The 113,514-nt window shown below is 67.6% G+C and carries 101 protein-coding genes and 1 tRNA gene (2 of these 102 only partly in view); 45 read left to right on the forward strand and 57 right to left on the reverse strand.

Going from position 1 to position 113,514, the window contains the following annotated elements; genetic code table 11:
• Both GQ674_RS16550 and GQ674_RS16555 read right to left on the reverse strand, forming a co-directional pair.
• Positions 1-1,944, reverse strand: partial view of a prolyl oligopeptidase family serine peptidase gene (locus GQ674_RS16550; RefSeq protein ID WP_159497944.1) — the 5' portion only. It extends 150 nt beyond the left edge of the window; the window shows 1,944 of its 2,094 coding nt (coding positions 1-1,944); the start codon lies at positions 1,942-1,944; its stop codon lies beyond the left edge, outside the window.
• A gap of 34 nt (positions 1,945-1,978) precedes the next feature.
• Positions 1,979-2,329, reverse strand: a complete 351-nt coding sequence (locus GQ674_RS16555; protein WP_159499516.1) for a hypothetical protein — start codon at positions 2,327-2,329, stop codon at positions 1,979-1,981.
• A 167-nt stretch (positions 2,330-2,496) separates the two neighbouring features.
• On the opposite strand from GQ674_RS16555, the gene GQ674_RS16560 reads away from it, so the two are divergent.
• Positions 2,497-3,102: a lipocalin family protein gene (locus tag GQ674_RS16560; RefSeq protein WP_159497945.1), complete on the forward strand. Its 606-nt coding sequence runs from the start codon at positions 2,497-2,499 to the stop codon at positions 3,100-3,102.
• 35 nt (positions 3,103-3,137) lie between these two features.
• On the opposite strand, the gene GQ674_RS16565 is transcribed toward GQ674_RS16560, so the two are convergent.
• The 3 genes from GQ674_RS16565 to GQ674_RS16575 form a co-directional block, all read right to left on the reverse strand.
• On the reverse strand, positions 3,138-3,827 hold the full coding sequence (locus GQ674_RS16565; RefSeq protein ID WP_128097937.1) for a methionine ABC transporter permease: 690 nt from the start codon (positions 3,825-3,827) through the stop codon (positions 3,138-3,140).
• The gene (locus GQ674_RS16570) at positions 3,824-4,831 is read right to left on the reverse strand and encodes a methionine ABC transporter ATP-binding protein (RefSeq protein WP_128097936.1); all 1,008 of its coding nucleotides are present in this window, start codon (positions 4,829-4,831) and stop codon (positions 3,824-3,826) included. The genes GQ674_RS16565 and GQ674_RS16570 overlap by 4 nt, the downstream gene beginning before the upstream one ends.
• A 139-nt stretch (positions 4,832-4,970) precedes the next feature.
• Positions 4,971-5,867 carry a DMT family transporter gene (locus GQ674_RS16575; protein WP_128097935.1) on the reverse strand — a complete coding sequence of 299 codons (897 nt, stop codon included), beginning with the start codon at positions 5,865-5,867 and terminating at the stop codon, positions 4,971-4,973.
• Between the two features lie 79 nt (positions 5,868-5,946).
• Between GQ674_RS16575 and GQ674_RS16580 the strand changes: the two genes are divergently transcribed.
• Positions 5,947-6,429, forward strand: a complete 483-nt coding sequence (locus GQ674_RS16580) for a YajQ family cyclic di-GMP-binding protein (RefSeq protein ID WP_038686143.1) — start codon at positions 5,947-5,949, stop codon at positions 6,427-6,429.
• 115 nt (positions 6,430-6,544) lie between these two features.
• On the opposite strand, the gene GQ674_RS16585 is transcribed toward GQ674_RS16580, so the two are convergent.
• The 3 genes from GQ674_RS16585 to GQ674_RS16595 all read right to left on the reverse strand — a co-directional run bounded on the left by GQ674_RS16585 (position 6,545) and on the right by GQ674_RS16595 (position 10,431).
• Positions 6,545-7,645: a helix-turn-helix domain-containing protein gene (locus GQ674_RS16585; RefSeq protein ID WP_159497946.1), complete on the reverse strand. Its 1,101-nt coding sequence runs from the start codon at positions 7,643-7,645 to the stop codon at positions 6,545-6,547.
• 180 nt (positions 7,646-7,825) lie between these two features.
• Positions 7,826-8,950 carry an NAD(P)-dependent alcohol dehydrogenase gene (locus GQ674_RS16590; RefSeq protein WP_159497947.1) on the reverse strand — a complete coding sequence of 375 codons (1,125 nt, stop codon included), beginning with the start codon at positions 8,948-8,950 and terminating at the stop codon, positions 7,826-7,828.
• A gap of 14 nt (positions 8,951-8,964) precedes the next feature.
• The gene (locus GQ674_RS16595; protein WP_159497948.1) at positions 8,965-10,431 is read right to left on the reverse strand and encodes a benzaldehyde dehydrogenase; all 1,467 of its coding nucleotides are present in this window, start codon (positions 10,429-10,431) and stop codon (positions 8,965-8,967) included.
• A 254-nt stretch (positions 10,432-10,685) separates the two neighbouring features.
• Between GQ674_RS16595 and GQ674_RS16600 the strand changes: the two genes are divergently transcribed.
• The gene (locus GQ674_RS16600) at positions 10,686-11,279 is read left to right on the forward strand and encodes a DUF1415 domain-containing protein (RefSeq protein WP_159497949.1); all 594 of its coding nucleotides are present in this window, start codon (positions 10,686-10,688) and stop codon (positions 11,277-11,279) included.
• Positions 11,270-12,070: an SDR family oxidoreductase gene (locus GQ674_RS16605; RefSeq protein ID WP_159497950.1), complete on the forward strand. Its 801-nt coding sequence runs from the start codon at positions 11,270-11,272 to the stop codon at positions 12,068-12,070. The genes GQ674_RS16600 and GQ674_RS16605 overlap by 10 nt, the downstream gene beginning before the upstream one ends.
• A 229-nt stretch (positions 12,071-12,299) precedes the next feature.
• Here the strand turns inward: GQ674_RS16605 and GQ674_RS16610 are convergent, their stop codons facing one another.
• On the reverse strand, positions 12,300-14,333 hold the full coding sequence (locus GQ674_RS16610) for a M3 family metallopeptidase (RefSeq protein ID WP_159497951.1): 2,034 nt from the start codon (positions 14,331-14,333) through the stop codon (positions 12,300-12,302).
• A gap of 157 nt (positions 14,334-14,490) precedes the next feature.
• Here GQ674_RS16610 and GQ674_RS16615 point away from each other — a divergent pair, with 157 nt between their 5' ends.
• Positions 14,491-14,886 carry a hypothetical protein gene (locus GQ674_RS16615; protein WP_159497952.1) on the forward strand — a complete coding sequence of 132 codons (396 nt, stop codon included), beginning with the start codon at positions 14,491-14,493 and terminating at the stop codon, positions 14,884-14,886.
• 278 nt (positions 14,887-15,164) lie between these two features.
• On the opposite strand, the gene GQ674_RS16620 is transcribed toward GQ674_RS16615, so the two are convergent.
• A complete protein-coding gene (locus tag GQ674_RS16620; RefSeq protein ID WP_159497953.1) occupies positions 15,165-16,277 on the reverse strand; it encodes a PLP-dependent cysteine synthase family protein in 1,113 nt (370 codons plus the stop codon).
• Between the two features lie 112 nt (positions 16,278-16,389).
• Here GQ674_RS16620 and gloA point away from each other — a divergent pair, with 112 nt between their 5' ends.
• A complete protein-coding gene (gloA, locus tag GQ674_RS16625) occupies positions 16,390-16,917 on the forward strand; it encodes a lactoylglutathione lyase (protein ID WP_128097929.1) in 528 nt (175 codons plus the stop codon).
• A gap of 151 nt (positions 16,918-17,068) precedes the next feature.
• Positions 17,069-17,503, forward strand: a complete 435-nt coding sequence (locus GQ674_RS16630; protein WP_159497954.1) for a VOC family protein — start codon at positions 17,069-17,071, stop codon at positions 17,501-17,503.
• Between the two features lie 72 nt (positions 17,504-17,575).
• On the opposite strand, the gene GQ674_RS16635 is transcribed toward GQ674_RS16630, so the two are convergent.
• The gene (locus tag GQ674_RS16635) at positions 17,576-18,037 is read right to left on the reverse strand and encodes a DUF2846 domain-containing protein (RefSeq protein WP_236546108.1); all 462 of its coding nucleotides are present in this window, start codon (positions 18,035-18,037) and stop codon (positions 17,576-17,578) included.
• Positions 18,038-18,332: 295 nt separating this feature from the next.
• Here GQ674_RS16635 and GQ674_RS16640 point away from each other — a divergent pair, with 295 nt between their 5' ends.
• Positions 18,333-19,604, forward strand: coding sequence for a putative DNA modification/repair radical SAM protein (locus GQ674_RS16640; protein WP_159497955.1), 1,272 nt, complete (start codon positions 18,333-18,335; stop codon positions 19,602-19,604).
• A gap of 20 nt (positions 19,605-19,624) precedes the next feature.
• Positions 19,625-21,115: a UdgX family uracil-DNA binding protein gene (locus GQ674_RS16645; RefSeq protein ID WP_201290283.1), complete on the forward strand. Its 1,491-nt coding sequence runs from the start codon at positions 19,625-19,627 to the stop codon at positions 21,113-21,115.
• Here GQ674_RS16645 and GQ674_RS16650 read toward each other — a convergent pair.
• The 3 genes from GQ674_RS16650 to glmS form a co-directional block, all read right to left on the reverse strand.
• Positions 21,105-23,066 (reverse strand): hypothetical protein, encoded by a 1,962-nt coding sequence (locus GQ674_RS16650; RefSeq protein ID WP_159497956.1) that lies wholly within the window; start codon positions 23,064-23,066, stop codon positions 21,105-21,107. The genes GQ674_RS16645 and GQ674_RS16650 overlap by 11 nt on opposite strands.
• A 196-nt stretch (positions 23,067-23,262) precedes the next feature.
• Positions 23,263-23,694, reverse strand: coding sequence for a CBS domain-containing protein (locus GQ674_RS16655; protein WP_038686119.1), 432 nt, complete (start codon positions 23,692-23,694; stop codon positions 23,263-23,265).
• Between the two features lie 394 nt (positions 23,695-24,088).
• Complete coding sequence (gene glmS, locus GQ674_RS16660; RefSeq protein WP_159497957.1) at positions 24,089-25,930, reverse strand: glutamine--fructose-6-phosphate transaminase (isomerizing); 1,842 nt, start codon at positions 25,928-25,930, stop codon at positions 24,089-24,091.
• A gap of 204 nt (positions 25,931-26,134) precedes the next feature.
• On the opposite strand from glmS, the gene GQ674_RS16665 reads away from it, so the two are divergent.
• The 7 genes from GQ674_RS16665 to GQ674_RS16695 all read left to right on the forward strand — a co-directional run bounded on the left by GQ674_RS16665 (position 26,135) and on the right by GQ674_RS16695 (position 33,886).
• The gene (locus GQ674_RS16665) at positions 26,135-27,403 is read left to right on the forward strand and encodes an efflux RND transporter periplasmic adaptor subunit (RefSeq protein WP_128097924.1); all 1,269 of its coding nucleotides are present in this window, start codon (positions 26,135-26,137) and stop codon (positions 27,401-27,403) included.
• A gap of 42 nt (positions 27,404-27,445) precedes the next feature.
• A complete protein-coding gene (locus GQ674_RS16670) occupies positions 27,446-28,165 on the forward strand; it encodes an ABC transporter ATP-binding protein (RefSeq protein ID WP_159497958.1) in 720 nt (239 codons plus the stop codon).
• A gap of 8 nt (positions 28,166-28,173) precedes the next feature.
• Complete coding sequence (locus tag GQ674_RS16675; RefSeq protein ID WP_159497959.1) at positions 28,174-29,475, forward strand: ABC transporter permease; 1,302 nt, start codon at positions 28,174-28,176, stop codon at positions 29,473-29,475.
• Positions 29,476-29,491: 16 nt separating this feature from the next.
• Complete coding sequence (locus GQ674_RS16680) at positions 29,492-30,712, forward strand: FtsX-like permease family protein (protein WP_128097921.1); 1,221 nt, start codon at positions 29,492-29,494, stop codon at positions 30,710-30,712.
• Between the two features lie 3 nt (positions 30,713-30,715).
• Entirely contained in the window at positions 30,716-31,123 is a 408-nt protein-coding gene (locus tag GQ674_RS16685; RefSeq protein WP_159497960.1) for a PDZ domain-containing protein, read from the forward strand.
• Positions 31,124-31,202: 79 nt separating this feature from the next.
• Positions 31,203-32,546 (forward strand): sigma-54 dependent transcriptional regulator, encoded by a 1,344-nt coding sequence (locus tag GQ674_RS16690; RefSeq protein ID WP_159497961.1) that lies wholly within the window; start codon positions 31,203-31,205, stop codon positions 32,544-32,546.
• Positions 32,543-33,886, forward strand: coding sequence for an ATP-binding protein (locus GQ674_RS16695; protein ID WP_159497962.1), 1,344 nt, complete (start codon positions 32,543-32,545; stop codon positions 33,884-33,886). Before GQ674_RS16690 ends, GQ674_RS16695 begins: the two co-directional genes overlap by 4 nt.
• Positions 33,887-33,994: 108 nt before the next feature.
• Here the strand turns inward: GQ674_RS16695 and glmU are convergent, their stop codons facing one another.
• The gene (gene glmU / locus GQ674_RS16700; protein WP_159497963.1) at positions 33,995-35,359 is read right to left on the reverse strand and encodes a bifunctional UDP-N-acetylglucosamine diphosphorylase/glucosamine-1-phosphate N-acetyltransferase GlmU; all 1,365 of its coding nucleotides are present in this window, start codon (positions 35,357-35,359) and stop codon (positions 33,995-33,997) included.
• Between the two features lie 86 nt (positions 35,360-35,445).
• Here glmU and GQ674_RS16705 point away from each other — a divergent pair, with 86 nt between their 5' ends.
• Positions 35,446-35,829 carry a GtrA family protein gene (locus tag GQ674_RS16705; RefSeq protein WP_159497964.1) on the forward strand — a complete coding sequence of 128 codons (384 nt, stop codon included), beginning with the start codon at positions 35,446-35,448 and terminating at the stop codon, positions 35,827-35,829.
• 50 nt (positions 35,830-35,879) lie between these two features.
• On the opposite strand, the gene GQ674_RS16710 is transcribed toward GQ674_RS16705, so the two are convergent.
• The 11 genes from GQ674_RS16710 to GQ674_RS16760 all read right to left on the reverse strand — a co-directional run bounded on the left by GQ674_RS16710 (position 35,880) and on the right by GQ674_RS16760 (position 44,309).
• On the reverse strand, positions 35,880-36,239 hold the full coding sequence (locus GQ674_RS16710; protein WP_159497965.1) for a DUF5339 family protein: 360 nt from the start codon (positions 36,237-36,239) through the stop codon (positions 35,880-35,882).
• A 99-nt stretch (positions 36,240-36,338) separates the two neighbouring features.
• Positions 36,339-36,956 (reverse strand): gamma subclass chorismate mutase AroQ, encoded by a 618-nt coding sequence (gene aroQ / locus GQ674_RS16715; protein ID WP_159497966.1) that lies wholly within the window; start codon positions 36,954-36,956, stop codon positions 36,339-36,341.
• 157 nt (positions 36,957-37,113) lie between these two features.
• A complete protein-coding gene (locus GQ674_RS16720; RefSeq protein ID WP_038686101.1) occupies positions 37,114-37,536 on the reverse strand; it encodes a F0F1 ATP synthase subunit epsilon in 423 nt (140 codons plus the stop codon).
• Positions 37,537-37,648: 112 nt separating this feature from the next.
• Positions 37,649-39,055, reverse strand: coding sequence for a F0F1 ATP synthase subunit beta (gene atpD / locus GQ674_RS16725; RefSeq protein WP_159497967.1), 1,407 nt, complete (start codon positions 39,053-39,055; stop codon positions 37,649-37,651).
• A gap of 37 nt (positions 39,056-39,092) precedes the next feature.
• Positions 39,093-39,956 carry a F0F1 ATP synthase subunit gamma gene (gene atpG, locus GQ674_RS16730; RefSeq protein ID WP_038686099.1) on the reverse strand — a complete coding sequence of 288 codons (864 nt, stop codon included), beginning with the start codon at positions 39,954-39,956 and terminating at the stop codon, positions 39,093-39,095.
• 82 nt (positions 39,957-40,038) lie between these two features.
• Positions 40,039-41,586 carry a F0F1 ATP synthase subunit alpha gene (gene atpA, locus GQ674_RS16735; RefSeq protein ID WP_038686097.1) on the reverse strand — a complete coding sequence of 516 codons (1,548 nt, stop codon included), beginning with the start codon at positions 41,584-41,586 and terminating at the stop codon, positions 40,039-40,041.
• A gap of 44 nt (positions 41,587-41,630) precedes the next feature.
• A complete protein-coding gene (locus GQ674_RS16740) occupies positions 41,631-42,158 on the reverse strand; it encodes a F0F1 ATP synthase subunit delta (RefSeq protein WP_128097914.1) in 528 nt (175 codons plus the stop codon).
• A gap of 3 nt (positions 42,159-42,161) precedes the next feature.
• On the reverse strand, positions 42,162-42,632 hold the full coding sequence (locus GQ674_RS16745) for a F0F1 ATP synthase subunit B (protein ID WP_128097913.1): 471 nt from the start codon (positions 42,630-42,632) through the stop codon (positions 42,162-42,164).
• A gap of 112 nt (positions 42,633-42,744) precedes the next feature.
• Positions 42,745-43,047, reverse strand: a complete 303-nt coding sequence (gene atpE / locus GQ674_RS16750) for a F0F1 ATP synthase subunit C (RefSeq protein WP_038686092.1) — start codon at positions 43,045-43,047, stop codon at positions 42,745-42,747.
• Between the two features lie 67 nt (positions 43,048-43,114).
• Positions 43,115-43,909 (reverse strand): F0F1 ATP synthase subunit A, encoded by a 795-nt coding sequence (gene atpB / locus GQ674_RS16755; RefSeq protein WP_128097912.1) that lies wholly within the window; start codon positions 43,907-43,909, stop codon positions 43,115-43,117.
• 31 nt (positions 43,910-43,940) lie between these two features.
• Positions 43,941-44,309 (reverse strand): hypothetical protein, encoded by a 369-nt coding sequence (locus GQ674_RS16760; RefSeq protein WP_181394075.1) that lies wholly within the window; start codon positions 44,307-44,309, stop codon positions 43,941-43,943.
• A 543-nt stretch (positions 44,310-44,852) separates the two neighbouring features.
• On the opposite strand from GQ674_RS16760, the gene GQ674_RS16765 reads away from it, so the two are divergent.
• Positions 44,853-45,671 carry a hypothetical protein gene (locus GQ674_RS16765; RefSeq protein ID WP_159497968.1) on the forward strand — a complete coding sequence of 273 codons (819 nt, stop codon included), beginning with the start codon at positions 44,853-44,855 and terminating at the stop codon, positions 45,669-45,671.
• Positions 45,672-45,935: 264 nt separating this feature from the next.
• On the opposite strand, the gene lpdA is transcribed toward GQ674_RS16765, so the two are convergent.
• The 4 genes from lpdA to GQ674_RS16785 all read right to left on the reverse strand — a co-directional run bounded on the left by lpdA (position 45,936) and on the right by GQ674_RS16785 (position 50,585).
• Complete coding sequence (gene lpdA, locus GQ674_RS16770) at positions 45,936-47,750, reverse strand: dihydrolipoyl dehydrogenase (RefSeq protein WP_159497969.1); 1,815 nt, start codon at positions 47,748-47,750, stop codon at positions 45,936-45,938.
• A gap of 17 nt (positions 47,751-47,767) precedes the next feature.
• Positions 47,768-48,424 (reverse strand): hypothetical protein, encoded by a 657-nt coding sequence (locus GQ674_RS16775; RefSeq protein ID WP_201290170.1) that lies wholly within the window; start codon positions 48,422-48,424, stop codon positions 47,768-47,770.
• A 35-nt stretch (positions 48,425-48,459) separates the two neighbouring features.
• Positions 48,460-49,863 (reverse strand): dihydrolipoyllysine-residue acetyltransferase, encoded by a 1,404-nt coding sequence (gene aceF / locus GQ674_RS16780; RefSeq protein ID WP_159497970.1) that lies wholly within the window; start codon positions 49,861-49,863, stop codon positions 48,460-48,462.
• A gap of 200 nt (positions 49,864-50,063) precedes the next feature.
• Positions 50,064-50,585, reverse strand: coding sequence for a DNA-deoxyinosine glycosylase (locus GQ674_RS16785; RefSeq protein WP_159497971.1), 522 nt, complete (start codon positions 50,583-50,585; stop codon positions 50,064-50,066).
• 194 nt (positions 50,586-50,779) lie between these two features.
• On the opposite strand from GQ674_RS16785, the gene GQ674_RS16790 reads away from it, so the two are divergent.
• From GQ674_RS16790 to glpK, 3 genes are all read left to right on the forward strand, one after another.
• On the forward strand, positions 50,780-51,418 hold the full coding sequence (locus GQ674_RS16790; protein WP_038686081.1) for an OmpW family outer membrane protein: 639 nt from the start codon (positions 50,780-50,782) through the stop codon (positions 51,416-51,418).
• 136 nt (positions 51,419-51,554) lie between these two features.
• Positions 51,555-53,069: a glycerol-3-phosphate dehydrogenase gene (glpD, locus tag GQ674_RS16795; protein ID WP_159497972.1), complete on the forward strand. Its 1,515-nt coding sequence runs from the start codon at positions 51,555-51,557 to the stop codon at positions 53,067-53,069.
• Positions 53,070-53,134: 65 nt separating this feature from the next.
• Positions 53,135-54,634, forward strand: coding sequence for a glycerol kinase GlpK (glpK, locus tag GQ674_RS16800; RefSeq protein WP_159497973.1), 1,500 nt, complete (start codon positions 53,135-53,137; stop codon positions 54,632-54,634).
• A 92-nt stretch (positions 54,635-54,726) separates the two neighbouring features.
• On the opposite strand, the gene GQ674_RS16805 is transcribed toward glpK, so the two are convergent.
• Both GQ674_RS16805 and GQ674_RS16810 read right to left on the reverse strand, forming a co-directional pair.
• Positions 54,727-55,521 (reverse strand): MetQ/NlpA family ABC transporter substrate-binding protein, encoded by a 795-nt coding sequence (locus GQ674_RS16805; protein WP_128097141.1) that lies wholly within the window; start codon positions 55,519-55,521, stop codon positions 54,727-54,729.
• A 94-nt stretch (positions 55,522-55,615) separates the two neighbouring features.
• Positions 55,616-56,581, reverse strand: coding sequence for a YafY family protein (locus GQ674_RS16810; protein WP_038686074.1), 966 nt, complete (start codon positions 56,579-56,581; stop codon positions 55,616-55,618).
• A 91-nt stretch (positions 56,582-56,672) separates the two neighbouring features.
• Between GQ674_RS16810 and GQ674_RS16815 the strand changes: the two genes are divergently transcribed.
• Entirely contained in the window at positions 56,673-57,290 is a 618-nt protein-coding gene (locus GQ674_RS16815; RefSeq protein WP_159497974.1) for a hypothetical protein, read from the forward strand.
• Positions 57,291-57,409: 119 nt separating this feature from the next.
• A complete protein-coding gene (locus tag GQ674_RS16820; RefSeq protein ID WP_159497975.1) occupies positions 57,410-58,186 on the forward strand; it encodes a DUF481 domain-containing protein in 777 nt (258 codons plus the stop codon).
• Positions 58,187-58,259: 73 nt separating this feature from the next.
• On the opposite strand, the gene hemC is transcribed toward GQ674_RS16820, so the two are convergent.
• The 5 genes from hemC to mdoH all read right to left on the reverse strand — a co-directional run bounded on the left by hemC (position 58,260) and on the right by mdoH (position 63,658).
• The gene (hemC, locus tag GQ674_RS16825) at positions 58,260-59,171 is read right to left on the reverse strand and encodes a hydroxymethylbilane synthase (RefSeq protein ID WP_159497976.1); all 912 of its coding nucleotides are present in this window, start codon (positions 59,169-59,171) and stop codon (positions 58,260-58,262) included.
• Between the two features lie 88 nt (positions 59,172-59,259).
• Positions 59,260-60,024 (reverse strand): LytTR family DNA-binding domain-containing protein, encoded by a 765-nt coding sequence (locus tag GQ674_RS16830; protein WP_201290171.1) that lies wholly within the window; start codon positions 60,022-60,024, stop codon positions 59,260-59,262.
• Entirely contained in the window at positions 59,993-61,039 is a 1,047-nt protein-coding gene (locus GQ674_RS16835) for a histidine kinase (protein WP_159497977.1), read from the reverse strand. Before GQ674_RS16835 ends, GQ674_RS16830 begins: the two co-directional genes overlap by 32 nt.
• Before the next feature lie 3 nt (positions 61,040-61,042).
• Complete coding sequence (locus GQ674_RS16840) at positions 61,043-61,708, reverse strand: alpha/beta hydrolase (RefSeq protein WP_038686066.1); 666 nt, start codon at positions 61,706-61,708, stop codon at positions 61,043-61,045.
• A 42-nt stretch (positions 61,709-61,750) separates the two neighbouring features.
• A complete protein-coding gene (gene mdoH / locus GQ674_RS16845) occupies positions 61,751-63,658 on the reverse strand; it encodes a glucans biosynthesis glucosyltransferase MdoH (RefSeq protein ID WP_159497978.1) in 1,908 nt (635 codons plus the stop codon).
• Between the two features lie 505 nt (positions 63,659-64,163).
• Here mdoH and GQ674_RS16850 point away from each other — a divergent pair.
• Complete coding sequence (locus GQ674_RS16850) at positions 64,164-66,215, forward strand: TonB-dependent receptor (RefSeq protein WP_159497979.1); 2,052 nt, start codon at positions 64,164-64,166, stop codon at positions 66,213-66,215.
• A gap of 43 nt (positions 66,216-66,258) precedes the next feature.
• Here GQ674_RS16850 and GQ674_RS16855 read toward each other — a convergent pair whose 3' ends face one another.
• Entirely contained in the window at positions 66,259-66,444 is a 186-nt protein-coding gene (locus tag GQ674_RS16855) for a hypothetical protein (RefSeq protein WP_128096964.1), read from the reverse strand.
• Between the two features lie 185 nt (positions 66,445-66,629).
• Between GQ674_RS16855 and GQ674_RS16860 the strand changes: the two genes are divergently transcribed.
• The gene (locus GQ674_RS16860; RefSeq protein ID WP_159497980.1) at positions 66,630-67,025 is read left to right on the forward strand and encodes a DUF2628 domain-containing protein; all 396 of its coding nucleotides are present in this window, start codon (positions 66,630-66,632) and stop codon (positions 67,023-67,025) included.
• Positions 67,026-67,119: 94 nt separating this feature from the next.
• Here the strand turns inward: GQ674_RS16860 and arcD are convergent, their stop codons facing one another.
• The 3 genes from arcD to GQ674_RS16875 form a co-directional block, all read right to left on the reverse strand.
• Positions 67,120-68,544 carry an arginine-ornithine antiporter gene (gene arcD, locus GQ674_RS16865; protein WP_159497981.1) on the reverse strand — a complete coding sequence of 475 codons (1,425 nt, stop codon included), beginning with the start codon at positions 68,542-68,544 and terminating at the stop codon, positions 67,120-67,122.
• Between the two features lie 166 nt (positions 68,545-68,710).
• The gene (locus GQ674_RS21775; RefSeq protein WP_159497982.1) at positions 68,711-71,320 is read right to left on the reverse strand and encodes a methyl-accepting chemotaxis protein; all 2,610 of its coding nucleotides are present in this window, start codon (positions 71,318-71,320) and stop codon (positions 68,711-68,713) included.
• A gap of 192 nt (positions 71,321-71,512) precedes the next feature.
• Positions 71,513-72,991, reverse strand: a complete 1,479-nt coding sequence (locus tag GQ674_RS16875) for a SulP family inorganic anion transporter (protein WP_159497983.1) — start codon at positions 72,989-72,991, stop codon at positions 71,513-71,515.
• Positions 72,992-73,259: 268 nt separating this feature from the next.
• On the opposite strand from GQ674_RS16875, the gene GQ674_RS16880 reads away from it, so the two are divergent.
• Entirely contained in the window at positions 73,260-73,529 is a 270-nt protein-coding gene (locus GQ674_RS16880; RefSeq protein ID WP_236546109.1) for a putative quinol monooxygenase, read from the forward strand.
• A gap of 21 nt (positions 73,530-73,550) precedes the next feature.
• Here GQ674_RS16880 and GQ674_RS16885 read toward each other — a convergent pair whose 3' ends face one another.
• Entirely contained in the window at positions 73,551-74,414 is an 864-nt protein-coding gene (locus GQ674_RS16885; RefSeq protein WP_159497985.1) for a DMT family transporter, read from the reverse strand.
• A gap of 117 nt (positions 74,415-74,531) precedes the next feature.
• Here GQ674_RS16885 and GQ674_RS16890 point away from each other — a divergent pair, with 117 nt between their 5' ends.
• The 3 genes from GQ674_RS16890 (at position 74,532) to GQ674_RS16900 (ending at position 78,232) form a co-directional block, all read left to right on the forward strand.
• Positions 74,532-75,914: a PLP-dependent aminotransferase family protein gene (locus GQ674_RS16890; protein ID WP_159497986.1), complete on the forward strand. Its 1,383-nt coding sequence runs from the start codon at positions 74,532-74,534 to the stop codon at positions 75,912-75,914.
• Between the two features lie 109 nt (positions 75,915-76,023).
• The gene (locus tag GQ674_RS16895) at positions 76,024-77,811 is read left to right on the forward strand and encodes a sensor domain-containing phosphodiesterase (RefSeq protein ID WP_236546110.1); all 1,788 of its coding nucleotides are present in this window, start codon (positions 76,024-76,026) and stop codon (positions 77,809-77,811) included.
• A 91-nt stretch (positions 77,812-77,902) separates the two neighbouring features.
• Positions 77,903-78,232 (forward strand): hypothetical protein, encoded by a 330-nt coding sequence (locus tag GQ674_RS16900; protein WP_159497987.1) that lies wholly within the window; start codon positions 77,903-77,905, stop codon positions 78,230-78,232.
• A 59-nt stretch (positions 78,233-78,291) separates the two neighbouring features.
• Here the strand turns inward: GQ674_RS16900 and GQ674_RS16905 are convergent, their stop codons facing one another.
• The 7 genes from GQ674_RS16905 to dtd form a co-directional block, all read right to left on the reverse strand.
• Positions 78,292-79,536, reverse strand: a complete 1,245-nt coding sequence (locus GQ674_RS16905) for a PAS domain-containing sensor histidine kinase (protein ID WP_159497988.1) — start codon at positions 79,534-79,536, stop codon at positions 78,292-78,294.
• A gap of 576 nt (positions 79,537-80,112) precedes the next feature.
• The gene (locus GQ674_RS16910; RefSeq protein WP_236546111.1) at positions 80,113-81,183 is read right to left on the reverse strand and encodes a hypothetical protein; all 1,071 of its coding nucleotides are present in this window, start codon (positions 81,181-81,183) and stop codon (positions 80,113-80,115) included.
• 877 nt (positions 81,184-82,060) lie between these two features.
• A tRNA-Ile gene (locus GQ674_RS16915) sits at positions 82,061-82,136 on the reverse strand.
• A 57-nt stretch (positions 82,137-82,193) separates the two neighbouring features.
• Positions 82,194-83,594 carry a type II toxin-antitoxin system HipA family toxin YjjJ gene (gene yjjJ / locus GQ674_RS16920; RefSeq protein WP_159497989.1) on the reverse strand — a complete coding sequence of 467 codons (1,401 nt, stop codon included), beginning with the start codon at positions 83,592-83,594 and terminating at the stop codon, positions 82,194-82,196.
• 168 nt (positions 83,595-83,762) lie between these two features.
• On the reverse strand, positions 83,763-84,476 hold the full coding sequence (locus GQ674_RS16925; RefSeq protein WP_159497990.1) for a hypothetical protein: 714 nt from the start codon (positions 84,474-84,476) through the stop codon (positions 83,763-83,765).
• 114 nt (positions 84,477-84,590) lie between these two features.
• On the reverse strand, positions 84,591-86,438 hold the full coding sequence (gene rpoD, locus GQ674_RS16930) for an RNA polymerase sigma factor RpoD (protein ID WP_159497991.1): 1,848 nt from the start codon (positions 86,436-86,438) through the stop codon (positions 84,591-84,593).
• An 87-nt stretch (positions 86,439-86,525) separates the two neighbouring features.
• Entirely contained in the window at positions 86,526-86,966 is a 441-nt protein-coding gene (gene dtd, locus GQ674_RS16935; RefSeq protein ID WP_159497992.1) for a D-aminoacyl-tRNA deacylase, read from the reverse strand.
• A gap of 86 nt (positions 86,967-87,052) precedes the next feature.
• Here dtd and GQ674_RS16940 point away from each other — a divergent pair, with 86 nt between their 5' ends.
• The 4 genes from GQ674_RS16940 (at position 87,053) to GQ674_RS16955 (ending at position 91,348) form a co-directional block, all read left to right on the forward strand.
• Positions 87,053-87,970: a lauroyl acyltransferase gene (locus GQ674_RS16940; RefSeq protein ID WP_159497993.1), complete on the forward strand. Its 918-nt coding sequence runs from the start codon at positions 87,053-87,055 to the stop codon at positions 87,968-87,970.
• Between the two features lie 68 nt (positions 87,971-88,038).
• On the forward strand, positions 88,039-89,175 hold the full coding sequence (ribA, locus tag GQ674_RS16945; protein ID WP_159497994.1) for a GTP cyclohydrolase II RibA: 1,137 nt from the start codon (positions 88,039-88,041) through the stop codon (positions 89,173-89,175).
• Between the two features lie 83 nt (positions 89,176-89,258).
• Positions 89,259-89,792, forward strand: a complete 534-nt coding sequence (locus GQ674_RS16950; protein ID WP_159497995.1) for a PH domain-containing protein — start codon at positions 89,259-89,261, stop codon at positions 89,790-89,792.
• A complete protein-coding gene (locus tag GQ674_RS16955; RefSeq protein ID WP_236546112.1) occupies positions 89,789-91,348 on the forward strand; it encodes a PH domain-containing protein in 1,560 nt (519 codons plus the stop codon). The genes GQ674_RS16950 and GQ674_RS16955 overlap by 4 nt, the downstream gene beginning before the upstream one ends.
• A gap of 26 nt (positions 91,349-91,374) precedes the next feature.
• Here the strand turns inward: GQ674_RS16955 and GQ674_RS16960 are convergent, their stop codons facing one another.
• The gene (locus tag GQ674_RS16960) at positions 91,375-92,433 is read right to left on the reverse strand and encodes a CDP-glycerol glycerophosphotransferase family protein (RefSeq protein WP_159499530.1); all 1,059 of its coding nucleotides are present in this window, start codon (positions 92,431-92,433) and stop codon (positions 91,375-91,377) included.
• Here GQ674_RS16960 and GQ674_RS16965 point away from each other — a divergent pair.
• Both GQ674_RS16965 and GQ674_RS16970 read left to right on the forward strand, forming a co-directional pair.
• Positions 92,432-93,250: a glycosyltransferase family 2 protein gene (locus GQ674_RS16965; protein ID WP_159497996.1), complete on the forward strand. Its 819-nt coding sequence runs from the start codon at positions 92,432-92,434 to the stop codon at positions 93,248-93,250. The two genes, GQ674_RS16960 and GQ674_RS16965, sit on opposite strands and share 2 nt — an antisense overlap.
• Before the next feature lie 44 nt (positions 93,251-93,294).
• Positions 93,295-94,416 carry a glycosyltransferase gene (locus tag GQ674_RS16970; RefSeq protein WP_159497997.1) on the forward strand — a complete coding sequence of 374 codons (1,122 nt, stop codon included), beginning with the start codon at positions 93,295-93,297 and terminating at the stop codon, positions 94,414-94,416.
• 7 nt (positions 94,417-94,423) lie between these two features.
• Here GQ674_RS16970 and GQ674_RS16975 read toward each other — a convergent pair whose 3' ends face one another.
• The 5 genes from GQ674_RS16975 to def all read right to left on the reverse strand — a co-directional run bounded on the left by GQ674_RS16975 (position 94,424) and on the right by def (position 100,450).
• The gene (locus GQ674_RS16975) at positions 94,424-95,698 is read right to left on the reverse strand and encodes an O-antigen ligase family protein (RefSeq protein WP_159497998.1); all 1,275 of its coding nucleotides are present in this window, start codon (positions 95,696-95,698) and stop codon (positions 94,424-94,426) included.
• Positions 95,699-95,822: 124 nt separating this feature from the next.
• Positions 95,823-97,547 carry a glycosyltransferase family 39 protein gene (locus GQ674_RS16980; protein WP_159497999.1) on the reverse strand — a complete coding sequence of 575 codons (1,725 nt, stop codon included), beginning with the start codon at positions 97,545-97,547 and terminating at the stop codon, positions 95,823-95,825.
• 25 nt (positions 97,548-97,572) lie between these two features.
• Positions 97,573-98,913: a 16S rRNA (cytosine(967)-C(5))-methyltransferase RsmB gene (gene rsmB, locus GQ674_RS16985; protein ID WP_159498000.1), complete on the reverse strand. Its 1,341-nt coding sequence runs from the start codon at positions 98,911-98,913 to the stop codon at positions 97,573-97,575.
• Position 98,914: 1 nt separating this feature from the next.
• Positions 98,915-99,838, reverse strand: coding sequence for a methionyl-tRNA formyltransferase (gene fmt, locus GQ674_RS16990; RefSeq protein ID WP_128095808.1), 924 nt, complete (start codon positions 99,836-99,838; stop codon positions 98,915-98,917).
• A 99-nt stretch (positions 99,839-99,937) separates the two neighbouring features.
• Complete coding sequence (gene def / locus GQ674_RS16995; protein WP_159498001.1) at positions 99,938-100,450, reverse strand: peptide deformylase; 513 nt, start codon at positions 100,448-100,450, stop codon at positions 99,938-99,940.
• 124 nt (positions 100,451-100,574) lie between these two features.
• On the opposite strand from def, the gene GQ674_RS17000 reads away from it, so the two are divergent.
• The 9 genes from GQ674_RS17000 (at position 100,575) to GQ674_RS17040 (ending at position 110,268) form a co-directional block, all read left to right on the forward strand.
• Complete coding sequence (locus GQ674_RS17000; RefSeq protein WP_128095810.1) at positions 100,575-101,705, forward strand: LysM peptidoglycan-binding domain-containing protein; 1,131 nt, start codon at positions 100,575-100,577, stop codon at positions 101,703-101,705.
• Between the two features lie 71 nt (positions 101,706-101,776).
• Positions 101,777-102,919: a DNA-processing protein DprA gene (gene dprA, locus GQ674_RS17005; protein ID WP_159498002.1), complete on the forward strand. Its 1,143-nt coding sequence runs from the start codon at positions 101,777-101,779 to the stop codon at positions 102,917-102,919.
• Positions 102,920-102,961: 42 nt separating this feature from the next.
• Entirely contained in the window at positions 102,962-103,435 is a 474-nt protein-coding gene (locus tag GQ674_RS17010; protein ID WP_038685975.1) for a DUF494 family protein, read from the forward strand.
• A 37-nt stretch (positions 103,436-103,472) separates the two neighbouring features.
• The gene (locus tag GQ674_RS17015) at positions 103,473-104,261 is read left to right on the forward strand and encodes a GYF domain-containing protein (RefSeq protein ID WP_159498003.1); all 789 of its coding nucleotides are present in this window, start codon (positions 103,473-103,475) and stop codon (positions 104,259-104,261) included.
• 44 nt (positions 104,262-104,305) lie between these two features.
• Complete coding sequence (locus GQ674_RS17020; RefSeq protein ID WP_159498004.1) at positions 104,306-105,217, forward strand: RDD family protein; 912 nt, start codon at positions 104,306-104,308, stop codon at positions 105,215-105,217.
• 191 nt (positions 105,218-105,408) lie between these two features.
• Positions 105,409-107,910 (forward strand): DNA topoisomerase I, encoded by a 2,502-nt coding sequence (locus GQ674_RS17025; RefSeq protein ID WP_128096327.1) that lies wholly within the window; start codon positions 105,409-105,411, stop codon positions 107,908-107,910.
• Between the two features lie 113 nt (positions 107,911-108,023).
• Complete coding sequence (locus GQ674_RS17030; RefSeq protein WP_159498005.1) at positions 108,024-108,584, forward strand: Sua5/YciO/YrdC/YwlC family protein; 561 nt, start codon at positions 108,024-108,026, stop codon at positions 108,582-108,584.
• Positions 108,585-108,640: 56 nt separating this feature from the next.
• Positions 108,641-109,447: a DUF4124 domain-containing protein gene (locus GQ674_RS17035; RefSeq protein WP_236546113.1), complete on the forward strand. Its 807-nt coding sequence runs from the start codon at positions 108,641-108,643 to the stop codon at positions 109,445-109,447.
• 53 nt (positions 109,448-109,500) lie between these two features.
• Positions 109,501-110,268, forward strand: a complete 768-nt coding sequence (locus tag GQ674_RS17040) for a hypothetical protein (RefSeq protein WP_328803807.1) — start codon at positions 109,501-109,503, stop codon at positions 110,266-110,268.
• 153 nt (positions 110,269-110,421) lie between these two features.
• On the opposite strand, the gene GQ674_RS17045 is transcribed toward GQ674_RS17040, so the two are convergent.
• Entirely contained in the window at positions 110,422-111,198 is a 777-nt protein-coding gene (locus GQ674_RS17045) for an SDR family oxidoreductase (protein WP_038691757.1), read from the reverse strand.
• A 159-nt stretch (positions 111,199-111,357) separates the two neighbouring features.
• On the opposite strand from GQ674_RS17045, the gene GQ674_RS17050 reads away from it, so the two are divergent.
• Positions 111,358-111,573 (forward strand): hypothetical protein, encoded by a 216-nt coding sequence (locus GQ674_RS17050; RefSeq protein ID WP_236546114.1) that lies wholly within the window; start codon positions 111,358-111,360, stop codon positions 111,571-111,573.
• 60 nt (positions 111,574-111,633) lie between these two features.
• Here the strand turns inward: GQ674_RS17050 and sppA are convergent, their stop codons facing one another.
• Positions 111,634-113,514, reverse strand: partial view of a signal peptide peptidase SppA gene (gene sppA / locus GQ674_RS17055; protein ID WP_159498006.1) — the 3' portion only. 24 nt of this gene lie beyond the right edge of the window; 1,881 of the gene's 1,905 nt are visible here — the last part of the coding sequence; its start codon lies off the right edge, out of view — the gene reads right to left on this strand; its stop codon occupies positions 111,634-111,636.

A 113,514-nucleotide genomic window follows, 5' to 3' on the forward strand; every position in this document is an offset into this window, starting at 1 on the left:
AGCATGGCCCGGATGCACCCGATCGTCACGCGTGGATGTCGTGAACAGCACCGGCGGGTAGGTCTTCTTCGCATCAAACAGGTGGTACGGCGAGAAGGTCTTGATGAACTCCCAATCGGCCGTGTCCGGGTTGCCGTATTCGGCCATCCAGGATGCGCCGGCCAACAGGTGGCTGTAGCGCTTCATGTCCAGCAGCGGCACCTGCACCACCACCGCCCCGAACAGCTCCGGGTACTGGGTGAGCATGTTGCCGGTGAGCAGGCCACCGTTGCTGCCGCCCTGCACGCCCAGGTGCTTGGCCGAGGTGATCTTGCGGCTGACCAGATCGCGGGCCACCGCCGCCATATCCTCATAGGCCTTGTGGCGGTTCTGCTTCAGCGCCGCCTGGTGCCAGCGCGGGCCGTACTCGCCACCGCCACGGATGTTGGCGACCACGTACACGCCGCCCTTCTCCAGCCAGGCGCGGCCCATGCCACCGGAGTAGCTCGGGGTCAGCGAGATCTCGAAGCCACCGTAGCCGTACAGCAGGGTCGGGTTGGAACCATCCCGCTTCATGTCCTTGGCATGCACCACGAAGTACGGCACGCGGGTGCCGTCCTTGCTGGTGGCGAAGTGCTGCTCGATCACCTTGCCCTCGGCATCGAAGAAGGCCGGCATGGTCTTGAGCACTTCCGGCTGCTTGCCGATCTCGGCAATGGCCAGCGTGGTCGGGGTGAGGTAATCGGTGACGGTCATCCACACCGCGTCGCTGTCATCGGCATCCACCGCACCTACGGCCACGGTGCCGAACGACGGCGCGCCGGTGAAGTCGCTCTTCTTCCAGCCGCTGTCGGTCGGGGTGAGTACGCTCAGGCGGCTCTTCACGTCGTCCAGCACGTTGAGCACCAGGTGGTTCTTCGTCCAGCTGCTGCCGGCCAGCGAGGTGGTCGCGGTGGGCGCGAACAGTACCTCGAAGTCACGCTTGCCGGCCAGGTAGTCGTCCAGCTTGGTGACCAGCAGCGAACCGGCGGTGTAGGTCTTGCCGCCCACCGTCCACGCATCGCGCAGCTCCAGGGTCAGCCACTGCTTGCGCAGACCCTTCTCGGCCGAGTTCGGCGCGTCGATCTTGGTCAGCGTGCCATCGTCGGCGCGCAGGTAGACCTCGTTGTTGTAGAAGGCCAACGTGCGGCTGACCAGGTTGCGCTCGTAGCCGGGTGTGTCGTCGTGCATGGCCGCGATGTACATGTCTTCGGGCTTGCCTTCGTACACCACGCTGGCACTCGCCATCGGCGTGCCGCGCTTCCACAGTTTGGCCACGCGCGGGTAGCCCGAGGTGGTCATCGTGCCGGTGCCGAAATCGGTGTAGACAAACACCGTGTCGCGGTCGATCCAGTTCAGCCCGCCCTTGGATTCGGGGCGGAAGAAACCGTCCTTGATCCATGTCTTGTTGGCCAGGTCGAATTCACGGGTGACATCGGCGTCGGCGCCGCCGCGCGACAGCGCGATCAGGCAACGCGAATAATCCGGGCGCAGGCAGTCAGCGCCGTGCCAGACCCAGTTCTCACCCTCGGCCTTGTTCAGGGCATCCAGGTCGAGCACGGTTTCCCAGGTCGGCGAGGCCTTGCGGTACTCGGCCAGCGTGGTGCGGCGCCACAGGCCGCGCTCGTGCTGCTTGTCCTTCCAGAAGTTGTAGTAGTAGTCACCGATCTTCTGCACGCCGGGAATCTTGGCGTCCGAATCGAGCACCTCGCGGATGCTGGCTTCCATCTGCTTGAAGGCCGGGGTCTGGGCCAGGCGGCCTTCCGACTTGGCGTTCTGCTGCTTGACCCAGTCCAGCGACTTCTCGCCGGTCACATCTTCGAGCCACGCGTACGGGTCGGCGGGGGTTTCAGCAGCCATGGCAGTACCTACCGCACCGGCGGTGATCAGGCCTGCCATCAGGCAGGCGGAAGCGATTTTGGACATTGCAGCTCCAGGCGGACATAAGCTCCGGACGCTATCACACCGCCCGGCCGGGGCTCCCGTGTCGAAGGTCAGGGCGCGCGACCCGGGCCGGAACGCGGGTGCGGCGGCGGGCCTGCGGGCCACGGCGACGGCCACTGCGGCGGCGCAGCAGTGCCTTCGGCAGGCGGAACCGGTACAGGCTCCACCAGGCCAGCCACGGCATGCCCACCAGCCACAGGGGCAGCCAGCCCAGCCATTCGCTGCTGCCGCGGGCCGCCGGCCACACCAGCACCAAGGCCAGCCCGGCCAGGGCGGCCTGCCGGACTCCGCGCAGTACCTGCGGATCGGGCGCGCTGGCCGGGGGCGCGGACGCCTGTGAACGCGGGGAATGACGCGACGACGACAAGGGCATGACATGACTCCGTGCGAAAGTGATGCGTCACCTTGCCGTGCCACCATCTCACCGGCTGCGACCTGTTGCCGCAACCGGCACGGCAAGCGTGAACGCCACCATTGACGTTCTCCGCCGTCCCACCCACCATGCCCGTGCCAGCCACTGGAGCCTTCTGCCGCATGTCTCTGAACCGCCCGCTTCGCGCTGTCCTGTTGCTGTCGACGCTGTCGCTGCTGTCCGCCTGCGCCTTCCGCCACGAGGCCAAGCCGAGCCCGGCACCGCTGGCCACCGAAGTGACGGGCGCGCCCATCGACCTGCAGAAGTTCATGGGCACCTGGTATGTCATAGGCCGGGTGCCCAACCCGATCGAACGCGGCCATGTGGCCAGCGTCAACGAGTTCAGCCTGCGCGGCGACCAGAAGGTGTCCATCACCTATCGATACCGCAACGGGTTCTCCGAACCGCTCCAGCAGCTGACCGTGCGCGCCTCGGTGGACGAGGAGAGCGGCAACCACAACTGGCGCACCTGGTTCTACAAGATCGTGCCGACGCACACCCGCGTGCTGGAAGTAGCGCCGGACTATTCGTGGGCGATGCTGGGCTATCCCGGCCGCGAGATGGCCTGGATCTTCGCGCGCCAGCCGGACATGGACAAAGAGCTCTACAAGGAACTGGCCACTCGCCTGCGCGACGAGTACGGGGTCAACACCGACAAGCTCAAGCGCGTGCCGCAGCATCCCGAGCAGGTGGACCGGCTGGGGTATGAGGTGCCGAACGTGCGGTAAGCGTGGTGTACCGACCAACGGTCGGTACCTACCGGTCATTTCCGGCTGTAGTGCGAGACCAGCCAGTCGCCCAGCATCTGCAGGATCTGCACCAGCACCAGCAGCAGCACCACGGTGACCAGGGCCACGTCGGTGTGCGAGCGCTGGTAGCCGTCGCGGAAGGCCAAATCGCCCAGGCCGCCGGAACCGATGGCACCGCCCATCGCGGTGAAGCCGATCAGCGCAATCACCGTGACCGTGGCACCGGCGATCAGACCCGGCCGCGCTTCGGGCAGCAACACCCGGGTGACCAGCTGCCAGGTGGTGGCACCCATCGACTGGCTGGCTTCGATCACACCCCGGTCCACTTCGCGCAGCGCGGTTTCCACCAGCCGCGCGTAGAACGGCGCCGCGCCGATCACCAGCGGCACGATCGCACCCCGCACGCCCAGGGAGGTGCCCATCATCCACAAGGTGAGCGGGATCAGCACGATCATCAGGATGATGAAAGGCACCGACCGCAGCAGGTTCACCAGCACCGCCAGCGCGCCGTACAGCACCGGCTTGCGGTGCAGCTGCGGCGAGCCGGTCAGGAACAGCAGCACGCCCAGCGGCAGGCCGATCAGCAGGGTCAGCGGCAGCGAGCCACCGAGCATCAACAGGGTATCCAGCGTGGCCTGGCCGATGTCGGCCCACTTGCCCGCGTCGAGGTGGCGGAAGAAACCGCCTGCGGTAGCCAGGATCATCGACGCAGCTCCTCAAGGTGGACACCGGCGGCCACGAAGCCGGCCTGCGCGGCCTGCACGTCGCCGCCCACCAGCGAGACCGTCAGCTGGCCGTAGGGGGTGTCCTTGATCCGGTCGATACGGCCGGACAGAATGTTGTAGTCCACGCCGGTTTCGCGCGCGATGCGGCCCAGCAGCGGTTCGTAGGTGTCGGCGCCGAGGAAGGTCAGGCGCACGATGCGCCCGGCGACCGCCTCGAAATCCTTGTGCAGTTCGCCCTCGTCCACCTGCTCCGATTCGCTCACGAAGCGGCGCGTGGTCGGGTGCTGCGGGTGCAGGAACACCTCGGTGACCGGGCCGGTTTCCACCAGGTGGCCGGCATCGAGCACGGCCACGCGGTCGCAGACCCGGCGGATCACGTCCATCTCGTGGGTGATCAGCACGATGGTCAGGCCAAGTTCGCGGTTGATCCTGCCCAGCAGCTTCAATACCGAGGCGGTGGTCTGCGGGTCCAGCGCGCTGGTGGCCTCGTCGCACAGCAGGATCTGCGGGCGGGTGGCCAGGGCGCGGGCGATACCGACGCGCTGCTTCTGGCCACCGGACAGCTGCGCCGGGTACTTGGTCGCGTGTGCTTCCAGGCCCACGGTATGCAGCAGTTCGTCCACGCGCGCGTCGATCTCGGCGCGCGGGGTGCCGGCCAGCTCCAGCGGGAAGGCGACGTTGGCCGCCACCGTGCGCGAGGACAGCAGGTTGAAGTGCTGGAAGATCATGCCAATCTTCCGGCGCAGCGCGCGCAGGCCGTCGGCATCGAGCGCGGTCACGTCTTCGCCGCCGATCAGCAGGCGGCCGCCGGTGGGCTCCTCGAGCCGGTTGATCAGGCGGATCAGGGTCGACTTGCCTGCCCCGGAGTGGCCGATGATGCCGAATACCTCGCCGGCCTCGATGGTCAGGTCCAGCGGCTGCAGCGCGGCGATCGCGCGGCCGCCGACGGCATAGGATTTGTGCAGGCGCTGGAACTCGATCACTTCGCGGTCAACCGGGCATCGACGGGAGGGGGCGTGCAGCCTACCAGCGCAGGGCGGCCCTGGCCCGCATGGCTGTGCGGAATGATATTCCGTTTGGTTCTAAGCCGGCGTGATCGGGCCCGCGACGGCCCTGCCCGGCTCAGGGATGGTCCAGCGGCGCGGGCGCCTGAACCTGGCGGACCCGCTCCCGGTGCAGCAGGTACAGGCCGGAGGCGACAATGATCGCCGCGCCCAGCCAGGTGAAACGGTCCGGCAGCGCGCCCCAGAACAGCAGGTCCCAGCCGATCACCCAGACCAGCCCGGTGTACTCCAGTGGCGCGATCAGCGAGGCCTCGCCCAGCTGGAACGCGCGGGTCAGGGCCACCTGCCCCCCGGCCCCGGCCAGGCCCATGCCGGCGATCAGCGCGGCGTGGCCCAGCTGCAGCGGCTGCCAGTCGGGGAGGGCCAGCAGGCCCGCGCCCACCGCCATGATCACCAGGAACCAGACCACCATCGACTGCGGGGTATCGGTGCGGGTGAGCATGCTGACCGTGATGGCGGCCACGGCATAGGCGGTGGCGGCCAACAGCACCATCAGGCCCGGCACCGAGATGAAGCCGCCCACACCGGGCCGCAACACCACCAGCACCCCGATCAGGCCGATGCCGATGGCGATCCAGCGGCGCGGGCCGACGTGTTCGCCCAGCAGCGGCACCGACAACGCGGCGATCAGCAGCGGGGCCACGAAGTAGATGGTGTAGGCGGTGGACAGCGGCAGGCTGCGCAGGGCATAGACGAAGCAGCCGATCATCGCCATGCCCAGCGCCCCGCGCAGCAGGTGCAGGGCCCAGCGTTTGGGCACCAGCGAGCGCGGGCCGGCGGTGGCCAGCACCCAGACCAGCACGAACGGCAGCGAGGCCGCGCCGCGCAGGAAGGTCACCTGCAGGGTGGGATAGCTGCTGGCGAGCTGCTTCATGCCGGCGTCCATCAGCGAGAAGCAGGCCACGGCCATCAGCATCCAGGCGACGGCGCGGGAGGGGGATTTCTGGGTGATCATGGCCCATTATCGCCGCGATGGGCGGGCCGTCCATGCCGGGGTGGTTAGAATGACGGCATTCACCCGTTGGAGTTTCCCCATGCCTTCCTTTGACGTCGTTTCCGAAGTCAACACCCACGAACTGACCAACGCGGTCGACCAGGCCAACCGCGAGCTGTCCACCCGCTTCGACTTCAAGGGCGTGGAGGCCAAGTTCGTGCTGGAAGACAGCGTGATCAGCCAGTCCGCGCCGAGCGATTTCCAGCTGCAGCAGATGACCGACATCCTGCGTGCGCGCCTGATCGCGCGCGGCATCGATGTGCGCTGCCTGGAGTTTGGCGACGTCGAGACCAACCTGGCCGGTGCACGCCAGAAGGTGACGGTCAAGCAGGGCATTGAACAGAAGGTCGCCAAGCAGATCGCGGCGAAGTTGAAGGAAGGCAAGTTGAAGGTGGACAGCCAGATCAACGGCGACAAGCTGCGCGTCAACGGCAAGAAGCGCGACGACCTGCAGGACGCGATCGCGCTGTTGAAGAAGGAGACCTTCGAGGTCCCGTTGCAGTTCGACAACTTCCGCGATTGATCGCACGCCGGTCGCCCACGTAACGCCGGACGGTACTGCCGGCCGCTGGCCGGCAACCACGCAAACCCCGAACGCGCACGGATACTGCCGGCCGCTGGCCGGCAACACCGCGTCCTTACCCGCGTAGGTGCCGGTACAACGTCGTCCGCGAAATCCCCAGCTGCCGCGCCGCCGCCGCAATATTGCCGTGGTGCGCGGCCACCGCCTCGCGCACGCCCTGCGCGTTGAGCGCACGCAGCGACGGCGCCCCCGCCTGGCCCGCCGCAGCCTCACTCCGCACGCCTGCGCGCGCCGCCAACGGCCCACGCAGGTACTGCACATACACCGCCGTGTCTTCGCCGATACGTACCCGGTGCGCAGGCCCGGTCTGCAGCAACCGTCGCCGCTGGTGCACGCTGGCGCCGGCGAACAGGCCCTCCAGTGCAATCAGCGGCAACGGCCCGCGCCGGGGCAGGCCGAACAAGCGGCGTGCCACCCGGTTGGCCGCACGTACCCGGCCGTCTTCCTCGACCGCCAGCAACCCCTGCAACGGCGACTGCAGCCAGCGCGCATCGTGCTGCACGGCCAGCAAGTGGCAGGGCCGGTGTTCGACCATCAGCCGGTTTTCGGTCGACAGCGCCGCCTGGCGGAAATACCCGTGCAGCAGTTCGGCATCGCGATCGCCGGTGCCGGTGATGTCCAGCGCGCCCAGCACTTCGCCATCGAGCCCATGCAGCGGCACGCTCAGGCAGAACACCGCGGCGAAACGGTCCAGATAGTGCTCGTTGCCGCGTACCAGCGCGGGCGCGTCGTCGGCCAGGCTGCAGGCCGGCGCGGTGGTGCCGATGTCGATCTCGCGCAGCCGCCGGCCCACCTGGATCGGTCGCAACACCGGCACATCGGCCAGACCATGCTCGCGCTGGGCCACGATCATGCCCTCGGCATTGACGCAGAACAGCGTCCACTGGCGGCCACCGAAGGCGGCCCAGAGATGGTCGAGGTCATCGCGCACGCAGCGCGCCAGCCGGCGGTCGGCCGGGTCGTCCAGGCGTGGCCCGGAGGCGGCCAACGGGGCGTAATGCGGTTCCTGGCGCGGCTGCACGCCGGCCAGCCGCGAGCGCTCCCAGGAGCGCTGCACGGATGGGGCCAGCAACGACTCGGCCAGCGCCCCGCCGTCGGCGAAACGCTGGCGCGCCGCTGCCAATGCCTGTTGCTGCTCCAGCTGCATGCCGCCCATGGGATCCTCCAAACCGGATCTGGAGCGTACACCCGCGAAGCTGACTGACTGCACTGTCGCAGGCCACACGACCTGCGACGGTGTGTTTCAGCGTGCTGCCGGCCAGCGGCCGGCACTACCACAGGGTCATCAACGGCCTTCGACGGTGCGTTTCATCGTGCTGCCGGCCAGCGGCCGGCACTACCCGATGGTCAGGATCGGCTTGAGCGTGATGCCGCGGGTGCTGTCTTCGGCGGCCTGGTTGATCTGGTCCAGCGGGTAGAACTTCACCAGCTTGTCGAACGGGAAGCGGCCCTGCTGGTACAGCTGCACCAGCTGCGGGATGAACACCTTGGGCACGCTGTCGCCTTCGACGATGCCGCGGATGCTACGCCCGCCCAGCAGCAGGTTGTTGACGTCAAACTCGGCCTTGGTGCCCAGCTTCGGCGCGCCCACCACGCCGATCACGCCACGCCCGCCCAGCGCCTCGATGCCCTGCGCGAGCACCTCGGGGCGGCCGGTGGATTCCAGTGCGAAGGTGGCCCCTCCCCCGGTGATCTCCCGCACCGCTTCGACCACATCAACGTCACGGCTGTTGATGACATGGGTGGCGCCCAGCTCCTTGGCCAGTTCCAGGCGCGACGGCACCACATCGATGGCAATGATGGTGGTGGCACCCGCCACACGCGCGGCCATCACCGCGCTCAGGCCCACCGCGCCCGCGCCGAAGCTGGCAAAGCTGCTGCCGGCAGTGACCTTGAGCGAGTTGATCACCGCACCGGCACCGGTCTGGATACCGCAGCCCAACGGACCCAGCAGTTCGATCGGGGCGTCGTCGGGCACCTTGATCGCGTTGTTCTCGCGGCTCAACGCATACGTGGCGAACGAAGACTGCGCGAAGAAATGATCGTGCAGCGGGTTGCCGTCCGGGTCCTGGATGGCGGTGCTGCCGTCCAGCGCACCGCCACCGAAGTTCAGGCCGAAGAAATCCTTGCAGTAGGCGCCATGCCCGCCGCTGCACGGATTGCAGTGGCCGCAGGCGCCGTAGGTGAGCACCACGTGGTCGCCCACCTTGAGGTCTTTCACGCCCGGGCCGAGCGCTTCGACAATGCCGGCACCCTCATGCCCGAGCACCGCCGGCAGCGGCACCGGATAGTACTGGTCACGCACGATCAGGTCGGTATGGCACAGGCCGGTGGCGATCACGCGCACCAGCACTTCGTCATCCTGCGGGGCGCGGATGCGCGCCGGTTCGATGGTGAAAGGCTGTTCTTTTTCGCGCACCACGGCCACGGTGATGTCGCGCAGTTCTGCTGTAGCGGTCATGCTCGTTTCCTTGTTCAGATCGGATAGGCGGGCGCTTCGCCCTTGACGGTCAGCCACTGCCACTGGGTGAACTCGTCGATGTTGGACGGCCCCCCGATACTGGTGCCGTTGCCGGACGCGCCCACCCCGCCGAACGGGTTGATCACTTCATCGTTCACGGTCTGGTCGTTGATGTGCAGCAGGCCGGTACGCAGGCGTTCGCCCAGCTTCAGCGCGCGGCCCACGTTGCTGGACACGATCGCCATCGACAGGCCGTACTCGCTGTCGTTGGCCAGCTCCACGGCCTCGTCGTCGGTGTCGAACGGCACCACCACCGCGACCGGCGCGAAGATTTCTTCGTGGAAGGCCGGGTTGTCGCGGCCCACGTCACTGAGCACGGTCGGCTCGAAGAACAGGTCCTGGTAGCTGCCGCCTGTGGCCAGCGTGGCACCGGCCGCCTGCGCATCGGCCACGATCTTCGCGGCATGGTCGCGCTGCTGGGCATTGATCAGCGGGCCGATCGCCACATCGCCGGTGGCCGGGTTGCCGACCTTCAGCGACTTCGCCTTGGCCACCAGCTTTTCCAGGAAGCGCGGGTAGAGGCTGCGCTGGACCAGCACGCGGCCGGTGGCCATGCAGATCTGGCCCTGGTGCAGGTACACGCCCCACGCGGTATTGGCGATGGCCAGGTCGATGTCGGCGTCGTCCAGGATGATCAGCGAGTTCTTGCCGCCCAGCTCCAGCGACACCTTCTTGAGGTGCTTGCCGGCCGCTTCACCCACCTTGCGCCCAGCACCGGTGGACCCGGTGAACTGGATCATCGCGATGTTGGGGTCGCTGGTCAGCGCGGCACCGGCCGCACCGTCACCGGGCAGCACGTGCAACAGACCGGCCGGCAACCCGGCCAGTTCGAACAGCCGTGCAATCACGAAGCCACCGCACACCGCAGTGCGCGGGTCGGGCTTGAGTACCACCGCGTTGCCCAGGGCCAGCGCCGGAGCGACCGCACGCATGGCCAGGTACAGCGGGAAATTGAAGGGGGCGATCACGCCGACAACGCCCAGCGGGCGACGGCGGGCCAGGTTCAGGCGGCCGGGCTCGGACGGCAGCACGTCGCCGATGCTGCGCGACGGCAGCGCCGCGGCTTCATGCAGCGCCTTGGTGTTCACCTTGGCCTCGAAGCCGGCCTTGAGCCGGGTTGAGCCGCTCTCGCGGACCAGCCATTCCACGATCTCATCGTTGTACTGCTCGGCCAACTGCGCAGCGCGGCGCAGCACCTGGGCGCGGGTTTCGTAGGGCGCGGCGGCCCAGTCGCGCTGAGCGGTGGCGGCGGTACTGGCACCGGCGGCGATGCCGGCCGGGTCGGTCATCGCGATCTGGCCCAGCGCGGTGCCGGTGGCCGGTTCGATCACATCCTGCGCGCTGGCGCCGGTCTGCCACTGGCCGTCGAACAGCTTGCCGGACCACAGCGCGGTGGGGAGAAATTCCGAGGTTGCATGCATCTGTTGGCTCCTTTGGACGAAGCGCGGCCGCGTGGCCGTCTTCTGCACATGGTTCACCCTGGCATTGGATACCTGCCGCGTCGCACTGCCTATTGGCCGTGCGCGGGAAACGCGCAAGCCCCTGCCGGTAAAGGGATTTCAAGCATGCCCGGTGTCCAGTTAATGGACAGTGGTGTGCATGACAACGCCGCCACCACGCGTGCGTGCGGCCATGCGCCGTACAATCGCCTGCCCAGCCCGCGATACCGCCCGCCATGAATGAGCACGCCTTCACCGACGACAGCGCCCCGGACGGCACCGACTTCATCGCCGAAACCCGGACTTGGCTGGAGCAGATCGTGATCGGGCTGAACCTGTGCCCGTTCGCCAAGGCGGTCTACGTGAAAAACCAGGTACGTTTCGTGCTCAGCGACGCGACCACGCCCGAAGCGCTGGTGGAAGAGCTGGCCGAGGAGTTGCTGCGACTGCGCGACACCTCGGCGGAGGAGACCGATACCACGCTGATCGTGCACCCGTACGTGCTGACCGACTTCCTGGACTACAACGATTTCCTCGACAACGCCGACGCGGCGATCGAGGCCCTGGACCTGCAGGGCATCCTGCAGGTGGCCAGCTTCCACCCGCACTACCAGTTCGAGGGCGTGGCGCCGGACGATGTAAGCAACTACACCAACCGCTCGCCCTACCCCACCCTGCACCTGCTGCGCGAAGACAGCGTGGAACGTGCGGTGGCGGCGTTCCCGGACCCGGACGTGATCGTGGAGCGCAACATCGAGACGCTGGACAAGCTGGGCGTGGAAGGCTGGACCCGGCTGCTGGGGCGCAAGGACAACGCACGATGCCACTGACGCCGCCGATCACCGACTGGGCCACGCAGCCGCTGCGCGACCGCGTGGTGATCGTCACCGGCGGCGCGCAGGGCGTGGGCCGCGGCATCGCGCAGGCGGTGCTGGGCGCCGGCGGCAGCGTGGTGATTGCCGACCTGGATACCGATGCCGGCAAGGCCTGCCTGAAAGAATGGGCGCTGCCCGAACGGGCGGCCTTCCAGCGCGCGGACGTAGCCAGCGAGCGCAGTGTGCAGGCGCTGGTGAACGCCGCGCTGAAGCGTTTCGGGCGCATCGACGGGCTGGTCAACAATGCCGGCATTGCCGCGGCGCATGGCACCCCGCTGGCGCAGATGCCATTGGCCGAATGGCAGCGCCGGTTGTCGAGCCTGCACGGGGCCTTCCTGTGCAGCAAGCACGCGCTGCCGGCCCTGCGCGAGCACGGCGGGGCCATACTGAACATCGCCTCCACCCGCGCCGGTCAGTCCGAAGCGGACAGCGAAGCCTATGCGGCGGCCAAGGGCGGGCTGGTGGCCTTCACCCATGCGCTGGCGATCAGCGAAGGCCCGGCCGTGCGGGTGAACTGCATCAGCCCCGGCTGGATCACCACCGACGCCTGGCAGGCCCCGGCGCGGCGACGCACACCGAAGCTGTCGCGCCGCGACCACGCCCAGCACCCGGTGGGCCGCGTGGGCCAGCCGGAGGACATCGGCGCGTTGGCGGTGTTCCTGCTGTCGGACCTGTCCGGCTTCATCACCGGCCAGGACCATGTGGTGGACGGCGGCATGACCCGGAAGATGATCTACGCCGAATGACGGCGGGGGGGCGAATCGACCAACGGTCGATTCCTGCCCCGGTAAGTACTGACCGTCGATCGGTACGCGTGCACGACACAGGACCACGACGCCCGGTGGTGCCGGCCGCTGGCCGGCTTTGAACCATGCCGCCGGCACACGGCGTCATGCATTCCGGGGAGCCGACCAGCAGCCGGCACTACCGGGATCGCGCCAGATGCAGTGCGATGACGACGGCCACCGGGCCCGATCACGCCATGCCGTTATGGCGCAGCAGCGCGTCCACGTTCGGTGCACGGCCGCGGAACGCGGCGAAGTTTTCCGCGGCACTGCGGCTGCCACCACGCGACAGTACTTCGTCGCGGAAGCGCCTGCCGGTGTCAGCCACCTGGTCCGGGGCCTCTTCAAACGCGGCGTAGGCGTCGGCACTGAGCACTTCGGCCCATTTGTAACTGTAGTAACCGGCAGCATACCCACTGGCGAAGATATGGCTGAACTGATGCGGGAAGCGGTTCCAGGCCGGCGGCCGGTTCACCGCTACTTCGTCGCGCACGCGTTCCAGCAGCTGCAGCACGGTGTCCTGCACCGGGTCGAAGCTGCTGTGCAGCTGCATGTCGAACAACGCGAACTCCAGCTGGCGCACGGTGAACATGCCGCTCTGGAAGTTGCGCGCGGCCAGCATGCGGTCGAACAACGCGCGCGGCAGCGGCTCGCCGCTGTCGACGTGCGCGGTCATCGCCTGCACGCGCGCCCATTCCCAGCAGAAGTTCTCCATGAACTGGCTGGGCAGCTCCACCGCGTCCCATTCCACGCCATTGATGCCGGCCACGCCGAGCTCGCCGATGCGGGTGAGCAGCTGGTGCAGGCCATGGCCCATTTCATGGAACAGGGTGGTCACATCGCTGTGGCTGAAGGTGGCGGGCGCGCCGTCAGCGCCCTTGCCGAAGTTGCACACCAGGTACACCAGCGGCGTCTGCACGCCGTGCGCGGTATCACGCCGGTTGCGGCAGTCATCCATCCACGCGCCGCCACGCTTGCCCTCGCGCGCGTACAGGTCCAGGTAGAACTGGCCGACCAGCGCGCCCAGGGCATCAACCAAGCGGAAGAAACGCACATCCGGGTGCCACACCGGCGCGCTGTCGGGCTGCACCTGCAGGCCGTACAGGCTTTCGATCACGCCGAACAGGCCGGCCAGCACCTTCGGTTCGGTGAAGTACTGCTTCACCTCCTGCTCGGAATAGCTGTACCGGGCCTGCTTGAGCTTCTCGCTGGCAAAGCCGAGGTCCCACGCTTCCAGCGCGGGCAGGCCGAGTTCGTCGCGGGCGAAGGCGTCCAGTTCGGCGCGGTCGCGCTGCGCATGCGGCTTGGCGCGCGCGGCCAGGTCGCGCAGGAAGCCGAGCACCTGGTTGGCGTCCTCGGCCATTTTGGTGGCGATGGAATACGCGGCGTAGTTGGCAAAGCCGAGCAGCGCGGCCAGTTCCGCGCGCAGGGCCAGCACGCGATCGATGTTGGCGCTGTTGTCCAGTGCGGCATCGCCGAATTCGGACGCACGCAGCGCGTTGGCGCGGTACAGCGTTTCGCGCAGCGGGCGATACGTGGCATAGGTCAGCACCGGCAGGTAGCACGGCATCTGCAGGGTCAGCTTCCAGCCGGGCAGACCGTCCTTTTCGGCCGCCGCGCGTGCGGATGCGATCACGTCCTCGGGCAGGCCGTCCAACTCGGCGCGGTCTTCAACGTGCAGCGACCACGCGTCGGTGGCGTCCAGCACGTTCTGCGAAAACTTCGCCGACAGCGCCGACAGTTCTTCCTTGATCGCACTGAAGCGTGCCTTGGCGTCGTCGTCCAGCTCGGCACCGCCCAGGCGGAAATCGCGCAGCGCGTTGTCCAGCACCTTGCGCTGGGCTTCATCGAAACCGGCCGCCTCGGGGGCCGCCGCGAGGCGCCGGTACTGTTCGAACAGCGCCAGGTTCTGGCCCAGCGCACTGCCGAACCGGGTCACCTTGGGCAGGGTGGCGTTGTAGGCCTCGCGCAGTGCCGGCGTGTTGACCACGGCCTGCAGGTGGCCCACCTGGCCCCAGGCGCGCCAGAGGCGTTCGGTGGCATCGTCCAGCGGCACCACGAAGCTGGCCCAGGTGACCGGGCTGACGGTTTCGGCGGCCTTCACCGCGGCCTCGGCGTCGGCCAGCAACGCGTCGATGGCCGGGCCGATGTGCTCGGGCAGGATCGCGTCGAAACGCGGCAGGCCGGAAAAGTCGAGCAGGGGGTTGGTGGGGGTCACAGGCATCTCCAGACAACGGGGCCGCACAGCGGCATTCGCCCACGATATGGCATCGCCCCCACCCCGGCACAAGCCCTGCGCCGGTGCGGCAGGCCGATGTTCACGCGCGGCTGACGGCACCGGACCGAGGCTGGAAGCCCCACCGTGGCGGTCCGGAGCGATCATGGATGATGTCACCCACACCCTGCCGGCGTTCGCGCTGATCGGCACCGCCAGCCACGCCGAACTGGACTGGATTGCCGCGCTGGGCCACCCCGACGAACAGGCGCGCCACCGCACGGCGCTGCAGCAGGTGGTGGGACCGCAGCAGGGCCGGCTGCACGAGGACCAGCTCTGGTATCCCTACGAAGTGATCGAACGCGGCGCCGCGCGGTATGCGCCGGGCCATGAGCGCGAATTCGTCCTGTGCACGCTGCTGGTCATCCTGGCCGTGCAGGCCGGCCAGCGTCTGGACGTGGACCTGGCCCTGCAGTTCGACGACCTGGCGGCAACGTATGAAACGCTGCCACCGGTCCTGCGCGACACCGTCCTGGACGCCTACCAGCGCGTGCAGGCGTAGAGCCGACCGTTGGTCGGCTGACGTCCCGCGCGCACAGGGGGTAGAGCCGACCGTTGGTCGGCTGCCTTCCGGCACGTACAAGCGTAGAGCCGACCGTTGGTCGGCTGACGTCCCGCGCGCACAGAGGTAGAGCCGACCGTTGGTCGGCTGATTTCCGGCGTCACGGCCAGAGCAGCCGACCAACGGTCGGCTCTACCTGCGGAAAGCCAGAGCAGCCGACCAACGGTCGGCTCTACCTGGTGAAGGCTGGAGCAGACGGGCCGAGCCCGGCTCTACCTTCAGTACAACCCTTCCAGCGACGCACACGGCAGTACCGGCAAGCCCTGCCCCGCAACCGCCGTGGCAATCAGCGCGTCGGCCTGCTCCACGTCGATGCCCTGGCGCGGGTACCAGTCCGGGTTGTAGTAGCTGTGCGCGTAGCGCTCGCCGCTGTCGCACAGGATGGTCACGATCGAGCCGCTGCGGCCGGCCTTGCGCATCATCTCCGCCGCCTGCAGCACGCCGATGAAGTTGGTGCCGGTGGAGCCCCCCACGCGGCGGCCCAGCTGCCGGCTCACATGCCGCATCGCGGCCAGGCTCAGGGCATCGGGCACTTTCACCATCGCATCGACGCTGGTCGGTATGAAGCTGGATTCCACCCGCGGCCGGCCGATGCCTTCCACGCGGGAACCGCCGCTGCAGGTCAGCTCGCGCCACGGCTCCCCAGCCAAAGCCGCGCAGTAACCGTCGTAGAACACCGACACTTCCGGGTCGGCGCACAGGATGCGGGTGTCGTGCCGGCGGTAGCTGACGTAACGGCCCAGCGTGGCCGCGGTACCGCCGGTGCCTGGGCTGCACACGATCCATTCCGGCACCGGGTGCGGCTCTTCGGCCATCTGCTTGAAGATGGACTCGGCAATGTTGTTGTTGGCGCGCCAGTCGGTGGCCCGCTCGGCGTAGGTGAACTGGTCCATGAAGTGGCCACCGGTTTCGCGGGCCAGTCGCTCCGAATCGCCATTGAGATCGCAGGCGCGCTCGACCAGGTGGCAACGGCCGCCATGGAACTCGATCGCGGCGATCTTCTCCGGTGAGGTGGTGGCCGGCATCACTGCGATGAACGGCAGACCCAGCAGCCGTGCGAAGTACGCCTCGGACACCGCCGTGGAGCCGCTGGAGGCCTCGATCACCGGGCGTCCCTCACGCAGCCAGCCGTTGGTCAGCGCATACAGGAACAGCGAGCGCGCCAGGCGATGCTTGAGGCTGCCGGTGGGGTGGCTGGACTCGTCCTTGAAGTACAGGTCGATGCCGGCATGCCCGGGCAGATCCATCGGGATCAGGTGGGTATCGGCCGAACGGTTGAAATCGGCTTCGATCTTGCGGATGGCGGCAGCCACCCATTCACGCTGCGACATGGCCAGGACTGTGCAAGGAGACGCAGCATTCTACGTCGCCTTGCACTCCCCCCGCTAAAATGGGCGCCATGGCCGTGAACCCACGGCCCCCCGCTGCCACAGGATTTCCCCAATGAGCGTTGCTTCCCTGCAGTCCCAGCCCGGCGTTGCCGCCCAGCCGCCGGCCGAAACCACCGGTTTCGTGTTCAACCACACCATGCTGCGCGTGAAGGACATCGCCGCCTCGCTGGATTTCTACACCCGCGTGCTCGGCTTCCGCCTGATCGACCAGCGCGACTTCGCCGAAGCCCAGTTCAGCCTGTACTTCCTGGCCCTGCTGCCGGCCGGCACCCAGATCCCCGAGGGCGACGACGCGCGCCGGGTGTGGATGGCCGGCATTCCCGGCGTGCTGGAGCTGACCCACAACCACGGCACCGAAACCCAGGACGGCCCGGTCTACCACGACGGCAACAGCGACCCGCGCGGCTTCGGCCACATCTGCGTATCGGTGCCGGACATCCAGGCCGCCTGCAAGCGTTTCGACGACCTGCAGGTGCCCTACCAGAAGCGCCTGGAAGACGGCCGCATGAAGCACCTGGCCTTCATCAAGGACCCCGACGGCTACTGGGTGGAGATCATCTCCAACACCCCGATCGCCTGAGAGCGCTGCATCCCGTGGGTGCCGACCGTTGGTCGGCACACCGCCGCCGCGTCGGCACCCCACCACGGGATCAGCAAACTGCATGCGGCGGACATGCCGCCGCAGCGCACCGGTGGTATACCTGCGCACCTGCCCAAGCCGAGGAGTGCGCATGGAAACCATGGAACTGTACCGGGGTCGCCTGATCGACCATCTGCAACTGGTGGTCAAGGACCTGGCCGCCAGCCGCCGTTTCTACCAGGCCGTGTTCGACAGCATCGGCATCCCCATCGCCGGTGAAGGCGACACCTATTTCTGGGCCGACGAGCTGTTTATTTCCACCGCCAGCAGCGAAGCCGCCGCCGGCCAGCTCACCGGCCGCCACCACCTGGCCTTCCAGGCCCGCGACCGCGCCACCGTCGAGGCATTCCACCGCGCCGCGTTGGGCGCAGGTGGCAAGGACAACGGCGCCCCCGGCGAACGCCCATACCATCCGGGCTACTACGCCGCGTTCGCGATCGATCCGGACGGCAACAATATCGAAGTGGTCTACCACGGCCCGGCCGACTACAGCGCCGATGCGGTGAAGGTGAGCTTCTCGCAGTAGACGGGCGCGCCCGCAGCTCCGTCCCGGGGCGGGCACGCCATGCGCGCCCGCCCGGTCAGCATCATGCGCCGATCAGCGCGAACACGTGCCCTTGCGGGCCATCTTCAACCCGGCCACCTGGCGGCGACCGTCGGCCTCGGGCACCACGTCCAGCTTGGCACCGCCCACGAACACGCCCATCCGGATCGACTGCTGGATGAAGTAGTTGCGGCCCGATTCGGTCTGCACCTTCAGGTCGTTCGGCGAGAACTCCGACTCGGTCGAGAAGGTGTGCTCACGGTCGCCCGGCACGGTGGTGTAGAAGAACACCTTGTCGGCGCTTTCGCCCAAGCATTCGCCGTCGATCCAGATGTCCTTCTTCAGCGCCTTGCCGACGAAGCTGTTGCGGAACACATACACCCCGGCGGTGCCCGCTTCGGGCGTCGGGAAGGTCTTGGCAATCTCCACCATGCCCTTGTCGGACATCGGCACGCTTGCACAGCCGGACAACAGGGCAATGGCCGCAGCCATCCCCAACAACGAAACCTTGTTCACGTACTGCCCCCTGATGATTGGATGAGAGGCGACGCGGTTCCGGCGGAAGGCTGCTGGCGATTCAGCCGCGCAACGCCGCACACGAGAGCGTGCTCCCGATGCCGTGCCCGCCCTGGCCAACCTGCGTCCCTGCCGGTGCCGACGGCACCGGGGCGAAGTCTAGCCGGGAATGTGAAGATCGTGAATGGGCGCGCGGCGCAGGCCGACAGACCGGTGCAAGGCGGTGGCATGAACGCTTCAGGGAGCACCGTAGCCAGTCTCACTGGATGAGATCGTCCCTGCTTAGGGTGCCCGCATGGACACCCTGCGCAAGCTCGCCATCCTCGCCGATGCCGCCAAATACGATGCCTCCTGCGCCTCCAGCGGCGCGGGAAAGCGGAACTCGGTCAAATCCGGCGGCATCGGCAGCACCGAGGGCGCGGGTATCTGCCACAGCTACACCCCGGATGGGCGGTGCGTATCGTTGCTGAAGATCCTGCTGACCAACTTCTGCATCTACGACTGCGCCTACTGCGTGAACCGGGTTTCAAGCAACGTGCAGCGGGCGCGCTTCAGCGTGGACGAGGTGGTCGCGCTGACCATGGATTTCTACAAGCGCAATTACATCGAGGGCCTGTTCCTTTCCAGCGGCATCATCCGCAACGCCGACTACACGATGGAACGCATGGTGGACGTGGCGAGGATGCTGCGCCAGGAACATCGGTTCGCCGGCTACATCCATCTGAAGACCATTCCCGAAGCCTCGCCGGAACTGCTGGCTGCCGCCGGGCGTTATGCCGATCGGCTGTCGATCAACATCGAACTGCCCACTGAAGACGGACTGGCCAGTTACGCCCCGGAAAAGTCGATGCCCTCCATCCGGGGCGCGATGGGCGAGCTCAGCTGGCGGATCGAAGAGGCCAAGGAGGCGCGCAAGGCGACTGCTACCCTGCCGCTGGCCGATCCGGCCCCGCGCACCAGGAAACCGCGAGCGCCGCGCTTTGCACCGGCCGGACAAAGCACACAGATGATCGTCGGTGCCGACGGCGCGAGCGACCTGCAGATCCTGGGCGCGGCGGACAATCTGTATGGCAATTACCACATGCGCCGGGTCTATTATTCCGCGTTCAGCCCGATCCCCGATGCCAGCAAAGCGCTGCCGCTGCAGGCGCCGCCCCTGGCGCGTGAGCACCGGCTGTATCAGGCCGACTGGCTGCTGCGCTTTTACGGCTACGGGGTGGAAGAGATTACCGACACCACCCAGGGCGGCATGCTCGACCTGGACATCGATCCGAAAATGGCGTGGGCGATCCGACACCCCGAGCGTTTTCCGGTGGACGTCAATACGGCGCCGAAGGAATTGCTGTTGCGCATTCCCGGCTTGGGCGTGCGCAACGTCAAGCGCGTGTTGATGGCGCGCCGGCATGGCCGCCTGCGGGTGGCCGACGTGGCCCGGCTGCGCGCGCCGATGAGCAAACTGTTGCCATTCGTACAACTGGCCGACCACCATCCCCGCAAGCAGCTGGATGATCCTGTCACCCTGCGCGCGCGGTTGGCGCCGCCACCGAAGCAGGGCGCATTGTTTTGACCCGTCCGGCACACACGGACCTGCAGCGCTGGAGCGCGCGGGTGGACCCGGCGTGGTCGCTGGAGGCATGGCGCGCGGTGGCGCGGGCCGCGTTGCAGCGACAGGTCACGCCGCCCCAGCTGGACTGGCTCGATGCCGGCGACGGCTCGCTGCTGGATGCGCCGTCGGTACTGGATGCGCCCCTACCGGTGGCGCCCACGCCGACGCAGGCAGCGGTACCCCGTGATTTTCTCGAACTGGCCGCCACCTGCCTGTGCCACCGCGAACCGCAGCGGCTGGCGCTGCTGTACCGCATGCTGTGGCGGATCACCCACGGCGAGCGACGCCTGCTGACCAACCCGGCCGACCCCGATGTGGTGCGCGCCATGACTCTGGCGCAGGCAGTGCGCCGCGATGCGCACAAAATGAAGGCGTTCGTGCGCTTCCGCGAAGTACCCGGCGAGCAAGAGGCATTCATTGCCTGGTTCGAGCCAGACCACCAGATCGTGGACCGGGTGGCGCCCTTCTTCGCGCGTCGCTTCGCCGGCATGCGGTGGGCGATCCTGACCCCGACGCGCAGCGCGCGATGGGATGGCAGCACGTTGTCATTCGGCCCCGGCGGCAGCCAGGAGCAGGCACCGCGCGAGGACGCGCGCGAAGAATTGTGGCGCACCTACTACGCCAATATCTTCAACCCGGCCCGGCTCAACACGCGCATGATGCGGCAGGAAATGCCCGCCAGATACTGGAAACACCTGCCTGAAGCAACGCTGCTGCCGATGCTGGTGCGTGACGCCGGCGACCGCGTACAGGAGATGCATGACCGCGACGTGCAGGCACCGCAGCGCCGCATTCCCGACCGCCGGATTACCCCGCGTGCGCCGGCCACCGCCAACGGGGACGACCTGGATACGCTGCGCACGGCGGCCATGGGCTGTCGCCGCTGTCCACTATGGGAACCGGCCACCCAGACGGTGTTCGGTGAAGGGCCTCAGAACGCCAAGGTGATGCTGGTGGGCGAGCAGCCTGGCGACAGCGAAGACCTGAGCGGGCACCCGTTCGTGGGGCCGGCCGGGCAGCTGTTGAACCGCGCGTTGTCCGAACTGGATATCGACCGCAGCACGCTGTACATGACCAATGCGGTGAAGCACTTCCGGTTTGAGCGGCGCGGCAAACGGCGCATCCACAGCAAGCCGCAGATGACCCACGTCACGGCGTGCAAACCGTGGCTGATGGCCGAAATAGAGAACGTGCGCCCACAGGTGATCGTGTGCCTGGGAGCCACTGCGGCTACTGCCGTGTTCGGTGCGGGCTTCAACCTGATGGAGAAGCGCGGCCGCTGGCACGCGCTGGACGACGGCACCCGCGCATTCGCCACGGTGCACCCGGCGTGGGTACTGCGTCAGGGCGAGGGCGAGGCGCGGGAGGCGGCGTATCGGGGGCTGGTGGAGGATCTGCGGCGTTTGGTGGAGGAAGGCGATCCAATGCGACGCTTCTCTCCCGAGGCAGGGTCTGCCGTTGTCAGCGACTGAAGAGCCCGCAGAGGATGTCTTCATCGCTTCGATCCCGTATCGGTTTCAGCAGTTGAAGAATGTGCCCCCGGCTGCTCGCGGGAAGGTCCGGTGCGTAACGCAACACTTCGATGAGCGCACGCAAGGCAAAGTCCATTGCGGGATAGTGAACAATCGAGGCCATGTCGGCGGCTTTTCGTCGAATAGACCGCGACAGGTCCTCCTCCCCCTGCAGCCCCAGGTTTCCTCGCAGGTACGATTCAGTGGGCAGGCTAGCAAATGGAAGCGTGCAATCAATACAGTCCAACACGTTGCGCATGCAGGCCGAACTCAAGGGAACATCGGATCGCTGGCATGTGGCATGGGATTGAAGCATGTGGACGTACTCGAACAGTGCCTCGTTGCTTGCCTCTGGCGCGGAGGATGTCACTTCGACGCGGGCACGCGACCACGCTATTTCCGCGACGGAAGGCAATGCAACGCCGGTGCGGGTGCGGGTGCGGGTGCGGGTGCGGGTGCGGGTGCGGGTGCGCGTCCGCAGCCACTGCCACTGCCACCACTTACTCTGCCGCTGGACGGCGCTGGAGTGGCCCATCCAGCGCAGCACTTCAGGGATCATCTCTTCAAGAAGCCAGTCGTGGGTGTAACGCGCGTCCCACTGACCACGAACCGAGCAGGGCGCACCGATGTCCGCAGGGCGCCAGCCAACTACGACATCACCCGGCGCACCCAACCATATCGTCCCCTCCACATGGGCGTAGAGGATGGCGTGGTAACCTCGGTCAAAACGCTGATCATCGCTATCGCTATAGACTTTCAGACAGCCGGGAGCTGCATCGAACATATGCCATGGCCCGTCGCCCAGCCCGACATCATGTGCGCGGGCAAAGTCCAGCATGCGTTGCCAGAACCATGGACGGATTGAGAGCAGGCCAATGGCCTGCGGGTAGTGCTCGATGGGTTCAAAACCGAGTGAACGCCATGCGGTGACCTGCGCTTGGCATGCACTATGAATCTTGTGCCAGGCGCATTCGAGGATCCAATCGAGGTCGGCCACTTCTGCTTCCTCCAAGGTGAGCCGCACGCGGCTTCCCATTAGCAGGTACGCGCCCTTTCTGGTCCCATGCGCGATCGCATAGGGTCGGTCCATCGAAGCGTCTGCGTGGTGCCTCCATTGGGACCATCCAACCAGCTCCCGGGCCGACAGTGCCATGGAAATCCCGGAAATATCCGCACGTGCAAATGACAGCGCCGCAGACAGGTTTCGATCTACTCCGCCGGGGAGATAGATGGAACACGCAATGCTGCGGTTGTACAGGTTTACCGATTGACCATAGTGCGTTTCTTCACGCGCGGCGAACATACTTGCTTGCGGATCCGGCAGCGGTCGTGCAGCAGGTACGCAGAATCCGTTAGCAACGGTTTCGCCGTACAACTCGAGCACGATCGGCCAGTGGTTACGCAGCAAATCTTCCAGCGCTACGCGGTCCCAAAGATGAGGATGGATCTGGCGGGCCAACAGGAGCTTTTCGCACTGCGACCACTCATCCGCCAAGTTCGTTTCTTCAGAAACGGCGTATGTGGTGCACAGATAGAAGCTGCACGCATTGGCAGCATGCTTGCCACTTAGGAAACCTTCTACCCAACGCGTGAGGGTGCCACGCCGGATATCAATTACCCGTTTGGCCTCATAGCAGGCAAAACGACTTGAGTCCGGATCCAGGCGCTGTACGTCGAGGCCCGACTGGGTCGCGCCTGATTTGCCATAACGACGCGCCTTCAGCTTGGCTCCCGGCTCCGCACTCGCCAATCGAACCACCAGTTTCTCGAAATTCTCGGGGGTGATGTCGTGCAGAGGCAGCCGACTACTTTTTGGCTGCGCCACCAGCTCCGGTTGGCGCTGCAAGCGGTCAAAAAGTACCTCAAGCGCGACATCCTCCCCGACATCGACCACGTTGCTGCCTCGATTCACCCGTCCCCCGCTCATTTCATTTGAGCAAGAGCATCGTGCATGCACGCATCGGAATCAACACGCTGGCCAGACGCGCACAGGGGTGAGGCAAGCAAGGAACGTCGATGCAGAATTGAATGCCGATGCTATTACCTGCAGGCCTGGCCTTACCAGGCCTGCTGAAGGCTCGCAATCTATACGCTCGTATGAGCCCCCCTCAATGCGCCGCCATGTAGATGTCCTGCAGCACCGCCTTCTCAAGCTCCAGCTCGCTGAGCAGGTTCTTGACGATGTCGCCCAGGCTCAGGATGCCGACCAGCTTGGCGTCTTCGGTCACCATCAGGTGCCGGTGGCGCGAGTAGGTCATCAGCGCCATCGCCTGCTTCAGCGTTGCGTCCGGGGCGATGCCTTCCAGGCCGGCCGACGGCAGGCTGGCGATCACCCGGCGACCGGCCTGCGGGCCATCGTCGGCCAGGCTGCGCACGATGTCCTTCTCGGAAATGATCCGCACCGGGGCATCGTCTTTCATCACCACCAGCGCTGCGATCTTGTGCGCGCTCATCTTGTGCGCGGCGGCACCGATGGTGTCCTCGACATCGATGGTGACGATTGCATCTTTCTTGGATTGCAGGAGTTCGCGGACGTTCATTCTTGTTTCCTGTTACAGGTTACTGAAGTCGAGAGGTGCGCCTGGTTGCGGAGGGAGGCAGTCGCCCTGCGTCTGCCCGTCCTCGGTCACTCGATTCTACGACTGCACCCTGGCCCGGGAGTTTGCAAATCTGGGACAGTTCGTCGTCGAAACCGCTGACGACCCGAGAATGGCACCGCGACTAAAACCGTCGCTGAATGCCACCGCGGCCCACGACTAAAGTTCCACGCCCCCCTGCCGCCGGTAGAGCCACCCCATGGGTGGCTGCCTCCGGCCCAAGACAGAAAAGGAGCCGAGCAGGACGCGGCGCATCCGACGGACACGGTGACCGGAGACCCATGAAAAAGGGGGCCTCGCGGCCCCCTTCTCCACATCCAGAACGTGACGCGCGCGTTTACTCTACCGTCACGCTCTTGGCCAGGTTGCGCGGCTTGTCCACGTCGGTGCCGCGCGCCAGTGCGGTGTGGTACGCCAGCAGCTGCACCGGAATGGTGTGCACCACCGGGCTGAGCACGCCGGCGTGACGCGGGGTGCGGATCACATGCACGCCCTCGGACTCGACGAAGTTGCTGTCCTGGTCGGCGAACACGAACAGTTCGCCACCGCGCGCGCGCACTTCCTGCATGTTGGATTTGACCTTCTCCAGCAGGCTGTCGTTCGGCGCGATCACCACCACCGGCATGTCTTCATCCACCAGCGCCAGCGGTCCATGCTTGAGCTCGCCGGCCGGGTAGGCTTCGGCGTGGATGTAGGTGATTTCCTTGAGCTTGAGCGCGCCTTCCAGCGCGATCGGGTAATGCAGGCCGCGGCCCAGGAACAGCGCGCTGCTCTTGCGCGCGAAGCGCTCGGCCCAGGCGGCGATCTGCGGCTCCATGTTCAGCGCATGCTGCACGCTGCCCGGCAGGAAGCGCAGCTGCTCCAGGTACTCCGCTTCCTGCGCGGCATCCACGCGACCGTGCAGCTTGCCCAGCACCACGGTGAGCTGGAACAGCGCGGCCAGCTGGGTGGTGAAGGCCTTGGTCGAGGCCACGCCGATCTCGGCGCCGGCGCGGGTGTAGCAGACCAGTTCGCTGGCACGCGGGATCGCGCTTTCGGGCACGTTGCAGATCGACAGCGTATGCAGGTGGCCGAGCGACTTGGCGTACTTCAGCGCTTCCATCGTGTCCAGCGTTTCGCCGGACTGGGAGATGGTCACGATCAGGTGCCTGGGGTTGGCATACGCGGCACGGTAGCGGTACTCACTGGCGATTTCCACGCTGCACGGCAGGCCGGAAATCGACTCGATCCAGTAACGCGCGGTCAGGCCCGAGTAGTAGCTGGTGCCACAGGCCAGGATCTGCACGCCTTCGATGCCTGACAGCACCGCTTCGGCATTCTTGCCGAACAGCTCGGCCGGGAACCCGCCGGCGTCGATCGCCGCTTCGATGGTGTCGCCCAGCGCGCGCGGCTGCTCGTGGATTTCCTTCTGCATGAAGTGGCGGTATGGGCCCAGCTCCAGCGAGGCCAGCGACACGTCGGACAGGTGCACGCCGCGGTCGATCGGCTGGTTGTTCTCGTCGAACACCTGCACGCCGTCGCGGTGGATGTCGGCGGTGTCGCCCTCTTCCAGGAAGATCACCCTGCGGGTGGACGACACGATCGCCGAGACGTCCGAGGCCACGAAGTTCTCGCCGTCGCCCAGGCCCACCAGCAGCGGGCAGCCCATGCGCGCGCAGACGAAGTGGTCCGGCTCGGCGCGGCTCATCACCGCCAGTGCATAGGCACCGGTCAGCTCCTTGACGGTGCGCTGCAGCGCGGTCAGCAGGCTGTCACCACCCTTGAGGTGGTGGTGCATCAGGTGCGCGATGACCTCGGTGTCGGTCTGCGACTCGAATACGTAGCCCAGCGCGCGCAGCTTCTCGCGCTGTTCTTCGTGGTTTTCGATGATGCCGTTGTGGACCAGCGCCACGCCGTGGCTGATGTGCGGATGGGCGTTGGCTTCGGTCACCCCGCCGTGGGTGGCCCAGCGGGTGTGGCCGATGCCCAGCAGCGCATCGAAGCCTTCCGCGGCCGCGGCCTTCTCCATCTCGGCCACGCGGCCGGTCCGGCGCACCCGGCGCACGTCGGCCTGCGCAGCGGAGCGGTCGATGACGGCGATGCCGGAGGAGTCGTAGCCGCGATACTCCAGCCGCTTCAGTCCTTCGATGAGTACCGGTACCACGTCGCGATTGGCGATCGCTCCCACAATGCCGCACATAGTTTCTGATCCTTGCCGTTGATGCCCGCATTCTAGCGTGGCCACCGGGGACGCTAGGCGCCTGTCCGCTTAACGAAAGTGTCCGGGGCACTGTCCGCGGACGCCCGGACACTCCGACGCCCCATGCAACCCATTGATTTCAATAGCCGAAAAGTTGGCACGCGGTGTGCTTTGTATCGGGCAACCCAACCGCGAACGAGCCCGATGATCCGCGACACTTCCGCCCAGGACCAGACCCTCTCCGTTGCCGGCACCTCTGCCCCGTGGAAGCGCTGGCTGTGGCCGGGGCTGGCCGCGCTGGTGGTGCTGCTGGCCATCGGCTTTGCCGCCCGTGCCTGGCTCGGCGCCAGCCGTTCCTTCGACAGTGCCCGGGTGCGCGTGGCCGAAGTCACCCGTGGCGACCTGGTCCGGGACATCGCCGCCGACGGTCGTGTGATCGCGGCCAACAGCCCGATCCTGTACGCCATCTCGGCCGGCACCGTGGACCTGAAGGTGGTCGCCGGTGACGTGGTCAAGAAGGGCCAGGAACTGGCCGTGATCGACAGCCCCGAGCTGCGCAGCAAGCTGGCCCAGGAACAGTCCACCCTGGCCGGCCTGGAAGCCGAAGCCAGTCGCGCCACCCTGGATGCCACCCTGGCGCGCGCCAAGGCGCGCAAGGAAACCGACCAGGCCAGCATCGAGCGCCAGGCCGCCGAACGCGACCTGCAGCGCTACCAGCGCGGCTTCGACGGCGGCGCGGTGCCGCAGATCGACCTGGCCAAGGCCAACGACAGCCTGAAGAAGGCCGACATCCAGCTGGCCAATGCTCAGACCGACGCACGCCTGCAGGGCCAGGGCGCCGACCTGGACGCACGCAACAAGCATCTGCTGGCCCAGCGCCAGAAGGCGGTGGTGGCCGAAGTGCAGCGCCAGGTGGACGCGCTCACCCTGCGCGCGCCGTTCGACGGCCAGGTGGGCCAGGTGCAGGCCACCCAGCACACCAACGTGATCGCCAACGCACCGATCCTGGGCGTGGTCGACCTGTCGCGCTTCGAGATCGAAATCAAGGTGCCGGAGAGCTTTGCCCGTGACCTGGCGATCGGCATTCCGGCGCAGCTGACCAGCGGCAACGGCCAGCCGTTCCCCGGTGAGATCAGCGCGGTGTCCCCGGAGGTGGTGGCCGGTGAAGTGAATGCTCGTATCCGCTTCTCCGACAAGCAGCCGCAGGGCCTGCGCCAGAGCCAGCGGATGCAGGCGCGGGTGGTGCTGGATACGCGCCGCAACGTGCTCAAGATCGAGCGCGGCCCCTTCGTCGAACAGGGCAACGGCCAGGCCTACGTGATGAGCGGCAGCACGGCCGTGCGTCGTCCGGTGAAGCTGGGCGTGAGCAGCCTGGGCGAAGTGGAAATCCTCTCTGGCCTGCAGCCCGGCGACCGCGTCGTGGTGTCTGGCAGCGACCTGTTCGGCGATGCCGAACAGGTGTCCATCAACTGATCCCCCTCTCTCCTTCTGAACGAACTGCAAAGGAAAACAGTCATGCTCGAGATGCGCTCGGTCGCCAAAGTGTTCCGTACCGAACAGGTGGAAACTCATGCCCTGCGGTCGCTCGACCTGCACGTGCGGGAGGGGGAATTCGTCGCCGTCACCGGGCCGTCCGGGTCGGGCAAGACGACGTTCCTCAACATCGCCGGCCTGCTGGAAACCTTCACCAGCGGCACCTACCTGCTCGATGGGCAGGACGTGAGCACGCTCGGCGATGACGCGCGCAGCCGCCTGCGCAACCAGAAGATCGGCTTCATCTTCCAGGGCTTCAACCTGATCTCCGACCTCAACCTGTTCGACAACGTCGACGTGCCGTTGCGCTACCGCGGCATGCCGGCCGCCGAGCGCAAGCAGCGCATCGAAAAGGCGCTTGGGCAGGTTGGGCTGGGCTCGCGCATGAAGCACTACCCGGCCGAACTGTCCGGCGGCCAGCAGCAGCGTGCCGCAATCGCGCGCGCCCTGGCCGGCAGCCCGCGCCTGTTGCTGGCCGATGAACCGACCGGCAACCTGGACAGCCAGATGGCGCGCGGCGTGATGGAGCTGCTGGAGGAAATCAACGCCGCCGGCACCACCATCGTCATGGTCACCCATGACCCGGAACTGGCCGCGCGCGCGCAGCGCAACGTGCACATCGTCGACGGCCAGGCCACCGACCTGGTGCGCGAACCGGTGTTGGCCACCCCGCGCCCCGCCATCGTCACCGTCAACGACTGAGGCCTGCCATGTTCGCCTACTACTTCCGACTGGCCCTGCGCAGCTTCCGGCGCAACAAGGTGCTGACCGCGCTGATGGTGATCGCCATCGCGCTGGGCATCGGTGCGTCGATGACCACCCTCACCGTGTTCCATGTGCTGTCTGGCGACCCGATCCCGCAGAAGAGCGATCGCCTGTTCGCCGTGCAGGTCGATCCGCGACCGATGCTGGGCTACCAGGCCGGCGAAGAGCCGGAAGACCAGATGACCCGCTTCGATGCCGAGGCCCTGCTGCGCGAAAAGCACGCACAGCGCCAGGCAGTGATGACCGGCGGCGGCGTCACCGTCGAGTCGGACAAGGCCTCGTTGCGGCCCTTCGACACCGATGCACGCTACACCTCCACCGACTTCTTCCCGATGTTCGACACCCCGTTCCTGTACGGCCGCGCCTGGCCGACCAGCGATGACGAGGGACGTGCGCGGGTGGTGGTGATTTCGCGCACGCTCAACCAGAAACTGTTCGACGGTGCCGACAGCGTCGGCAAGCCGCTGCGCATGGACGGCCACGTGTTCACCGTCGTCGGCGTCCTCGATGAGTGGAGCCCCAACCCGCACTTCTACGACCTGGAAACCGGCCGCTACGGGGGCAGCGAAGACGTCTACCTGCCGTTCGCCACGGCCATGGACCTCAAGCTGGGCCGCAACGGCAACATGAACTGCTGGGGCAACAGCAACGGCGACGAAATCGGCGTCAATGCGCCCTGTGCCTGGCTGCAGTACTGGGTGGAACTGCCCTCGCCCGCCGACGCGGCCACCTACCGCGCCTACCTGGAGAACTACTCGGCCCAGCAGAAGGCGGCCGGTCGTTTCCAGCGCCCAGCCAACGTGCGGCTGCGCAATGTCATGGAGTGGCTGGACTACAAGCAGGTGGTGCCCAGCGACGTGCGCCTGCAGCTGTGGCTGGCGATGGGCTTCCTGCTGGTCTGCCTGATCAACACCGTGGGCCTGTTGCTGGCCAAGTTCCTGCGCCGCAGCGGCGAGATCGGCGTGCGCCGTGCACTGGGCGCCAGCCGCGGGCAGATCTTCCTGCAGTCGCTGGTTGAAGCCGGCACCGTCGGCCTGGCCGGTGGCGTGCTGGGACTCGCCCTGGCGCTGGTCGGCCTGTATGCGGTCCGCCAGCAGCCGGTGGAGTACGCCAAGCTGGCCACGCTGGACGGGCAGATGCTGTTGCTCACCTTTGGCCTGACCCTGGTGGCCAGCCTGCTGGCCGGCTTCCTGCCCGCGCTGCGCGCGATGCAGGTTGCGCCCGCCATCCAACTCAAATCGCAGTAAGGCACCGGAGCACATCATGGATATCCGTCCCATCCTGTCCACCCTGCGCCGGCACAAGACGGCCGCAGCGTTGATCGTGCTGGAGATCGCGCTCACCTGCGCCATCGTCTGCAACGCGCTGTTCCTGATCGGGCAGCGCATCGACACCATCAGCCAGCCCAGCGGCATCGCCGAGAACGAACTGGTGGAAGTGCGTCTGGGCGGCATCGGCAAGCAGGTCAACGTTGAAGCCCGCACCCGCGAAGACCTGGCCGCGCTGCGCGGACTTCCCGGGGTGAAAAGCGCGGTGGCGATCAACCAGCTGCCGTTCCGTCGCAACTCCTGGAACACCAGCCTGTCGCGTGTTCCCGACCAGGAGCGGCCCACCTTGAACGCGGCCCAGTTCTTCGCCCGCGAAGGTACGCTGGACACGCTGGGCGTCGAGTTGATCGCCGGCAGCGACTTCCAGCCCGGCGAGTACCGCGAGTACGACGAGGTCGCCAGCGACCCCGAATCTGAAACCAAGGGCAGTTCGGTGATCCTGACCAAGTCCGCCGCCGACAAGCTCTTCCCCGACGGCGATGCGCTGGGCAAGACGGTGTACAGCGGCCGCATGCCGCTGCGCGTGACCGGCGTGGTCAAGGTGCTGGGCCGCCCCAGCCGGGTCGAAGGCAACACGCAGCACTCGATGCTGCTGCCGGTCCGCATGTCCTACGACATGGGCTTCTACCTGATCCGGGTCACCGACCCGTCGCGCCGCGATGAAGTGCTCAAGGCGGCCGTGGCCGCGCTCGAACGGGTGGATTCCAGCCGTCTGGTGCGGGCCAAGGTCACCTACGAGGAGACCCGCAACAAGTACTTCGCCAATGACCGCGCGATGGTCGGCCTGCTGATCACCGTGTGCGTGGCCCTGCTGGTGGTCACCGCGCTGGGCATTGTCGGCCTGGCCAGCTTCTGGGTGCAGCAGCGCACCAAGCAGATCGGCATCCGCCGTGCACTGGGCGCCACGCGCGGGCAGATCCTGCGCTACTTCCAGACCGAGAACTTCCTGCTGGCCACGGTGGGCATCGTGCTGGGCATGCTGATGGCCTACACCATCAACCTGTGGCTGATGAACACCTACGAGCTGCCGCGCATGCCCATCAGCTACCTGCCGATCGGCGCGGTACTGCTGTGGCTGCTGGGCCAGATCGCGGTGTTCGGCCCGGCCCGTCGCGCCGCCGCCGTGGCGCCGGCCATCGCCACCCGGAGTGCCTGACACATGCGCCTGCATACCACTCCCCTGGCACTGTGCCTGCTGCTGGCCAGCGCCCCGGCGCTGTCGGCCACCCACCGCGAGTCGTCACGCCTGGACTGGCGCGAAGACGGCCACCACCTGGCCCTGGATGCCGAACAAGGCGTGGTCCGCGTGCGCAACGCCACGCCCACCGGGCACTTCGGCGTGCGTGCCGGCGACCGCGTGCTGCGGGTGGGCACGCAGCCGGTGCGCAGCGTGGATGACCTGACCACCGCCCTGGGTCGCAGCGGCCCGGGCACGGTGCCGGTCACCGTGCAGCGCGATGGCCGCGAACAGACCGTGCAGGTGGCCACCGCCGCGTGGCGCGGGGTGCTGCCCCCGCCGACCCCTGCACCGCCGCCGCCGCCACCGCCGCCACCACCGCAGCGGTAGCCGGGACGGCGCCGGCGGCCCTGCCCGCCGGCGCCGTGCTCCGGTACTCTCTGTCCTTCTCCCGGTGCCCTGTCGACGCATGCCTTCGATCCTGATCATTGATGACAACGCCAGCGTCGGCACCGCACTGGAAGTGCTGTTCTCGCTGCACGATATCGACACGCTGCACGCGCTATCGCCCGAAGCCGGCCTGGCGCTGCTGGCGCAACAGCCGGTGGACCTGGTGATCCAGGACATGAACTTCACCGAAGACACCACCTCCGGCGAGGAAGGCGAGGCGCTGTTCCAGCAGATCCGCGCCCGCCACCCCGACCTGCCGGTGATCCTGCTGACCGCCTGGACCCACCTCAGCAGCGCGGTGGACCTGGTGCGTGCCGGCGCGGCCGACTACCTGGCCAAACCGTGGGACGACCGCAAGCTGCTGGTCACGGTGAACAATCTGCTGGAGTTGTCCGAAACGCGTCGCGAGCTGGACCGCCGGCGCGACCGCGAGCAGCGCGACCGCACGGCGCTGGAAGCACGCTATGACCTGCGCGGCGCGGTGGTCGCCGATCCGGCCAGCGAGCGGGTGGTGAACCTGGCCTGCCAGGTCGCTCGCTCGGCGTTGCCGGTGTTGATCACCGGTCCCAACGGCGCCGGCAAGGAGAAGATCGCCGAGATCATCCAGGCCAATTCGCTGGTGGCCAAGGGCCCGTTCGTGGCACTCAACTGCGGCGCCATTCCCGCCGAGCTGATCGAAGCCGAACTGTTCGGCAGCGAGGCCGGTGCCTACACCGGCGCCAACAAGGCCCGCGAAGGCAAATTCGAAGCCGCCGATGGCGGCACGTTGTTCCTGGACGAGATCGGCAACCTGTCACTGGGCGGGCAGATGAAACTGCTGCGCGTGCTGGAAACCGGGCGGTTCGAACGCCTGGGCTCCAACCGCGAACGCCAGGTCAAGGTGCGCGTGGTCAGTGCCACCAATGCCGACCTGCCCGCGATGATCCGCGACGGGAGCTTCCGAGAAGACCTGTACTACCGGCTCAATACCGTTGAACTGGCGCTGCCACCGCTGGCCGAGCGCCCGGGCGACATCCTGCCGCTGGCCGAACGGTTCCTCAGTGGCGACAAGGCGCTTTCCAGTGCGGCCGCCACGGCGCTGCAGCGCCACCCGTGGCCGGGCAACGTGCGCGAGCTGCGCAACGTCATCCAGCGCGCCGAACTGCTGGCCCAGGGCAGCCGCATCGACGTGGGCGACCTCAACCTGCCGCGCGCGCCGGTCGCGGCGCGGCCCACCGCACCGAGTGCCGATCCGGATCGCAGCCGGATCGAAGCGGCGCTGGCGCACAACCACGGCATCATCGCCCAGGCGGCCGCCGAGCTGGGCCTGAGCCGCCAGGCGCTTTACCGGCGTATGGATCGCCACGGCATCCCGCGCGAATGACACGCCGCTCCTTCACCTTCCGGCTGTTCCTGCGCCTGCTGCCGGTGCTGGCGCTGGCCGCTGCCTTTCCCTGGTACCTGGCGTTCTGGCTGGACCATGGCTGGGCGGTCAGCGTGGTGTCGATCATCGTGTTGCTGTCGGTGATGTGGTTCAGCCTGCGCCGCGCCACCGCGCCGGTGCGGTCGCTGCTGCGCGCGTTGTCGGGCACCACCAGCAGCTACCGCGACGGCGAATACAATTTCTCGGTGTACTGGCCGGGCAACGATGAACTGGGCGACCTGGTACAGGCGCATCGCGAACTCGGCGACGTGCTGCGCGAACAGCGCCAGGGGCTGGTGCAGCGGGAACTGCTGCTGGACACCATGGTGCAGAACACGCCGGTGTCGATGCTGCTGCTGGCCAACGGCGGTGACGGCATCCAGCGCGTGGTGTTCTCCAACCTGGCCGCACGCAAGCTGCTGCACAACGGCTGGAAGCTGGAAGGCCAGCGCATGCAGGACGTACTGGAAACCATGCCGGTGGAGCTGCGCGATGCCATCGTGCGCGGCGGCGACAGCCTGTTCGCGGTGCGCGAGGGCGACAGCGACGATGAAGAAGACGAGCAGGTGTATCACCTGTCGCGGCGCAACTTCCACCTCAACGGCCGCCCGCACGACCTGCTGCTGATCCGCCTGCTCACCGCCGAGCTGCGCCGCCAGGAAGTGCAGACCTGGAAGAAGGTGATCCGGGTGATCAGCCACGAGCTCAACAACTCGCTGGCGCCGATCGCTTCGCTGGCCCATTCCGGCGGCGAACTGGTGCGGCGGGGCAAGACCGAGCGGCTGGAAGAGGTGTTCGCCACCATCGAGGAGCGTGCGCGCCACCTGGAGAGCTTCATCCGCGGCTATGCGCGTTTTGCCAAGCTGCCGCAGCCGCAGTTGCAGAACGTGCAGTGGATCCAGTTCCTGACCAGCCTGCAGCACCAGATTCCGTTCCGCATGCAGGGCGTCGGCGACGACCTGCACAGCCGGGTGGATATTGCCCAGCTCGGCCAGGCGCTGCTGAACCTGCTCAAGAACGCGCATGAAGCCGGCGGCGATGCCGAGCCACCCAATGACGATGTCGAGGTTCGCCTGACCCGCCTGCCGCAGTGGCTGCGCCTGGAGGTGCTTGACCGCGGCAAGGGCATGAACGAAGCCGTGCTGCAGAACGCGTTGATGCCGTTCTATTCGACCAAGCGCAACGGCACCGGGTTGGGGCTGGCGCTTACCCGGGAAATCGTGGAAGCGCACGGCGGCCGGATTTCGCTGCAGAACCGCCGCGAAGGCGGGTTGTGCGTGGCGATTTTTTTGCCCGTTTGATCTCGTTGCCGGGCAGAGCCCGGCATTACGGGATCGGTGGGTTGCCGGGCAGAGCCCGGTGTTACGGGATCGGTGGGTTGCCGGGCAGAGCCCGGCGCTACGCCGGGCTTAGCGCTTGGTGGGGCGCTTCCAGCTGTCGATGGTTTCCTGGCGCGCGCGGGCCAGGGTCAGTTTGCCGTCGGGGGCGGTGCGGGTGATGACCGAGCCGGCGGCGATGGTGGCGCCTGCGCCGATCACCACCGGGGCCACCAGCGCGCTGTTGGAGCCGATGAAGGCGTTGTCGCCGATGGTGGTCTGCGATTTGTTCACCCCGTCGTAGTTGCAGGTGATGGTGCCCGCACCGATGTTGACCTTGGCCCCGATCACCGCATCGCCCAAGTAGGTGAGGTGGTTGGCCTTGCTGCCCGGCCCCAGCGTGACCTTCTTGGTTTCCACGAAGTTGCCGACGTGGCTGCCGGCCGCCAGCACCGTGCCCGGGCGCAGGCGTGCGAACGGTCCGATGTCCGCCGCGCCTTCGCTGACCACGCCGTCCAGGTCGCAGTGCGCCTTGACCACGGTGCCGGCGGCCAGCGACACATCCTTGAGCCGGGTGAACGGCCCGATGCTCACGCCGTCGCCGAGTTCAACCCGGCCTTCCAGGATCACGTTGACGTCGATCTGCACATCGCGCCCCACGCTGACCGTGCCGCGGATGTCCAGGCGCGCCGGGTCCAGCACCCGCGCGCCCTGCGTGCACAGCGCCCGCACCGCGCGCAGCTGCCACGCGCGTTCCAGCTGTGCAAGCTGCCACGGGTCGTTGGCACCTTCGGCTTCCTGCGCGTCCTCGACGAACGCCATGTCGGCCGGGGTGTAATCATGCGCGGCGGCGGCAAACACGTCGGTCAGGTAGTACTCGCCCTGCGCGTTGGCATTGGACAGCTGCGACAACCAGGTGCGCAACGCCGTGGACTCGGCGGTGATGATGCCGGTGTTGATGGTGCGGATGGACAGCTGCTCGTCGCTGGCGTCCTTCTGCTCCACGATCGCCGCGACCCGACCCTCGGCATTGCGCACGATGCGACCGTAGCCGGTGGGGTTGGCCACTTCGGCCACCAGCACCGCCAGCCGGCCCGGCTGGGCCAGCAGGTGGCGCAGCGTGTCGGTGCGGATCATCGGCACGTCGCCATACAGCACCAGCACCGTGGCCGCGTCAGGCACGTTGGGCATGGCCTGCTGCACCGCGTGACCGGTGCCCAGCTGTTCGCGCTGTTCGGCCCAGACCAGGTCGGTCTGGCTGGCGAATGCCGCGCGCACCGCATCGCCACCGTGGCCGTACACCACATGGATGGCCGCAGGCTGCAGCTCGCGGGCGGCATCGATCACATGGGCCAGCATCGGGCGGCCGGCAATCGGCTGCAGCACCTTGGGCAGGTCGGATTTCATGCGCTTGCCAGCGCCGGCGGCGAGGATGATGACGTGCAGGGCTTGGGTCATGGGGCAACGTGTGTGGGCGGTAGTGGCTGCGATTCTAGAACGCAGACAGTTAACATGCTGCGTTTCCGCACCGGTATTACCTTCCTGTGAGCCTGATCCGCCAAGGCAGCCGCTTCCTCCTCATCGGCCTGGTGCAGCTGGTCGTGGACTGGGCGGTGTTCGTCGGTGCCACGGCACTGGGCGTGCCGACCGTGCCCGCCAACGTGCTGGGCCGGGTGTGCGGGATGCTGCTGGGGTTCTGGCTCAACGGGCGCTACACCTTTGCCGCCGAAGGCGACCACCGCCTCGGCTGGGCGCGTTTCGCGCGGTTCCTGGCGCTGTGGCTGCTGTTGACCGCCGTCAGTACGCTGCTGGTGAGCACGGCAGCACAGCAGCTTGGCCTGGCCTATGCCTGGCTGGCCAAGCCGGTCGTCGAAGGCGGTCTGGCCGCTGTGTCGTTCCTGCTGATGCGGCGCTTCGTCTATCGCTGAGCGGCCGTCGCACAAACCGGGCACCGGTGCGGTGCCCGGCCGGGATTACCTTATTCGCACTTCAGCGCGCTGACCACCTGGGCGAACTGGTCGTTGGCCTGCTTGCAGCCGGCTTCCAGCGCGGTCTTGTCCTGCATGGTGGCCCACTGGGCCTTGGCCTGGTCCACGCCTTGCTGGAAGGCGGCGGCCGTCTGCGGGTTGGACTTGTCGAAGCAGGCCTTGGCGCGGGTCAGGTAGGCCTCGCAGGCCTGCGGCAGGCCCGCGCCGATGCCGGCAGCGGCTGCCGGCGTAGCGGTGGTCGGTGCAGCCGCCGCCGGGGTCGGGGTGGCCGGCGCGGCAGTGTCGTCCTTCTTGCCACACGCCACCAGGCCGGTGAGGGCCACCGCGAGAATCAATGCGTTCTTGAACATGGTCATTCCTTGATTGAACGGTCAGGGGTTTCGAATGCCTGCATGACAGTCTCCGGCCGCGCACATCCGGGTGCATGTCGGGCAGGTGCACTTCTAGCATCAATGCCCGGCGGCGTCATTCTGCGCCGCACCGGGTACGCCTCCGGCTGGCACCCCGTCGTGCGGGCAGAAGCCCAGCGTGGCCCGCACCAGGGCAATGCGCGTAGCGTCATCCAGCGGCGCGCCCGGCGTGCCCTGCCGGGCGATGGCCCGCGCCAGCTGGCGCGGGCAGTCGGGGGCGGCCCGCACATCGTCCAATTGCGCCCACTGCGAGAGCAGGCGCTCATCGAGGGTATCGATGCGTTCGCGGATGGCGTCCAGCGATGGCGGCGGCGAGGGCGTTCTGCCGAGCAGGAAACGCTGGAAATCAGCGTGCTGCAGCAGCTTGTTGGCCTCGATCAGCTGGCGATAGGTGTGCACCACCGCGTCCGGGTCCACTCCCCGCTGCACGGCGCGGTCGCGCTTTTCGGCGAGCACGGCGGCCTCGCGCTGCGGGTCTTCGATCGGGCGTCCGGCAACAAACTTGTAGGCCGCCACGTCGTGGGCCATCGCGTTGCGCGCCGCCACCCGTTGGACCCACACGCCCAAGCTGTCCAAAGGCGCGAGAGCGGCTACGCGGGCAGGCAGCAGCAGGCTGCAAAGGACCGCAATGACCAGGGCGGGGCGCGCAGGATTCATCATCAGGACTCGGGCAACGGATGCCGCCGATTCTGCCCGCCCTGCCCGCGCGGGGACGCCGGGTCGATCACAGTCCCGACCATCGCCCTCCAGGGTGGCCCAGATACGACAACGCCGGCACAAGGCCGGCGCGGTCGAACAACAGCAGGCGGGCCGCTCAGTGCTTGAGCGTCTTGCGCAGGCGCTCCAGCGCCTGCAGCTGGACCACCGCTTCGGCCAGCTTCTGCTGGGCTTCGGCGACGTCCATGGCTTCGCCACGGTTGGCCAGCACGCGTTCGGCTTCTTCCTTGGCCTTGCGCACCGACGCTTCGTCGATGTCCTGGGCACGGATCGCGGTGTCGGCCAGCACGGTCACCACCTGCGGCTGCACCTCGAGGATGCCGCCGGAAATGGCGAAGTCGAGCTGCTCGCCGTTCGGCGTGGTCACCACCACCTTGCCCGGCTTCAGGCGGGTGATCAGCGGGGCATGCTTGGGCGCGATGCCCAGCTCGCCCAGCTCGCCGGTGGCCACGACCAGGGTCGCTTCACCACGGAAGATTTCCTGCTCGGCGCTGACGATGTCGCAACGGATGGTGCTCATGTAACTCTCTTCGCTAGGGGGCGGGTGTGACCCACCGCAGGGATTCCGCAGCGGTGGGCAGATGCCCACCCCGTGTCACGGTCGGGACGGGCGTGTGCCCGTCCCCGCCGCATCAGGCCTTCTCGGCCATCTTCTTGGCCTTCTCGACCGCTTCTTCGATGCTGCCGACCATGTAGAACGCCTGCTCCGGCAGGTGGTCGTACTCGCCATCGACGATGGCCTTGAAGCCACGGATGGTGTCCTTCAGGGTCACGTACTTGCCCGGCGAACCGGTGAACACTTCGGCCACATGGAACGGCTGGCTGAAGAAGCGCTCGATCTTGCGGGCGCGGGTCACGGCCTGCTTGTCTTCTTCGGACAGTTCGTCCATGCCCAGGATGGCGATGATGTCCTTCAGTTCCTTGTACTTCTGCAAGGTCTGCTGGACGCGCTGGGCGGTGTCGTAATGTTCGTTGCCGATGACCAGCGGGTCCATCTGGCGGCTGGTCGAATCCAGCGGATCCACGGCCGGGTAGATACCCAGCGAGGCGATCGAACGCGACAGGGTCACGGTCGAATCCAGGTGGGCGAAGGTGGTGGCCGGCGACGGATCGGTCAAGTCATCGGCGGGCACGTACACGGCCTGGATCGAGGTGATCGAGCCATTCTTGGTCGAGGTGATGCGCTCCTGCAGGACGCCCATTTCCTCGGCCAGGGTCGGCTGGTAGCCCACTGCCGACGGCATACGACCCAGCAGTGCCGACACTTCGGTACCGGCCAGGGTGTAGCGGTAGATGTTGTCGACGAACAGCAGCACGTCCTTGCCCTTGCCGTTTTCGTCCTTCTCGTCGCGGAAGTACTCGGCCATGGTCAGGCCGGTCAGCGCGACGCGCAGGCGGTTGCCCGGCGGCTCGTTCATCTGGCCGTACACCATCGCGACCTTGTCCAGGACGTTGGAGTCCTTCATCTCGTGGTAGAAGTCGTTGCCCTCACGGGTACGCTCACCCACGCCGGCGAACACGGACAGACCGCTGTGCGCCTTTGCGATGTTGTTGATCAGTTCCATCATGTTGACGGTCTTGCCGACGCCGGCGCCGCCGAACAGGCCGACCTTGCCGCCCTTGGCGAACGGGCACATCAGGTCGATGACCTTGATGCCGGTTTCCAGCAGCTCGGTGGCCGGGGACTGGTCTTCGTACGACGGGGCGTCACGGTGGATTTCCCACGTGTCGCTGGCGGTCACCGGACCGGCTTCGTCGATCGGACGGCCGAGCACGTCCATGATGCGGCCCAGGGTGCCTGCACCGACCGGCACCGAGATGGCGCGTTCGGTGTTGGTGGCCACCAGGTTGCGCTTCAGTCCGTCGGTGGAGCCCAGCGCGATGCAACGGACCACGCCGTCGCCCAGCTGCTGCTGCACTTCCAGCGTGATGTCGGTGTTGTCCACCTTCAGCGCGTGGTACACCTTCGGCACCGACTCGCGGGGGAATTCGACGTCGACGACGGCGCCGATGATCTGAACGATCTTGCCCTGACTCATTGCTGCAATCCTCTAATGTGTGCTTTGACTGTGCGCGTCAGACTGCTGCCGCGCCGCCGACGATTTCGGAAATTTCCTGGGTGATCGCTGCCTGGCGGGCCTTGTTGTAGACCAGCTGCAGGGTTCCGATCAGCTTGTTCGCGTTGTCGCTTGCCGACTTCATCGCGACCATGCGGGCTGCATGCTCGGACGCGACGTTTTCCAGAACCGCCTGGTACACCAGCGACTCGACGTAACGCGTCATCACGTGCTCCAGCACGGTCGCGGCGTCGGGTTCGTACAGGTAGTCCCAGTCGTGGTGCGCGACCTGCTTCTCAGCGGCCGGCAACGGCAGCAGCTGGTCGAAGCTGGCCTTCTGCGTCATCGTGTTGATGAAGCGGTTGTAGACCAGGTACACGCGGTCGACCTTGCCTTCGGTGAAGGCATCGAGCATGACCTTGATCACGCCGATCAGCTGTTCCAGGTGCGGCACGTCGCCCATGTGGGTGACGCTGCCCACCATGTTGACCTTGATGCGGCGGAAGAAGGTCGAGGCCTTCTGGCCCACCGTCACCACGTCGATCTCGGCACCCTTGTCCTGGTACTGGCGGACTTCGCCCAGCATCTTGCGGAACAGGTTGTTGTTCAGGCCGCCGGCCAGGCCGCGGTCGGAGGAGATCACGATGTAACCGACCCGCTTGACCTCGTCGCGCTGGACCAGGAACGGATGCTGGTAATCGGTGCTGGCCTGGGCCAGGTGACCGATCACCTGCTTCATCGCCTGCGCATACGGACGCGACGTCTTCATCCGCTCCTGCGCCTTGCGGATTTTGGAGGCCGAGACCATTTCGAGCGCACGCGTCACCTTGCGGGTGTTCTGCACGCTCTTGATCTTGGTTTTGATTTCGCGTCCGCTTGCCATCTCTTCTTCCCGTATAGCGGGGCTCTGCCCCGCTGCCATTCAACGGTGAAGCGAGGCCGTCAGGCCCCGCCCCACATGCGGCTTACCAGCTGCCGGTGGTCTTGAACTCGGCGATGCCCTTCTTGAAGGCCGCTTCGATGTCGTTGTCCCAACCGCCGGTGGCGTTGATCTTGCTGATCAGCTCGCCCTGGGTGTTGGCGAAGTGGGCGTGCAGGCCCTCTTCCAGCGCCAGCAGCTTGTTGACCGGCACGTCGTCGAGGTAACCCTCGTTGACGGCGTAGATGGTCAGCGCCTGGTTGGCGATCGACATCGGGGCGTACTGCTTCTGCTTCATCAGCTCGGTGACGCGCTGACCGCGCTCAAGCTGCTTGCGGGTGGCTTCGTCCAGGTCCGAGGCGAACTGCGCGAACGCAGCCAGCTCGCGGTACTGGGCCAGCGAGATACGGATGCCGCCGGACAGCTTCTTGATGATCTTGGTCTGGGCCGCACCACCGACGCGCGACACCGAGATACCGGCGTTCACGGCCGGGCGGATGCCCGAGTTGAACAGATCGGTTTCCAGGAAGATCTGGCCGTCGGTGATCGAGATCACGTTGGTCGGCACGAACGCCGAGACGTCACCGGCCTGGGTTTCGATGATCGGCAGCGCGGTGAGCGAGCCGGTCTTGCCCTTGACGGCGCCGTTGGTGAACTTCTCCACGTATTCTTCGGACACGCGGGCAGCGCGCTCGAGCAGGCGGGAGTGCAGATAGAACACGTCACCCGGGTAGGCTTCGCGGCCCGGCGGACGCTTCAGCAGCAGCGAGATCTGGCGGTAGGCCACGGCCTGCTTGGACAGATCGTCGTACACGATCAGCGCGTCTTCGCCGCGGTCCATGAAGTACTCACCCATGGTGCAGCCCGAGTAGGCGCTGATGTACTGCATCGCGGCCGATTCGGACGCGGTGGCAGCCACCACCACGGTGTGCGCCAGGGCGCCGTTCTCTTCCAGCTTGCGCACGATGTTGGCCACGGTCGAGGCCTTCTGGCCGATCGCGACGTACACGCACTTGATGCCGGTGCTCTTCTGGTTGATCACCGCATCGATGGCCAGGGCGGTCTTGCCGGTCTGGCGGTCACCGATGACCAGCTCGCGCTGGCCGCGGCCGATCGGGATCATGGAGTCGACCGACTTGTAACCGGTCTGCACCGGCTGGTCGACCGACTTGCGCCAGATCACGCCCGGGGCAACGCGCTCCACCGGCGCGGTGGCCTGTGCAGCGATCGGGCCCTTGCCGTCGATCGGCTCGCCCAGCGCGTTGACCACGCGGCCGAGCATTTCGGGACCCACCGGCACTTCCAGGATGCGACCGGTGGTCTTGGCGACGTCGCCTTCGCGCAGGTGCTCATAGCCACCCAGGACCACGGCGCCGACCGAGTCGCGCTCCAGGTTCAGGGCCAGGGCGAAGGTGTTGTTCGGCAGTTCGATCATTTCGCCCTGCATCACGTCGGCCAGACCGAAGATGCGCACGATGCCGTCGGACACGCTGGTCACGGTGCCTTCGTTGCGCGATTCCGCGGCCAGCTTGACCTTCTCGATGCGGTTCTTGATCAGTTCGCTGATTTCGGAGGGGTTGAGCGTGGTTGCCATCGTCAAGTCCTAGTGCCGGCGATCACGCCGGACGTTAAATGAATTCAGTTAGCGAGCGCGGTCTGCAGGCGCGACAGCTTGCCCTTGAGCGAGCCATCGATGACCACGTCGCCGGCGTCGATGACGGCACCGCCGATCAACGAAGCATCGACTGCGGTCGAGACGTCCACTTCACGGCCGAAGCGCTTGCGCAGCGCGGCCTTGATGGCGTCCAGTTCAGCGGCGGACAGTTCCGTGGCCGAGGTCACGGTGGCCTTGACCACGTGTTCGGCGTCGGCGCGCAGCTGGTCGTACATGCCGGCGATTTCCGGCAGCAGCGGCAGACGGTGCGCTTCGGCCAGGATGGCCAGGAAGCGACCGAAGGTCTCGCTGGACGATTCCGGCACCAGCAACGCGACGGCATCGCCGCGGTCCAGTTCCGGGTTCGACAGCAAGGCCGCCACGCGTGGGTCGGCGGCTACATGGGCGGAAAACGCAAGCGCGTCCGACCACGGCGCGAACGTGCCTTCGTCGCGCGCGGTCGCGAACGCGGCGCGGGCATACGGGCGTGCAAGCGTGAGGGCCTGGCTCATCGATCAGATCTCCGATGCCAGCTCGTCGAGCAGCGCCTTGTGGGCGTTGGCGTCGATTTCGCGCTTGAGCAGCTTTTCGGCACCGCTCACGGCCAGGGCGGACACCTGCTTGCGCAGGTCTTCACGGGCACGGTTGGCGGCAGCCTCGATTTCAGCGTGGGCCAGGTCTTTCTGGCGGTTCGCTTCGGCGATGGCTTCATTCTTGGCGGCTTCAACGATCTGGTTGGCGCGCGCGTGGGCCTGGTCGATGATCTCGTTGGCCTTGCCGCGTGCATCCTTCAGTGCTTCGTTGACCTTTTCCTGCGCCTGGGCCAGATCCTTCTGGCTGCGGTCGGCAGCGGCGAGGCCTTCAGCGATCTTCTGCTGGCGCTCTTCGATGGCATTCATCAACGGCGGCCAGATCTTGGTCGCGATGATCCAGATCAGACCGGCGAACGCCAGTGCCTGGGCAACGAGGGTAAAACCGATTTCCATGGGGTTCGCTCAATCTGGGGTGATGGGGTGGTTGCGCCGCCCGAGGCGGCGCAGCCTTTCCTTCATCCGCGATCAGGCGCACGCGGCGCCTGATCGTTTCGCTTTCGCTGGATCAGCCTGCAACAGCCGGCAGACGGGCAACGAACTCGCCGATGGTCGGGTTGGCGAAGGCCAACAGCAGGCCGACGGCGACCGAGATGATGAACGCGGCGTCGATCAGGCCGGCGGTGATGAACATGCGGACCTGCAGGACCGGAATCAGTTCCGGCTGGCGGGCAGCCGATTCCAGGAACTTACCGGACATGATGGCCAGACCGAGACCGGCACCCAGCGCGGCCAGGCCGATCATGATGCCGACGGCGAGGACGGTGGAGCTCTGGACTTGGGCGAGGTTGGTCAGGACGGCGAGGTACATGGTTTTCTCCTGGAACTTTGAATAGCTAAGGGTTTAGAAACAAACGGATGAAGGGTGAAACGGAAACTCAGTGAGCGTCTTCCGACAGGCTCAGGTACACGATGGACAACATCATGAAGATGAAGGCCTGCAGCGGAATCACCAGCAGATGGAACAGCATCCAGCCCAGGCCGAATGCACCGCCTGCGATGGCGCCGGCGATACCCGCGCTGCCCAGCACCCAGATCAGCAGGAAGACGATTTCGCCGCCGAACATGTTGCCGAACAGTCGCATCGCCAGCGAGATCGGCTTGCTGAGCCACTCGACGATGTTGAGGATCAGGTTGAACGGCATCATCCACTTGCCGAACGGTGCGGTCAGGAACTCCTTGGTGAAGCCACCAATGCCCTTGGCACGCAGCGCGAAGAACAGCATCAGGAAGAACACGCTGATCGACATGCCCAGGGTGGCATTGACGTCGGCGGTGGGGACCGGCTTCCAGTACGGCACGCCGAGGGCTTCCAGCGGCAGGGCGATGAAGTCGGCCGGGATCATCTTGATGAGGTTCATCAGGAGGATCCAGAAGAAGATCGTGATGGCGATCGGGGTCACCAGCTTGCTGGTGCCGTGGTAGGTGTCCTTGGCCTGGCGGTCAACGAACTCCAGGCAGATCTCCACGAACGCCTGCCACTTGCCCGGCACGCCGGCGGTGGCCTTGCGGGTTGCCATCCAGAAGCCGAACACCATCAACAGGCCCATCAGGACCGAAGTCACGATGGTGTCGACGTGGATCGCCCAGAAACCACCTTCCTGCATATGGAACGTCAGGTTGTGCAGGTGATGTTGGATGTAGGAGGTGGGTGTCAGCGCCTCGCCTGCCATGTGTCCGGAACCTTGAGTTAAATAAAGAGGATCAGCGCCTGGCCAGAGCCAGGACCTGGAACATCAACCCGACGGCGATACCGGCCAGCAGCGCCAATGCAGGCAGCTTGAAGACCAGGAACCCCACCATCAGGACACCGAAAACGAGTACCCACTTTGCCACCACGGCCAGGATCAGGCGGGTCATCGCCGATCCAGCCGCCTGCACCCCGCCACCCAGCGCCATGCGCGCCGCGACCCAGCCACCGGCCGACACCGCCACACCCGATGCCAGCGCCCCCAGGGCGTACATCGTCCCTGCCAGCAGCAGGAAGGCCAGAGCCAGGACAGCCACTGCAGCCAGCGGGTAAACCGCTGCGCGCAGCATCAGTCGCCGACCCGAATCAACGGAGTTCAGCACACGTATGTCCTGCAAGATCTTGAGTAGAAAGGCCGAGGTCGCAAGCAAGCGCCTCGTCGAGCCGCCAAATTATAGCAACGGGACAATTTGCGAGACAACCGCCCCCTGTTCATCCCGGATGGCCGCAAGTTGCTGCATCGCCACAGATTTTGCGTTCCACCTGCGGTCCAATCCCGGCCTGACTGGCTCTGCGCCTGTCGCGACGCACCAATTGAACTTTCGTCGCAGGGTCCGGTCTGATCCATCGACCTGCACATTTCGATCCTCGTCGACGCCCTTGTGGCAGGTCTGGCACCCCAAAGTGGCCCCGAACTCTCTCCGGGGCCACTTTTTTTCCGGCGCTTTCGCGACCGCAGGCGCCGGTGGGGCCCAACGGCGGCCTCCTGAACGCGCTCCGGGGCGCGTTGCGGCCATCCCTGTGACCGACGGCACGGCCCGGTGCATGAACGGTACACACTGCGTCCACCATACGTTCACGAATGGTGGACGCGACGCTGGGCAGAGTGATTCCACATCAATGAATCACTGCAAGGACACACACCGATGCGCCTGATGCTCCCCCTGCTCGCCCTGCCGCTGGCCATGGCGGCACTGACCCACGCCAATACCGCCAGCGCCGCTGAAGGTGACGATCGCTTCGCCCTGCGCCTGGGCGCGATGAACATCGATTCGGACAACACGATCCGCGGCAACACCACCGTTGCCGGCCAGGACGTGGGCTTCTCCGAGGATCTCAAGCTGGGTGGCAAGGAGTGGGAGCCGCGCATCGACGGCATGTTCCGCATCAGCGACCGCCAGCGCCTGCTGTTCAACTACTTCAAGTACGACAAGGACCGCCGCGAGACGCTGGGCCAGGACATCTCCTACGGTGGCGTGACCGTACCGGCCGACAGCTTCGTCAAGGGCGAGTTGAAGTACCAGGTGGCCAGCCTGGTGTACGACTACTCCGTAGTGGACACCGATACGTTCGACCTCGGCCTGCAGCTGGGTGCCGAGTACGCCAAGGTGAGCACCAAGGCCTATGCCGACGTGGGTGACCTGTACCAGGGCCGCTTCCTCGACGAGAAGGCCGACGGTGTGGCCCCGGTCGTGGGCGCGCGCATGAGCTTCACGCCGTCGGAAAAGTGGCTGATCACGCTGCAGGGCCAGTACCTCAACACCAGCTGGGGCAATTTCGACGACTACAAGGGCGACCTGACCCGCGCCAATGCAATCGTGGATTACCGCCTGACCCAGAACTTCGGCGTGTTCGCCGGCTACGACTGGTTCAAGCTGGACGTGGACCAGAAGGGCAGCGACGGCACCATCGGCCTGAAGCAGGAATTCAAGGGCCCGGTGGCCGGTATCAGCGTCACCTTCTAAGCAACCGCAGCACCTCTCTCCGAGCGCGGCAACAGGGCAACCTGTTGTCGCGTTTTTTGTTTGTGTCGACGTCAGCAGGCAACGGCGGGGCGCGTCGAGCGCTGGGGGACATTTGCAGAAAGGCCTGTCGGTCACGAAGGGGCCCATCCGGTCGCGACCAAAGCAGGCAAAGACACAACACCGCCCCGCACCACGTAGCAACAAAAAAACCCCGGCGTCTGCCGGGGTTTTTGTTGAACCGGTGTCGCGACCAACGGTCGTGATTTACCGCTTCTTGGGCATGTACAGATCGGTGATGGTGCCGTCGTAGATCTCCGCGGCCATCGCCACCGATTCGCTCAGCGTCGGGTGCGCGTGGATGGTGTGACCGATGTCCTCGGCCTCCGCGCCCATCTCGATCGCCAGCCCGATCTCGGCCAGCAGATCGCCGGCGTGCACGCCCACGATCGCGCCACCGATGATGCGGTGCGTCTCCTCGTCGAAGATCAGCTTGGTGAAGCCCTCGGTACGACCGATACCGATCGCACGGCCACTGGCCGCCCACGGGAACTTCGCCACGCCCACATTCAGACCCTTGGCCTTCGCCTCGGTCTCGGTCACGCCCACCCAGGCGATTTCCGGGTTCGTATAGGCCACCGACGGAATCACCCGCGCCACCCACTCCTTCTTCTCGCCCGAGGCCACTTCCGCAGCCAGCTTGCCTTCGTGCGTCGCCTTGTGGGCCAGCATCGGGTTACCCACGATGTCGCCGATGGCGAAGATGTGCGGCACGTTCGTGCGCATCTGGCGGTCCACCGGAATGAAGCCACGCTCGGTCACCTGCACGCCGGCCTTCTCGGCACCAATCTTCTTGCCGTTCGGCGAACGGCCCACGGCCACCAGCACGCGGTCGAACGTGCCTTGCGCCAGCGCAGGCGTCTCGCCCTCGGCGGCAGCCTCGAAGGTCACCGTGATGCCCTTGGCATCGGCGCTCACGCCCGACGCCTTGGTCTTCAGGTGGACCTCGACGCCCTGCTTCTTCAGACGGTCGGCCAGCGGCTTCACCAGGTCCTTGTCGGCGCCCGGCATCAGCTGGTCCATGAACTCCACCACCGTGACCTTGCTGCCGAGGGCCGCATACACCGTCGCCATTTCCAGGCCGATGATGCCGCCGCCCACCACCAGCAGCGAACCCGGCACGTCGGCCAGCTCGAGTGCATCGGTGGAATCCATCACGCGCTTGTCGTCCCACGGGAAGTTCGGCAGCTTCACCGCCTGCGAACCGGCGGCGATGATGCACTGCTCGAAACGCAGCAGCTGGGTCTTGCCGTCGTCGCCGACGATCTCCAGCTCGTTGGCCGACACGAACGTGGCCAGGCCCTGCACCGTGCGCACCTTGCGCTGCTTGGCCATGCCGGCCAGGCCCTTGGTCAGCTGGGTGACCACCTTTTCCTTGTAGCCGCGCAGCTTGTCCAGGGTGATCGTGGGCGCGCCGAACTCGACGCCGAAATCACCGGCGTGGGCCACTTCATCGATCACCGCGGCAGCATGCAGCAGCGCCTTGGACGGAATGCAGCCCACGTTGAGGCAGACGCCGCCGAGGCTGGCGTACCGCTCGATCAACACCGTGTCCACGCCCAGGTCGGCCGAGCGGAACGCGGCGGTGTAACCGCCGGGGCCAGCGCCCAGCACCACCATCTTGCATTCGATGTCGGCCGGCTTGCCCGACGACAGCGCCGGCTGCGGCGCGGCCGGTTCGGCCGGGGCGCGGTGCGATGGGGTCACCGGCGGCTTGCTGGCCGGCGCGGCTTCTGCCTTGGGTGCGTCGGCCTTGGCCGGCGCAGCCGGTGCGGCAGCCTCGCCTTCGGCTTCAAGCAACAGCACCACATCGCCTTCGGACAGGTTGTCGCCGAGCTTGACCTTGATTTCCTTGACCACGCCGGCGGCCGACGACGGCACTTCCAGCGTTGCCTTGTCCGACTCCAGCGTGACCAGCCCCTGGTCCTTCTTCACCGTTTCGCCCACGGCAACCAGCAGTTCGATCACCGGCACACCGCTGTAATCGCCGATGTCGGGAACCTTGATTTCAATTGCGGCCATTGTTGTTCTCCTGGTACTCAGCCGGCGGTGCCGGCGAGCAATTGCTGCAGTTCGTCGAGCGACTCGTCCAGATCTTTCCAGCGACGGTCGAGCTTCTTTTCCTTGGTGTCGCTGGCTTCGATCAGCAGCGCCACCTGTTTCATCATCAGCTTGCCGGTACCGCATTCCGGGCGCGGGCCGCTGAAACGCTGCCCGTCCACCTGGAAGGACAGCACCTCGCCCTCCAGCACCGCGGCCTTGCGGTCGGCCGGCACCGCCGCGTCCAGCGCGGCCTGCCAGCTGCGCACCAGGCGCTGTGCCAGCGCGGCCGGGATGCTGACCTGGTACTGGTCAGGCTCCTGGTCCACGCGCAGTTCAAGACCGCCCTGGCGGGCGCTGTTGTTCCAGCTGTAGACCCGCTTGTCGGCGCGGCTGTAACGGAGCGTCCATTCCTGTTCCTGGGTGCCCCGCAGCAAGGCCACGCCGGTTTCGACCCCGCTCTTGGGCAGGGTTACCAGCGACAGCGCCGGCTGTGCCTTGCCTTCGAACAGGGTTTCCACGGCCTGGCCGTAGTTGCCCACCGCCGGCGGCCAGCCGCGGCCGAGGCCGGAGCTGCAGTCCGCCGCGAGCGCCTGCGCCGCCGGCACCATGCCCAGCACCAACGCCACGTAGAGCCGGGCTCTGCCCGGCTTCATGGCCGCCCTGCCCGGCTGCAACGCCAGGCCTTGCCTCACAGCAGCACGCGCCGCATGTCGGCCAGCACCTGCGACAGGTACGTGGTGAAGCGGGCGGCCAGCGCACCGTCGATGACGCGGTGGTCGTAGCTCAGCGACAGCGGCAGCATCAGCTTCGGGGCGAATTCCTTGCCGTTCCAGACCGGCTGGATCGACGACTTGGACACGCCCAGGATGGCCACTTCCGGTGCATTGACGATGGGGGTGAACGCGGTGCCACCGATCCCGCCCAGCGAGCTGATCGAGAAGCAGCCACCGCTCATGTCGGCCGGGCCCAGCTTGCCGTCGCGCGCCTTCTTGGCCAGTTCGCCCGATTCCTGCGCGATCTGCACCACGCCCTTCTTGTCGACATCGCGGATCACCGGCACGACCAGGCCGCTCGGCGTATCGGCGGCGAAACCGATGTTGAAGTACTTCTTCAGGGTCAGGTTCTCGCCGCTGGCATCCAGCGAGGCGTTGAACTCGGGGAACTTCTTCAGCGCCGCGGCGCTGGCCTTGACCAGGAAGGCGAGCATGGTCAGCTTGATGCCGGCCTTCTCGTTTTCCTTGTTCAGGGCCACGCGCAGGGCTTCCAGTTCGGTGATGTCGGCCTGCTCGAACTGGGTGACGTGCGGAATCATGGCCCAGTTGCGGGCCAGGTTGGCGCCGGAGATCTTCTTGATCCGCGACAGCGGCTGCACCTCGACCTCGCCGAACTTGCTGAAGTCCACCTTCGGCCACGGCAGCAGGTTCAGGCCACCACCGGCAGCCACGGTGCCACCGCCGGCAGCGACGCCGCCGGTCAGCGCGGACTTGACGAACTTCTGCACGTCACCCTTGGTGATGCGGCCACCCTTCTCGGTGCCGCTCAGCTGGTTCAGGTCCACGCCCAGTTCGCGGGCGAACACGCGCACCGCCGGGGAGGCATACGGCACCTTCTGCGGCAGCACGCTGTCGGCGTTGAACTGCACCGGCGGGCTGCTCGGCGCACCGGCCGACGGGGCCGCAGCGGCCGGGGCCGGCTGGGTCGGCTTGGCGGCGGCCTGCTCGATCTCGCGGGCGGCCAGCTTGTCCGGCTGCGCCGGGGCGGCGACCGGCTCGACCTTGGTCGCGGTTTCGGCGGCTTCGGTCTTGGCGGCGGCAGCCGGGGCAGCGGCGGCGGCCGGCTTGGCCTCGCCGTCGGCCACTTCGATCAGCGCCACCACCTTGCCCTCGGACAGGTTGTCGCCGATCTTGACCTTGATCTCCTTGACCACGCCCGCCACCGAGGACGGCACTTCCATCGTGGCCTTGTCCGATTCCAGCGTGACCAGGCCCTGGTCCTTCTTGACGGTGTCACCAACGGCGACCAGCACCTCGATTACCGGGATATCGCTGTAGTCACCGATATCGGGGACAAGTGCTTCCTTGATTTCGGCCATGGGGATAACTCCGGCAATCTGGTGTAGGGAATCGCCTATTGTAGGGCAGGAGGCGGCAGCGCCAACCGGCTGGACGATTTTTTGCTGACCCTGTCCCGGGACAAGGTGTTGCAGCGGCCTGCCTTGGCGGGCTTGCGCTTGGTACAGCACGAAGCAGGATTTTCCAGTCGGTACCGTATTGTCCGGCCCGGGCCAGGCGCTCACCCCTGCAACGCGTCCGCCAGCGGCTGCCAGGCCACCTGCAGCCGGGGCAGCGACCAGGCCGCATTGGCCGGGCTGGTGGACGGCAGCGACCAGACCACCGGCGCGCCCCCGGTGGCCGGCAGTGCCGGTGCGATGCGGGCCATGAAGAGCTGGTAGGCGGTGCCACCGTTGCAGGCGATGGCCCGCAGCCCGGGTAACCCGGCGATCAGCGCGGGCAACGCATTGGGCACGTCACTGCCGCGCACGATCGACGCATCCAGGCTGCCCTGTCGCTCGCAGCGCCCGATGACATCCCACAGACCCACACCTGCGGCATTCAAGGCGGCGATGCGCGCGGGGTATGCAAGCGTTGCCTCCACGCCGCACAAGTGCTGCATCAACGGCCAGAACCGATTGCGCGGATGCGCGTAGTACTGCGCGGCCTGCAGTGACGCCACGCCGGGCATCGAGCCCAGCACCAGCACGCGGCACTGCGGCGATACCTGCGCGGGAAAGCCGATGCACGTGGTTGCTTCCATCACATCTCCAACAGGTGCATGAACATCATCGCTGCCCTCATTGCCCGCGAATGCAGGGATTTTCCGCTGTTCGCTGAACGGAACAAACTAAAATTTAACGCGCGTCGGATTCGATTCATGTTGCGGGGACTACGTTTGCCTCGCCCCGGAAGCAACGGGGTCAAGAACAAAAAAATACCTGAGGAGATTCCCCCATGCGCTCCATCCGCACCCTGACCCTGGCAACCCTGACTGCACTGGCTTTTGCACCGGCCGCATTCGCGCAGGACACCACCACCACTGACGACACCGCCTCGGGCAAGCATTTTGCCGTGGTCGGCGGCGTGTCGCTGCTGCAGCCCAAGAACGATCCCATCGACGGCGTGCGCAAGGTAGACGGTGGCCCGGCCCCGACGGTCAGCTTCAGCTACTACATCAACGACAACTGGGCCGTGGAACTGTGGGGCGCAGCCGACAAGTTCGACCACCGCGTACGCGGCACCAACGGTGCGCGCCTGGGCACCGTTGAGCAGCAGCCGATCGCGCTGAGCGGCCAGTACCACTTCGGCCAGGCCGACAACGTGTTCCGTCCGTTCGTGGGCGTCGGTTATTACGAGTCCAACTTCAGCAATGAAGACCTGGCCAGCGACGTCGGTCACATCGGGCTGGAAACCGCCAAGGGCGCCATCGGCACCGTGGGCGTGGACATGAACATCAACAGCACCTGGTTCGCCCGTGCCGATGCACGCTACATGCATTCGCGCCCGGAACTGACCGTCAACGGTGACAAGACCGGCGACAAGGCCAAGCTGGATCCGTGGACCGTGGGCTTCGGTATCGGTGCCCGCTTCTAAGCACGCACCAGCCAACGCGCAGTGACGCAACGGGCCCCTCGCGGGCCCGTTGTTGTTTCAACCGCACGGGCGCCCTTTCATTCTGTCTTGCCCCGTGCCCGGCAATACTGGCCCGGACGCGAAACGGGGAGCGCGCATGGGCGACACCGGAACCGGACAGGACCTGCTCGACGTGCTGGTGGTGGGGGGCGGCATCAACGGCGCCGGCATCGCCCGCGACGCAGCCGGGCGCGGCTGGTCGGTATCCCTGTGCGAACAGGACGACCTGGCCTCACACACCTCCAGTGCCAGTACCAAGCTGATCCACGGCGGCCTGCGCTACCTGCAGTACGGCGAATTCGGACTGGTCCGCAAGGCGCTGCGCGAGCGCAGCGTGTTGCAACGGCTGGCCCCGCACCTGGTGGTGCCTACCCGCTTCGTGCTTCCTCATGCCGCGCACCTGCGGCCGGGCTGGATGCTGCATGCCGGCCTGTGGCTGTACGACCACCTGGGCCACGCCGGCAGCGCGTTCCCGCGCTCGCGACGGCTGGATCTGCGCAGCGACCCGCGCGGTGCGGTGCTGCAACCGGGCTTCCGCACGGGCTTCACCTATTCCGATGCCCGCGTGGATGATGCGCGGCTGGTCCTGCTCAACGCACTGGATGCGCACGAACGCGGCGCGCGGATCCACGTGCGCACCCGCTGCGAACAGCTGATCCGCCACCGCGACCACTGGTGGGCGGTACTGCGCCACGCCGATGGCAGCGTGCAGCGCCTGCGGGCCCGCGCCGTGGTCAACGCCACCGGGCCGTGGGCCGGCAACCTGCTGGAGCGCGCCGGCATGGATGCGCCGATCGGGCTGCGGCTGGTACAGGGCAGCCACATCGTCGTGCCCCGCCTGTATGGGCACGACAGCGCCTACCTGCTGCAGCAGCCGGACCAGCGCATCGTGTTCGTGCTGCCGTTCGAGCAGGACTTCACCCTGATCGGCACCACCGACGTGGACTACGACGGCGACCCGGCGCAGGTGCGGGCGGCCAGCACCGAGGTGGCGTACCTGTGCGCGGCGGCCAGCCGCTGGCTGCGCACGCCGGTGCAGCCGGCCGACGTGGTCTGGCAGTACAGCGGGGTGCGGCCGCTGCTGGCCGACCACCACCATGACGCCGCGAAGGTCACCCGCGATTACCGGCTACAACTGGACGCCAGCCAGGCACCGCTGCTGAGCGTGCTGGGCGGCAAGCTCACCACGTACCGTACGCTGGCCGAAGAAGCGGTGGATCAACTCGGCGCGGCCCTGGGCCGTGCCGAACCGGCGTGGACGGCCGACGGTGCGCCTTTGCCCGGCGGTGATCTTGGCGCGGCGCCGGTGGTGCTGGCGAAACTGCAGGCGCAGTACCCGGGCCTGTCGGAAACGCTGCTGGCAACGCTGGCCCGACGCTATGGCAGCCGTGCCAGCGCCGTGCTCGGCGACGCGACCAGCACGGTGCAGCTGGGCACCGCGTTCGGCGCGGACCTGTACGCGCGCGAAGTCGATTACCTGGTGGCGCACGAATGGGTGCGCACGCTCGATGACCTGCTGTGGCGCCGCACCAAGCTGGGCCTGCGCCTGGACGCTGCGCAACGCGAGGGACTGGCACAGTATCTGGCGCAGCGGGTGGCGGCGATGGCGTAGGCTGGGGCGCTGGCCGTGGCACGCCACCGGCCGGGCCACCCTTGATTCGTTGTACGGAGCAACGCATGGACAAGCAGTACGTGCTCGCGATCGACCAGGGCACCACCAGTTCGCGGGCGATCCTGTTCGACCGTGCCGGCTGCAGCGTCGGCAGTGCGCAGCGCGAGTTCACCCAGCTGTTTCCCCAGCCCGGCTGGGTGGAACACGACCCGCGCGAGATTCTCACCAGCGTCTACACCACGCTGACCGAACTGCTCAACCGCGAGCAGGTGGACCCACGCAGCATTGCCGCGATCGGCATTACCAACCAGCGCGAAACCACGGTGGTGTGGGACAAGGCCACCGGCCAGCCCATCCACAATGCCATCGTGTGGCAGTCGCGGCAGAGCCATGCGATCTGCGAACGGGTCGCCGCCGAGGGCCACGAGGCCCTGGTGCGCGCGCGCACCGGGCTGCTGATCGATGCGTATTTCTCGGCCACCAAGATCCGCTGGATCCTGGACCACGTGGACGGCGCGCAGGCCCGCGCCGAGCGCGGCGAGCTGTTGTTCGGCACCATCGACAGCTGGCTGGTGTGGAACCTGAGCGGTGGCACCACCCACGTGACCGACTACAGCAATGCCGCGCGCACGCTGCTGTTCAACATCCATACCCTGGACTGGGACGACCAGCTGCTGCAGGTGTTCAACATTCCGCGCGCCATGCTGCCGCAGGTGCGCAGCTCCAGCGAGGTGTATGCCACCACCCAGGCGCAGTTCTTCTTCGACCAGCACATTCCCATCGCCGGTATCGCCGGCGACCAGCAGGCCGCGCTGTTCGGCCAGGCCTGCTTCGAGCCCGGCATGGCCAAGAACACCTACGGCACCGGCTGTTTCATGCTGATGAACACCGGCGACAAGGCGGTGGTGTCGCGCAACGGCCTGTTGACCACGCTGGCCTGGGGCGTCGACGGCACGGTCGAATACGCGCTGGAAGGCTCGATCTTCGTTGCCGGTTCGGTGGTGCAGTGGCTGCGCGACGGGCTGCGCATGTTCGGCAAATCCAGCGACTGCCAGGCCTACGCCGAACGCGTGCCCGACACCGGCGGGGTGTACCTGGTGCCGGCCTTTGTAGGGTTGGGCGCGCCGTACTGGCGCAGCGACGTGCGCGGTGCGATGTTCGGCATCACCCGTGGCACCGGCAAGGAGCACTTCATCCGCGCCGCCGTGGAGTCGATGGCCTACCAGACCCGCGACGTGCTGGCGGCGATGCAGGCCGATGCCGGGATCGAACTGAAGGAGCTGCGCGCCGACGGCGGTGCGATCGGCAACGACTTCATGGCGCAGTTCCAGAGCGACATTCTGGGCGTGCCGGTGGTGCGCCCGCAGGTGGCCGAAACCACCGCCCTGGGCGCGGCCTACCTGGCCGGGCTCGCCACCGGGTTCTGGGGCAGCCGGGCCGAGATCGCCGCGCAGTGGGCGGTGGACCGGCGTTTCACACCCCGGATGGCGGTGGACCAGCGCGAGGCGTTGTACGCCGGCTGGCAGCAGGCCGTACAGGCCACGATGGGTTTCCGGGTGGGGTGACGATTGCCGCGCGTTGCGCGGCCAGTCGCGTATGGCGTGGCTCTACCGGGTGTCGATGGTAGGGGCCGACCGTGGGTCGGCCCGCGGTGGGATCAGAAAGCCGGCAGCACCGCGCCCTTGTACTTCTCGGCGATGAAGGCCTTCACTTCCGGGCTGGTCAACGCCTTGGCCAGCTGCTGCACGCGCGCGTCGTCTTTGTTGTCCGGGCGGGCCACCAGGAAATTCACGTACGGCGAGTCCTTGCTTTCAATCGCCAGCGCGTCCTGGGTCGGGTTGAGCCCGGCATCCAGTGCGTAGTTGGTGTTGATCAGGGCCAGGTCGACCTGGTCGAGCACGCGCGGCAGCATGGCCGAATCCAGCTCGCGGAACTTCAGCTGCTTCGGGTTGGCGATGATGTCGCGCTGGGTGGCCAGCGCATTGGTCGGGTCCTTCAACGTGATCAGCCCGGCCTTGTGCAGCAGGATGAGCGCGCGGCTGTTGTTGCTGGGGTCGTTGGGGATCACCACGTCGGCGCCGGCCGGCACTTCGTCCAGCGACTTGAAGCGGCGCGAGTAGGCGCCGAACGGCTCGATGTGCACACCGATGACCTTGACCAGGTCGGTCTTGCGGTCGCGGTTGTAGGCGTCCAGGTAGGGCTCGGTCTGGAAGTAGTTGACGTCCACCTGCTTCTGCACCAGCTGGTCGTTGGGCTGCACGTAGTCGTTGAACACGCGCACGTCCAGGTCCAGGCCTTCCTTCTGCAGGATCGGCTTGACCACCGCCAGGATCTCGGCGTGCGGCACGGCCGTGGCGGCCACCACCAGCTTCTTCGAATCGGGTTGGGATTTACCGCAGGCGGCCAGGGCCAGCGAGGCGGCGAGGAGCGGGAGCAGCAGGTACTTCTTCATGGGGGGTATCCGGGCAGCGATAGCGCCCAACCTTACCGCACACCCCGGCCGTGCGGTATCGGTGGCATATGACCGGCGGGCATGAGCCCGGCGGTCACTCGTAATTGCTGAGGGCCAGCGCCAGCAGCGCCTTGGCCTGTTCGCGCAACATCACCGGTTCGATGATCTCCGCGTCCGAGCCGTAGTGCAGCACGTCCATCAGCAGTTCGCGCGACACGCTGTAGGGGACCTTCAACTCGTAGCGGCCGTCGGCCAGGAAGCGCCCCTGCTGCTTGGAATGCCAATGCTCGTCGGCCACCCAGCGCGCGGCCTTGGCGCTGAAGACGATGGTGGCCCAGCCCTTGGGCGGGCCGGAGAAGATGCCGTAGCTGGCGCCCAGCTGCTCGTCCAGCTCGGTGTCATCCACGTCGCGGGCCACGGTGTCGACCACCCGGGCCTTGTAGATGCGGTCCACCGCGAAACTGCGCAGGCCTTCGCGGCCGTGGTCCCAGGCATCCAGGTACCAGTTGTCGCGGTAGTGGGTCATGCGCTGCGGCGACACGGTGCGCTTGGTGGCCTCGTCGGTGGAGCGGGCGCGGTATTCGAACGCCAGCTGCTTGCGCTCCAGCACGGCCGAGGCGACGGCGCGGAAGCTGGCTTCGTCGAATTTGCGGCCGCGGTGCGGAATCACCCGGACCCGGTCCACCGGCCAGGTGGACACGCCGGCCTGGGCGGCCAGCAGGCCTTCAATGCGCTGCTGCAGCGGGGCCAGCACCGAGGACAGCACGCCGCCGCCGGTGCGCGCCAGCAGGTGCTGGGACGCCAGCAGCGCGTGCAGCTCTTCGGAACTGAGCCACAGCCCGGGCAGCTCGAAGCGGTCGCTTTCGTCGTCCTGGTAGCGGAAGCCGGCCTCCCCGTCGCCCTCCACCGGCGCCATCAGCGCATCGCGCAGGAAGGCCAGGTCGCGGTAGACGGTGGCGCGGGAACACTCCAGTTTTTCCTGCAGGGTGGCCACCGTCACCGGGTAGCGGGCGGACTTGAGCAGGCGATGCAGGGCGTTGATGCGTTCGTATCGGTCCATGACCCGATTATGTCCGAGTCGCCGTCGTTGTGGCGGCTTCGGCACCATCTTCGGCTATCGTGGAGCCCCGAAAACCCCGTTGCCGCCTGTCATGCGCCTGTTACCTGCCCTTGCCGTGCTGTCCCTGCTGCTGTCCGGTTGCGCCCCCGCGCCCGATCCGGCCGCCACCGCGCCGGCCCCGGCGGCAGGCAACATCCCGGCCGCAGTGGATCCGGTGCAGGCGGTGCTGGGTGCGAGCCAGCGCTTCGGCCAACTGCGCAGCTTCCACGCCAGCCTGCGCATGCAGGGGCCGCGTGCGGTTGAGGCGACGATGGACTTCGTTGCCCCCGACCGCTACCGGCTGATCACCGATGACGGCCCGCAGCTGATCATCGGCGACACCTTCTTCCTGCAGCGCGCCGGCGAGGTCCGTCAGGTGCCGGTGCCGCCGGGCCTGCTGGCGCAATGGCGCAACCCGTTGCCGGCGGACGTGGCCCCGGCCCAGCTGCAGGTGGACGACCTGGGCAGCGATGCCATCGGCGGGCAAGCCGCCCACAAGTACCGGGTGCGCCATGCCACCGCCGCGCCGGACGGAATGCTGTACTGGATCAATGCACAGGGCCTGCCGGTGCAGATCGAGCGCCAGGGCCAGACCAAGGGCGAGACGTTCCGGATCACGCTGCGCTTCTCGCGGTTCGACGACCCGACGCTGCGCATCGATCTTCCCTGAACAGGCCGTTCGACCGAACCCCGCCTAAAGCGGCGGCAGATGGCGGGAATTGCGCGCTGGATGCATCAAGTATCATCCCCCGTTGCCCGTCCCCCACTGGTTGATCCGGAGAACCGTTGATGTCCCTGCGCGTCTCGTTGCTTGTTCCCCTGCTGTTGTGCGCCCCGGCGGCGTTCGCCCAGGACACCACCGATCCGGCTGCGATGACCTCGCCATGGAGCGGCAGCGGCGGTGAGCTGGGCTTCGCCTCGGCCCGGGGCAACAGCAACACCGAAAGTGCCAACGGCCGCCTGCGCCTGCGCTATACCGATGACGACTGGGTGCACAGCATGGACCTGTTCGGCCTGCGCTCGCGCTCGGAATATGTCGAAACCGCCGACGATGGCACGGTTACCAAGCGCCGCAACACCACGGCCAACCGCTACACCGGCAGCGCCGGCAGCGCATTGCAGCTGGGCGAGCACCGCCAGCTGACCGCCACCGTGCGTTACGAACGCGACGACTTCGCCACCTACGACCGCCAGAGCTCGTTCGGTCTGGGTTACGGCACCCGGTTGGTGGAAGGCGACCGCTTCTACATGGACGCGCAGATCGGCCCCGGTGTGCGCCGCACGCACAACACCGAAGACGATGAAACCCGCACCGGCCTGATCGGTCGTGGCCTGTTCGACGTGAAGTACTCGCTGACGCCCAACACCGACCTGGTCAACACGCTGCTGGTGGAGTCTGGCTCGTACAACACCTTCGGCCAGAACGATTTCGGCGTGTCGGTGAGCATGAACGAACACCTGGCGTTGAAGGCCGGCTGGCAGGCGCGTTACAACAGCGACGTGGCCGAAGACAAGCGCAAGACCGACACCCTGACCACCATGAACGTGGTCTACAAATTCAAATGATGATGTCCCGGATCGGCTCTACCGCCGGGTAGAGCCGACCGTTGGTCGGCTGCCCGACACCCCGGCAACGCGGCTAAACGGCCAACAATTCCCCTGCCCCACCGGCCAGCAACCCGGCCGCCACCTGCCGGCCCAGCGCATCCGGATCACGGCCCGGGCCGCGCGCTTCCGCACGCACCAGGCGGCCATCGGCCACGCCGCCGACCAGCCCCTGCAGGAACAGATCCTCGCCTTCCCACTGCGCGAATCCGGCCACCGGCACGTGGCAGCTGCCATGCAGCGCACAGTTCATGGCGCGCTCGGCTTCGACACAGGCACGCGTACGCGGATCGTCGAGCGCGGCGAACAACGCCATCACCCGGGCATCTTCGCCATTGCATTCCACCGTCACCGCGCCCTGCGCGGGGGCCGGCAACCACGTCGGTGCGTTCAAGCGGGCCACGATGCGCCCGCCCAGGCCCAGCCGCTCCAGCCCGGCCACCGCCAACACGATGGCGTCGTAGCCGCCGTTGTCGAGCTTGGCCAGGCGCGTGTTGACGTTGCCCCGCAGGTCCACCAGTTCCAGGTCCGGGCGCAGCGCGCGCAGCTGGGCCTGGCGGCGCAGCGACGAGGTGCCCACGCGCGCGCCGATCGGCAGTGCGTCCACCGAGGCATAGAGATTGGAGATGAAGCCGTCGGCCGGATCGTGGCGGGTCAGCATGGCCGGCAGCGCGAACGGGGCGTCCAGTTCCATCGGCACGTCCTTGAGCGAGTGCACCGCGCAATCGGCGTCGCCGCGCAGCATCGCCAGCTCCAGCTCCTTCAGGAACAGTCCCTTGCCGCCGATGGCGGCCAGCGAACGGTCGAGCACTTCATCGCCCCGGGTGCTCATCGGCACCAGCACCACGTCCAGCCCGGGGTGTACCTGGCGCAGGCGGTCGGCAACGTGTTCGCTCTGCCACAGGGCAAGCGGGCTCTTTCGGGTGGCGATGCGCAGGGTTGTCATGCCGCCATTATCCGCGCAGCAGGGCGTATCGGCCAACGGCGGCATGCTTCGCTGCGCGGGCAGCGGCGTATCGACCAACGGTCGATACCTACAGGAGATCCTGCTTGATGCTGGCCACGCAGCGCCGGCTGACCTCCAGCGGGGCTTTGCCATGGCGCAGCACGGCCTGGACCTGGCCTGCGCCATTTCGTCGCAGCTCAAGCAGCTCGTGGCGGGCCACCAGGCAGTTGCGGTGGATGCGCACGAACCGGCCGACGAATTCCTCTTCCAGCGACTTCAGCGATTCCTCGATGAGGTCTTCGCCGCGTGCGTGGTGCACCACCACGTACTTCTCTTCGGCCTGCAGGTAGTGGATGTCCTCAATCGGAATCAGCCGCAGGCTGCCGCGCAGGCGCGCGCACAACAGGGTGCGGGCCTGCTGGCTGGGCGTGCCGGGATGTCCGCTGCGCCCGGCCAGGAAGGTGCGCGCACGTTCCAGCGCGGCGGCCAGCCGCTCGGGGCGCACAGGCTTCATCAGGTAATCGATGGCGGCGGCCTCGAACGCCGACAGCGCGTGGGCGTCGTAGGCGGTGCAGAACACCACCGCCGGGCGCGGGTCGAAGGTGGCCAGGTGACGGGCCGCTTCCAGGCCGTCCAGGCCGGGCATGGCGATGTCCAGCAGCACCAGGTCCGGCTGCAGCGCGGCGCAGGCATGCAATGCCTGCTCGCCGTTCTCGGCCTCGGCCACCACCTCCACCCCGGGCTGTTCGGCCAGCAGGCTGCGCAGGCGCTCGCGGGCCAGCGGCTCGTCGTCGGCAATGACCACCTTCAAGGCTGTTTCCTCAGGGCACCGGAACGGTGATGTCGCACGCATAGTAGCCGTCGCTCCATGCCCCCGTCATCCGGGCCGCGGGGCCAAAGCGCCATGCCAGCCGGTGGGCGATGCTGCGCTGCGCGTGACCCGCGCCCTGGGTCAGCGGCAGCGCGCGACCCTGCGGGTCCGGCGCGGGGTTGTGTACCCGGATACGCAGCTGGCCGTCCACGCACGACAGCGCGATGACAATGGTGCCGCCCCCCGGCAGCCGCGAGATGCCATGCAGCACGGCGTTTTCCACCAGCGGCTGCAGCACCAGCGGCGGCATCGGCAACGACCAGGGCAAGGGTTCGTCGCGCTGCCACTGCACCTGCAGGCGTTCGCCCAGGCGCAGCGATTCGATCGACAGGTAACGCTCGGCCAGTTCGCACTCGGCCTGCAGGGTGGAGTCGCCCTCGCCCGCGCCAAGCGCCGCGCGGAACAGGTCGGACAGGTCCAGCACGGCGCGCTCGGCCACCACCGGGTCGCGGCGCACCAGGCTGGCGATCAGGTTCATGCTGTTGAACAGGAAGTGCGGGCGGATCCGCGCCTGCAGCGCGTCGGCCTGGGCGCGCGCGTTGGCCACCACCTGCGCGGCCCAGCGGTCGCTGACATAGAAGTAGCGCAGCGCCAGCGCCACGATCAGGGCGGTCATGGTGGCGCTGCCCAGGGTGAAGCGCCAGAACCCGATGTGCCGCGCGAAGCCCCCGGCATCGAGCACGCCGTACAGGCCGTGCACGATGCCGGCGCAGACGGCGGCAATCAGCACGGTCATGGCCACCGCCAGCGCCGTGCCGGCCGCTTCAGGCAACCGCGACAGCGCGGTGCGTGCCGCGCACAGGCACACCGTCACCGCCAGCGACAACCACAGCGCAAAGCCGCTGGCCGACAGGAAATCCGACACGCTCCAATGGCGGCTGCCATCGGGCGCCAACGCCACCACCACCACCACCAGCTCGGCCAGGCCGAGCATCGCCGCCAGCCGCGGCAACCGGCACAGCTCGGGCAACCACGGCTGCTGGCGCGGGTCGGTCATGGCTCAGGCGGCCCGGAACCGTGCGTCCAGCCAGTCGCCCAGCGCCTCCAGTTCCTCGGCGCAGACCTGGTGGGCCATCGGGTAGGAGTGCCACTCCAGCGGGAAACCGAGGTCCTTCAGGGTCTGCGCGGTGTGCGCGGCGATCGCCTGCGGAATCACCGGGTCCTGCACGCCGTGGGCCATGAACACCGGCGGCCGGATGCCGTCAGGGGCACGCTGGGCGGCAGCGGTCTCCGGGTCGGGCAGGTAGGTGGACAGCGCGATCAGGCCACCGATCGGGCGGCTGCGGCGCAGCACCGCGCTCAGGATCACCGCCCCGCCCTGCGAGAACCCGGCCAGCAGGATGCGCTCGGCCGGAATGCCGGCGGCCACCTGCTGGTCGATCAGGGTATCCAGCGCCTGCACCGACGCCGCCACGCCGGCGGCGTCGGCACGCGAGCGGAAGTCCATGCTGACGATGTCGTACCAGGCGCGCATCGGCACGCCGTTGTTGATCGTGATCGGCTGTACCGGCGCATGCGGGAACACGAAGCGGATGGCCGGCCAGTGCGGGCGCAGCAGCTCGGGCACGATGGGGGCGAAGTCGTTGCCGTCGGCACCCAGGCCGTGCAGCCAGAGCACCGCCCATTGCGGGTCGGTACCGGTTTCGTTGATGACGCTGTCCAGCATGGTGCGGCTCCACTACGGTCGAACCGCATTATGCCGCGCCGCTCAGCCCAGCGCCTTGGCATCGGCCGCGGCCTTGCGCAGCTCCGCCGCGCGCACCAGCACCTTGGGCGGTGCGGTTTCCTCGGGAATCTCCATCAGCCGCAACCGATGCATGAGCGTGCCGGCACTGCGCGAGGAGGTCAGCGCCACCACCGGAATGGCCAGCACCATGCCCACCACCACCGGGGCCATCCATGCCGCCAGCGACGGCGACACGGCATAGGCCAGGATGCCCATGAACAGCCCGAACACGCTCAGCCCGCCATAGCCGCGGATGAGGGCCGGCCAGGAGATGCCGCCGTCGTCGCGTTGCTGCGCATCCCAACCCGAATCCTTGCCGGCCAGCACCTCGGCCACGCCGCGTGACTGCACGTACATCACCACCGGTGCCATCAGCGCGGCCAGCAGGGTTTCCAGCAGCATCGACAGCAGTGCGCGGATGCCACCGCCACAGCCACGGCGCTCCACCCGGTCCAGCAGCATGGCCACGTAGCCCAGCACCTTGGGGGTAAGCAGCACCACCATGGTGATGGCGAACATGCGGATCACCTTCTCTTCGTCCTGGTGGCGCCAGTACAGGCTCGGCGACAGGTGCAGCACTTCGTTGAAATCGATGCCGCCCTGGAACAGCGGAATGGCGATACCGACCAGCATCAACATGCCCCACATCGGCGCGGTGAAGTAGTGGCCGATGCCGATCATCATGTGCATGCGGCTGACCCAGTGCAGGCCCTTGGAGCCCACCACCTTGGCATGCTGCAGGTTGCCCTGGCACCAGCGCCGGTCACGGACCAGCATGTCGGTGAGGGTGGGCGGGCCCTCTTCATAGCTGCCCTTGAGGTAGGGCACCATGTGCGTGGCCCAGCCGCCGCGACGCATCAGCGCCGCTTCGACGAAATCATGGCTGAGCACGTGGCCGCCGAACGGCTCGCGCCCGGGCAATGCGGGCAGGCCGGCGTTCTCGGCGAAGGCCTGGGTGCGGATGATGGCGTTGTGGCCCCAGTAGTTGCTTTCCGCGCCATGCCACCAGGCCACGCCGCGGCCGATCACCGGGCCGTACACGCGCCCGCCGAACTGCTGCATGCGCGCAAACAGCGTGCGTCCGCCGATCACCGCCGGCAGGGTCTGGATCAGGCCAACGTCGGGGTTGTGTTCCATGCCCGCCACCAGGCGCACGATGGTGTCGCCGGTCATCAGGCTGTCGGCGTCCAGGATCAGCATCTGCGGGTAGCCACCGCCGAAGCGGCGCACCCAGTCGGCGATGTTGCCGGCCTTGCGCCCGCTGTTGTCGCCGCGCCGCCGGTAGAACAGGCGGTCGTGTCCGCCCACGGCATCGCACAACGCAGCGAACGCCTGCTCCTCGGCCACGCCGATGTCCTCGCGGCGGGTGTCACTGAGCACGAAGAAATCGAACTGCGCCAGCTGCCCGGTGTCGGCCACCGATTCGTAGATGGCCTGCAGGCCGGCCAGCAGCCGGCGCGGGTCTTCGTTGTAGGTAGGCATCAGCAGCGCAGTGCGGGTATGGACCACCGGCAACGGCTGGTCCGGGTCGATGCCGAGCTTGTAACCCCGGTCGAACACGGCGGTGAGGAAGCCGGCCACCGCGCCGGAGAACGACAGCGCGATCCACGCGAACAGGGCCACGAACAGCACCAGCAGGCAGGCCTCGAGCACGCTGATGCCATTCATGGCCAGCACCTTCCACATCATCACGGTCGCGGCGAGGGTCATCGCCCCCGTGCCGCCCAGGATATAGAAGCGTCGCAACGCCATCAGCCGTGGCGCAGTGCGTTGCCGCGGCACCTGCAGCCGCCCTTCCTTGAAGGACTGCTCGGGCATCGACATCGGGGCTTCGGCGGGCAGGATCGCCTGCCCGGCATCGGCCACGTGCATGACGGACTGCACACTCATCGGCGGCGCCCCTGCGTGGGTGATGGCAGGCCGGGCGTGCCCGGTGCGGAGAGGGTCATCCAGATCTCGACACGCCCAGCGGCGTGCTTGCATTCTGCCTGCGCGGAGCCGTGGCCGGCACGCAGCTGTTGTCTGTCACTACCGGAACCCACGAACTCTCCACCGTACCGAGACGAAAAATGCGGCTCAGCATAGGGGGGCAAATGTAAGCCGGGTGCGAAAGTTCTTTCCTTGATTTCTCCCCATTCAGCAAGATCGGGCCAAGGCATCCACAGGCGCGGTGCGACAGAACGCCGCAGGCCTTATGGCACAGGGCTCTCCCCATTCATTTTGTAAACGGTTATCATTACGTTAACCAGGCAGGCATGCGTTACCGCACTACCCACCCAGACGCGTCGGCCCCCCGCCGTGCGCAGTCCCTCCGGTCGGGTTGCCTGCTTCGTCGTGCTGTCTTCGCGAGTCGCTTCCCGGTCGGGTACTCCTTACCCCTCCATGGAAGACCCTCATGTCTGCTCCCCGCCCCTCCCCCCTGCACCGTCGTCCTGCGCGCCTGGTCCGTGCACCACTGGCGCTGGCCGTGTGCCTGCTGCTGGCCACCCCGGCCGTTGCGCTGGCCGCTGGCGCCGGCGAGCCCGCCGCCAAGAACCTCGACACCGTGGTGGTCACCGCCTCGGGCAACCAGCAATGGATCAAGGATGCCCCGGCCAGCATCAGCGTGATCTCGCGCGAGGATATCGAGCGCCAGCCCGTGCATGACCTGGGCGCCCTGCTCAGCCGCATTCCCGGCGTCACCGGCGGACTCAGCGCCGCCGGCGAACAGTCCAAGATCAAGCTGCGCGGCATGCCGTCCAACTACACGCTGATCCTGGTGGACGGCAAGCGCGTGGGCAGCTCGGCCTCGACCAACTACCGTCCCGACCTGGGCCGCCAGGACCTCAACTGGATCTCGCCGGACCAGATCGAGCGCATCGAAGTGGTGCGTGGCCCGATGTCCTCGCTGTACGGCTCGGATGCGATGGGCGGGGTGATCAACATCATCACCCGTCGCATCGGCGACACCTGGAGCGGCAGCGCCACCCACAGCTACACCTCGCCGCAGGACAGCAAGCGCGGGGACACCCAGCAGATCGGCACCAACTTCTCCGGCCCGCTCACCGAGAACGTCGGCATGCGCGTCGGCGCCAGCTACACCAACCGCGACTCGGACCGCAGCAATGGCGGCATGTACGGGAATGCCTATGGCGGCGAGAAGGACCGCAACTTCGATGCCCTGCTGGACTGGACACTGAGCGACGCGCAGAGCCTGCAGTTCGAAGCCGGCTACGGCGTGCAGCAGGCCTTTGCCAGCACCTCGCTGGAAGACGAAGGCGACGGCGCCTGGGGCGCCAGCGAGCTCAAGCGCACCAGCCTGTCGCTGAGCCACACCGGCAACTGGTCCTTCGGCACTTCCAAGATCACCGGCTACTGGACCGAATTCAAGAACGACATCGGCCCGACCGGCCGCTCCGAAGCCAAGGACATGATCCTGGAAGGCAGCCTGAGCACGCCGTTCACCCTGTGGGTGGACCACCAGCTGAGCGTGGGCGGCCAGTGGAAGCGCCAGGAGCTGACCAACACCGACACCATCGGCCAAGCCCCGGTGGACTACGCCGGCAACCCGGTGAATGGCGCATCACTGGAAGTGGATACCTGGGCGGTGTTCGTCGAGGACGAGCTGAAGCTGCACGAAACGCTTGCCCTCACCCTCGGCGCGCGGCTGGACCACCACGAGCAGTTCGGCAGTCACGTCAGCCCGCGTGCGTACCTGGTCTACCACCCGGCGGAAAGCTGGACGCTGCGCGGCGGCATCTCCAAGGGCTTCCGCGCGCCAAGCCTGACCGAGAACGCGGCGTCGGCGGCGACGCAGTCGGGCGGCCGCGGCTGCGGTTCGCTGCGCCCGCTGGGCTATGTCACCGGCGGCTGCTACATGGCCGGCAACCCGAACCTGGATCCGGAAACCAGCACCAACCGCGAGATCGGGTTCAATTTCGACAACGGCACCGTGGACACCGGGCTGACCTACTTCCATACCGACTTCAAGAACAAGATCGAATACGAACCCCTCGGCTTCTTCAACGGCTACTGGTGGACGCGCATGGACAATGTCGAGCGTGCCCGCACCAGCGGCATGGAAGGCAACTTCAACCTGAGCCTGGGCGAACACTGGCGCTGGCGCACGGCGGCGACCTGGATGAAGGAAGCCAAGAACCTGACCACCGGCGAGAACCTGATCGACACGCCGGAGTTCTCCGGCTACTCCTCGGTGGACTGGACTCCGCTGGATGCGTTCTCGGCAACGGTATCGGCGCAGTACACCGGCAAGCAGGCCGGCATCGCCAGCACCTTCATCAAGGCCTACACGCTGTATGACCTGACCGCGGCATGGCACGTCAACAGCACGCTGACCGTGCGCGGCGGGGTGAGCAACCTGGCCGACAAGAAGCTGTACGCCGAAGGCGCCACCGACTACTTCGTGGCCGGCCGCAGCTACTTCCTGGGCATGACCGCGCGCTTCTGAGGCGTGCGTGGCCGCGCGCGGGGGTTCCCCGCGCGCGTGCCGATCAGGCGGTCAGCGGTGTGCTGGCCGCCGCGATGTCGGCCACTACCGGCGGGCGGGCCAACGCACGTGACGCGGACTGCGAGAACTGCAGTTGCGCCAACTGGTGCTGGGCCTGGGTGGCAATAGGGCAAGGCGCGATGCACGGACCCGCTTCAGCGCGTTCGGGCAGGGTGACAACACTCGACATGGTCTGGTTTTCTCGATGCATTCCAATACGCCCCACGGCTCCCCGCCGCGCGGAATGCGCACCCTATATCAAAACGTTTTCGAATGTGTGACGGCCCCTGCACTCCCCCATCGGGCGCGCCAGAATACTGGCGCTGGGCCGAAGTCCACAGCTATCATGTAAGCGTTTACACACATACGACGGACATGGACTCCAATACCTCTTCTTCTGCACCGCTCAGCCCGAAGTGGCAGTTCCGCTTCAACTTCTTCAACCAGCATGGCGCCCCGAGTTCGCCGGCCTTCAAGGCCGCGTACAAGGAGCTGCCGTTCGGCGAGAAGATCAAGGTCAACTTCAACTTCTTCGCCCTGTTCTTCAGCTGGATCTACTTCCTGATCCTGGGCATGTGGCGCAAGGCCCTGACCATCCTGGGTCTGTCGATCGTGGTGATGGTGGTGGCCGCCTTCATGCCCAAGGCGGTTGGCAACGGCATCGGCATTGCGTGGTCGCTGCTGATCGCCCTGACCGCCAACTACTCCTATTACCTGGAAAAGGTGAAGGGCGACACCAGCTGGAACCCCTTCGCGGGCATGCGCTGGTAAGCACTGCCCTCACGGAGTGAATGAAAGCCCGGTCACGTGACCGGGCTTTTTTTTGGGGTGTGCTGCCATTCGCAGGGCATGCGCTGCGTGCGCCTCAGCCCAACGTCAGGTGGCCGTGCCACAGCCCCCACACCGCCGCCAGCGCCACCGCCAGCACGCACACTGCGATCACCCGCTCCATCGGAGTGAACACCGGCTGCCCGCGCTGCTGCTTGGCCAGCGCGAACATCAGCATGCCCGGTGCATACAGCAGTGCCGACAGCAGCACCTGCGTGACCCCGCCGGCATACACCAGCCACAGTGCGTACACGGTGGCCAGCACCGCAATCACCAGATCGCGTCGGCGCGGCGCCGAACGGTCTGCATACCCTTCACCGCGCCAGGCCACCAGCACCCCGTAGGCGGCCGAGAACAGGTACGGCACCAGCGCCATCGATGCGCCCAGCAGCACCAGGCTGGTGTAGGTGCTGGCGCTGAACAGGGTGATCACCAGGAACAGCTGGATCAGCCCGTTGGTCAGCCACAGCGCGTTGGCCGGCACATCGTTGGCGTTCTGCCGGGCCAGGAAGGCGGGCATGGTGCCGTCGCCGGCCGCGGCATGCAGCACTTCGGCGCACAGCAGCACCCAGGCCAGCAATGCACCCAGCACCGACACGACCATCCCGACGATGATCAGACGCGCGCCCCATGGGCCGACGATGGCCTCCAGCACGAACGCCATCGACGGATTGTGCAGGTGGGCCAGCTGCTGCTGGCCCAGCACGCCCATCGACAGCAGGTTGACCAGCATCAGCAGCGCCAGCACGCCCAGGAAGCCGATCACCGTGGCGCGGCCGACATCGGCGCGGCGTGCCGCCCGGCGCGAATAGATGCTGGCGCCCTCGATGCCGATGAACACCCACACGGTGATCAGCATCATCCCGCGCAGCTGCCCGCCAAGGCCGCCCAGCGACAGCGTGCCCCAGAAGTCCGCAGTGAAGACCTCCAGCCGGAAGCCGATGGCGGCAATCACCACGAACACCACGATCGGGACCACCTTGGCCACGGTGACCACCGCGTTGATCAGCGCCGCCTGACCGATCCCGCGCAGGACCGTCGCGTGCATGGCCCACAACAGGACCGACGCGCAGGCGATGGCCTGCCAGGTATTGCCCTCGCCGAAGGCCGGCACGAAGTAGCCCAGCCCGCTGAAGATCAGTACGAAGAAGCTGACGTTGCCCAGCAGCGAACAGATCCAGTAGCCCCATGCCGACGAGAAGCCGATGTAGTCGCCGAAGCCCGCCTTGGCATAGGCGTAGATGCCCGCATCCAGCTGCGGCTTGCGGTTGGCCAGGTTCTGGAACACGAACGCCAGCATCAGCATGCCCAGGCCGCTGATCGCCCAGCCCAGCAGCGCCGCGCCGGGACCGGCACTGCGCGCGATGTTCTGCGGCAGCGAGAAGATGCCCGCGCCCACCATCGACCCCACCACCAAGGCGGTGAGTGCGGCCAGGCCAAGCCGGTTGGAAGGCGCGGTCATGCGCGCACCGACAACAGGGGCGCGGGAACCGTGCCGCCGGTACACGGCGGAGTGCGTGCAGTGCGTTTCATGCGCCGTCCTGTGCGGGGCAGGTGCGTGGGTACCTGCCGTGTTCACCTGCACAGTCTAGCCGAGCGCGCGGCGGACCCCGCCGCGCGCGCCGGGATCAGAACGTCTGCCAGTCGTCGCCGGCCAGCGCCGGCTCACGCTGTGCGCCGCGTGCGGCGGCGGCCCGCCTGGCCGACGGCGCAGCGTGCGGGCGCGACGCAGGGGCCGGGGAGGCGCCGGTATCGATGCGGAAGATCGCCACGGCGGTGCCCAGGTGCTGGGCCTGCTCTTCCATCGCACGGGCGGCGGCGGTGGCTTCTTCCACCAGCGCGGCGTTCTGCTGGGTGGTTTCGTCCATCTGGGTGATGGTCTGGTTCACCTGCTCGATGCCAGCCGACTGCTCCTTCGACGCCGCCGAGATCTCGGCCATGATGTCGTTGACGCGGCGCACGCCGCTGACGATTTCCTGCATGGTGTCACCGGCGGTGCGCACCAGTGCCGAGCCCTGGGTGACCTGGCTGACCGAGTCGTCGATCAGGGTCTTGATCTCCTTGGCCGCACCGGCGGAACGCTGCGCCAGCGCGCGCACTTCAGAGGCCACCACCGCGAACCCGCGGCCCTGCTCACCGGCACGGGCGGCTTCAACGGCGGCGTTCAAGGCCAGGATGTTGGTCTGGAAGGCGATGCCGTCGATCACCGAAATGATCTCGGCGATGCGCTTGGACGAGGCCTCAATACCGGCCATGGTGGTCACCACCTGGCCCACCACCTGCCCGCCCTGCGACGCCACCTCGGCCGCGTTGGCCGCCAGCGTGTTGGCCTGCACGGCGTGATCGGCGTTCTGGCGCACGGTGGAGGTCAGCTCTTCCATCGAGGCCGCGGTTTCTTCCAGGCTGGCCGCCTGCTGCTCGGTGCGGCGCGACAGGTCGCTGTTGCCCGAGGCGATCTCGCCGGCCGCCAGGTTGATGCTGGCCGTGGCCTGCTGGATGCGGCCGACGATGTCGGTCAACTGGGTCACGGTGGTGTCGGCGTCGTCGCGCATCTGCGCGAACACGCCATGGAACTGCCCGTGCATGCGCGCGGTGAGGTCACCGGCGGCGATCGCCCGCAGCAGCGCGGAGATCTGCTGCAGGTTGTCGTCGCTGACCTGCATCATGGTGTTGAGGTTTTCGACCATGCCGCGGAAGTCGTGGTCGAAGCGCACCACGTCGCCCCGCTGGCTGAAATCGCCCAGCGCCGCAGCACCGGCCAGGTCGCGGATCTGGGTGTTGATCGCGCGCAGGTTGGCCTTGGTGGTATCCATCGCCTCGGTGAAGCGCGCCTGCTCGCCCGGCAGGCGGTCCATGTCCTGGGACAGGTCGCCCACCGCGTAACGCTGCATCACTTCCACCAGGCGGCGGGTGACGGCGATGTTGGCGCCGACCAGCTGGTTGGTGTCGCCCACCATCTGCCCGTATTCGCCCGGGAAGGACTGCACGTCCATGCGGTAGCTGAGCTCACCGGCTTCATGCCGCTGCGCCATTTCGCCCTGTGCGGCCATCACCGCGCGCACCTGGCTGCGCATGCGCTGCATCGATTCGAGCAGGCGTCCCACTTCGTCGTTGCGCGGCGGCGGCAGCGCGGTATCCAGGCGGCCTTCGGCGACATCGGCCGACAACCGCACCGCTTCGGCCAACGGGCGGATCGCCTGGCGACGCAGCAGCACGTAGACGCTGGCGCTGAGCACCAGCGCCGCGCCCAGGCCCACGGCCAGGATGATCCACAGCAGCGCACGCGCCTGCGCGGTGATCAGGTCGTGCGGCACCACCACGCCCAGGGCGAAGCGCTCCTGGCTGGTGCCGATGCGCAGCGGCACATACGCCTTCACGTTGCCGGCGGCATCCACGCTGAAATCTTCGTAGGGCTTGTCGGCGCCCACCGCGGCAAGGATCCGGCGGGTGGCGGCATCGTCGCGGCGCTTGCCGATCTCCTTGGCATCCTGCGCAGCCAGCACGATGCCGCCCGGGGAAATCAGTTCGACGTGGCCTTCGCCCATCGGGCGCAGCGCAGCCAGGCGCTCCTGCAATGCGGCCAGGCCGAAGTCGACGGTGACCGCGCCGAGGAACGTGCCCTTGTCCAGCACCGGGGTGGACAGGGTCGTCATCAGCACGGGCTTGCCGGCAATTTCATAGCGATACGGTTCGGCCACGGTCTGGCGCTTCAGCGCGCGCGGACGCAGGTACCAGTCGCCGTCGCCCGGCACGTCGTAGCCCTTCAGCGGGTCCTGCTTGGGCGTGCCGTCCTGCCAGGACCAGTAGCTCATGAAACGGCCCGTCGCGTCGTGTGCTTCGGCATCGACGAACTCGCTGTCCTTGCCGTCGAAGGCCTGCGGCTCCCACAGCGTTCCCAGCCCCACCCACTCCGGGTGCGAGCGCAGCTGCTGTTCGACCACGTGCGAGGCGGTGGCCCGGGTCAAGCCGCCGGCAGCGTGCTGCACCACCAGGCTGTCGGCCAGCGCCTGGCTGATGGAGAACGCATTGGCCAGGTCGGCACCTACCCGGCGCGATTCAGCATTGGCCTCGCTCTGCATGGTCTGCCGCGACGAATCGATCAGCGCCTGGCTGGCTTCGCGGTAGCTGATGGCGGCGGTCACGCCGAAGCAGAGCATGGCGATCAGCGCGGTTCCCAGCATCAGCCGGTTGGCGATGCTGCCGGGGCGCTGGGAGGAAATCGGGCGGGACGCAGGCATGGGGGGCGGTTCCGGAAAAAGGGTCGGATCAGCGGTCGCCCGGGGGCGCCACTACGGCTTCGCGCAGTCCATTGCGGTCCGGGTGGCGCGGTGCAACTCACGGCCAGCCCTTGCCCCGATCGCAGACATCGGGGCATTGAGCTGGATAACGGCGCTGGCGCGCCGATGTTGAGGACCGTTTCCTGACCCCGTTCAGTGTTCGCCGGGGCGCGCGGCCGCTTGGCCGGTCGAACGCCCCACGCGCTCGACCAGGGTCTGGCTGGCCGCGTTGAGCCCGCGCACCTCCACCTCGGCGCCATGGGCGCGCAGCTTGTCGACCACCCGCTCCAGCGCCGCCACCGCACTGAGGTCCCAGAAGTGCGCATTGGTCAGGTCGATCACCACCCGCCCCGGCACCTGCTGCAGGTCGATGCTGGCGGCGAACTGGCCGGCCGAGGCGAAGAACACCTGGCCGCTGACCGTGTACACGCGGGTGCCGTCGGCCAGTACCGTATCGCCCACCTGCAGCATGCGCCCCACCTTGCGGGCGAAGAACAGCGCCGACAAAAGCACCCCGGTCAGAACGCCCTTGGCCAGGTCGTGGGTAGCCACGGTCACCACCACGGTGGCGATCATCACCATCGAAGAGCTTTTCGGATGCTGGCGCAGCTCCTGGAACGAGCGCCAATGGAACGTGCCGATGCTGACCATCACCATCACCGCCACCAGCGCCGCCATCGGAATCTGCCGCACCCACTCGGCGCCGTACACCACCAGCAGCAACAGCAGTACGCCCGCCACCAGGCACGACAGCCGCCCGCGCCCGCCGGACGACACGTTGATCACCGACTGGCCGATCATCGCGCAGCCGCCCATGCCGCCGAACAACCCGGCGGTAATGTTGGCCAAGCCCTGCCCGGCGCACTCGCGGTTGCGCTGGCTGGGCGTGTCGGTCATGTCCTCCACGATCTGCGCGGTCATCATCGACTCCAGCAGGCCCACCACCGCCAGCGTGGCCGACACCGGCAGCAGCAGGCGCAGCGTGTCCCAGGTGAGCGGCACATCGGGGAACAGGAACACCGGCAGGCTGTCCGGTAGCGCGCCCATGTCGCCCACGGTGCGCACGTCCCAGTGCAGGCCGATCGACAGCGCGGTGAGCACCACGATCGCCACCAGCGGCGAAGGCACCGCGCGCGTTACCCGCGGCAACAGGTAGATGATGGCCAGCCCGGCCGCGCAGACGGCCCACACGTGCCAGGAGCGCCCGATCAGTTCCGGCATCTGCGCCAGGAAGATCAGGATCGCCAGCGCGTTGACGAACCCGGTGATCACCGAGCGCGACACGAAGCGCATCAGCACGCCCAGTTTCAACGCCCCCGCCAGCACCTGCAGCAGCCCGGCCAGAATGGTGGCCGCCAGCAGATACTGCAGGCCATGGTCCTTGACCAGGTCCACCATCACCAGCGCCATCGCACCGGTGGCCGCCGAAATCATGCCCGGGCGACCGCCGGCGATGGCGGTGACCACCGCGATGCAGAACGAGGCATACAGCCCCACCTTGGGGTCGACCCCGGCGATGATCGAAAACGCGATCGCCTCGGGGATCAGGGCCAGCGCGACCACGGTCCCGGACAGCAGGTCACCGCGGATATTGCCGAGCCATTGCTGGCGCAGCGGGTAGGAAACAGACATGGGCAGACTCCGCGCACCGGCGATGCGCACGGCGCGCTGTGTGATGAAGACAGGACACTCCCTGGAACCCGGCAATGGCACGGGCGCGTGGTGAACGCGGCATCAGGGTGGGGTCATCACAATCCAGCGGAGCGGGCAAAGGCGGCGCGCAGGATAGCGCAGCGCCGGGCCCGGCTCAAACGCCGGTTGACCAGCTGCGCGCGCCGCGCGCACGATGCCGGCTGATTCCTCGTGGCAGGTGGCAGGCATGTACGGCTTGATTGGCAGGATGTTGATCGCACCCGGGCAGCGCGACGCGGTCATCGCGATCCTGCAGGAAGGCACCGATGCCATGCCCGGTTGCCGCAGCTACGTGGTGGCCCGCGATCCCACCGATGCCGATGCGCTCTGGATCACCGAGGTGTGGGACAGCCAGGACCACCATCGCGCGTCGCTGGCACTGCCTGCGGTACAGGCTGCGATCGCCAGGGCCCGGCCGCACATCACCGGGTTCGGCGAACGCTTCGAGACCGAGCCTGTGGGTGGCATGGGGCTTTAGAGCCCTACGCCCGGCCGCAGCTCAGCGGGCAAACCGCCGGGCCCCGGCCACGCAGCTGACCGCACACACGGTGACCGCCAGCATCGTCCAGCTCACCTGTTCGTGCAGCAGCAGCGCCGCCAGGCCCAGCCCGAAGAACGGCTGCAGCAACTGCAGCTGGCCCACTGCGGCGATGCCTCCCTGGGCCAGCCCGCGATACCAGAACATGAAGCCGACCAGCATGCTGAACACCGACACGTAGGCCAGGCTCCACCAGGCCGGCGCGCCGATGGTGGCCAACGTGGGCGGCCAGCGCAGCCACATCAGCGGCACCATCAGGGGCATCGCCAGCAGGAGCGCCCAGCTGATCACCTGCCACCCACCCAGCGTGCGCGACAGCCGCGCCCCTTCGGCATAGCCCAGCCCGCACACCACCACCGCCGCCAGCATCAGCAGGTCGCCCTGCAACGACGCAGCACCGCCGCCGAGCAGCGCGTAGCCGGCAACCGAGGTGCTGCCCAGCAGCGAAAACCCCCAGAACGCCGGGCGCAGCCGTTCGCCGCCGCGCAGCACGCCGAACACCGCCGTGCTCAGCGGCAGCAGGCCCAGGAACACGATCGAGTGCGCCGAGGACACATGTTGCAGGGCCAACGCGGTGAGCAGCGGGAACCCCACCACCACGCCCAGCGCCACCACCAGCAATGACGCCACCGCGGTACGTGCCGGGCGCGGTTGGCGCAGCACCAGCAGCATCGCCGCGGCGATCAGGGCGGCGATGCTGGCGCGCGCGGCGGTCAGCAAGGTCGGATCAATGTCGGCGACCGCCACGCGCGTGGCGGGCAGCGAGCCGGCGAAGATCAGTACGCCGATGAATCCGTTGATCCAGCCCCGGGTGGTGGTGTCCATTCTGGTGTTCCTGCGAGTGGCCACCAGTGGACCACGCGGCGCCTGCCGGCCCCAGACACAGTCCAGTACACTTTCACCAAACTGTTATGCCCCCATCCCCAGTACGGACCCCGTGGCATGGAGCTTCGCCCTACCCGCATCGCCGCCGTGATGACCAGCGTGCGCGCCCGCATCAACGCCCGCAGCTACGTGCCGGGCATGCGCCTGCCGTCGGTGCGCGCCCAGGCCAAGGCCCTGCAGGTGTCTGTGTCCACGGTGGTGGAAGCGTACGCACGGCTGGTGGCCGAAGGCGTCATCAGTTCACGCCCCGGCGCGGGATTCCACGTCAACGGACCGGTGGCACCGCTGGCGCTGAGCGGCATCGACCCGCCCCGCGACCGCCAGGTCGACCCGCTCTGGCTGGCCCGGCAATCGCTGGAGCACGATGCGCGCGTGCTAAAGCCGGGCTGCGGTTGGTTGCCCGAAGACTGGATGTACGTCGAGGGCATCCGCCGCGGCCTGCGCAGCGCGGCCCGCGCATCGGCCACGTCCCTGGCCGACTACGCCAGCCCGCTGGGCCTGCCGCCGCTGCGCCAGCTGCTGGCACGGCGGCTGGCCGGCCAGGGGGTGGACGCAGCACCGGAGCAGATCCTGCTGGCCGAGTCGGGCTCGCATGCCGTCGACCTGATCTGCCGTTTCCTGTTGCAGCCCGGCGACACCGTGCTGGTCGATGACCCCTGCTATTTCAATTTCCTGGCTCTGCTCAAGGCACACCGGGTGCAGGTGGTGGGCATTCCGTACACGCCCAACGGGCCCGACGTGGAGGCGTTCGGTGCGGCGCTGCAGGCGCATTCGCCGCGGCTGTACATCACCAATTCGGGCCTGCACAACCCGACCGGGGCGGTGCTCTCGCCGGTGACCGCACACCGCCTGCTGACGCTGGCCGAAGGCAGCGACCTGGTGATCGTCGAAGACGACCTGTTTGCGGATTTCGAACACAGCCCCGCGCCGCGGCTGGCCGCCTTCGACGGGTTGTCGCGGGTGATCCAGATCGGCAGCTTTTCCAAGACGCTGTCTGCTGCGGTGCGATGCGGTTTCATCGCCGCGCGACCGGAGTGGATCGACGCCCTTGCCGACCTGAAGATCGCCACCAGTTTCGGCGGCGGTCGCCTGGCCGCCGACATCCTGCTCACCGCACTCACCGACAGCGGCTACCGCCGCCACGTGGAGACCGTGCGCACGCGCCTGGCCGCCGCACGCGACCTCACCCTGGATCGCCTTGCCACGCTCGGCATCCAGCCCTGGATCGTGCCGCAGGCGGGCATGTTGCTGTGGTGCCGTTTGCCCGATGGCCTGGACGCTGCAGCCATCGCGCAGCGGAGCCTGGCCGACGGCGTGGTGCTGGCGCCCGGCAATGCGTTCAGCCCGTCGCTGGGTGCGCCCGGCTTCCTGCGCTTCAATGCCGCGCAGGCACAGGACACGCGCGTGTTCGAGGTGCTGGCGCGGGCCATGCAGGGGTGATCCATCGTGAATGCTTCATGCGTGTGCCCCACACTGCCCTGCACTTCACGGGCGTTGCGCACCCCGCGCGGGATAGTAGCCACAAGGCAGGGGACGACAGGCGCAGTACATGTGGGACAGAAGCGACGATAGTGACCGGGTGGCGTTGATCGAAGCCCTGAACGTGATGGACCCTGCGCTGGGGAAATCACTGGACCCGATCACCGAGCTTGCGGCCTTCACCTTCGGCGTTCCGATCGCGCTGATCTCCATCCTCGATGCCGACAGCCAGCGCTTCATCTCGCGCGTCGGGCTGGCACTGGATCGCACCGACCGGCATGCCTCGGTGTGCGCCTGGGCGATCCAGTCCGACCAGGTGATGCAGGTGGCCGACCTGCGCGAAGATCCGCGCTTTGCCAACAACCCATTGGTCACCGGGCCAGAGCAGCTGCGCTTCTATGCCGGCGCACCGTTGGTGACCAAGGCCGGGCTGGCGCTGGGTACGCTGTGCCTGATGGACCGTGTGCCGCGAGTGCTGTCGCCCCTGGAAACCCAGCAGCTGCAGACCCTGGCGCGGGTGGTGATGGCGCAGATGGAACTGAAGGTGTCGATGGGCCGCCGCGAGCAGGTCACCGGGCTGCCCAACCGCCAGCAGTTCCAGGCCGATCTGGACCTGCTGACGCGGCGCGGCGACAGCGGACGCTTCACCGCGGTGATGCTGGATGTGTTCGACGTGCACAGCGCCAACGATGCCGGCCAGGCGTTGGGCATGAAGCCGGTGGAAACCCTGCTGCGGCAGGCCGCCCTGCGCGTGCAGCACGTATTGCAGGACCAGGCGGCGGCCTACCACGTGGGCGTGAGCCGCTTCGCGTTCGTGCTCAGCGACCAGGACCATGCGCAGGTGGACGCGCTGCTCGACCGCCTGCGTGAGCGCCTGCGGCGGCCGTTGCTGGCCGGCAGCATCCCGATGTCGCCGCAGTTCCATGCCGGCGTCTGCGATTTCCAGGCCACGCCGGTGGACACCGGGGATGTGATCCGCAAATGCCTGGTGGCGATGAACCACGCCATCCAGACCGATGCGGGCCGCTGCTGGTATTCGGAAGACCGCGATACGCGCCTGCGCCGCCGCTATCGGCTGGCTTCCGACGCGGCGCGCGGCCTGGCGCAGCATCAGTTCAACCTGGTCTATCAACCCCGCTTCGCGCTGTGCGACGGCCTGCCGGTGGCTGCCGAAGCGCTGCTGCGCTGGGTGCACCCGATGCTGGGGCCGGTCGGGCCGGGCGAGTTCATTCCCGTGCTGGAGCGCACCGCGCTGATGCCGGCGATGAGCCGCTGGGTGGTGGACCATGCCTTGGCCCAGCTGGCGCGCTGGCAACACACGCTGCCCGGCTTCTGCCTGTCGCTGAACCTGTCGGCGCGCGACTTCGACGATGCCGGCCTGTGGGACATGCTGTCCTCGCAGATGGCCGCCCACGGCGTGCCTGCGTCGTTGCTGGAAGTGGAAATCACCGAAGGCGAATGGCTGCAGGGCCATCCGTCTGCCCTGCCCCAACTTCGCGCGATGGCCGCCGCCGGCATCCGCATCGCCATCGATGACTTCGGCAGCGGCTACAGCAACTTCAGTTACCTCAGCGAGCTGCCGGTATCGCTGATCAAGATCGATCGCAGCCTGGTCACCGGCATGGCCCAGTCACGCACCGCGCGGCTGAAAGTGGAGGCGATCATCAAACTGGCCCGGCAATTGGGCTACCGCACAGTGGCCGAAGGCGTGGAGAACGAGGCGGAGCTGTCGCTGCTGCGCCTGTGGGGATGCGACGAGGCACAGGGCTACCACCTGGCCCGGCCGATGGTGGCCGAGGCCGCAGCCCACCTGGTGGCCGCCTGCCGCGCCGGATCGCCTGCCGACGAAGTAGGCTGAGGCATCACGCCATTGCCTTGGACCGGGAATTCACCGGACCTTGATCGGCTCCGGCAGTACGCTCAAGGTGCATCGTCGAGGAACCAAGTGGATGCCCAATACAGGCCTGTTCTACCTGCTGGATGTAATCGGTGACGCCAGCCAGGAGGATCCGCAGGCGCTGAGCCGGTTGACCTTCGTGCGTGCCCAGTGTCTGCAGTGCCACGCCATCCTCAACATGTCCGGCGCACCGGGCCTGGTCAACGTGGCCCATGGTGCGGCCGTACTCACCTGCGAGCGGTGCAAGAACCGCCAGGCCATTTCCGGCGCGCGCTTTGCCGACTTTGTGCGGCGCGTGGAAGACGGGCTGATCCCCACCGTGGGAGACATGACCCAGGCACCGGGTGCAAGCGGGGACGACACGCACCTGCATCGCCACTAGGTCATCGCTCGCCACTGAGTAAAACGCGGACGCTGCCGCCGCTCGCGGCGGCGCGGACCTCATGCGCGCGGGATCCCCAGCGTGAATCGTGCGCCTTCCCCCGGGACCGAATCGATCTCGACGAATCCGTCGGCCTGGCGCACCGTGCCCCGAATCTGGGCCAACCCCAGCCCGGTGCCCATGCCGGCCGGCTTGGTGGTGAAGTAGGCTTCGAACAGGCGCTTGCGCACCTCCGGTGCGATGCCCGGTCCATCATCCTGAACGCTGAGCACGATATACGCACCGGGCTTGTGCGGTTCCTCCACGGGCACCTCCTCCACCTGCCGCTCCCCCAACAACAGGGTGACGTTGCCGCGGTCACCGCAGGCATCGCGCGCGTTGATGACCAGGTTCATCACCGCCCGTTCCAGGCTGTGGGGGTCAACCTGGACCAGCGCCTGGGTGAGTTCCGGGCGGTAGGCCAGCGTGATGCCGGCGCCCGCGGCCTGCTGCAGCAGCGGCAACAGCTCCTCCATCATCCGTGCCACGTCCACCAACTGCGGGCGATAGGGGTGGTGGCGGGCGAACCCCAGCAGCCGCTGCGACATTGCCGCGCCCTGCTGCACCGCCCGGTCTGCCATCTGCAGCAGACTGGCATCGCGCTCCACCAGCTGCCCGTGCGTGCGCACCATCTCGATGGCCGTACCGGCCACGTGCAGCACGTTGTTGAGGTCGTGCACGGTGCCGGCCAGCAACTGCCCGACCGCGTCGCCCTTCTGCGCCTGCGCGGCTACGGTCTCGGCCACGCGCTGGGCGACCCGGGCGATGTCCAGCTCCCCCTGCAGCTCGGTGCTGCGCTGCTGGGCGTTGGCCAACTGCGCGTTGAGCTCGTCGGTGAACACCGTTCCCACCATCGACGGCGCATGTTCGCGCAGCGCCGCGGTCAGGGTGCGCAGCGCCGCCTCGGCCCGGTGCCGGGCGGTGACGTCGCGGTTGACCGCCAGCAGCCCACGCACCGCACCCTGCGCGTCGCGCAGCGGACTGGTGGAGACCAGCCAGAAACGGTGCTCGCCGGCAGGCGTGAGGCACTGCGCCTCGAACTGGCGGCGCTCGCCGCGCGCGGCAGCGTCCAGGGCGTCGGCCACCTTGTGGTGTTCCTCCTCCGGCCACAGCGACGCCCACTGTGCGCCGATCACATGCTCGGCATTCTCCGCCGCCACCCGGGCCAGCCCGTGGGCGTTGACGAACCTGACCGTGCCGTCCAGTGAGACTTCCTTGATGGAGTCCAGGGACAGCTCGACGATCTGGTGAAAAACATCATCCATCTGGGGGATGGTCATGGACGCGGCGCTCGACGATAGGGGGCCATTCTGCACCCATCCGGGGCGCGCCGCGCAGGGCCGTCGGTGGCCAGGGCACGGGTGCCGCCCCACCGGGCCCCAACGACCGGACACGGGAACGCGCGTGGGCGCCACCAGATGTGCCATGCTCCGCCCCACAACCACCGGAGAACACTGCAATGGCCAAGGGTATGGACAAGCAGAAAGAGCAGAAGAAGAAGCCTGCCAAGACTGCCAAGGAAAAGAAGGCAGAGAAGAATGAAAAGAAGAGCGCACGCGGTTTCGCGCCGACCTGATTCTTCGGGAAACCAGCGGGCGCCATGGGTGGGGCAGTGCGTCTGCAACGTGCACTGACCGGCCTTGGCGCCCGCTTCCGTCCGGCTGCTGGCATGGGCGCCACACCCCCAGCTGGCATGCTCACGGCAGCAGCGTATTACCTACCTTAGGCAGAGCATCTGGCCCACCGGCGCCGCCACCAGCCGGAATGTCTTCAGGGTCAGCGATGGCACCGCGCAGCGAGTGCATTGCGGTGCAGGCTGGCTGGGCAGCAATCTCTCACCCTTATTCGCAGGCCAAGGCGGCAGCGTCCAACAGCGGCCCCACAGCAAGCGCCGGCGCCGGGCGATCGGCCGGAAAAGCGGCCGCGATGGCCTTGGCTGCACGGTCCGCGTGCGGCTGGATGTACCACGACGCATCGCTGGACAGTGTTTTTCCCCGCACGTCCCGTTCGAACCGATACTGGCCCCAGTAAATGGCCAATGGCTCTTCGAGTGCGTTCAACGGATTGGGCAAGGCCAGCGCGCCTGGGCACCGCCGCGCGAACGCCGCAGCCAACGCCTCCCGGTTGGCCACGGGCTGGCCCGCCGACAGGAAATGCGCATACTCGTGCAGCACGATCGGCGCCCAGTCGTCCTCCACATCCAGCGCGGAGAACAGCACGATGGAGCCACCGCGCAGCTTGGCCTGGGTGCGGTCCGAGTACGGCCACCACACGAAACGCACGTGGAAGATGGGGGCAGCCTCGGCGCCGTAGAAGGTGCGCATGCGCGCCGCAAACGCAGCGGCTTCCGGCGCCGCCAGCTCCCTGGTCAACGCCTCCTGTTGGCGGCGGAAACGCGCTGTCCCGGCCAGCAAACCACGCGCACGGGGCGCAAAGCGCGCGTAGAAACGTCGCAACAGCGCCCGGTCCCCGGCTGCCTGCGCAGCGATGGCGGCCTCGGTCGCGGCCGTGAATGACGCCGCGTTCTGGAAGTAGCCGGTGTATGGGTCGCCGGTACGTGTATCGCTGCCGGCGAAGAGGCTATCGGCCAGCGGGCGTTTCCCCGCGTCATCACGGGCCATGGGAGACGTGCGTTGGCGAAACCGCGCATACGCCTCGAGCGCGGCACGATCCTCCGCGTCCAGCCCGAACCTGCGCTCCCAGTCCTGCTGGTAGATCGCGCTGGTATAGCCCGGCAGCCAATCGGGCAGGTTGTCCAGCAGATTGAACAGATCAAAGGCTGCGTCGTAGCCCACCGTCACCAGCGGAGGTGCCTGGGCCGTAGCGTCGCCCGCCTCGGCGCGGGCCCACTGGGGCGTCAGCAGAAGAACGGCGATGCACACAAAGTGCCGTGCTTGAGATCTGAATGACATCCGTCATGCTCCTGGACGATCGAGTGGCCTGATTCGAGCATGGGACCGACGGTTCCACAACGTGCCCATCGGCAGGGGTCTGACTCGGTCCGCGGAGAAAGGTCTGGCGTTTGGATGACGCTAAGACGAGGGCCTGGAGTGGGTCAACGGGAGGAAGGCATTGTGCGTAGTTCTTGCGTCCATGGCGTTGAAGCCGCCGCATGTTTGCGTCAGAGCTCCCCCTTTTTGAATGGAGCGGGCGTATGCAAGGGAGTGGTCAACATTTCGGTATCGCGACGGCCACAATTGCGCTTCTGCTCCTGGCTGCCTGCACATCCGTCGGTGACATGCGAACGTCGGGCCCTTTGGCTACCTTCTCTTCCAACCAAGATGCATTGGCTTCCGCCACTTGCATTCGTGATGCATGGGGAGAGGTGAGTATCGGAGGAACGCGCTGGCAGTCAGTAATCGAGCCGCGTTCCGGTGGCTACTCTGTTTCGACTTCCACCGGCGGCATCCCACCGGAGTTCGTAGAGATCGCAAGCCGGGCTGACGGGGGGAGCGAAATCAAGTTTTACAGCACGTTCCTTAAAGGCCGACAGGCTCGCTACATAGAGGCAACTGGCCAATGCGGTACGCCCTCGAGTTAGTCGCTCACTGCGAGCAACCCGGTAGGGGCAATCCTTGGCCTTCGCTGCACGTCGTTTGGCGTCGTTGAGCATGTGAGTCGTCCGCCAGTGCGTCGGGGGCAGGGAAATTCCAACCCTGGCTCACAGCCTGACTCACTTTTTACCCGGTGCAAGTGGACGCCCCTGGAGGCCGATGAACGGTAAATCGCCCTATTCCCAGCGCCAAACTTGCATTTCTGGACATCGATGGACGTTGCCCGACGTCAATGTGGTGGGCCCACCAGGATTCGAACCTGGAACCAAAGGATTATGAGTCCTCTGCTCTAACCGTTGAGCTATAGGCCCTTGCGGCTGCACAGTGTAGTGGAGCCCCCTGCACGCTTGCCACTCCACGCCCAAGCATCATCCGAAACGCTGCCCCATCGCCTGCACCCGGCGTGCATTCTCCGCCGCCAGCGCGCGCAGCTCGGCCGAACGCAGCAGTGCCGAGCCCGCCACGCGCTGCCAGTAGTCCACCGCCAGCGGCGCCGCCCAGTGCAGGTGCGCAAGCTGGCCACTGCGCTCCGGCGCGACGGATGCCAGCGGCGTGGGGGCACGTACGACCCCGGTGCGCGAAGGCGCCAGTGACATCGGCAGCATGTCGTAGACCGGTGCCAGCGCCAGCGGGCCGCGATCCACCAGGTGGAAACCTAGATTGCCCTGGTGCATGTCGCTGTTGCCGATGAGCCGGCCGAACGCGTGCAGCCTGCCCATGGTGGCCTGCGCGTCGCGATCGGCCCAGCCCTGCGCCAGCAACGCGTCGCCCGCCGTTCCCCAGTCCAGGGTCACATCGCCGACGAAGGCCGATGACAACGCCAGCAACGAGACGAAACCGCGCCGACCGAGCACGTCAACGGTGCGGTCGAAGCGCTGCACCTCCAGAAAGGTATGCGTGTCGGTCTGGAGTATCTCCGAAACGGCTGCCTGCATACCGGCGTCGCGCAGGCACTGCAGGGCCAGGTGCTCGCAGACCAGCAGGTCCGCCCAGCGCTCTGCGGCTTGCCCTGCGGTGGGCTGCGCGAACTTGACCAGCGCTGCGTAGCGGCCGCCATCATGCTCGACCGTCGCGGTGAACTTCGGTTGCTCGCCACCGGGCGACGAGCCGACGTCTTCGCCTTCCAGTGCAGCCGCGGCACGCTCGGGATAGCGGCGTGCACGCTCCCCCGCTGGAACCCGGTCACCGGGCGCGTCCAGTCCGCGCAGCGCCATCTGCACCGCATCGCCGCCGAGCAGGAGATCACCGATTTCGGTTCCGCCTGCACGGACGAGTACCTGCAGGGTATCGGCCAGCTGCCATCGATTGAGGTCGTCGGGAACGCCCAGATCCCGGCCGCGACGATGCGCGAAGGTGCGACCGAGGAAGCCCTGCGGGCGCAGGTCGTCCAGGTACCACGGCAGCCGCGGGAAGTGGCCTTCGACTGTCTCGTCTGGCGAACGGGTCAGATTGGGGCGTGCGGCGGTGGTCGCCAGGTGGAAGGTCTCGCCCGTAAGTGCCACGACCGTGCCCAGTTCTTCGAGGGTGGCGTCCGGCCCCAGCCGGAACAGCGGCCACTCGCTGCCCGCGGCGGTCTGCTGGCGGACGGCATAGGCCGTGGCGCGGGTGCGACCAAGTCGCACCACGCGGTCCCCGGTCTCGGCCACAAGACGACTCAACGTTGTCCGGGTAACCCCCAGGCGATCGACAAGATCGGCAGCTGATACGACCTCGCCGGCAGGCAGGTTGTCGAACAGCGTCTGGAGCTGGACGGTACGAGGACGGGCCATGGCCTGAGTTTCGAAACGAATTAAGTTACGAATCTATACGCCAATCTTCGGCGAAGCGCAACCTGAATCCACCCATAAGCCATTGATTAAAATGGCATCACTCCGAATAGCATCGAGATAACACGCCCAATTAAGTTACGAAACGCGCAACGAAATCCCGTGTTCCGCCTATCGATCTCCCGCGCCCTCGAACAACCGCTCCATCCGCTGCGCCGCCGCCCGGCTCGAGTACACACCCCCCGGGCTGTCGCCGCCGATCGCGCACTTTCCGTTGTCGGTAAGCACCAGCTTCGACCCTTGCAGCGAGGCTCGCATTGCGCACGGCTCCTCGCCCAGGAACAGCTCATCGCCCATCGGCTCGGCGCTGCCGATCAGCGTGCCCTCGCCTTTGCCGCTCGAGGGCAGCATGCGCACATGCAGCGTGTCGCCCTTGGCCTGGATCTCCAGCACGCGCCCGGCGCTGCCGTCCCACTGACCCAGCCAGCTGCTGAAGTCGGTGTCGGCCATGTGGCCGGTCTTCATGACGCGCTGTTCCGGTGCCCAGCCCACCACCGTTTTGCCAGGTGGCAGGACCTGCACGCAGTAGTAGTCGTTCCAGCGGCTGCCGATCACCAGGCTGCTGCCCGGTTCGACCTCATCGCCGCTGCGGCAGCCGTCCTGCGGCGTGTCCAGGCAGCCGGGGCGCTCCCCCACCAGCGCAAAGTTGCCGGCATCCACGACGCGACCGACCGTGAGGTCCGGCTGGGTCTGGAAGAAATCCGCTGCGTTGCAGGCAGGCTGCTGCGGCTCCGCAGCCAGCGCGGCGAAGGGGCACAGAGCAAGGACAAGCACGCCTTTTTTAATCGTCATTCCATTGATCCACAGGTGTAAAGCGACGCGCATCCTACCGCATCCGCATGCGCGCCTGCTGCACACGCGGCACCACGTGCCGCCCCAAAAAACAGACCCCGCTTGCGCGGGGTCTGTCGGTGTTTCAACGCGAACTGCCGGGATCGATCAATCGATATCCAGGAAGCTGCGCAGCTGCTCGGACCGGCTCGGGTGACGCAGCTTGCGCAGCGCCTTGGCTTCGATCTGGCGGATACGCTCGCGGGTGACGTCGAACTGCTTGCCCACTTCCTCGAGGGTGTGGTCGGTGTTCATGTCGATGCCGAAGCGCATGCGCAGCACCTTGGCTTCCCTCGGGGTGAGGCCAGCCAGCACGTCGCGCACGGTTTCAGACAGGTTGATGTTGGTGGTGTTCTCGATCGGGGACTCCACGTTGGTGTCCTCGATGAAGTCGCCCAGATGGGAATCCTCGTCGTCGCCGATCGGGGTTTCCATCGAGATCGGCTCCTTGGCGATCTTCATCACCTTGCGGATCTTGTCTTCCGGCATGTCCATTTCCTTGGCCAGCTCCTCCGGCGTAGCCTCGCGGCCGTACTGCTGGAGCATCTGGCGGGAAATGCGGTTCAACTTGTTGATCGTTTCGATCATGTGCACCGGAATACGGATGGTGCGCGCCTGATCGGCGATCGAACGGGTGATGGCCTGGCGGATCCACCAGGTGGCATACGTGGAGAACTTGTAACCACGGCGGTATTCGAACTTGTCCACGGCCTTCATCAGGCCGATGTTGCCTTCCTGGATCAGGTCGAGGAACTGCAGGCCGCGGTTGGTGTACTTCTTGGCGATGGAGATGACCAGGCGCAGGTTCGCCTCGACCATTTCCTTCTTGGCCTTGCGCGCACGCGCCTCACCGTAGGCCATGGCACGGCTGATTTCCTTCAGCTCGTCCAGTTCCAGCCAGGTGGTCTTTTCGATGTCGAGCGTGGCCTGCTGCTCGGCGATGATCTGGTCCTTCACGTCACGCAGGGCCGAGGACCACTTCTGCTTGCGCTTCAGTGCGTCTTCCACCCACTCCAGGTTGGTCTGGTTGCCTTCCCAGGAACGGATGAAGTCCTTGCGCGGCATGCGCGCCGTCACGGTGGCCAGGTTCAGCACGCGGCGCTCGTGGGACTTGATCTCGGCCATGACGTCGCGCAGCTGCTTGACCAGCACGTCGGTCAGCGGCAGCGGCAGCTTCAGGGTCACAAACACCGCGGCCATGTCGTCGCGCAGCTTGGCCAGCGGCTTGCGGTCACCCTTGGCGGCAGCCTTCTTGAACGCGCTGTACGCGTCGCTCAGGGCCTGCATGCGGCGGGCAACTTCTTCCGGGTCCGGACCGGTCGGGCCGGCTTCTTCTTCAACGTCGTCGCCGTCGTCTTCGTCGTCGGCATCGTCTTCGGCGTCGTCGCTGGTGTCTTCAGCCACGACCGGCGCCGGGACTTCCTCCACCAGATCGTTGAAGCCGACGATCACTTCGGCCAGGCGCTTCTTGCCTTCCTTGTGCGCGTCGTAGTCGGCCAGCAGCGATTCCACCGACACCGGGAAGGTGCCGAGTGCCGCCTGGACCTGGCCCAGGCCTTCTTCGATACGCTTGGCGATGGCGATTTCGCCCTCGCGGGTCAGCAGCTCGACGGTGCCCATTTCGCGCATGTACATGCGCACCGGGTCGGTGGTGCGACCACCTTCGGTGTCGAGCGCGCTCAGCGCGGCGGCAGCTTCTTCGGCCGCGGTGTCATCGACTTCGCGGTTGCCGGTGTTGCCGTCGTTGAGCAGCAGGGTTTCCGCATCGGGCGCAACTTCATGGACATCGATGCCCATGCCGTTGATCATGCCGATGATGTCTTCAATCTGCTCCGGGTCGACGATGTCGTCGGGCAGGTGGTCATTGACTTCGGCGTAGGTCAGGTAGCCCTGTTCCAGGCCCTTGCTGATCAGAAGCTTGATGTCGTTTTGCTGGGCAGGACGTTCGTTGGCCATGTAGTGCTCGCGCCACCGGCAGGGAGAGAATAGGACCTAGCATTATACCAGCCCGGGGCCCTTCCGCCCCGGGCGGTGGTCCCGGGGTCAGGGCCGGAGCAGGAAGGTCACAGGACCGTCGTTGACCAGGCTGACAACCATATGGGCACCAAACTGGCCGGTTTCCACCCCCGGGGCGTGTTTTTGCCTGCAGATCTCGACCAATCGGTTGAATCCACGTTCAGCCTCGGCAGGCGGCGCGGCGGTGCTGAAGCCCGGCCGCATCCCGCTGGCGGTGTCGGCGGCCAGCGTGAACTGGCTCACCAGCAGCAGCCCGCCCCCGGTGTCGGCCAGCGACCGGTTCATTTTTCCGCCTTCATCGGCAAACACACGGTAGCCGAGCAGCCGATCGGCCATCCACGTGATCTGCGCCTCGCTGTCGCCTGGCTCCATGCCCACCAGCGCCAGCAATCCCGGGCCGATCCGGCCCACCGCCACATCATCGACATGCACGCTGGCCTGGGTGACGCGCTGGATGAGAACGAGCATGGGTGGGGCTTCCGGGGTGGGGGGCCGGCTACCTTAACGCGCCTGCCGGTCCACGCCGATTGTCCCAGCAGCTAGACTTCCCCGTGATGAAACCGCATACCACCGCCCGCCTGGCCTACCGTGCCGCCGCCCTGTTCACCCGTCTGCCCTGGTCCTGGCTGCGCGGCGTCGCCCACATGCTGGCGTGGCTGTGGATCGCGCTCAATGCCCGCGAGAGCCGGGTGACCCGGCGCAACCTGGAACTGGCCTTCCCCGAACTGACCGACGCCCAGCGGGTGCAGATGCACCGCCAGGTGCTGCGCTCCACCGCGCTGCAGGCGCTGGAAACCCTGCGCCTGTGGACCCGCCCGCGTGAGCAGAACCTGGCCTGCCTGGTCGAGCGCCATGGCGAAGCCCTGTACGACGCGGCGCTGGCCGCCGGCAAGGGCGTGATCGTGGCCGCGCCCCACCATGGCAACTGGGAGCTGCTGAACCAGTGGCTCGCCTCGCGCGGGCCGATCGCCATCGTCTACAAGGCCCCCGACGAAGCCGTGGGCGATGCCTTCCTGCAGCTGGTGCGTGGCGGCGACAACGTGCAGCAGGTGCGGGCCGAGGGGCCGGCGGTGCGTCAGCTGTTCAAGGTGCTCAAGGACGGCGGCGCCACCGGCATCCTGCCCGACCAGCAGCCCAAGGCCGGCGACGGCGTGTTCGCCCCGTTCTTCGGGGTGGAGGCGCTGACCATGACCCTGGTCAACCGGCTGGCTGAACGGACCGGGGCCACCGTGCTGTACGGCTGGTGCGAGCGCGTGGGCCCGGGCATGCAGTTTGCCCTGCACGTCGAGCCGGCCGATCCGGCCGTGGCCGACCCGGACCCGCGCACGGCGGCAACCGCACTCAACGCCGGACTGGAGCGGATCGCCCGGCGCGACCCCACCCAGTACCAGTGGACCTACAAGCGCTACACACTGCGGCCGCCGGGCAGCAACGAGGTGGACCCCTATGCCACCGAGGAACATCCGCACTGACTGCGACGCAGCGTCGCGCCCCGGCGTGATTGGAAACGGCGCCTTCCGTCCCCACTGTGGAACCCACGATGTCTCCCACGGCCCCTGCCATGTCTGATGCTGCTTCTCCCCTGTTCGGCGACCCGGCCGCGATCCGCTGCGAACGGGCGGTGGGCGAACTGCGCGCGGGCCGCCCGGTGGTGATCGACGACAGCCACGGCCAGCGCCTGGCCTTCATCGCCCTGGACAGCAGCACCCGCAGCAGCTTCAGCGCGTTCGCCCAGGCCGCCGCCGACCGCCACTACCTGTTCCTTACCGCCACCCGTGCGCGGGTGCTGGGGGTGGCCGCCGAGCACGGCGCCCGCGTGCCGCTGGCCGGCATCGACTTCGATGCCCTGCCCTCGCTGAGCTACCGGCGCGAACCGGAAGTGATGCCACCGGGCTGGTCGGCGGGGCAGGCGCTGGACGATGGCGCGGTGGAAATCGCCCGCCTGGGCCTGCTGCTGCCGGCCATGGTGGGCGTGCTGCTGGAGGAGACCGACCACCGCTTCGATGATTGCGCGCAGGTATCGCTGTGCGACCTGCACCAGGGCGCCGAGCAGGCCGCCCACGCCTATGAACTGGTGACGCGTTCGCCGGTGCCGCTGCGCGAGGTGGGCATGACCGAATTTGCCGTGTTCCGCGGCGGCGTGGCCCAGCGCGACCAGGTGGCGATCATCGTCGGCAGCCCGGACCTGTCCGGGGTGGTGCCGGTACGCGTGCATTCGTCCTGCCTCACCGGCGACCTGTTCGGCTCGCTCAAGTGCGACTGCGGCGACCAGCTGCGGCGCGGCCTGCGCAAGCTCAAGGAACTGGGTGGCGGCGTACTGCTGTACCTGGACCAGGAAGGCCGCGGCACCGGCATCGCCGCCAAGATGCGCGCCTACGGCTACCAGCACGACGGCCTGGACACCATCGACGCCGATGCGCAGCTGGGCTTCGGCGCCGACGAGCGCCGCTACGGCAGCGCGGTGGCGATGCTGCAGGGGCTGGGCGTGCACCGCGTGCAGCTGCTCAGCAACAACCCCACCAAGGCGCAGCGGCTGCGCAATGCCGGCATCGACGTGGTGGACTGCGTGCCGGTCACCGGCGATATCACCGCCGAAAACGAGCAGTACCTGCGCACCAAGGCCGAACGCGCCGGCCACCTGCTCGACGTCGACGCACTGATCCAGGCCGCGCAATAGCGCGCGGCAACTGCTACCGTCTGCGCGACGGGCGCACCGCCAGCAGCAGCACGCCCGGCATTTCCCTTGCCGAGCGCCCTGCCTTGTCCGACGCCATCGACACCCCCGCCATCCCCTCGCCGCCACCGTTGCCGCCGCTGCCGCCCAGTCCTGACTGGCAGCCGCTGCCACGGCGTGCCGCCGCCATCGCAGCGGTGGGCGCGGCCATCACCGGCACCGTCGTGATCGGTGGCGGGCTCGGCACGGCGTGGGTGCTGCTGGACCTGCCGCTGCGCTGGCTGGGCGTGGCCGGCATGCTGGTGCTGGGCGCGGCAATCGGCGCGGTCGTTGGTTACCGCCGCCAGCGCCGTACGTTCTGGCGGCTCGATGCCCAAGGCCTGGGCGTGCGCCGCAACCTGATGTGGGAACAGGAAACCCGCGTGCCGATCTCGCGCGTGCAGCACCTGGACCTGCGCCGCGGTCCGATCGAACGCAGCGCACGGCTGGCCACGCTGGTGGTGCACACCGCCGGCAGCCGTTTCAGCGCGGTGAGCCTGAGCGGGCTGGACGGCGAGGATGCCGAACGCCTGCGCGACACCCTGGCCCACCAGCTCGACCGCGACGACGACGCCCTGTGAACAGCCTGCCCCCCGCACAGGCCGCGGTGGACGACGCGTCGCAGGAGCAGCGCCTGCACCGGTGGTCGTGGCTGTTCGTCCTGCTGATGCAGCTGCGCCAGTTCCTGCTGCCGCTGGTGGCGCTGCTGGTGTTCGGCAACCGCGGCGACCGCGATGAGATGTGGTCCTACCTGGCCGCGCTGGTGGTGATCGTGGTGCTGGTGGGCACTTCGGTGCTGCAGTACCTGACCTACCGTTACCGGATCGGCCGCGATGCCATCAGCGTGCGCAGCGGGGTGATCTCGCGCAACCGGCGCGAGATTCCGTTCGCGCGCATCCACAACGTGGCGGTGCACCAGAACCCGCTGCACCGTCTGTTCGGGGTGGCCGAACTGCGCCTGGAATCGGCCGGCGGCGCCCGGCCCGAAGCGGAAATGCGCGTGCTCAAGCTGTCCCAGGCGCTGGCGCTGGAACAGCTGGTGCGGCATCGCGGCCAGGGTGTCACGGCGACGCCGGCGGCCACGGATGCTGATGCTGATGCGGATGTGGATGCGGTCGCGCCGCCGGTCGACGATGGCGTGCTGCTGCAACTGAGCACGCTGGAGGTGGTGCGCATCGGCCTGCTGTCCAACCGCGGCTGGGTGGTGGTGCTGGCCGCTGTGGGCGCGACGTTCCAGCTGTTTCCCGATGGCACCGTGACCGATGTGATCGAGGAAGGCGGGCGCCAGGCGCTGGGCTACGCCAACGGCCTGCACCCGGCCGACTGGGTGTGGGCGGTGGTGGCGCTGCTGGCCGTGGCCGCGTTCTGGGTGCTGCTGCGCGTGTTTTCAGTGGTGCTGGCGGTGTTGCGTTACCACGGCTTCCAGCTGAGCGAGCACCAACGCCGGCTCACCGTGGTCAGTGGCCTGCTCACGCGCCTGCGCAGCAGCGTGGCGCGGCGGCGCATCCAGGCCTGGACGCTGCGCGAGAGCCCCTTGCAGCGCTGGGCCGGGCGACGCCACCTGCGCATCGACATCGCCGCCGGGGTGTCCGAAGAGAACCAGCGCCGCGACCTGCGCGAACTGGCCCCGCTGGCCACCCCCGAGGCGACCGACGCCCTGGTGCAGCACCTGCTGCCGCAGGTGCAGTGGCCGCCCGCCCGCTGGCAGCCGGTGCAGCAGCGCGGCTGGTGGCGGTTGAGCCTGGGCACGGCGGTATGGGTGCCGCTGGTGGCCGCGGCCGCGGTGTGGAACGAGGTACCGTGGGCGGCCCTGATCCTGCTGTGGCTGCCGTGGTCGGCGTTCCGGGCGCATCGCCAGATGGCCCGCATGGGCTATCACCTGGACGACCAGTACGTGGCCGTGCGCGGTGGCTGGTGGCAGCGCTGGTGGCGGTTTGCCGAGCTGGACAAGCTGCAGGTGCTACGCCTGAGCCGTTCCCCGCTGGATCGCCTGTTGGGAACCGCCAGCGTGTGGCTGGATACCGCCGGCGCCGGTGGCAGCGTCGCCTTGTGCCTGCGCTATCTGCCCGACGCCGAGGCGCGCGCGGTGCATGCGCGCTTGAGCGAGGCCCTGGCGCACCGGCGCCTGCGCTGGTAATCGACGCAGCCGACCAACGGTCGGCTCTAGCGCTTGGACGGCCCCCAATACCCCAGGTCACGCCGGATCTGCAGGCCGCGCGTCCACGCGCCGAACGGCTTGCGCTTGAGCGTACCCAGCTCGCCAGCGAGGAAATCCTCGGTGGCCGCGATCACCCGCTCGCTGGAATACCCATCGCGGTACGGATGGATGCTGTCGGCGTACTGCTGGATCTGCGCCACCAGCGCCGGCTCGGGCGACAGCGCGCGGTCCAGCATCGCCGGCAGCCGGGTGGCGTCGTCGAAGTCGATCATGTGCGGCTGCGGCACGCGGTTGCGGAAGGTCACCACCGGTTTGTACTGCACCACGAACTCGGACACGATCGAGGAGGTGTCCGACACCAGCACATCGGCGGCACGCTGCGCGGCCATCACCTGCTCAGGCTCGATGAAGGCGGCGTTGTCGCCGGCCAGCGCGCGGTAGCGTGCGAACAGCTCCTCGCTGCACTTGGGGTGCAGGGTCAGCAGCCAGTAACGCTCGCCGCGCGCGATGTCGGCGGCGATGTGGTCGTACAGGTGCGGCGCCGCACTCAGGCGTTCGGTGAAGGTGGACCCGAACAGGATCACCGGGCGGCCAGCGGCCGGCGCCCGCAGCGCCGCGCTGGCGCCGCCGTCGTCGCGGAACAGCGGGTCCAGTTTCGGCCAGCCGGTCTGCGCCACCGCGAAATGGCCCTGGCGCGCGGCGAGGTCGCGGAACGGCTCCGTCGTCGCCGGCCCCTGCGTGCAGTACAGGTCGAACAGGCCACGCACGCGGAAATGGCCGCGCGCGCTGTCGCGTTTCTGCACATTGAAGCCATGGAATACCTGCACCTTGGCCCCGGCGATGAACGGCGGCACCCAGTTGGCGGCGCTGAACACCGCGCGCGGGCGCAGCGCCAGCGCCTGTTTGAGGTCCACATTGGGCACCCCCGGCAGGCTGGCCCCGGCCGCGCCATCGGCGAACCAGGCCGACACCGATTGCCCGGACGCGTGCAACGCCTGGGCCAGAGGGGCGAGAATGGGCAGCGCATAACGCTCCGTCGCAAACAGCAGGTACTCGGCCATCATGTCCTCCACGACCGCTCCCACTGAACGGCCTCGCATCTCGGCCTGCATTATCGCGTTCAATGAAGCCGACCGCATCGGCGATTGCCTGGCCTCGCTGGCCTTCTGCGACGAGATCGTCGTGGTGGATTCCCATTCCACCGATGCCACCGTGGCCATCGCCCGCGCCGCCGGGGCCACCGTGCTGCAGCGCGCGTTCGACGGCTTCCGCAGCCAGAAGGCGTTCTGCGTTGAACAGGCCCGCCATGACTGGGTGCTGTGCCTGGATGCCGACGAGCGCGTCAGCGACGAGCTGCGCGCGGCCATCCTGGCCGCCCAGTCCGGAGGCTTCGCCGGCCACCACGGCTACCGCTTCGCGCGCCTGTCCGAGTACTTCGGCAAGTTCCTGCACCACGGCAATGCCTACCCGGACCGCGTGCTGCGCCTGTTCGACCGCCGCCACGGCGGCTGGCGCGGCAAGCGCGAGATCCACGAAGCGGCCAGCGTCGACGGCCGCGTGGGCGTGCTGCGCGGTGACCTCATCCACTACCCGTACCGCTCGCTGGAACAGCAGTTGAGCAAGACCCAACGCTACGCGCGGATGATGGCCGAGCACGAGTTCGCACGCGGCAAGCGCGCCACCCTGGCCAAGCTGGTCCTGGCCCCGGCGTGGCGGTTCTGGCGCGGGCTGCTGCTGCGCGGTGGCTTCCGCGATGGCTGGCACGGGCTGGTGTATGCCTACGTACGCGCCAACTACGTGCGCCAGAAAACGATCATGCTGTGGATGCTGCAGCACGGCCAGCCGGTGAGCGACCCGCCGCGCCGCAGCGACGCCGCATGAGCACTGCTGTGGCAGACTTCATGCGCGTTTGATCGAAGGCCTCCATGAAGATCCTCTACACCAACTTCCATTCCGGCGACGGCGGCGGCCACACCACCTACCTGGTGTCACTGGCGCGTGCGCTGTCGGCGCGGCACCAGCTGTTCATGGCCGCCCCGGACAACAGCCGCGTGCTGCGCGTGGTCCGCGACGAAGGCATTGCCGAACCGCTGGACATCGCCTTCAGCAGTGGCCTGCCCACGCTGCCCCAGCAATGGGCCGACACGCGCCGCCTGCGCCGCCTGGTGCAGCAGCACCGCATCGACATCGTGCACGCCAACGGCGCGCGCGACCATCGGGTGATGATGGAGGCAGTGGCCGGCCTGGCCCACCGGCCCAGGCTGGTGTTCACCAAGCACAACAGCAAGCCCAGCAACACCTTCGGCAACCGCCTGCGCGCGCGCTGGGGCACCGACCGGGTGATCGCCGTCTCCGCGCATACCCGCGACATGTTGCTGGACAGCCCCTACCGGCGCTGCCCGATCGACGTGGTACGCAACGGCGTGGACCTGGCCCGCTTCGCACCGGTCGAGGCATCGGCCGGCGCGGCGCTGCGTGCCCGCTGGACCACCGACCCCGAGGCGCTGGTGATGGTGAGCAATGCCGGCACCGACGGCCACAAGGGCTGGATCGACCTGGTCGAGGCGATTGCCACGCTGCCCGAGCCGATCCGCAGCCACCTCCACGTGGCCGTGGCCGGCCGCGACGCCGACCCGCGCCTGCTGGCACGCGTGGCGGAGCTGGGCCTCGGCGCGCAGGTGCACCTGCCCGGCCTGCTGGAGGACATCCGGCCGTTCGTGGCCAGCGGTGATGCGGGCTTCGTGCTGTCCCACGACGTGGAGACGATCTCTTTCGCCTGCCGCGAAATGATGGCGATGGGCAAGCCGGTGATGGTCAGCGACTACGCCGGCCTGCCGGAGAACATCGACCACGGCCAGGACGGGTGGATCGTGCCGGTGCGCAACATTCCGGCGATCGCCGCCCAGGTGGCCCAGCTGTATGCACAACGCCACGACCTGGCCCGCATCGGCGTGGCCGCGCGCCAGCGTGCGGTGCGTGAGTTCGGCCTGGACACGTTCACCGGCCTGACCGAAGCCAGCTACGCCGCCGCCCTGCAGGGCGGTTGAACCCGTATCAGTCTGCCTGGCGCCTGCGCGCCGGGTCGGACAGCGCCAGGAATACCGCCACCCAGGTGGCGTAGAAGGACGCCGAGCGCATGTCGCGGAACATCATCTCGGTGAGGCCGAACATCAGGTAGCTGGCGCAGATCATCACCCCGGCACCGGCGAACAGGCGCCCGGCGTCGTCCTCCCGCCACAGCCGGCGCAGCAGCACCCAGCCCGGCGCGGCGTAGAGCAGCACCAGTCCCAGCCCGCCCAGCACGCCGTAGGTGGCCAGGAAATACAGCAGGTCGTTGTGGGTTTCGCCATAGTCGCGCGCGACAGTGGGCGAAACCTGGCGCGCCTCGGCCAGGCTGCGCAGCTCTTCGCGGAAGCGGTCGCCCCCGCCAATGCCGAACACCGGCTCGCTCTGGATCATGTGCCCGGCCGCGCTCCACAGCTGCAGGCGGATGCACACCGACGTATCGGCCAGGTGGGTCACCTGGCACTCTTCGAATTCATTCACGCCCAGGTGGATGCGCTCGCGCAGGGTGCTGTCGCTGAGCACGATCAGGCCCACCGCGCCGAGCAGCAACGCACCGGCCCAGGCCTTGTAGCGGTTGAGCCGGCGCCCCTGCACCAGCAGGGCGATGAACACCAGCACCGGCACGGCAAGCAGGCCGCCGCGGGTCTGGGTGGCGAGGAATGCGCCCAGCCCGGCCACGCCGGTGATCAGTTTCAGCGCGAACTCGGTGCGCTTGAAACGGGTGATGCGGTAGCCCAGCAGCAACAGCGCCAGCATCGAAAACAGCAGCGTCAGGTTGCCGTAGGTCACCGTGTTGAACTGGCGGGTGGCCGGGCGTCCGCCGGTGCTCAACACCAGCCAGCCGACGTTGATCACCGCATACCAGATGCCCAGCAACAGGCCGAACAGGCCATGGGCCAGAATCGGGCGCGGAATCCGCAGCGCGGCGGCCAGGATCAGCAGCACGGTCAGGAAGCGCGCGGCCTTTTCCACCTCCGATCCTTTCCACAGGCCGTGCACCAGCAGGCTGGTCAGCACGCCGATCAGCATCACCGCCACGCCCACGCCCATCCACACATACTCGCGGCGGTTGTCGCACCAGACCTGCCCGGGCGCGGCCGGACGCACCACCACCAGCACGATGATGCTCAGCAGGACCAGCAGGTAATAGCCCGCGCTGCCACCGTCCAGGGTCGACATCAGCAGCACCGGGGACAACCCGAGCGCGATCGTGAAGGCCCATGCCAAGGCGAGGTTGGCGCGGGCAGGACGGAGTGGAGACATGGTCACGATCTGGGCAATGCGGCGTAATGACGGAGGAGGAACGGGTTCACCGGCCTCCATTCCAGGATCGGGCGAGCGGGCGGCATTGTCGCTGATCGTCCCGTAATGATCCATGAGAGTCCCATCACTCCTCCGGCGCTTCCCGACCTTGTTCCAGAGTGATCCGCGCCAGTTCCCGGGCACTGGGCCGACACGGGCCGACCACGGCGTCGGCCGGTACCAGCCACCAGCCGCGGCGATTGGCCACGCCCACCCGTTCGGCACGGTTGCGATCGATGCAGTCCAGCACGGCCGCTTCCTGTACCAGCAGCCAGCGCTGCTGCGGCGCCTGCGCCTGCCAGGCCACGCCGTCCTGCAACTGACTGTACCAACGGCGTTTGAAGCCAAAGGTGGTCGCCGGGCGGTCAGCCATGAGCAGGTTCTGTTCCTTCCAGCCCACCAGCCCGAGTTGCGCGTCGGGGCCGATGCGCTGCCCGGCCTGCTGCATCAGCCCCCGCGCGGAGCTGGAATCGTTGAACAGCGGGTAGCCCACCAGCCCGTAGGCCACCCAGACCATCGCCAGGGTCGATACCACCGCCACGTGGCGCCGCCGTGCGCCGCTGAAACACAGGCTGGCCATGCCCCAGGCGCCCAGTGCCACGCCGATCCAGCCCAGCGCCGCGGTCACCGAGGTATCGATGCCGCGCTGCAGGATCAGCCGGCTTTCAAAGCCCGGCTGCCCGACCAGCATGGCAATGCCCGCCCCCAGCAGGGCCAGCACCAGCAGCACGTTGAACGCGCCCAGCAGCCACTGCACGTCGCGCCGCCGCAGCAATCCCGGCACCAGTGGCGCCAGCGCCAGGCAGAACATCGGCAGCGCCGGCAGGATGTACACATCGCGCTTGCCGTGCGGGATCGAGAAGAACAGCACGATCAGCAGCCACCAGCCCAGCAGCAGCAGATAGCGCGGATCACGGCGGCGCAGCCGGCGCCACCAGGCCGGGATCGCCCACGGCACCACCAGGATCGCGGGCAGCCACATCGACGGCATGGTGGCCAGGAAGTACCACCATGGCTGGTGGTGGTCCCAGGACTGCGCGTAGCGCTTGGCGGTCTGCCGGAACAGAATGTCGTTCATATAGGCCCGGTACTCCACCGAGCCGCTGGACGTGGCGGCCAGCACCATCGGCACCAGCCACAACGTCACCGCCAGCACGAAGGCCAGCGGGGCCAGCCAGAAGCGCCAGTCGCGCACGTGCAGGCGAACCCGCGGCCAATCCAGCAGCGAGGCCACCGCCGCCGGCAGCACCATCAGCAGCGCCAGCACGCCCACGCCCTTGGTGATCACACCCAGCCCGGCGGCAAACCAGCCCAGCCACCACCACCGCCACGCCGGCCCGCAGAGCAGGTGCCGCAGCAGGCCGTAGTTGGCCAGGGTGATGAAGAACACCACCAGCGGGTCGATCTGCGCCTTCTTGGCCTGGAAGGTGAAATGCACCGCAAACAACAGCGCCCAGGCCGCGTACACGCCCACCCGGCGGGTCCACAGGCGCCGGCCCAGGTCGTACACGCAGGCCAGCGTGCCCAGTGCGGCCAGCAGCGACGGCAGCAGGAACGCCACCCGCCAGTTGCCGAACACGCTGTAGAACGCGGCCTGCGCCCACATCAGCATCGGTGGCTTGTCCGAGTACAACTCGGTGCCCCGGTGCGGGAACAGCCAGTCGCCGCTGAGCACCATCTGCTTGGCCACCAGCGCAAAGCGCGGCTCGTCCGACGGCCAGGGGTCGCGCAGGCCCAGACCGGCACCGAGCACCAGCAGGGCCATCGTGGCAAGCAGCCAGAACTCGCGCCTGGCAGGAGTGTTCAACATATGACGCGGGTCCAACGGCGGGGTATCAGCCCTTTTTTAGCAGACGCGCATAGAAGAAACCGTCTGCACCCTCTTCACCGGGCAGGCGCTGGCGACCGGCCCAGGAGTCGTGGCCGAACGCTTCACCCAATGGCAGGAAGCCTGCGCGGGGGGTGCGCTGCAGGAAAGACTCGACCTGGAACTGGTTCTCTTCCCGCAGGATCGAGCATGTCGCATACAGCAGGGTGCCGCCCGGAGCCAGCATGCTGAAGCAGGCATCCAGCAGGCGCGCCTGCAGCGTTACCAGCGCCTCGATATCGGCCGGGCGGCGGTGCACCAGCACGTCCGGCTGGCGGCGGATGATGCCGGTGGCAGAGCACGGTGCATCCAGCAGGATGCAGTCGAACGGCTGCCCGTCCCACCAGCTGTCCGGCGCGGCGGCGTCGGCCGCCAGCACGCGCGCCTGCGCGCCCACGCCGGTCCGGGCGAAGGTCTCGCTGATGCGCTTGAGCCGGCGCGGGTCGATGTCCAGGGCCAGCAGCTGCAGGCTGGGATCACGCTCCAGCAGGTGCGCGGCCTTGCCACCGGGCGCGGCGCAGGCGTCCAGCACCCGGGCGCCGGGTCGCGGGGCCAGGGCATCGGCCACCTGCTGCGCCGACAGATCCTGCACCGACAATGCACCGGCCGCGAAACCGGGCAGCGCAGCCACCGGCACGGGTACCGGCAGGCGGATCGCGTCACTGCACAGCGGCGATGCCTCGGCCTCGATCGCGGCGGCGGCCAGCTGTTCGAGCACAGCCTCACGGCTGCCGTGCTGGCGGTTCACCCGCAGCCACAACGGCGCCGGCTGCAGGCTGGCGGCGAACACGTCCTCGGCCTGCTCCGGCCAGTCCTGTTCGATCATGCCGGCCAGCCAGTCGGGGAATGCAGCGCGCGCCGGCTGGGCCGGAATGCCCTCGCGCTGGGCGCGGCGCAGCAGCGCGTTGACCATGCCGGCCTGGCGGTCGCGACCCATCGCACGGGCGGCGTCGACCGTGGCCGACAGCGCCGCGTGGGCCGGCAGTTCCAGCGCATCCAGCTGGGCGAAGCCCACCAGCAACAGCGCGCGCAGTTCGTCCTCGCGCACGCCCAGCGGGCGCTGCATCCACTGGGCCAGGGCCGCGTCATAGGCGCCGCGACGGCGCAGCACGGCAAAGCACAGGGCCTCCAGCAGCGCGCGGTCGCGGCTGTCGTCCAGGCTCGGCAATGCCTTGGCCAGTTCGGCCTTGAGCGAGCGGCCGCGGCCGATCACCTGGGCCAGCACCTTGGCTGCCAGTACGCGGGTGGGCACGCCGGGCGCGCTGGCGGCACGCTGCGGGGCCAGCTTGTCCTGCCGGAGCTGGGTCATTTCAGGCACCCACGCTCAGGTCGCGGCGCGCGTTGAGGTAGTCGGCCGCCGTGATCGCCTTGCCGCCTTCGCGCTGCAGCACCCGCAGGCGCAGGGCGCCCTGGCCGCAGGCAATGTCGATGCCCTCGCGGGCGGCCGCCAGCAGCGTGCCCGGGGCCTTGCCTTGGTTGTCCGGCAGCGCCACCGCACCGTGGATGCGCACGCGCTCGCCGGCCAGCTGGGCCTCGGCGATCGGCCACGGGTTGAAGGCGCGCACGGTGCGCTCCAGCGCCTGCGCGTCCTGCGCCCAGTCCAGCCGGGCTTCGGCCTTGTCGAGCTTGTGCGCGTACGTCACCCCCGCCTCCGGCTGCGGCTGGGCAATCGGCTTGATCCCGGCGCGCAGCAGGCCCAGCCCATCCGACAGCACCTGCGCGCCCAGTTCGGCCAGTCGGTCGTGCAGCTGGCCGCCGGTGTCGTTGGCGCCGATGGCCAGGTGTTGCTTGAGCAGCACCGGGCCAGTGTCCAGGCCTGCTTCCATCTGCATCAGGCACACGCCGCTTTCGCTGTCGCCGGCCTGGATCGCACGCTGGATCGGCGCGGCGCCACGCCAGCGCGGCAGCAGCGAGGCGTGCACGTTCCAGCAGCCGTGGGTGGGGATGGACAGCACGGCCTTGGGCAGGATCAGGCCGTAGGCCACCACCACCATCAGGTCCGGTTGCAGGTCGCGCAGCTGCTGCTGGGCTTCGGGGGTCTTGAGGTGCTCGGGCTGGAACACCGGGATGCCACGCGCGATCGCCTCCAGCTTCACCGGCGACGGCATCAGCCCGCGCCCACGCCCGGCCGGGCGGTCCGGCTGGGTGTACACGGCCACCACTTCATGGTGGCGCGCGGCGGCGCGCAGCGAGGACACGGCGAACTCCGGCGTACCGGCAAAGACAATCTTCATGGCTACCCCACTTGCAGAAAGAAAAACGGCGCCGGTGGCCGGCGCCGCACAACCAGGCCCGGCCCGCGGTCAGCCCGCGCGGCCCGGCCCTTGGGCATCTCAGGCAACGTGCTTGCGCGCCTTGGCCAGCTTCTTGCGCACCATCTCGCGCTTCAGCGGGGACAGGTAATCGATGAACAGCTTGCCGTCCAGGTGGTCCATTTCGTGCTGGATGCACACCGCCAGCACACCGTCGGTGGTCAGTTCCTGCGGCTGGCCCTGGCGGTCCAGGAAGCGCACGGTGATCTGGTTGGCACGGGTGACGTCGGCAAAGATGCCCGGTACCGACAGGCAGCCTTCCTGGTAGACCTGGCCGCCCTCGTTGGCGACGATCTCCGGGTTGATGAACACCCGCGGGGTGTCCTTCTCTTCACTGACGTCGATCACCATGAAGCGCTTGTGCACGTCCACCTGGCTGGCCGCCAGGCCGATGCCCGGGGCCTCGTACATGGTGTGGAACATGTCGTCGATCAGTTCCTGGAAGGCCGGCGTGGTGACGTCGGCGGCGGCGATCAACGCGGCCTTGGTGCGCAGGCGCGGATCGGGAAACTCAAGAATGGGCAGGATGGCCATGGCAAATACCGGTAGGGGGCGCCGGTCAAAGCGGCGTACGTCGCAATTCTATCGCCAACGCTTGCCCTGCGCCCCGGTTTCTGGACTATAGTGCGGCAACCTGTTGGGGAATCAGGCACCACCTATGTTTGAACGTACTCGTACGGTCGTCGCCGTGGCGATGTTGACCGTTGCCACCTATGCTACCGCCGTTGAAGTGAATGGCGGGCACCCGGATACCTACGTCGTCCGCAAGGGCGATACCTTGTGGGACATTTCCGCGCGCTTCCTCAAAAAGCCGTGGCTGTGGCCGGAAATCTGGCAGGCCAATCCGCAGGTCAAGAACCCGCACCTGATCTACCCGGGTGACGTGCTGAGCCTGGCCTACCTGGACCGCGTCGTGGCCCAGCCCGGCCCGCGCCGGGAAGCGCCCATCACCGGCATTCCACTGGACCAGGTCGAACCCTTCCTGAAGCAGCTGAGCGTGGTCGACGACGTCAAGTCGCTGCCGTTCGTGGCCGGCCTGGAAGACGACCGCCTGCGCGCCACCAGCGGCCAGGTTGCCTATGTGCGCGGGCTGGAGGGGGCGGCAGTGGGCCAGCGCTGGTCCGTGGTCCGCCCGACCGTGCGCTACGCCCTGCCCAAGCCCACCGAGGATCTCACCGCCAATGGTGACGTCACCCCCGGCAGCGGCAACCTCTGGAAGGACTTCTTCGTCCCCAGCAAGCGCAACCAGACGCTCGGCTACGAACTGGCCCAGGTCAACGTCGGCACCGTCACCAAGGTGGCGTCCGGCAAGGTGGATGTGACCACCATCGCCCTGCAGACCCAGGTCGGCGGGCGTGAAGTCAGGATCGGCGACCGCCTGGTGCCGGTGGAGGCAAACCCGTACGACCTGCAGTTCTTCCCGCACGTGCCGGCAGCCCAGACCGAAGGCCTGGACATCCGCGTGCTCGCGGTGGCCGACATGTTCCTGTCGGGTGGCCCGCGCGACATCGTGGCGATCTCCGCCGGCAGTGCGGACGGCATCGACAACGGCACCGTGGTGTCGCTGTGGCGCCAGGGCCGCCACGTGGCCAACCGGATGAAGTACCCCGGTTCGTCGCGGATGGACGATTCGCTCAGCGACGGTGCCGGCCGCATCACCCTGCCCGACGAATATGCCGCCCATGCGATGGTGTTCCGCACCTACGACAAGGTCAGCTATGCGCTGGTGATGGAGGGGGTCAAGCCGGTGCTGGTCGGGTACGCGGCGAAGCATCCTGACGCTCAGTAAACGCAAAACCCTACGCACTACTCCGACGGCGCCCCAGGGCGCCGTTGTTGTATGCGGCCTAGCCTTGGCAGATGTGCGAAACCCTCCTGCCTGACACCCGCGACGCCCTGCTCCGCCTGGTCCTGGCCGGCGGCCCCCTGCCGCCGCGGCGGCACCTCCTGCAGACCCACGCCGATCCCGCCCTTGCGCTGCGTGCCGGGCCATCGAGCTGGCGGGCCAGTGGCTGCACCGCCGAACAGTGCGCGCGGCTGGCCCACCCCGACCCGGCCGCACTGGCACGGGCCCACCACTGGGCGTCGCAACCCGGCCACCACCTGCTGCCGATCCACAGCGACGACTACCCGGTGCTGCTGCGCCACCATCCCCAGGCCCCGTTGGTGCTGTTCGTGCAGGGCGACCCGGCCATGCTCTGGCATCCCGGGGTTGCCGTGGTGGGCAGTCGCACACCGTCGCCCAGCGGCGCGGAGCTGGCGGCCGAATTCGCCGCCGCGTTCGCGCGCAGCGGGTTGTCGGTGGTCAGCGGGCTGGCCGCTGGGGTGGATGGGCGCGCCCATGACGCGGCGTTGCGGGTGCCGGGCGGCGTGACGGTGGCGGTGGTGGCCACCGGCCTGGACCAGACCTACCCGCCACGCCATGCCACCCTGCAGGCGCGGATCGCCCAGGGCGGTGCCGTGGTCAGCGAGTACCCGCCCGGCACCGCGCCCAAGGCCGGCCAGTTCCCCGCGCGCAACCGGCTGATCGCCGGGCTCAGCCTGGGCACGGTGGTAATCGAAGCGGCGCTGCGGTCCGGGGCGCTGATCACCGCCCGGCTGGCGGCCGAGGCCGGGCGTGAGGTCTTCGCCCTGCCCGGTTCGGTGCGCAACCCGCGGGCGCGCGGCTGCCACCGGCTGATCCGCGAGGGCGTGATGCTGGTGGAGCACCCCGACGAAGTGATCGCCGGGCTGACCGCACTGGCCGGCACTCTGGGCCAGGCCTTGCGAAGCCGTCTGGATGCCCCCACTGAACAGGCACGACCGGCGCCTCGGCGCGCCCCCTCCTTCCCCGACCCGAACTACCAGCGCTTGTGGCAGGCACTGGATGACAACCCAACGGGTATGGATTCACTGATCCAGCGCAGCGGATTGACGACGGCCCAGCTGTCGGCCATGCTGCTGGTCATGGAACTGGAAGGAAAGGTGGTTGCCGCCTATGGCCGCTACTGTCGAAAACCCTAGTTTCTTCACCTCCACAGCGTCGTTGACGCAGGCCGAGGGGCAATGAAAGAGAGCATTCTGGATGTCCTGCTGTACCTGTTCGAACATTATTTCAGCGAGGACCCGGACCTCGTCCGTGACCGCGACACCCTCCAGAACAGCCTGATACAGGCCGGCTTCAGCCCCACCGAAATCAAGAAAGCGTTCGACTGGCTCGATGCCCTCGCCGACCAGCGCCCGGCCGTGAACGTGGCCCGGGTCGATGGCCCGGTGCGCATTTACCACGGTCCGGAACTGGACAAGCTGGACGTTGAAGGCCGCGGCTTCCTGATGTTCCTGGAGCAGCACGGCATCCTGGACGCCAACCAGCGCGAGCTGGTGCTGGACCGCGCCATGGCCCTGGACCAGGACGAGCTGGATCTGGACGACCTGAAGTGGGTGGTGCTGATGGTGCTGTTCAACCAGCCCGGGTCCGAGGCCGCGTATGCCTGGATGGAAACGCAGATGTTCATAGACGAACCGGAACCGCTTCACTGACCGTACACTGGGTGCCTTGCGCATTCAGGAGCGTGCCGTGGGCCAGTGGTTCTATGCAGAAGGAAATCGCCAGCAGCGCGGGCCGCTGGCGTCCGATGAGCTGATCGCGCTGTACCAGTCCAGCCGCATTGCGGCCGATACGCTGGTCTGGCGCGATGGCATGGCGCAGTGGCAACCGCTGCGCGAGGTGGCCGACGAGATCGGCCTGGTGCTGGCAACGCCGGCGCCGGCGGCCGGCACGCCTGCTGAAACCGACACCCCCCACGTTGCGCTGCCGCCGCAGATTCCCGCGGACAGCCCGCCGCCCGGCCCGGTGCCCGCCGGGCCCTTCCCGCCGGTAACGTCCACCGCAGCGCCTTCGATGGACGCGGCACCACCGCGCCGGGGCCTGTCCGGCTGCGCGATCGCCGGCATCGTGGCCGGCATCTGCGGGCTGGTGCTGGTAGCGGTCATCGGTATCCTCGCCGCGATCGCCCTGCCCGCCTACCAGGACTATGTGCTGCGCGCCAAGACCGCGCAGGCCATCACCGCGCTCGACCCGATCAAGGTGCAGGTCAGCGAGTTCGTGCAGACCCACGGGCGCTGCCCGGTCAACGACGACGAGGGCTTCCAGCCGGCCGAAAGCTATGCCAGCGATGACCTGTCGGCGGTGCGGATCGGCCGCTTCGACAACAGCCACTGCGGCATCGAGGCCGAGCTGACGGTGCCCGCCAAGGCGGCCCTGGACGGCAAGCTGCTGTGGCTGGATTACGACCCGGAACTGCACCAGTGGGAATGCACCGGCGAGCCGGATGACAAGTACCTGCCGCAGCACTGCCGCGGCTGACAACGGACGCATGTCCATGGATGAACCCAAAGGGGATTGAAGCAATGACTGAGTGGTATTTCGCCGATGGCCAGGAGCGCCAGGGCCCGTTGACCGCCGACGAGATGCGCCTGCGTTTCCAGCGCGCGCAGATCAGCCTGACCACGCTGGTCTGGCGTGAGGGCTTTGCGCAGTGGAAGCCGTTGTCCGAGGCGGTCGACGAACTGCAGCTGCAGAACCTGAGCAGCGCCGCAGAGAACCTGGGCAGCGGCTTCGACCTGCGCGGCGACTACACGGCCATCGACAACGGCACCGCACCGCTGCCGGGCACCGGTGGCGGCACCTATTCGCCGTACACCGCGCCGGCAGCAGGCAGCGGCCTTGCGGGCACGGGCGTGGTCAGCGGCGGCCATGTGGTCTATGCCGGCTTCTGGAAGCGCTACGCCAGCTACTTCATCGACTCGCTGGTGGTCAGCGTGGTCAACATCCCGATCAGCCTGATCTTCAATGGCATCGGCGCGGTCTCGGGCAACGAGTCGCTGGCGCTGGTGATGAGCCTGGTGGCGATGCTGGCCGGCCTGGCCCTGGGCGTGGCCTACTACGCCGGCTTCCATGCCTCGGCCGGCGGCGCCACGCTGGGCAAGATGGCGGTGGGCATCAAGGTGGTCCGCGGCAACGGCGAACGGCTCACCCTGGGCCGCGGCATCGGGCGCTACTTCGGCTTCCTGCTGAGCAGCCTGACCCTGATGATCGGTTTCATCATGGCCGGCTTCACCGAGCGCAAGCAGGCCCTGCACGACATGATCTGCGACACCGTGGTGGTCGACAAATGGGCCTACACCGAGAACGAACACCTGCAGCAGGAGGGTTTGGGCACGCTCACCATCGTGATCCTGGTCGTCTCGGCGCTGCTCACCGTGGCCGCCATCGGCGTGGGTATCGCCATGATCGGGGTCATCGCCTCGTCCATGTCGTGACCCCACCCTCACACCGGGCCGCTTGACACGGGCGGCTCGGTCGTGATTCCTCTAATAAGAGAAAAAGCTGAACGCCCGGCGCATACCCGGGCGTTCAGTTTATGGAAATCGCCCGCTGCCCTTCACTAATGCGGCCATTTGCTCCACCCTAGCGCCCTCTCCCGGGCTGCTGCCCACAGAAATAATCTGACATGCCCAAGCACCTGCTCATCGTCGAATCGCCCGCCAAGGCCAAGACGATCAACAAATACCTCGGCAAGGACTTCACGGTCCTGGCCTCGTATGGGCATGTGCGCGACCTGGTGCCGAAGGAAGGCGCCGTCGATCCGAACAACAACTTCGCGATGCGCTACGACCTCATCGAGAAGAACGAGAAGCACGTCGATGCCATCGTCAAGGCCGCCAAGGGCGCCGACGACATCTTCCTGGCCACCGATCCGGATCGCGAGGGTGAGGCGATCAGCTGGCACATCGCCGAAATCCTCAAGGAACGCGGGCTGGTCAAGGACAAGCCGATGCAGCGCGTGGTCTTCACCGAGATCACCCCGCGCGCCATCAAGGAAGCCATGGGTCACCCGCGCGAGATCGCCGGCGACCTGGTGGATGCCCAGCAGGCACGCCGCGCACTGGACTATCTGGTGGGCTTCAACCTGTCCCCGGTGCTGTGGCGCAAGGTACAGCGCGGCCTGTCCGCCGGCCGCGTGCAGAGCCCGGCGCTGCGCATGATCGTCGAGCGCGAGGAGGAGATCGAAGCCTTCATCGCCCGCGAGTACTGGAGCATCGATGCCGCCTGCGCGCATCCTTCGCAGCCGTTCACCGCGCGCCTGACCAAGCTGGACGGCAAGAAGTTCGAACAGTTCACCGTGACCGACGGCGACACCGCCGAAGCCGCACGCCTGCGCATCCAGCAGGCCGCGCAGGGCGCGCTGCATGTCACCGACGTGGCCAGCAAGGAGCGCAAGCGCCGGCCGGCCCCGCCGTTCACCACCTCCACGCTGCAGCAGGAAGCCTCGCGCAAGCTGGGCTTCACCACCCGCAAGACCATGCAGGTGGCACAGAAGCTGTACGAAGGCGTGGCCATCGGCGAGGAAGAAGGCACCGTCGGCCTGATCTCGTACATGCGTACGGACTCGGTCAACCTGTCCCAGGATGCACTGGCCGAGATCCGCGACGTGATCGCCCGCGATTACGGCATCGCCTCGCTGCCCGACCAGCCCAACACCTACCAGACCAAGTCCAAGAACGCCCAGGAAGCGCATGAAGCGGTGCGCCCGACCTCGGCCCTGCGGACCCCTGCCCAGGTGGCGCGCTTCCTGACCGACGACGAGCGCAAGCTCTACGAACTGATCTGGAAGCGGGCCGTGGCCTGCCAGATGATCCCGGCCACGCTCAACACCGTGAGCGTGGACCTGTCGGCCGGCAGCGAACACGTGTTCCGCGCCAGCGGTACCACCGTGGTGGTGCCCGGCTTCCTGGCCGTGTACGAGGAAGGCAAGGACACCAAGAGCGCCGAAGACGACGACGAAGGCCGCAAGCTGCCGGCGATGAAGCCCGGCGACCGCGTGCCGCTCGATCGCATCGTGGCCGACCAGCATTTCACCCAGCCGCCGCCGCGCTTCACCGAAGCGGCGCTGGTCAAGGCGCTGGAAGAATATGGCATCGGCCGCCCGTCGACCTACGCCTCGATCATCCAGACCCTGCTGTTCCGCAAGTACGTGGAGATGGAAGGCCGCAGCTTCCGTCCGTCCGACGTCGGCCGTGCGGTGTCCAAGTTCCTGTCCAGCCACTTCACCCAGTACGTGGACTACGACTTCACCGCCAAGCTCGAAGACGAGCTCGACGCGGTGTCGCGTGGCGAGGAAGACTGGATTCCGCTGATGGCCCGTTTCTGGGACCCCTTCAGCAAGCTGGTTGAAGAAAAGAACGAATCGGTGGACCGCGCCGAAGCCAGTGGCGCGCGCGAACTCGGCACCGATCCCAAGACCGGCAAGCCGGTCAGCGTGCGGCTGGGTCGCTTCGGGCCGTACGCGGCGATCGGCAGCACTGCCGAGGATGCCGAAGACAAGCCCAAGTTCGCCTCGCTGCGCCCGGGCCAGTCGATGCACACCATTTCCCTGGAAGACGCGCTGGAGCTGTTCCTAATGCCGCGCGCGCTCGGCCAGGACAAGGACGAGGACGTCAGCGTCGGCATCGGCCGCTTCGGTCCGTTCGCCAAGCGCGGCAGCACCTATGCCTCGCTGAAGAAGGAAGACGATCCCTACACGATCGACCTGGCCCGTGCGGTGTTCCTGATCGAAGAGAAGGAAGAGATCGCGCGCAACCGGATCATCAAGGAATTCGAGGGCAGCGACATCCAGGTGTTGAACGGCCGCTTCGGCCCGTACATCAGCGATGGCAGGATGAACGGCAAGATCCCCAAGGATCGTGAGCCGGCCTCGCTGACCCTGGCCGAAGTGCAGCAGCTGATGGAAGAAACCGGCAAGCCGGTGCGCAAGGGCTTCGGCAAAAAGGCGGCCAAGAAGGTAGTGGCCAAGAAGGCCACGGTGAAGAAGGAGGCCGCGCCGAAGAAGGCGGCCGCCAAGAAGGCACCGGCGAAGAAAGCCGCCACCAAGAAGGCCGCAACGAAGAAAACCGCGACCAAGAAGGCGGCCACCAAGAAAGCTGCCAAGAAGACGGTCGCCAAGAAGGCCTGAGTGCCGCCACCGGCGCAGACCCACGCCCGGCGTGGATCTGCGCGGGGATCACCCGGTTGGCACGCCGGGGGCGGATAATACGGGCCTACGCCCACGCCTGCGCTGTTGCCGCCATGAACGAACTCACCCTGGATACCGCCCTGCCCGTGCTCCGCGCCGGCGGCGTAGTGGCTTACCCGACCGAGGCGGTCTGGGGCCTGGGCTGCGATCCCGCCCATGAGGCGGCGGTGATGAAGCTGCTGCAGCTCAAGCAGCGCCCGGTCGAGAAAGGCATGATCCTGGTGGCCGCCGACCTGGCCCAGCTGGACGACTGGGTGCGCCTGCAGGACTTGCCCGCGCAACGCCAGGCCGTGGTGCTGGCCAGCTGGCCCGGTGCGAACACCTGGATCCTGCCGGCCGGCCCACACGCGCCGCGCTGGATCACCGGCGCGCACAGCGGCATTGCCGTGCGCATCAGCGCGCACCCGTTGGTGGCCGCGTTGTGCCAGGCCTGGGGCGGCCCGCTGGTGTCCACCAGCGCCAACCTGGCCGGCAAGCCACCGGCACGGACCCGGGCCGAACTGGACCCGGCGCTGCTGCCGCTGCTGGACGGCCTGGTTGACGGCGATACCGGCGGCCTGGCCCAGCCCACCCCGATCCGCGACGCGCTCAGCGGCCAGGTCCTGCGCAGCTGAGCGGCCACCAGACCCGGGGTTTTGCGCCGCTGCCGGCAAAGCCGCACACTGGGCCCATGCGCCGAACGACCGTCCTTCGCCTGTCCCTGCTGCTGTGCTGCGCCAGCGCGCCCCTGGCCGCGCAGGACGCCGGCAATGTGCGCGTGTACCGGTGCGTGGGCAGCAACGGCGCGGTGTCGCTGCAGGACGCACCCTGCCGCAACGGGCGCCAGGAAGTGCGCGACATGCAACGCCCGCGCGATCCCGCCCCGCGCGTGGTGCGCAGCGACCGCGACCCCACTGCCACGCCGGCACCGGCGGCGCCGCAGCGCGAAGTGCGCCACGTCTACGTGCAGCCGCCGCAACCGCTGTACGAATGCGTGCGCGACGACGGCAGCCGCTATACCAGCGACAGTGGCGAGGGCAATCCGCGCTGGGTACCGATCTGGACCAGCGTGTACCTGCCGTACGGCGGCGGCCATCGTCCGCCCGGCGGTGGCCGCCCGCCGCGTCCGCTGCCGCCGATCGCCCCGATGGGGGCCGGCTCGGGATCGGGCGCGGTCCGCTCCAGTGGTGGCTCGCTGTCGATCTCCGGCGGTGGTCCACACGTGGGCGGCAGCGTCAGCGTGGGCAGCGGCAGCACGCACTGGGAGGGCACCCGCGAGGTCTACCCCGGCACCTACACCGACACCGTGGTTCCCACCGGCAACGTTCTGGTGCGCGACGCGTGCAACCCGCTGCCACAGCAGGACGTCTGCGCGCGCCTGCAGGATCGTCGCTGGGAACTGGTCCGCCAGTACAACAGTGCGCTGCAGGGCCAACGTGATGCGCTCAGCCGTGAGCAGCGCAGCGTGGATGCGCGACTGGAACGCGACTGCCGCTAGCACGTGCTTCAATGCGCACTTCGCTACGCCTTTCGGCTTGTCGCCCCGACCCGATGCCCATCGCTTTCCTGCCGCCCCCGTCCCTGACCCGCCGTGTCGCATTGCGCAGTGGCCTGGCCCTGCTCGCCATGTGGCTGTGCCTGCCAGCGCTGGCGCTTGCCGAGGACGTGGTGCTGTTCCGCTGTACCGCCGCCGATGGCGGCCTCACCGTGCAGAACGCGCCCTGCCCGGCCGGCACCCAGCAACGCATCCAGCGCTTCACCGCCCCGGCCAGCAGCGCCGCTCCGACGGCGCCGTCCACCGCGCCGGTGGCAGCGGCGGTCCCGGCCAGCGCCCCGCCGGCCGTTGCCGCCGGCCTCCTTGAACATGCGCCCCTGCCGGTGCTGCAGGCCGGTGATGTGCAGACCTCGGTAGAGGCCGAAGGCACGGCCATCCTGGACAGCGACGTGGTGCGCCGGCAGGCCCAGCAGCAGGCGGAAGCCGACGCGGTGGCCAAACAGCCGCTCCCGGAGATCTACCAGTGCCAGGGGCGCGAAGGCGGCGGCTACCTGCACGAACGCGAACCGGCGCCGCCGCACTGCGTCTTGATGACCGTCACCGGCCTGGGCGGCACCACCCCGCTCAATGCCGCAGGCTGCGAAGTGATCCGCGATACGTGCGAGCCCGTCCCGGAAGCACAGCGCTGCAACAGCTGGCAGCAGCGCTTCCGCGATGCACGTGGACGGGAGCGCTTTGCCACGCCGGAAAACGCGGCCCTGGCCACGGCCGAACGCGAACGGCTGGCGGGCATCCTCGCCGACAGCGACTGCCCCATCCCCTAACCGTTGGCCGTATGCCCGGCCACATCCGGGTAGAGCCGACCGTTGGTCGGCTGCGCGGCCACATCCGGGTAGAGCCGAACGTTGGTCGGCTGCGCGACCGCATCCGGGTAGAGCCGACCGTTGGTCGGCTGCGCTCCAGACCGTTTATCTGCGTCAGAACCCGTAGCGCAGGAACCCACCGTCCACCGCGATGCATTCACCGGTGACGTAGCTCGACGCCGGCAGGCACAGGAACCCCACCGCGGCTGCCACTTCCTCGGGTTCACCGATGCGGCGCATCGGGGTGCGGTCGATCACTTCTTCGTAGTAGTCCGGGTCGGACAAGGGTCCAGACGTGCGCCGGGTGCGGATGTACCACGGCGCCACCGCGTTGACCCGGATACCGTCTTCGGCCCACTCCACGGCCAGGTTGCGGGTCATCTGGTGCATGGCGGCCTTGGTCATGCCGTACACCGCGCCGCTGCGCACGTGGGTGAGGCCGGACACGCTGCCCACGTTGACGATCGCCGAGGCGGCGTGCCGGGCCAGCAGCGGGTGCGCGTAGCGCGACAGCTCGAACGCCGAGAACAGGTTGGTCTCGAAGATGCCGCGCCATTCGTCTTCGGTGTATTCGGTGGCGGGCTTGGTGATGTTGCCACCGGCGTTGTTGATCAGCAGGTGCAGGCCGTCGCTGTGGTCTTCGACCCAGTCGAGGATCTCGCGTCGGTCTTCGTCGTCGGAGACATCGGCGGCCAGGCCATGGATCTCGCGGTCGGGGAAGGCATCCACCAGTTCATCGCGGGCCATTTCCAGCGCATCCGGATCGCGCCCGACGATCAACAGGTCCGCGCCGAAACCGGCCAGTTCCCGGGCAATCGCCAAGCCGATGCCGGCACTTGCACCGGTGATCAAGGCGGTCTGCCCATCCAATCGCCAACGTTGCGCGCTCACCTGTTTCTCCTGCGGGGAACCCTGCCCCGTGATGCTGCGCACTGCACCATGCGGTGCGCTGCACGCAGGATAGCGCAGCCCCCGCACGCGGTCCGCGCTCATGCAGGCCGGCGGCGACGGTGCGACACTGTTCCCCCCGGCCATCAAGGTGTGCGTGCCATGAACATTCGTGTCGTCCTGCCGCTGACCGCGCTGCTGGCCCTGGCCGGCTGCAACCGACCGGTGCCACCGGCACCGGACAAACCCCCGGAACCGCAGGCCACCGCACTGCGCGATGCCATGCAGCAACCACTGGACAAGGCCAAGTCCGCGCGCGACATGCTGGAAAAGGCGCCCGACACCCGCGCCGCCGACGAAGCGCCCACCGACCGGTAGAGCCACCCCAAAAAAAACCCGGCGTTCGCCGGGTTTTTTCATGGCATGCGCGTTACCGCCTCAGAAGCCGCAGAAGCAGTACGCCAGCGCCTTCACCGGTGCACTCCCGCGCGGGTCGCGGGCCGCATCTTCGACAAAGCGCAGCTGGGTATCCAGCTCCGGCATCGAACGGGCCAGCATCAGCCGCGCCATGCCCGACTCGCCCAGCATCCACGCACCGGCGTGGCTGCCGGCAAAGCCGCTCATGAACTGCGCGAACGGCGTGGCGCCCTTCTCGATGTAGCGCACGCGGACCTTGTCCACCTCGCCCAGCTTGGCACGCTTGGCCGCATCGGCCACGGCAGCCTTCAGACCACCGAACTCGTCGACCAGACCGCGTTCCTTGGCCTGCGCACCGCTCCACACGCGACCGCGGGCAACTTCATCGACTGCCTCGACCGGCTTGTTGCGCGCGTCGGCAACCTTGCCGGTGAAATCGGCGTAGCCCTTGTTGATCACCGACTGGATCACCTGGCCCACGGCCGGGTCCATCGGACGGGTCATGTCGAACGCACCGGCGAAGCGGGTGGTGCCCACGCCATCGGTATGCACGCCGATCTTGTCCAGCGAACGGGCCACGTTGGGGATCATGCCGAAGATGCCGATCGACCCGGTGATGGTCGACGGGTCGGCGTAGATGCGATCGGCGTTCATGCTGATCCAGTACCCACCGGAGGCGGCCAGGTCGCCCATCGACACCACCACCGGCTTGCCGGCCGCCTTCAGCGCCACCACTTCGCGACGGATCTGCTCGGAGGCGAACACTTCACCGCCGGGCGAATCCACGCGCAGCACCACCGCCTTCACGTCCTTGTCGTCGCGGGCTTCACGCAGCAGGGCCGAGGTCGACACGCCACCGACGCGACCGGCCGGCAGGTCACCACCGGCGATTTCACCGGCGGCCACGATCACGGCTACCTGCGGACGCGAATCCACCGGCGAGCGACGGCTGTCCAGCGCGGACAGGTAGGCATCGAGGTTCACGCTGCGGAAGCCGCCGTCGGCGTCTTCGTCGGCGACGCCGCGATCGGTGAGCAGGTCTTCCACTTCCTCGCGCGTCTTCAGCCCGTCCACCAGCTTCTGCTGCAGGGCGAACTTGGCCAGGTCACCCCCGGCGGCGGCGATCCCTTCGGGCATGGTGTCGATGCCGGCGGCCAGCTGCGCGGGGTCCAGCTTGCGTGCCTTGGCGATGTCGGCCAGGTAGCGCTGCCACACATCGTTCATCCAGAACAGGTCGGCTTCCTTGGCCTGCGGCGAGGCGGCGTCGAGCACGTACGGCTCGGCGGCGGACTTGTATTCGCCCACCTTGAACAGATGCACGTCCACGCCCAGCTTGTCCTGCAGGCCGGTGCGGAAGTACTGGCGGTAACGGCCAAGGCCTTCCAGCACCACGCCGCCCATCGGGTCCAGGTAGACCTCGTCGGCCTGCGCGGCCAGCAGGTACTGCGACTGGCTCATGTTCTCGCTGAAGGCCACGACCTGCTTGCCGGCAGCGCGCAGTTCCTGCAGCGCGGCGGCCACTTCGCGCATCGACGCAAAGCCGCTGGGCTGCAGCTTGTCCAGCTCCAGCACCACGCGTTCGATCTTCTTGTCGGTGCGGGCCGCATCCAGCGCGCGGATCAGGTCGCGCAGCTGCACTTCCTCGGCGCTGTTGTCACCGATCGCCTTGGACAGCGCGCGGCTGACCGGGTCGGCGCTGAACTGCTCGACCAGCCGGCCTTCCGGCGCGATCACCAGCGTGGTGCGGTCCTGCAGCGCATTGCCGGCGCTGGCCCCCTTGCCCATCGCCACGACGAACAGGATCAGGATCAACAACAGCAGGCCGAAGAAGACCAGGTTGAGGATCAGCCTGCGGGTAAAGTTCATCACATCCCACAGCCCGATGAAGAAGCTGGCGACGGG

The sequence above is a fragment of the Stenotrophomonas sp. 364 genome (assembly GCF_009832905.1).
Classification (GTDB): Bacteria; Pseudomonadota; Gammaproteobacteria; order Xanthomonadales; family Xanthomonadaceae; genus Stenotrophomonas; species Stenotrophomonas maltophilia_AP.

What these genes read in the sequence shown, in the direction of transcription:
- GQ674_RS16910 (WP_236546111.1), bottom strand. Translation starts at nt 81,183, where the DNA reads ATGTCATTCAGATCTCAAGCACGGCACTTTGTGTGCATCGCCGTTCTT.
- atpG (WP_038686099.1), bottom strand. Translation starts at nt 39,956, where the DNA reads ATGGCAAGCGGACGCGAAATCAAAACCAAGATCAAGAGCGTGCAGAAC.
- GQ674_RS17010 (WP_038685975.1), top strand. Translation starts at nt 102,962, where the DNA reads ATGAAAGAGAGCATTCTGGATGTCCTGCTGTACCTGTTCGAACATTAT.
- GQ674_RS16785 (WP_159497971.1), bottom strand. Translation starts at nt 50,585, where the DNA reads ATGGAAGCAACCACGTGCATCGGCTTTCCCGCGCAGGTATCGCCGCAG.
- def (WP_159498001.1), bottom strand. Translation starts at nt 100,450, where the DNA reads ATGGCCATCCTGCCCATTCTTGAGTTTCCCGATCCGCGCCTGCGCACC.
- GQ674_RS16655 (WP_038686119.1), bottom strand. Translation starts at nt 23,694, where the DNA reads ATGAACGTCCGCGAACTCCTGCAATCCAAGAAAGATGCAATCGTCACC.
- GQ674_RS16585 (WP_159497946.1), bottom strand. Translation starts at nt 7,645, where the DNA reads ATGGGCGGCATGCAGCTGGAGCAGCAACAGGCATTGGCAGCGGCGCGC.
- GQ674_RS17025 (WP_128096327.1), top strand. Translation starts at nt 105,409, where the DNA reads ATGCCCAAGCACCTGCTCATCGTCGAATCGCCCGCCAAGGCCAAGACG.
- GQ674_RS17035 (WP_236546113.1), top strand. Translation starts at nt 108,641, where the DNA reads ATGCGCCGAACGACCGTCCTTCGCCTGTCCCTGCTGCTGTGCTGCGCC.
- GQ674_RS16600 (WP_159497949.1), top strand. Translation starts at nt 10,686, where the DNA reads ATGAATGAGCACGCCTTCACCGACGACAGCGCCCCGGACGGCACCGAC.
- rpoD (WP_159497991.1), bottom strand. Translation starts at nt 86,438, where the DNA reads ATGGCCAACGAACGTCCTGCCCAGCAAAACGACATCAAGCTTCTGATC.
- GQ674_RS16810 (WP_038686074.1), bottom strand. Translation starts at nt 56,581, where the DNA reads ATGGACCGATACGAACGCATCAACGCCCTGCATCGCCTGCTCAAGTCC.
- GQ674_RS21775 (WP_159497982.1), bottom strand. Translation starts at nt 71,320, where the DNA reads ATGCCTGCGTCCCGCCCGATTTCCTCCCAGCGCCCCGGCAGCATCGCC.
- GQ674_RS16745 (WP_128097913.1), bottom strand. Translation starts at nt 42,632, where the DNA reads ATGGAAATCGGTTTTACCCTCGTTGCCCAGGCACTGGCGTTCGCCGGT.
- GQ674_RS17000 (WP_128095810.1), top strand. Translation starts at nt 100,575, where the DNA reads ATGTTTGAACGTACTCGTACGGTCGTCGCCGTGGCGATGTTGACCGTT.
- GQ674_RS16710 (WP_159497965.1), bottom strand. Translation starts at nt 36,239, where the DNA reads ATGTTCAAGAACGCATTGATTCTCGCGGTGGCCCTCACCGGCCTGGTG.
- mdoH (WP_159497978.1), bottom strand. Translation starts at nt 63,658, where the DNA reads ATGAGTGTGCAGTCCGTCATGCACGTGGCCGATGCCGGGCAGGCGATC.
- GQ674_RS16695 (WP_159497962.1), top strand. Translation starts at nt 32,543, where the DNA reads ATGACACGCCGCTCCTTCACCTTCCGGCTGTTCCTGCGCCTGCTGCCG.
- atpB (WP_128097912.1), bottom strand. Translation starts at nt 43,909, where the DNA reads ATGGCAGGCGAGGCGCTGACACCCACCTCCTACATCCAACATCACCTG.
- dprA (WP_159498002.1), top strand. Translation starts at nt 101,777, where the DNA reads ATGTGCGAAACCCTCCTGCCTGACACCCGCGACGCCCTGCTCCGCCTG.
- GQ674_RS16615 (WP_159497952.1), top strand. Translation starts at nt 14,491, where the DNA reads ATGGATGATGTCACCCACACCCTGCCGGCGTTCGCGCTGATCGGCACC.
- GQ674_RS16765 (WP_159497968.1), top strand. Translation starts at nt 44,853, where the DNA reads ATGCGCCTGATGCTCCCCCTGCTCGCCCTGCCGCTGGCCATGGCGGCA.
- lpdA (WP_159497969.1), bottom strand. Translation starts at nt 47,750, where the DNA reads ATGGCCGCAATTGAAATCAAGGTTCCCGACATCGGCGATTACAGCGGT.
- GQ674_RS16850 (WP_159497979.1), top strand. Translation starts at nt 64,164, where the DNA reads ATGTCTGCTCCCCGCCCCTCCCCCCTGCACCGTCGTCCTGCGCGCCTG.
- GQ674_RS16960 (WP_159499530.1), bottom strand. Translation starts at nt 92,433, where the DNA reads ATGATGGCCGAGTACCTGCTGTTTGCGACGGAGCGTTATGCGCTGCCC.
- GQ674_RS16940 (WP_159497993.1), top strand. Translation starts at nt 87,053, where the DNA reads ATGAAACCGCATACCACCGCCCGCCTGGCCTACCGTGCCGCCGCCCTG.
- fmt (WP_128095808.1), bottom strand. Translation starts at nt 99,838, where the DNA reads ATGAAGATTGTCTTTGCCGGTACGCCGGAGTTCGCCGTGTCCTCGCTG.
- aceF (WP_159497970.1), bottom strand. Translation starts at nt 49,863, where the DNA reads ATGGCCGAAATCAAGGAAGCACTTGTCCCCGATATCGGTGACTACAGC.
- yjjJ (WP_159497989.1), bottom strand. Translation starts at nt 83,594, where the DNA reads ATGGCCCGTCCTCGTACCGTCCAGCTCCAGACGCTGTTCGACAACCTG.
- GQ674_RS16880 (WP_236546109.1), top strand. Translation starts at nt 73,260, where the DNA reads ATGTTGATCGCACCCGGGCAGCGCGACGCGGTCATCGCGATCCTGCAG.
- GQ674_RS16575 (WP_128097935.1), bottom strand. Translation starts at nt 5,867, where the DNA reads ATGATCACCCAGAAATCCCCCTCCCGCGCCGTCGCCTGGATGCTGATG.
- GQ674_RS16980 (WP_159497999.1), bottom strand. Translation starts at nt 97,547, where the DNA reads ATGTTGAACACTCCTGCCAGGCGCGAGTTCTGGCTGCTTGCCACGATG.
- GQ674_RS16675 (WP_159497959.1), top strand. Translation starts at nt 28,174, where the DNA reads ATGTTCGCCTACTACTTCCGACTGGCCCTGCGCAGCTTCCGGCGCAAC.
- dtd (WP_159497992.1), bottom strand. Translation starts at nt 86,966, where the DNA reads ATGCTCGTTCTCATCCAGCGCGTCACCCAGGCCAGCGTGCATGTCGAT.
- arcD (WP_159497981.1), bottom strand. Translation starts at nt 68,544, where the DNA reads ATGACCGCGCCTTCCAACCGGCTTGGCCTGGCCGCACTCACCGCCTTG.
- GQ674_RS16565 (WP_128097937.1), bottom strand. Translation starts at nt 3,827, where the DNA reads ATGATCCTGGCTACCGCAGGCGGTTTCTTCCGCCACCTCGACGCGGGC.
- GQ674_RS16820 (WP_159497975.1), top strand. Translation starts at nt 57,410, where the DNA reads ATGTCCCTGCGCGTCTCGTTGCTTGTTCCCCTGCTGTTGTGCGCCCCG.
- GQ674_RS16835 (WP_159497977.1), bottom strand. Translation starts at nt 61,039, where the DNA reads ATGACCGACCCGCGCCAGCAGCCGTGGTTGCCCGAGCTGTGCCGGTTG.
- GQ674_RS16580 (WP_038686143.1), top strand. Translation starts at nt 5,947, where the DNA reads ATGCCTTCCTTTGACGTCGTTTCCGAAGTCAACACCCACGAACTGACC.
- ribA (WP_159497994.1), top strand. Translation starts at nt 88,039, where the DNA reads ATGTCTCCCACGGCCCCTGCCATGTCTGATGCTGCTTCTCCCCTGTTC.
- GQ674_RS16860 (WP_159497980.1), top strand. Translation starts at nt 66,630, where the DNA reads ATGGACTCCAATACCTCTTCTTCTGCACCGCTCAGCCCGAAGTGGCAG.
- GQ674_RS16790 (WP_038686081.1), top strand. Translation starts at nt 50,780, where the DNA reads ATGCGCTCCATCCGCACCCTGACCCTGGCAACCCTGACTGCACTGGCT.
- GQ674_RS16620 (WP_159497953.1), bottom strand. Translation starts at nt 16,277, where the DNA reads ATGTCGCAGCGTGAATGGGTGGCTGCCGCCATCCGCAAGATCGAAGCC.
- GQ674_RS16875 (WP_159497983.1), bottom strand. Translation starts at nt 72,991, where the DNA reads ATGTCTGTTTCCTACCCGCTGCGCCAGCAATGGCTCGGCAATATCCGC.
- GQ674_RS16815 (WP_159497974.1), top strand. Translation starts at nt 56,673, where the DNA reads ATGCGCCTGTTACCTGCCCTTGCCGTGCTGTCCCTGCTGCTGTCCGGT.
- glpD (WP_159497972.1), top strand. Translation starts at nt 51,555, where the DNA reads ATGGGCGACACCGGAACCGGACAGGACCTGCTCGACGTGCTGGTGGTG.
- GQ674_RS16720 (WP_038686101.1), bottom strand. Translation starts at nt 37,536, where the DNA reads ATGAGCACCATCCGTTGCGACATCGTCAGCGCCGAGCAGGAAATCTTC.
- glmS (WP_159497957.1), bottom strand. Translation starts at nt 25,930, where the DNA reads ATGTGCGGCATTGTGGGAGCGATCGCCAATCGCGACGTGGTACCGGTA.
- GQ674_RS16975 (WP_159497998.1), bottom strand. Translation starts at nt 95,698, where the DNA reads ATGTCTCCACTCCGTCCTGCCCGCGCCAACCTCGCCTTGGCATGGGCC.
- GQ674_RS17040 (WP_328803807.1), top strand. Translation starts at nt 109,501, where the DNA reads ATGCCCATCGCTTTCCTGCCGCCCCCGTCCCTGACCCGCCGTGTCGCA.
- atpE (WP_038686092.1), bottom strand. Translation starts at nt 43,047, where the DNA reads ATGTACCTCGCCGTCCTGACCAACCTCGCCCAAGTCCAGAGCTCCACC.
- GQ674_RS16905 (WP_159497988.1), bottom strand. Translation starts at nt 79,536, where the DNA reads ATGGATGATGTTTTTCACCAGATCGTCGAGCTGTCCCTGGACTCCATC.
- GQ674_RS16685 (WP_159497960.1), top strand. Translation starts at nt 30,716, where the DNA reads ATGCGCCTGCATACCACTCCCCTGGCACTGTGCCTGCTGCTGGCCAGC.
- GQ674_RS16560 (WP_159497945.1), top strand. Translation starts at nt 2,497, where the DNA reads ATGTCTCTGAACCGCCCGCTTCGCGCTGTCCTGTTGCTGTCGACGCTG.
- GQ674_RS16900 (WP_159497987.1), top strand. Translation starts at nt 77,903, where the DNA reads ATGCCCAATACAGGCCTGTTCTACCTGCTGGATGTAATCGGTGACGCC.
- GQ674_RS17050 (WP_236546114.1), top strand. Translation starts at nt 111,358, where the DNA reads ATGAACATTCGTGTCGTCCTGCCGCTGACCGCGCTGCTGGCCCTGGCC.
- aroQ (WP_159497966.1), bottom strand. Translation starts at nt 36,956, where the DNA reads ATGAATCCTGCGCGCCCCGCCCTGGTCATTGCGGTCCTTTGCAGCCTG.
- GQ674_RS16665 (WP_128097924.1), top strand. Translation starts at nt 26,135, where the DNA reads ATGATCCGCGACACTTCCGCCCAGGACCAGACCCTCTCCGTTGCCGGC.
- GQ674_RS16680 (WP_128097921.1), top strand. Translation starts at nt 29,492, where the DNA reads ATGGATATCCGTCCCATCCTGTCCACCCTGCGCCGGCACAAGACGGCC.
- GQ674_RS16855 (WP_128096964.1), bottom strand. Translation starts at nt 66,444, where the DNA reads ATGTCGAGTGTTGTCACCCTGCCCGAACGCGCTGAAGCGGGTCCGTGC.
- GQ674_RS16690 (WP_159497961.1), top strand. Translation starts at nt 31,203, where the DNA reads ATGCCTTCGATCCTGATCATTGATGACAACGCCAGCGTCGGCACCGCA.
- GQ674_RS16840 (WP_038686066.1), bottom strand. Translation starts at nt 61,708, where the DNA reads ATGCTGGACAGCGTCATCAACGAAACCGGTACCGACCCGCAATGGGCG.
- rsmB (WP_159498000.1), bottom strand. Translation starts at nt 98,913, where the DNA reads ATGACCCAGCTCCGGCAGGACAAGCTGGCCCCGCAGCGTGCCGCCAGC.
- GQ674_RS16670 (WP_159497958.1), top strand. Translation starts at nt 27,446, where the DNA reads ATGCTCGAGATGCGCTCGGTCGCCAAAGTGTTCCGTACCGAACAGGTG.
- GQ674_RS16610 (WP_159497951.1), bottom strand. Translation starts at nt 14,333, where the DNA reads ATGCCTGTGACCCCCACCAACCCCCTGCTCGACTTTTCCGGCCTGCCG.
- GQ674_RS16925 (WP_159497990.1), bottom strand. Translation starts at nt 84,476, where the DNA reads ATGCGCGTCGCTTTACACCTGTGGATCAATGGAATGACGATTAAAAAA.
- GQ674_RS16775 (WP_201290170.1), bottom strand. Translation starts at nt 48,424, where the DNA reads ATGAAGCCGGGCAGAGCCCGGCTCTACGTGGCGTTGGTGCTGGGCATG.
- GQ674_RS16740 (WP_128097914.1), bottom strand. Translation starts at nt 42,158, where the DNA reads ATGAGCCAGGCCCTCACGCTTGCACGCCCGTATGCCCGCGCCGCGTTC.
- atpA (WP_038686097.1), bottom strand. Translation starts at nt 41,586, where the DNA reads ATGGCAACCACGCTCAACCCCTCCGAAATCAGCGAACTGATCAAGAAC.
- GQ674_RS16970 (WP_159497997.1), top strand. Translation starts at nt 93,295, where the DNA reads ATGAAGATCCTCTACACCAACTTCCATTCCGGCGACGGCGGCGGCCAC.
- glpK (WP_159497973.1), top strand. Translation starts at nt 53,135, where the DNA reads ATGGACAAGCAGTACGTGCTCGCGATCGACCAGGGCACCACCAGTTCG.
- GQ674_RS16640 (WP_159497955.1), top strand. Translation starts at nt 18,333, where the DNA reads ATGGACACCCTGCGCAAGCTCGCCATCCTCGCCGATGCCGCCAAATAC.
- GQ674_RS16885 (WP_159497985.1), bottom strand. Translation starts at nt 74,414, where the DNA reads ATGGACACCACCACCCGGGGCTGGATCAACGGATTCATCGGCGTACTG.
- glmU (WP_159497963.1), bottom strand. Translation starts at nt 35,359, where the DNA reads ATGACCCAAGCCCTGCACGTCATCATCCTCGCCGCCGGCGCTGGCAAG.
- hemC (WP_159497976.1), bottom strand. Translation starts at nt 59,171, where the DNA reads ATGACAACCCTGCGCATCGCCACCCGAAAGAGCCCGCTTGCCCTGTGG.
- GQ674_RS16605 (WP_159497950.1), top strand. Translation starts at nt 11,270, where the DNA reads ATGCCACTGACGCCGCCGATCACCGACTGGGCCACGCAGCCGCTGCGC.
- GQ674_RS16590 (WP_159497947.1), bottom strand. Translation starts at nt 8,950, where the DNA reads ATGACCGCTACAGCAGAACTGCGCGACATCACCGTGGCCGTGGTGCGC.
- GQ674_RS16890 (WP_159497986.1), top strand. Translation starts at nt 74,532, where the DNA reads ATGGAGCTTCGCCCTACCCGCATCGCCGCCGTGATGACCAGCGTGCGC.
- GQ674_RS17030 (WP_159498005.1), top strand. Translation starts at nt 108,024, where the DNA reads ATGAACGAACTCACCCTGGATACCGCCCTGCCCGTGCTCCGCGCCGGC.
- GQ674_RS16595 (WP_159497948.1), bottom strand. Translation starts at nt 10,431, where the DNA reads ATGCATGCAACCTCGGAATTTCTCCCCACCGCGCTGTGGTCCGGCAAG.
- gloA (WP_128097929.1), top strand. Translation starts at nt 16,390, where the DNA reads ATGAGCGTTGCTTCCCTGCAGTCCCAGCCCGGCGTTGCCGCCCAGCCG.
- GQ674_RS16965 (WP_159497996.1), top strand. Translation starts at nt 92,432, where the DNA reads ATGTCCTCCACGACCGCTCCCACTGAACGGCCTCGCATCTCGGCCTGC.
- GQ674_RS16895 (WP_236546110.1), top strand. Translation starts at nt 76,024, where the DNA reads ATGTGGGACAGAAGCGACGATAGTGACCGGGTGGCGTTGATCGAAGCC.
- GQ674_RS16805 (WP_128097141.1), bottom strand. Translation starts at nt 55,521, where the DNA reads ATGAAGAAGTACCTGCTGCTCCCGCTCCTCGCCGCCTCGCTGGCCCTG.
- atpD (WP_159497967.1), bottom strand. Translation starts at nt 39,055, where the DNA reads ATGAGTCAGGGCAAGATCGTTCAGATCATCGGCGCCGTCGTCGACGTC.
- GQ674_RS16830 (WP_201290171.1), bottom strand. Translation starts at nt 60,024, where the DNA reads ATGCGTGCGACATCACCGTTCCGGTGCCCTGAGGAAACAGCCTTGAAG.
- GQ674_RS16630 (WP_159497954.1), top strand. Translation starts at nt 17,069, where the DNA reads ATGGAAACCATGGAACTGTACCGGGGTCGCCTGATCGACCATCTGCAA.
- GQ674_RS17020 (WP_159498004.1), top strand. Translation starts at nt 104,306, where the DNA reads ATGACTGAGTGGTATTTCGCCGATGGCCAGGAGCGCCAGGGCCCGTTG.